The sequence below is a fragment of the Streptomyces sp. WG5 genome, from assembly GCF_049974565.1.
Classification (GTDB): domain Bacteria; phylum Actinomycetota; class Actinomycetes; order Streptomycetales; family Streptomycetaceae; genus Streptomyces.
Window position 1 is genome coordinate 114,426 of record NZ_JBNGGC010000007.1, and the last position, 115,343, is coordinate 229,768.

Genomic DNA, 115,343 nt, shown 5'->3' on the forward strand with positions numbered 1-115,343 from the left:
ACACCGAGACCACGGTCGTGGTCGTCCCCAAGGACCACCTCGTCACCGCGGCCGACGAGGTGACCGTCGAGGACCTGGCCGACGAGATCGTGCTGCACCCCCTGGACGACGTCCTCGGCTGGGAGCGGCCGCCGGGCCGGCCCGCGCTCGAGCGTCCGGCCACGACGGCGGACGCCGTCGAGCTGGTGGCCGCCGGGATCGGGGTGCTGCTCGTGCCCCTGTCGCTGGCGCGCCTGCACCACCGCAAGGACCTCACGTACCGGACGGTCACGGACGCCCCCGAGTCGAGCGTGGCGCTGTCCTGGCCCGAGGACGCGCACACGGACCGGGTGGAGGACTTCATCGGCATCGTCCGGGGCCGGACCGTCAACAGCACCCGCGGCCGGCAGTCCGCGCCGGCGAACGGCGAGCGCACCGACACGGCGTCCGCGCGGCGTAAGCCGGCGGCCGGGAAGCAGACCGGCGGCGATCGTCGCGGCGCCGGCGGCAGCACCAGGAGCGGCGCCCGGACCGGAAGCAAGGGCGGCACCAGGACCGGCGGCAAGGGCGGCGGCATCAAGGGCGGCAGGCGCGGCAAGCCCCGCCGCGGTTGACGCGGCAGCCGCCCTTCGGGTCAGCGGACCGTCGGGCTGGGGGACGGCGCCGAGGTGTCGACCTCCAGCCCGGGTGGTGCGGTGAGGGAGAGCACCGGCTCACCCCGCTGCGGCGCCGGCGGCGTGAGCTGAACCCCGGGCAGGTCCGGCGGGGCCGACTGCTGGAGGTTGACCTGGTCGAAGTTGACCAGGCCGGTCTTCTCCAGCACGGTGATGTGGTCCAGCACGGTGTCGTTGGCCTGGTCGGCCAGTTGCCGCACCAGGCTGTTCCTGGTGTTGGCGCGGACCTCGGCGATGGCCGGGAAGATCTGGCCGTGCGTGATGCGCATGATGTTGACCGCGGTGGTGTCGAACTGCCTGCCCGTGGTCCCGTCCACGGTGGACACGAACTGCTGCTGCTGTGGGGACGCCCGGTTGGGCAGGGTGATGCCCAGCTCGGGCGCGATCCTGCGGCAGGTCGCGTCGAGCCGGGCGTGCCCGACGACCAGGTGCTCGCCGGCCTCCTTCATCTCCGGCGTCGTCCCCCGCTCGATGGCCATGAGCCCCAGCGGGTGTTCCCACAGCCCGGCGGCACGGACCTTCACCACGAAGTCCCGGTCGGCCTCGGTGAGCGGCCCGAACACCGTGTTGGTGACGACACGCTCCTGGCTGCCGGCGGTGTTCCGCACTCCGAGCACGGCCGGGTAGGCGAGCGCGGTGAGGGTGAGGACCAGGGCACCGGCCACGAAGGCGGTCCCTGCCGTGGTGCGCGTGACGCGCATCGTGCCTCCTGGGACGAAGACGGGCTCGGACACCAGGAGGTACGGACGCGGGCCGCGAACCGATCACTTCCGCGGGTGAAAACTCGCGACCGTCAGTCCGCGTACGACGCCCTCCGCGCGGTCCGCACCACCCGCTCGCCGTCGTCGGTCCCGAGCAGCCCGGCCCCCACCCACGCGTCCACCGTGGACCGCACGTGTGCCAGCAGCGCGCCCTTGCCGCGGAACGGCGCCGCCGCCCAGATCTCGTCGAGCAGAGTGGTGCCGTCGTCCTTCGCCGGGTTGGCGACGCCCGAGTCGGTGCCACCGAGGACCACCCGGGGTTCCGCGCGCCGGAACCAGGCGTGAGCCGGGTCCTCGGTCCCCTCGGCGAACGGGGCCCACTCGGTGCCGTCCAGCGTGTAGTGGAGCGGCTTGCCGGACACGGGGGTGAGCGTGGGCAGCAGGTCGCCCGAGAGCCCCGCGTCGCGGTAGAGCCCGCACTCCAGGAGGTCCGTGGACGGATCGCGGCCGACCAGGTTGACCGGGCCGTAGAACAGGGCCTGCAACGACGGGTCGTCGAGGGCCTTCTCCACCCGCAGCCGGAAGGGCACACGGATCCGCACCGTGTCGCCCCGGTGCCAGGTCCGCGACACGGTGAAGTAGCTTCCCGGGGCCGGAGTCCCCGGTACGGCACGGCCGTTCACGGTGACCCGGAACCCCGCGGTGGCCCAGGACGGCACCCGCAGCCGCAGCGCGAAGGAGGCGTCGGCCCCGCCGATGGTGAGCGTGCTGCCCTGCTCCTCGGGGTAGTCCGTGGTCTGGGTGACGGTGACGCCCCGCTCGGCCCAGGTGAGGGTGGACCGGCTGTAGAGGTTGACGTACAGGGCGCTGCCGTCGGCCGCGGCGAAGTACACGGAGTCCTGGTACTTGGTGGCGCTCTCCATCCCGGTGCCCTCGCAGCAGGTCGTCCCCTGCTTGGGCGTGTAGTCGCGGACGTGGCCGGGTGTCAGCCCGACGAAGTAGGTGACGAGCGGCTTCTCCGCGTCCGGCTTGTCCTGCTTGGAGCCGAGCACCTGGTTGTACAGGGCCCGCTCGTAGTAGTCCATGTACGCCGGGTCCTGGTCGTGGAAGAACAGCGTCCGGCTCAGCTTGAGCAGGTTGTACGCGCAGCAGGTCTCGGCCGTGGTGGCACCGACGGTGCCCGCGATCACGTCCCGCGCCTTCCAGAACTCGCCGGTGCTGGTGCCGCCGATGGCGTACATGCGGTGCGGTACGACCATGCCCCAGAAGTTCTTCGCGGCGGTGAGGTAGCGCTCCTCGCCCGTCTCGTCGTACAGCCGCACCAGGCCGGTGAAGATCGGTATGTGCTGGTTGGCGTGCAGGCCGTCGAGGACGTCGGTGTCCGCGGCGCAGGCGTCGATCAGCCGGTCGAGGTCGAACAGCCTGGCCAGCGCGAGGTGGTCCGCCTCACCGGTGACCGCGTGCAGATCGCAGATCGCCTCGACGATGCCGCCGAACTCCCCGCTGGAGAAGATCCCCCACATCCGCTGCAGGGTGGCCGCGGGCAGTGCGGACAACCGCGCGTACATCCAGTCGCACAAGCCGGACGCGAGGTCCAGCGCCCGGTCGTCGCCGGTGGCGAGGTGGGCGTCCAGCAGACCCTTGAGGATCTTGTGCGCCGTGTAGTACGGCGCCCAGACCTCGGTGTAGTCACTGCCGGTCATCGACTCCAGCCGGATGAACTGCGTCTCCGGGTACGCGGCGAGGAAGCCGGGATGGCTGGGCCCGCCCCAGGTGCGGCGGAGCGTGGCCGTCAGACCCCGGCCGGAGGCGTCCGCGAACGACCCGCCGTCCCTCTCGTCGAAGGCGTACGACGCGAGGTCGCCCCGGCCCGCCGGGGTCCCGGCGGCCCGGCTGTCCCGCAACGCGCCGATCTCGGCGGCGCTCAGGGCGCGTGACCAGATGTTGAACTCCTCGAAGGCGCCCGCGAAGACGGGGTCGGCGGGGTAGTGCGAGCGGCCGAGCCAGTGGTGGGCGAGGGGGCCGAGCACCGCCGGGGTCACGGTCATGGCCGTGTTCCGGGCCACGGCGACGCCGTCGACGTAGAGGGTGCCGGTGCCGTCCGCGAGGGTCACGGCCAGGTGGCTCCACTCGTCCAGGGGCAGCGCGGCCGTGCCGTCGAGGCCCTGCTCGCCCGCCGCGCCGCTGCCGGTGATGGCGAAGCGCGGCACGCCGTCGGCGTTGCGGGCGGCGAGGTAGAGGTAGCGGTTGGTGTCGTCACCGAAGTCGAGGACGCGGGCCCAGGCGCCGTCGTGGGTGGGCTTCACCCAGGCGGCCAGCGTGATCGCCGGGGTGTCGCCGAGGACACCGGCGGGGAGGTCGACGTACTGGTGGGAGCCGCGCACGTTCTCGGCGGCGGTGCCGAAGCGGCCCCGCGTGCTCAGCACGGCGGGGTCATGGCGCAGGGCCTCGCGCACCTCGGTCAGCGCGCCGACCATGGTGTCGATCCGCTCGGCGAAGACCCGTTCCCCGGTGCTGCGGTACGCCTGGGACAGCACGGTCAGGAAGTGACCGGTGTAGTGACCGCGGAGGTTGCCGTTGGCCTCGCCGTCCAGTCCCTCCCAGCCGCCGGGGGCGACGGCGCCGAGGGTGGAGAGACCGGCGTTGGCGCGGAAGACCTGGAGCAGCCGGTTCACGTCGTAGCCGCGGGCGTGGTCCAGCATCAGCCGCCGCTTGTCGGCGAAGACGCCCGGGCCGAGGGTCACGTCCTCCAGTCCGAACGGCCGTACGGACCAGGCCGCCGGTGCCGCGGGGCCGGCGAGCGCGGCCGGTGCCTGCGGCGCCGCGCCGGGCCGGCCGCCCGCCGCGTACGAGACCGCGGGCGTTCCCGCGGCGATCGCCGTGGCCAGCAGAAGGGTCCGCCGGGAGAGGGGCGCTGCCATGTGCTCCTCGTTTCTTCGGTTCGGATGTCTTCGGTTCGACATATCGAATACCGTTCGAAGGGTCGCCCAGAAGATAGGCAAGGGGCCCAGGAGCGTCAACGGTACTGACGAGTACGGTCAGGCCCGCCGTGCCGTCCGTACGAGCCAGTCGTACGCCGCCCGCGCGGTGAACTCGTCCTGACCGCCGCGCACCAGCAGACCGGCGGCGGCGAACTCCGGAGCGTCGGCCTGTGCCGCGACGTACGGGATCGCGATGCAGCGCATTCCGGCCGCGTGCGCGGCGGCGGCTCCGGGAACGGCGTCCTCCAGGACCACGCAGTCGGCCGGGGCCGCCCCGAGCCGCCGCGCCGCCTCCAGGAAGACGTCCGGTGCGGGCTTGCCCTGCGCGACCTCGTCGGCCGAGACGACCGTGCGCAGCTGCGCGTCCAGCCCGGTACGGGACAGGATCGCCGCGATGGCCTCGGGCGACGAACCCGACGCCACCGCCAGGGGCACGCCCTCGTCCGCCAGCAGCTCGACGAACTTCTGCATCTCCGGGTAGGCGCGCGCGGACGTGCGGGCCAGCTCCAGATAGTGGCGGTTCTTGACGGCGAGCAGTTCCTCCACGGGGGCGCGCAGCCCGTACCGCCGTTTCCAGTCGGCGACCGTCTCCTGGGTGCTGATGCCCACGTATCCCTCGTGGTCGGCCCACGTGAAGTCGGGTACGCCGAAGGCGGCGAGGGTCTGCCGGCCCGCCTCGTAGTAGTTCGGCTCGCTGTCCACGAGCGTTCCGTCGAGATCGAAGATGACCGAGATGCCGCCGAGAGTGCTCATGGGGTACAGGATGCCAAGGACTCGGCGGTCACTTCCGCGCCGTGCGTCCGATCGACTCCACCAGGGGCAGCAGCCGGTGCGGGACGCGCTCGCGCAGCGCCACCTCGCTGCGGGTGCGGACCACTCCCGGCAGGCTGATCAGCTTCTGGACCACGTCCTCCAGGTGCGCGTTGTCGCGGGCCACGACCCGGGTGAGCAGGTCGCCGCCGCCCGTGATGGAGAAGGCCTCCACGATCTCCGGTACGGCCGCCAGCGCCTCGCCCACCTCGTCCAGGTGGCCCTGGGTGACCTCGATGTGCACGAACGCGAGCACCGGGTGGCCCAGCGCGGCGGGGGAGAGGGACGGAGCCGTGCCGGTGATCACGCCGTCCCGCTCCAGGCGGTCGAGCCGGGCCTGGAGCGTGCCGCGGGCGATCCCGAGGAGTCGGGCGTACTCCCGCACGCTGGTGCGCGGCTGCTCCAGCAGCAGCCGCAGGATGCGGGTGTCGAGCGCGTCGACGGCCATGGGCGTCCGGGTCCTCTCGTCGGCCATTGGCTCCTCGATGGCCGTAGGAATGCCGTGGAAACTGTACCAATGGCGCACTCCCGAACGAGCCTGTTGAGCCACTGGTGCCGGAGATGCTCCTATAGAAGGGTCGATGGCGCTGCGGATCCCGCGGCGCCTTTTTCATGCCCGTGGCTTCGGGCCGGTGGGCGCCAGTTCGTGAGGGGGCGGTAATCAGTGCTGAAGAGGGTGTTCGTGAGCCCGGACCCGGGACGGTCGCGGTTGCGGTTCGCCGCGCGGGGCGTGCTCGGCATCGGGCTGGCCGTCGTCGTGTGCGGCGTGGCCGGTACGTCTCTCGTGGGCGCCGTCATCGGTGGGCTCGCCGCGCTGCTCGCGCTGTTCACCGTCACCGACGCCACCGTGCGGGGGCAGGCGGTCACCACCGCGCTGCTTCCGGTGGCCGGACTGCCCGTGCTGACCGCGGCGGCCGCGCTGCACGACCACCCCGTGGCCAGGGACCTCACCTTCCTCGCCGTCGTCGGCGCGGGCGTGTACGCGCGCCGCTGGGGCCCGCGCGGGCACAGCCTCGGCGTGTTCGCCTTCATGACCTTCTTCATCGCGCAGTTCCTGCACGCGACCACGGACCGGCTGCCCGAGATGTACGCCGCCGTCCTGCTGTCCGTGGCCGCCGCCGCGGCGGTGCGCTTCGGCCTGTGGTGCTACGAGCGCCGCCTGCCCCCGCCTGCCGTGCCCGCGCCGCCCGCCGCCACCGGACTCGCCCGCATCAGCACCCGCCAGGCCGTCCAGGCCACCGCGGGCGCCGGCTTCGCCCTGGTCGTGGGCCAGCTCGTGTCCGAGGAGCGCTGGTACTGGGCCGTCGGCGCCACCTGGTGGGTGTTCGTCAACACCACCTCGCGCGGCGAGACCCTGGTCCGCGGCTTCCGCCGGGTCCTCGGCACCGTCGTCGGCGTCGGCCTCGGCTTCCTGATCGCCTTCCCGCTGGCCGGATCCGCGCTGCCCACGGCCGTCCTCGCCGCGGCCTGCGTCTTCGGCATCTTCTACACCGCCGCGGTCTCCTACACCTGGATGATGCTCTGCGTGACGCTGCTCGCCGAGCTGCTCTACGGCCTCCTGGACTTCCTCAGCCCGGGCCTGCTCGCCCTGCGGCTCGCCGAGACCGGCGTGGGGGCGCTCGGCGCGGCCCTCGCCGTGCTCTTCGTCCTGCCCGTCACCACGCACGCCGTCACCGACGCCTGGATCCAGCGCGCCCTGCGCTGCGTCCACGCCTGCACCGGCGAGGCGGCCGCCCGCCTCGCCGGAAACGAGGGCGCGGACCCGGCGCCGCGCGTGGCCGAACTGGAACAGCTGCTGGGCCGGGTGCGGCTGTCGGTCGCCCCGCTCGTGCACCCGCTGAACCCGATGTACGGCCGCAGGCGCCGCGCCCGCCGCGTGCTCTCCCTGCTCGACGACTGCGCCCGGGAGATCCGGGGTCTGGTCGCCGTCGCGGCCGACCCGGAGGCCTCGCACGACGCCCGGCTGGCGGCCGCCTGCTGGCGCGTCGAGAGCGCGGTCGAGGCGCTCACCGGTGGTGGCGCCGTCCCCGCGCACGAGGACGGTCCGCGCGCCGCCGAGCCCGCGTTGGCCCACCTCCACGGCCTGGAACGCGCCCTGGCCGACCTCGCCGCGCCCCTGCGTACCCCCTCCGGCTCGCCGCTCGTCGGAGCCTGAGCCCTCCGGTCCCGCGTCGCCCGTTTGGTCTGGACCGCAGCTGATCGACTGCTACCGTCGCCCCGGGGCGGACGAATCAGTCGGCCCCCGACGAGGCGCGGGACGGCGCGGGACGAGAGGGAGCAGCGGTGGCAGACGGCGGCAGGCGGCAGCGGCGGGCGTTCATCGGTTCGTTCACGGCGGCCGGCGGCCCCGGCATCGTGACGGCGGCCGTCGCACCCGGCAGTGGCGCGCTCACGGTCCTCAGCGGCACCGACCGCGTACCCGACCCCTCCTACCTGGCCCTGGCCGCCGGCGGCGACATGCTCTACGCCGTCAGCGAGACGGCCGAGGGCGCGGTGGCCGCCCTCCGGGTGACGGGGGACAAACCCGAGCCCGTCGGGCGGCCGGTGCCCGTGGGGGGCGACGGGCCGACCCACCTCAGTCTGTACGCCGGGCACGTCCTGACCGCCAACTACGGCTCCGGCAGCGTCACCGCCGTACCCCTGCGCCCCGACGGCGGCCTCGCCCGGTCCGCGTCCGGCGTCCTGCGGCACACCGGCTCGGGCCCGCACGCCCAGCGCCAGCAGGGGCCGCACGCCCACCAGGTGCGGCCCGACCCGAGCGGGCGGTGGGCCGTCAGCGTGGACCTCGGCACCGACTCGGTGCGGGTCTGCACCCTGACGGGCGGCTCCCTCGCCGTGCACCGGGAGATCGCGCTGCGCCCCGGCTCGGGCCCGCGCCACCTCGCCTTCCATCCGGACGGCTCCCGCGCCTACGTGGTCAACGAACTGGCGCCCACCGTCACCGTCTGCCGCTGGGACGCCGCCGACGGCGTGCTGCAGCCCCTCGCCGAGGTGCCGGTGCTGCCCGGGGCCCCGTCCGGCGACGCCTATCCGTCCGGAGTCGTCGTCTCGCCCGACGGCCGGTTCGTGTGGACGGCGACCCGCGGCGAGGACGTCCTGTCCGTGTTCGTCGTGGAGCCGGACGGGCTGCGGCTGTTCGGGACCGTGCCCTGCGGCGGGCACTGGCCGCGGGAGATCGCCGAGTCGGACGGCTTCCTGTACGCGGCCAACGAGCGCTCCGGAGACGTGACCTGGTTCGCGCTCGACCCGGAGACCGGCGTACCCCGGCGCACCGGCTCACTCGCGGTACCGGCGGCGTCCTGCGTGGTCTTCGGCTGACCGGCGCGGCGGTCCGCCGTCGCGCCCCGCGCCGTGCGGTGGCCCGTACGCGCGCCGCACGGCTCGCCCCGTCCACCCGTACGGCACGACGACGGGCCGTGCCCCGCACAGGCCGGCGCCTCGCCCATGGGCGCACGGCGCGGGTCCGCACGACTCCGCCGGTCGTCCCCGGCGGCCGTACGGCACGGCGAAGGGCCCGCTCCAGTACGTGAGCGGGCCCTTTCGGCCGGGCTTGCGGGGCGCGGGCGCCCGTGGGTCAGCGGACCGGTGCGCCCTGCGGCTGCTGCGGCGAGATGCCGAGCGCGGTCGTGTACTTGGCCAGTGCGAGCTTGCCGATCGCCGGGTACGGACCGAGCGGCTCGGCGGTGGAGCAGCCCACCTCCTCGGCGGCCTCCTCCAGCAGGGACGCCTCGATCTCCGGGCCGATCAGGTACGGCGCGAGCGCCAGCTGCTGCGAACCCGAGGAACGCAGCTGCTCGGCCACGGACGCGATCGATCCCTCCTCGTCCAGCGCCGCCGCCATCACCGGCACGGCGAGGCGCGCGGCGAGCAGCATGCCGGTGATCCCGGCCGCCTGGACCGCCTCGTCACCGCCGACGGAGGCCAGGATGATGCCGTCCGCGGCGGTCGCCACGGTGAACAGACGGGCGCGGTCGGCGCGGGCCAGGCCGGCCTCGGAGAGCCGCACGTGCAGCGCCTCGGCCAGCAGCGGGTGCGGGCCGAGCACGTCGGTCAGCTCGGCCGCGATCCGGCTGTCCATGACGGCCTGCCGGATCCGGCGCAGCAGCGCGCCGTCCGGGCCGGCGAGCAGCGGTACGACGACGGCGACGGGGCCCTCGGGCTCCTTCACCTCCAGGCCGGCGGCGCGCGCCTGCTCGTAGCGGGCGGTGCGCTCCTCGGCGGCCCGCACGAGGACGGCCGACAGGGAGGGGAACTCCTCGTCGTCCCCGTCGAGGTGGCCGATCCGGGCGTCGAGGCCGGGCAGCTCGGACCGGGCGATGCTGATGACCTCGTCGGCGAGGCCTCGGGTGGCGCTACTGGGCGTCCCCGGCACCGCGAGGACGAGCGCCGGCGCGCCCTCGGGAGCCACCAGGGGTTCGGGACGGCGGTGCCGTCCGGGCTGGCGGGGGCGCGGCATTCGTACGGGCAGGCCGGACGCGGGCCCAGTGGGGGAGCTCATGGCGCCGCATGTTACTGGTTTCCTGGGTTTCCCTGTTCGGGGAGGGTGCAGGTGAGCGGTATCCGTCCGGTTTTGTCTGATGAGTGATGTACGGATCGGCCGACATCGGCACTATTCACCTCGCCGGCGGACCGTTTGCCGGCCGTCCGGCACCGTCGTCACCCAGAGCAGTCCGTCGTCGCTCGGAAGGGCGAGCGAGCCGGCCGCCAGGTCGGTCGCGATCCGCACCGAACCGTGCAGCGGATCCCCCTCGGCGGTCGTCCGTCGTGCGTGCGGCAGCCGCTTCGCCAGCTCCTCCTCCAGCGGTACGACGAAGGCGTCGCCCATCTTCAGCAGACCACCGGTGACCGCGAGGCGGGGCTCGCCACCGGACGGGCACACGGCGGCGGCCGAGTCGGCCAGGTGCCGTGCGGCGGCCCGCAGGACGTCCGCGGCGACGGGGTCGCCGGCCGCGCAGGCGGCCACCTCGGGAGCGAAGGAGGCGAGGACGGCGGGACGGTCCGTACGCGGATACAGCTGCCCGGGCAGCTGTGCCACCGGGCCGAAACGCTCCTCGGCCCGGGCGAGCAGCAGGGCCGAGCCGCCCGGTCGCCCGTCGTGGGCCCGCAGCGCGGCCTCCAGCCCGGCCCGCCCGATCCAGGCGCCCCCGCCGCAGTCGCCCAGCAGATGGCCCCAGCCGTCCGCCCGGCGCCAGCGGGTGAGGTCGGTGCCGGTCGCGACCAGACCGGTGCCCGCGGCGACCACGGCTCCGGGCCGGGGCCCGAGGGCGCCGACGTAGGCGGTGACGGCGTCGGCGACCAGGGCGACCGTCCGCGCGCCCAGCTCGCGGGCGAGCGCGCCCGGGAGTTCGGCGCGCAGGGCGTCGCCCAGGGTGGCCAGTCCGGCGGCCCCGACGACGACCGTGCCGAGCCGGGTCACACCGGTCTCGGCGGTCAGCTCCCTGGCCATCGGCAGCAGCTGCGCGAGCAGATGCGCGGGATCGATGCCGCGGGAACCGGTGCGGACCGGTTCCCGCGACGCACGCCGCCCGAGCCCGTCCGGGCCGCGTCCGCCGCCTCCCGCCGCGCCGACGACGACGCGCAGCCCCGAACCGCCGGAGTCCACGGCCAGGAAGCCGCCGCTCACGACAGGCCCCGGTGGTCACGGCCCTGGAGGACGAGGCACCGCCTCGTCGCGGGGGCGGGAGTCGCGGGGGCCGGGTACCGGCGACGACGGGCCGGCAGGGTGTGATGACTTTGGCGGAGCGGCTCGACTGATGGATTCGACAGACTCCCCGCCTCCCCGTGACCGACTGCGGCGGTCCCGCGGTCCCCTGGACCGGCTTGACGACCTCGACCTGGAGGAAGAGTAGCGCTGAGGGGGCGTCCGCGGGGCAGGAGCTCCGGCGTTTGTGCGGGGACCGGGTGTCTGCCAGTAGAGTGACGCGCCGTGGCACCACGACCCTTGCATGAACTTGTCGAAGCAGGCTGGGCGAAGGCTCTGGAACCTGCGGCTGAACGCATCGCCGCGATGGGAGGCTTCCTGCGGGCGGAGGTAGCGGCCGGCCGGACGTACCTGCCGTCGGGGGCCAACGTCCTGCGGGCCTTCCAGCAGCCGTTCGACGACGTCCGCGTCCTGATCGTCGGTCAGGACCCCTACCCCACCCCGGGGATGGCGATCGGGCTGAGCTTCGCGGTGGCGCCCGAGGTGCGCTCCCTGCCGGGCAGCCTGGAGAACATCTTCCGGGAACTGCATACGGACCTGGGACTGCCCCGGCCGTCCAGCGGAGACCTGACACCGTGGACCCAGCAGGGGGTGCTGCTGCTCAACAGGGCGTTGACGACGGCGCCGCGCAAGCCGGCCGCGCACCGGGGCAAGGGCTGGGAAGAGGTCACCGAGCAGGCGATCCGAGCGCTCGTGGCCCGCGGCACGCCGCTGGTGTCCATCCTGTGGGGCCGTGACGCGCGTAATCTGCGGCCTCTGCTCGGGGACCTCCCGGCGGTCGAGTCCGCCCACCCGTCGCCGATGTCGGCGGACCGCGGCTTCTTCGGCTCCCGTCCGTTCAGCAGGGCCAACGACCTGCTGGTCCGGCAGGGCGCCCAGCCGGTGGACTGGCGACTTCCGTAGCTCCGCCCTTCAGGAGTTCCTAGCCTCCCCGGTGGCCGGCGCCGCGCACGCCCGGCGCGAGACGTGCGCGACCCGGCGCTACCGCCGCCCCAGCTCCGTCAGGCACATCGCCAGGGGAATGCCGGGCCGCCCGAGTGCCTCGCCGTAGTGCCGCAGGACCGCGTTCTCCCGGGCGAGTTCGATCGCCGGCGCCCCGGCGGCCCGGCGCCGGGCGGTCAGCTGGGCACAGATCTCGGTACGCCGGCGGACCAGTTCGATGATGGCCGCGTCCAACTCCACGACATCTGCGTGCAGGCCGTCGGCGATGCCGTCCATGGCCCTGGGCATGGGCGAGTGCCTTTCCGTGCGAGGTCGATGAGGGCGGCCGCCTCGCCGCGGCGGCGGGAGGCGTGCCGAGTGAGGGTCACGCCGGGGGGTCAGCGGCGTCCGGTCACCAGCAGAGTGGGGTGAACCAGGTAGTAGCCCGGTTCGTCGACCACGTACTCCGGACGTCCGGGGGTCAGCAGGTCCTCGGCCCGTGCGATGTCCTCCTTGCTCATCCCGGCATCCTCCCCGCGTGCCCGGGCGGCAGCCAGCAGTTCGGGCCACACGACCCTTTCCAGGTAGGGACGGACCGTCGGGTCGGCGTCCGCGGGGAAGCCGACCCGGGGCAGGACGTGCAGCCGCACGTCCCGCAGGCCGGCCGCGGTCATCCAGTGCACGTGCCGCGCATAGTGGTCCGGACCGTCGGCGGGGATCCCCCAGTTCAGCTCCGAAGCGGTGAGCAGCCGCCGCTCCAGGCGGGTGTGCCCGGGAAGGAACGTCGAGCTGTAGTAGTTGCTCGTGAAGAGCGCGAGCACGCCGTCCGGTGACAGGGCCCCGGCCAGCCGCGCGACTGCCGCCGCGGGGTCCTCGACGTTCCCCGGCCAGATGACGTCGCTCGCCCAGATCGCGTCGAAACGGTCGTCCCCGGAGGCCCTTGCGGCGACCTCGTCCAGGTCCGCGGTCTCGGTGTGCACCTGGTCGAGGACGCCTGCCTCCTTCGCGTGCTCGCGGGCCAGCGCGAGCGCGCCCTCGTTGCGGTCCACGCCCAGGACACGGGCCCGGCCGCCGGCGGCACGGGCGAGAGCGACCAGACCGCCTCCCGCGCCCGTGCCCACGTCGAGGACGCGGCGCCGGCCTTCCAGGCCGAGCAGGCCGACGGCCTGCTCGACGACCGGTGCCATGAACGCCCGGTTGGTCTTCAGATACGTCGTCAGCATTGCCTCGTCGACATCCACCATGCCGAGCAGCTTAATTGGTAATCATTTTCATGTAAACCTAGTTGGGAACGATTATGATTTCCATATGCTGGTGGCCGAGGCGCCACGGTCAGGGGCGTGAGCCGGCCGAAGCCGAGGCTTCCGGCTGCCCGACGCGCTCGCTCGGGCGCCCCTTCGCTGTGCCCAGGTCGGGACAGGCCTGTGCCTGGCACCCGTCTCTTCTTCCGGCAAGCAAGGACACACTGTGAGTAATCTTTCCCGTCGCGCCTTCCTCGGGTTCGGCGCCCTGACCGCCGCGGGCATCTCCGGGCTGCTGACCGCCTGTTCCTCCCCGTCGGACGACGGGGGCGAGGGCGCGGGCGCGACGTTGCGCGCGGCCTTCGCCGGGGGCGGGTCGAGCGAGACGCTGAACTACCTCGTCGGACCGACCGCCCTCGACTTCGTCCGGGCACGGCTCGTCCACGCCCCCCTCGGGGCCATCGACGCAGGGCAGCCGGACGGCGTCGGCTACGGGATCCTGGAGACGATCGAGACCAGCGACGACCTCACCTCGTACACCCTGCGACTGCGTGATTCCGTCACCTTCACCGACGGATCCCCGGTGACCGCCGCCGACCTGCTCCACTCGCTGCGCGCGCCGGACGAGTTGGAGGGTCTGCCGTTCACCCGCCTCGTGGGGCGCAACTTCGACCTCGCCGCCGCCCGCGAGCTCGACCGGCGCACCCTCCGCCTGCCCACCGTCAGCCCGATCGCGGACGGACGCCTCCTGCTGTGCCAGAGCATGCTGGTCATCAAGGACGGCACCACCGAGTTCACCCCCGGGACGCCGTCCTGCGGGCCGTTCGTGATCGAGGCGTTCGAGCCGGGGCAGCAGACGCTGCTGCGCCGCAACCCCGACTACTACGGGGACGATGTGCACCTGGACGAGATCCACCTGTTGTCCATAGGCGACGCCGAGGCGCGGGTGAACGCGCTGCGGGGAGGACGCGCCGACTTCGTCAGCGGGGTGTCACCCTTCACCGCGCGCAGCCTGGAGAAGGACCGCGGGTTCACCGTGAGCGCCGGTGAGCCGCCGTACGTGTCCAACCTGCGGTTCGAGATGAACATGTCGCACGCGCCGTTCAAGGACGAGCGCGTGCGCCGGGCGTTCCGCCTGGCGATCGACCGTCAGGCCATCGTGGACACGGTGTACTTCGGCCGCGCCGAGATCGGCAACGACGTCCCGGCGATCGGCTTCCCCAGCTACGACGCCGGCCTGGAGCAGAGGTCCCACGACCCCGACGAGGCGAAGGCGCTGCTGCGCGAGGCGGGTCACGAGGGGATGTCGATCGAGCTGACCGCCGGCCCCGAACTGACCGGCATGGTCGAGACGGCCACACTGATGGTGGAGAACCTCCGGGCGATCGGGGTGAAGGCGAGCCTGAAGGAACTGCCGGCCGGGCAGCTCTACGCGGACTACGAGGCGTACCAGCGCCTCCCGTTCGCCGCCGGCTACAACCCGCCGGCGCCCTTCGAGGCCAACCACACGCCCGGGACCTTCCCGGACATCGACGCACTGGTGTCCACCGCTCGCAGCGCGCCGGCCGAGGGGGACCGGAAGAAGGCCTCCCACGAGGCGCAGCGCCTGTTGTGGGAGAAGGGGAACGAGATCGTCCCGGTGTTCGTCCCCACGGTGGACGCCCACACCGACAGGTTGAGCGGTGTGCGGGTTCAGCAGTTCCCCGACCTCTCGTCCGCCGAACTCGCTTCGGCGTGATCCGGTTCGGTGTGGTCCGCGGCGCGACGGCCGCCGCGATGCTGCTGCTGCTGTCGGCGGTGCTCTTCTTCTCGACCGAGGTGCTGCCCGGGGACGCGGCCGGAGTCGTCGCCGGCGCGGACGCCACCGACAGCGAACGGGCCGAGATCCGGGAGCGCATGGGTCTGGACCGGCCCGCCGCGGCACGCTACGTGACGTGGCTGGGCGACGCGCTGACCGGCGACCTCGGCCGCTCCTTCGCCGCCGGCCGGCCGGTCAGTGAGGTCCTCGCCTCGCGGTTCGGGAATTCGGTCGTTCTCGTCGGACTCGCGGTGGCCGGCATCGCCGCGCTCGCGGTGACCTTCGGGCTGCTCGCCGGTCTCCGGGCCGGCCGGCTTGAGGACCGGCTGCTGTCGTCGATGACGGTGGCACTGGTCGCGCTGCCGGAGTTCCTCCTGGCCACCGGTCTGGTCGTGGTGCTGGCCCACCGGGGAGGGATGTTCCCGGCGGTGTCGCTGTTCCCGCCGGGCGATGCCCCCTGGCAGCATCCGGACATGCTGGTGCTGCCCGTGACCGCACTGGTACTGGCGGGTCTCGGGGTGGCGACCCGGCTGGTCCGCGCCGCCGTGGTCAGCGCCGCGCAGAGCCCCGCGGTGGAGCAGGCCCGTCTGGACGGCGAGTCGGGGGTGCGGTTGGCGTGGTCCTATGTGCTCCCCGCAGCCGCCGCACCGGGCATCCAAGGGCTGGCCGTGATGGCGGCCGGGCTGCTCGGCGGCAGCCTGGTGGTCGAGACGCTGTTCAACTACCCCGGAGTGGGGAGCGAGTTGGCTCGCGCCGTCGCCTATCGGGACGTCGCGATGGTGCAGGGGCTCGGGCTGGTCCTGGCGGGAGCCGCCCTGCTGATCCTCTTCACGGGTGATCTGCTGGCCGGATGGCTGAACGTCCGCTCCCGCCCCGCGCCGAGGCGCCGGGCCGGACGGAGGGCGTCATGACACGCACGATTCTCAGGTGGCTCCTGCTGGCCGTCCCGGTCCTGACGACGGCGGCCGCACTGGCCGGACCGTGGCTTCCGCTGCCCTCACCGACCGAACGGGTCGGCGTCCCCTTCGAACCTCCCAGCTGGTCGCGGCCGTTGGGCACCGACATGCTGGGGCGCGACGCGCTGGCGAGGACCGCGCACGGCGGCCAGACCCTCGTACTGCAGGCGCTGGCCGCGACCGCGCTGGGCAGCATCGCCGGACTGACCATCGGCACCTGCGCCGGCCTGGCCCGGCGGGGCCCCCTCAAAGGCGTACTGCGCGTCGTGGACGGCCTGGCCGTCGTCCCTCCGCTCCTGATCATGCTGCTGGTCGCGGCGGGCAGACCCGGCAGTGAGTTCGCCGTACTCGTGGCCGTCACCCTGGTGAGCCTGCCGTTCTCCGTGCGTGTCATCGGCGCGGCCACCGCCCGGCTGGCCGAGCTGTCCTACGTACGCACCGCGCTGGCACGCGGAGACAGCAGGTTCGCTGTCATTCGGCACGACATCGTCCCGAACATCGCCTCCGAGGCGTGGGCCGAGGCCGGTCTTCGCTTCATCGCCGCCACTCAGCTCTGCGCGACAGCCGGATTCCTGGGCCTCGGCGCACCGGCGCCCGCCGCCAACTGGGGCCGGCTGGTACGGGAGAACGCGGTGGGCGCGGGAGCCCAGCCGTGGCCGGTGCTGGCTCCGGCCCTGCTGCTGATCACGCTCGCGCTCGGTATGACCCTGGCCGCGGACCGCCTCACATCTCCCGTCGGGCGGCCACGAAACGAACGGAACACCACGCGATGAACCTGGTGGAGGTCGCGCACCTGAGCCTGTCGTCCGCCGAGCGGACGGTGCTGTCGGACTGCTCGCTGACGATACGGCCGGGAGAGCGGGTCGGCCTGGTCGGCCGGTCGGGGTCGGGCAAGACGGCACTGGCACACGCCCTGCTCGGCTATACGAGGCAGGGACTGGTACGGGTCGGCGGCACGGTCCGGGTCGCCGACCACGACCCGTTCTCACCCGCCGGCGCACGGCGGGTGCGTGGGCGCCTGGCCGCGTACCTGCCGCAGGACTGCGCCAGCGCGCTCCCCGCCGAACATCGGGTCGGCTGGGTGCTGGACCGCGCGGCCCGCCGGTCCGGAGCGGGACGTGCGGAACTCACCTCCCTCCGCACGGACGCACTGGAGCGGATGGGGCTGCCCGCGGAGCTGGCGCGGGCGTTTCCCCACCAGATCTCCGGAGGCCAGGCCCAACGGGTCGCCCTCGCCGCGGCGCTGGCCCAAGGCGCCGAGCTGGTCGTCCTCGACGAGCCGACCAGCGGCCTGGACACGAGGGCGACGGAGAACCTGGTCCACCTCCTGACCACCGCCGCCGGCCATGCCGCGATGCTGGTGGTGAGCCATGACCTGGATGTGGTCGACCGCCTCACCCACCGCAGGATCGTCCTGTCCCGCGGCACGCTCACCGACGACGCCGTGGACGGCCTCGGCGGCGGTGCGCGGCCGGACGTTCCCCGGCGACGGGTGGCGGCGGTACCTGCTCCTCGTGCGCCGGAGGGGGAGACGTTCGTGCTGAGGGCCGAGGGTGTCCGGGGAGGGCCGGGCGCGGACCCCGTATTGCGGGGTGCGAGCCTGACACTGGGCGCCGGTGAGAGTGTGGCCGTCATGGGCGCCTCCGGAGCGGGCAAGACCACGCTGGCGCGGGCGCTGGCGGGCACGCTGGAACCGAGCGGTGGCCGTCTCTGGCTGGACGGAACACCACAGCCGTGGCCCGTGGCTGGGAGAACGGCCGCCGACCGGCTCCTGGTGGCCCATGTGGACCAGGACAGCCGTGCCGCGCTCAACCCGCGCGAGACCGTCGGCGCGGCCCTGGAGAGAGCACGACGGGCGGCCGTCCGCGGCGGTCTCGTCCCGCCCCCGGTCGCGGAACTCCTCAGCGCGGTCTCCCTTCCCCCGGGAGCCGCGGACCGTCGCCCCGGCGAGCTGAGCGGGGGAGAACGCCAGCGGGCGAACCTCGCACGGGCCGTCGCCGCCGGGCCCCGTGTGCTGCTGTGCGACGAGGTGACCGCGTCCCTGGACGGCGCCACCGAGCGGGAAGTGCTCGACATGCTGGCGAAGCTGCGGGAGGAACGGGGCCTTGCCGTACTCCTCATCACGCACAGCGCGGCCGTCGCCGCCACGGCGGGCCGACGCCTCGAGCTGGTGGACGGCACGCTCGTTGCCGACGACACGCAGCCGCGCCCGCCGGGGTCCCGGTGGGCGGCCGAACCCGGCCCGTCCGGGGCCCATGAGGAAGCCGTGCCGCAGGCGGACGACGCCTGAGGCGCGCTCGGGCGGTGCGTCGTACGCAACGGCGGCTCGTCCGCCACGGCAACCCGGTCGTCGGGCCGGCGGGGCGGTTCGCCGGCCGCCCCGCCGGTCTCCCACACCACAACGGCAGGAGGGCGTGCGGGCGGGCGCGGTTGCCGACCCGCACGCGACCCCGATCCGGGACCTCGGGGTCGCGTCGCGAGGTCGTTCGTCAGCTCCGCCGCGCCCAGCCACTCGTCGTGGAGCAGGTCACCTCTCGTTCAGCGTGATCGCCCTCGCGGGACACCGGTCCACCGCGTCGCGGACGCCGTCCAGCACCGCGGGCGGGGGTTCGGGTGTCCGGAGCACTACGAGCCCGTCGTCTCCGTCCTGGTCGAACACGGCCTCGGCGGACAGTACGCACTGTCCGGCACCTACGCAGACATCGCGGTCGACGGATACGCGCACCAGGTCTCCTTTCCCGCGGGGCCGGGCAGTGTCGGCCCGGGCAGTGTGGTGGGCGTCATCGGGCCTGCCCGTCCTCGAGTCGTGCCGTCTCCCGCAGCGCGTTCTTGTCCGTCTTCCCCACGGGGGTCAGGGGCATCCGCTCGATCACCTTCACCCGGTCCGGTGCCTTGTAGGCCGCCAGACCGCGTTCCCGCAGGAAGGAGGCGAGTTCCCGGGTTTTGGGCACCGGGCCCGTACACACGACGAAGGCCACGGAGCGTTCGCCGAGTTCGGGATCTGCCGCGGCCACGACTGCCACGGAGTCGATGCCGGGATGGGCGAGCAGGTGCTCCTCGACCTCCGTGGCGTCGATCTTCTCGCCGCCCCGGTTGATCTGCTCCTTGACGCGGCCGACCACACTGAGGTGCCCGGTGGGGAGCCGCCGGACGAGATCTCCGGTGCGGTAGAAGCCGTCCTCGGTGAAGTGGGTCCTCGCCAGTTCGGGGGAGCGGTAGTACCCGCGCAGCGTGTAAGGGCCTCGTGTCAGCAGCTCCCCGACCTGCCCGTCGGGAACGGGCGCACCGTCCCCGTCGACGACGAGGACTTCGTCGGCCGGTGAGACCGGGCGGCCCTGCGTGGAGCAGATGATCGCGCTCGGGTCGTCGAGCGCGGTCAGGTTGAGCAGTCCTTCCGCCATGCCGAACACCTGCTGCAGTCGGGCTCCGAGCGTGGGCTCGATGCGACGCGCGAGGTCGTCGGCCAGCCGCGCGGCACCCACCTGCAGGACGGCGAGGCTGGAGATGTCCGGCCGGCGTTCCTCGAACTCCCGCAGCCAGTAGGGGACCAGTGGTGGGTTGACGGCGGTGATGGTGACCCTCTCGCGCTCGATCAGCTCGAGGGCGGTGCCGGGGCTGGGACTGGGAGAGAGCACCACGGTCCCACCGGCGTGCAGCGTTCCCAGAACGCCGGGGCAGCTCATCGTGAAGTTGAAGGCGATCGGCAGGACGGCCAGGTAGACCGAGTCCTCGTCGAGCCGGCACACCTCGGCCGCGGCTCGCGCGTTGTAGGCGTAGTCCTGGTGTGTCCGCGGGATGAGCTTGGGCGTGCCGGTGGTGCCTCCGGACAGCAGGAGGAGTGCCAGGTCCCCGGCGTCGACGGCGGGTCCGGGGGACGCGACGGCGGGTGCCCGCGGATCGAGCAGCGTCTCGAAGGGGACGAAGCCGGTGTGGTCTCCCGTGTCGCCGACGACGATCGTGTGGCGCAGTGACGCGTGCTCGGCGCCGAGGTCCGCGGCCAGCGCGCGGTAGTCGAAGCGGGCGTGCCGGTCGGGGATCACGTAGGCGACCGCCTCGGTGATCCGGGCGAGGTGCGCGATCTCGTGGCGACGGTGTCCGGGCAGGGCGTGGACCGGCACGGCGCCGAGCCGCTGGAGCGCGAACCACAGCAGCACGAACTCGGCGCGGTTGGGCAGCTGCACGATGACCCGGTCGCCCCGGCGCAGTCCGAGACGGTGCAAGGACCGGTACAGGCCCTCGACTTCGGCCTTCAGTGCCGCGTAGGTCCAGCGGCGGTCTCCGTCGACCAGGGCCGTGGCCGTAGGACGTGCCGACGCCTGCCGGGCCGGGAGATCGCCGAAGGCCTCGTCCCGCCAGTAGCCGGCCTGTCGGTAGTGCCGTGCGGCCTCCGGTGGCCAGCCGGGCCAGTCCGGTCTGCCGGACAGCGCTCCCTGTACCGAGGTCGTTCCCATGTTTCTCCTCCGAGGCGTGGTGCGGATGTTGGTGGTGGTGCCCCACAGAGCCGCACATCTAGGCTAGGCTAAGTGAATATGATTGTCATTTGAATCACCGGGCGGTGTGGTGAGGGAGGAACTGGAACTCGTGAGCAAAGCGCCTACACCGGGGCAGGTGGAGGGGTCGCAGGTACTGGCGGCGGTGGCCGACGCCTTGGACGTCCCCCGCACGGAACTCGACCTCGACGCCGACCCGTTCGAGCTCGGGCTCGACTCCCTGGGACTCATCCGGCTCACCGCCGACTGGCGTCGTCAGGGCATCGGGGTCGGCTACGAGCAGCTCGCCGAGGCGGCGACGCTGCGGGATTGGCTGACACTCCTGAACGCCGCCCCGACGACAGCGGCGTCGGACGAGCCGGACACCTCCGAGCCGGTACGGGCCGACCCGCCCGCAGCGGACGCGGGGAGGCGGGAAGAGACCGAGCCGGACGGCGCCTTCCCCCTGGCCGTCATGCAGCACGCCTACTGGATCGGCCGTCAGGACGACCAGCCCCTCGGCGGTGTCGGAGCGCACTTCTACGCCGAACTCGACGGATCCGGCCTCGACCCCGAGCGCCTCGCCGACGCCGTGACCGAGCTGCGCCGACGACACGAGATGCTGCGCGTCACAGTCCTCGACGACGGACGGCAGCGCATCCTCGCCGAGCCCGCGCAGCCGGCGGTCACCGTGCACGACCTCACCCGCAAGCCGGCCGACGACTGCGCCGCGACGCTCGAACGGCTGCGGCAGCACTACACCCACCGACGCATGGACGTCGAGCGGGGCGAGGTGTTCGACGTCGCGCTCAGCCTGCTGCCCGACGGCCGGACCCGCCTCCACATCGACCTCGACATGGTCGGCGCGGACGCCGCCAGCATGCGCGTCCTCCTGGCGGACCTCCGGCACCTCTACGACGATCCGGACACCCCCCTGCCGGACATCGGCCACAGCTACCGGGACTACCTGCGGGAGAGCCGGGCGGACCGGAAGGCCGATGTCGCCTCGGCGCGCGACTGGTGGCGCGAACGCCTGGACGGACTGAGCGCTCCGCCTCAACTGCCCACGGTCATCGACCCGCTCAGCCCGGAATCCGCCGCACCCCGGTACCACCGCACCACTCGCCTGCACCACCACCTGACGTCCCGGCGCAAGCGCGTCCTGACCGAACGGGCCAGGCAGCACCGGCTGACCCCGACGGCGGTACTGGCCGCCGCGTTCGCCGAGGTGCTCGCGGCCTGGAGTGCCGAGCCGAGGTTCCTGCTCAACCTCCCCCTGTTCCACCGGGACCTGAGCCGGCCCGACACCGAACTGCTCATCGGCGACTTCAGCAGCTCCGTCCTGCTGGACGTCGACCTCACCGCCGGGCGGCCCTTCGCCGAGGCGGCAGGGGACATCCAGGCGGAACTGCGCCGGACCATCGCGCGCGGCTCCTACTCGGGCGTCGAGGTCCTGCGGGACCTCTCCCGCGCCGCGGGCGGCACGCCCGTCCTCGCGCCCGTCGTGTACACCAGCGCCCTCGGCCTCGGAGAGGTCTACGACAGCGCCGTGCGGCGCACCTTCGGCGAGCCGTGCTGGATCATCTCCCAGGGACCCCAGGTCTGGCTGGACGCGCAGGTCACCGAACTGGACGGCGGTCTCCTGCTCAACTGGGACGTCAGGGAGGACCTGTTCGCGCCCGGCGTGCCCGCCGCGGCCTTCGACGCCTACCGCAACCTGATCGAGACCCTGCTGGACGACGAGAAGGCGTGGGCCCGCACCGTGGGGGCCCAACTCCCCGCCGAACAGGCACGCGTCCGGGAGCGCGTCAACGACACCGACGCCCCCGAGGTGGCCCTGCGACTGCACGAGGGGTTCCACCGGGCCGCGTCCGCAGGGCCCGGACGGGTGGCGCTGATCGACGAAGCAGGCCGCGCCGTCACGTACCAGGAGCTGCGGGACCGGGCGGGACGCGTCACCGCGCTGCTCACCGACGCCGGTGTACGGCAAGGTGATTCGGTCGCGGTGCGCCTCACCCGGGGAGCCGGTCAGGTCGCGGCCGTACTCGGCGTGCTCGGGGCCGGCGCCACCTACGTTCCCGTCGGTGTGCACCAGCCCGCCCATCGCGCGGCCCGCGTCCTGGAGGCCGCCAAGGCGGTGGCGGTGCTGACCGACGCGTCCGACACGCCGGAACTGCCCGTCCCGGCCGACGGCACCCCGCCCCGCGTGCTCGCCCTCGACGCGGCCGACGCCATGCGGCCCGCGGCTCCGGTGCTGGACCAGCCCGTCTCGTCGGTCGCCTACACGATCTTCACCTCCGGGTCCACGGGGGTCCCCAAGGGGGTGGACGTCTCCCACGGCGCCGCGATGAACACCCTGGCCGCGATCAACGCGCGCTTCGGGGTGCGGGCGTCCGACCGGGGACTCGCCCTGGCCGAACTGGACTTCGACATGGCGGTCTACGACCTGTTCGGGCCGCTGTCGGCGGGCGGCTCGGTCGTCCTGGTCGACGAGGCGGCCCAGCGCGACCCGCAGCACTGGATCGCACTGATGCGTGAGCACCGGGTCACGCTCGTCAACTGCGTCCCCGCCCTCCTCGACATGACCCTCACCGCCGCCGAGGCCGACCCCGAGGGCCTGGGCGACACGCTGCGGCTCGTGCTGCTCGGCGGTGACTGGGTGGGCATGGACCTGCCCGGACGACTCCGTGCCCTGGTACCCGAGGCGCGGTTCGTCGCGCTGGGCGGCATGACCGAAGCCGCGGTGCACTCGACGGTCTTCGAGGTCGACGAGGTCGACCCGGACTGGGCCTCCGTCCCCTGGGGCGTCCCGCTGCCCAACATGCGGGCCCGGGTGGTCGACGCACGGGGCAGGGACTGCCCGGACTGGGTGCCGGGAGAGCTGTGGATGAGCGGCGCCGGTCTGGCCGACGGCTACCGCGGCGACCCCGACCGCACCGCCGAGAAGTTCGTCCAGTACGAGGGCAGGCGCTGGTACCGCACCGGGGACCGGGCCCGGTACCGCTCCGACGGCGTACTGGAGTTCCTCGGGCGGGTGGACCACCAGGTCAAGCTGCGCGGCCACCGCATCGAACTCGGCGAAGTGGAAGCCGCGGCCGCCGGCCGGCCCGACGTCTCCGGCAGCGTGGCCCTGGTGACCGGCCGGCCACCGCACCTGGCCCTCGTCGCCGCGGGCACCCCGACGGCGAAACCCACCGTGACCGACCTGCGGAACACTCTCGCGGCGCTGCTTCCCGCGTACATGGTTCCCTCGCGCATCGAGGTCGTCGACGCCCTTCCCCTGACGGCCAACGGGAAGCCCGACCGCAGGAAAGCGGCGACGCTGGTGGAAACCGGAGCGCCGGTCTCCGGGCCCGGAGGCGGCGAGCCGCCCCGGGGCTGGGCGGAAACCACCCTCGCCGAGGTCTGGTCCGAACTCCTCGGCGCCCGCGCCATCGGACGCGACGACGACTTCTTCGCACTCGGCGGGGACTCCCTGCTGGCCACCCAAGTGATCGCCGCGCTGCGTCGACGCGATGTCGGCGGGGCCCGTGTCGCTCCGCTCTTCACCCGCCCCAGGCTGGCCGACTACGCCACGACCCTCACCCGGCAGGAACACCGCGCCAGGACCCTCGGCCCCGGCGACATCGCCCACCGGCACGACCCGTTTCCCCCCACCGACGTGCAGCGCGCCTTCTGGATCGGCCGCGACGACCGGTTGCCGCTCGGGGGCGTGGGCACCTACCACTACAGCGAGTTCGACGGCGTCGACGTTGACCTGGCCCGCGTCGAACGCGCCTGGCGGACACTGATCCAGCGGCACGAGATGCTGCGCGCGGTCTTCGACGACGAGGGCCGGCAGCGGATCCTGCGCGACGTGCCCCGCTTCACCGTCCCGGTCACCGAGGTCGGCACCGAGCACGAGGCACCCGCCGTGCTGGAAAGACTGCGCGCCGAGTCCTCCCACCGTCGCCTGGACATCACCCGGTGGCCCCTGTTCGACATCCGGGCCGTGCGCTACCCCAGCGAGGGCCGGACCCGGACCCGGCTGGCCGTCGGACTGGACTACATCGTCCTCGACGGAGCCTCGATCATGGCTCTCTACGCCGAACTGGACGCGCTCCACGCCGACCCGGACACCGAACTGCCCGCCATCGACGTCTCCTTCCGGGACTACGTGCTCGACGTCGCACCGGAGAAGGACGCCGTCGACACGGCCCGCGCGTACTGGCTGCGCAGGCTGGACGACCTGCCGCCCGCCCCCGAGCTGCCACTCGCCGGCGACCCGGCCGCGGTGGCCCGGCCCTGGTTCACCCGCCGCAGCCGGCCCCTGGCGGCCGACCGGTGGGAGACGCTGAGGGAGCGGGCCCGGCAGCAGGGGCTGACGCCCTCGGTGGTCCTGCTGATCTGCTACGTGGAGGTCCTGGCGGCCTGGAGCGACCAGGACGGTGTCACCGTCAACCTGACCCTGTTCAACAGGCTGCCGGTACACCCCCACATCGACCGCCTCGTCGGCGACTTCACCTCGGTGTCGCTCATCGGCCACAAACCCCGGCCCGGCGAGAGCTGGCTCGAAGCCGCACACCGGCTCCAGCAGGTCATGGGCGAGGACCTGGACCACAGGGAAGCGTCCGCGATCTGGCTCATGCAGGAGCTCGCCCGGCGCACGGGCACGGTGGAGGCCGCCATGCCCGTGGTCTTCAGCAGCACCGTGGGCGTGGGAGACCGGGAGACCAAGGACCTGAGCGGAGCCTTCCCGGCCAAGGTCTTCGGCATCACCCAGACACCACAGGTCATGCTCGACAACCAGGTCACGGAATCCGCGGGCGGCATCCTGGTGAGCTGGGACGCCATCGAGGAACTGTTCCGCCCCGGCGTACTGGACGCCATGTTCGACTCCTACTGCCGCATGCTCGACCGGCTGGCCGACGAGCCCTGGGAACACGGGCCGCTTCCCGCCGCGTTGCCCGCCGAGCAGCAGCGAGCACGGGAGCGGATCACCGGCGCCCCCGCCCCCGCCACCGCCGGCCTCCTGCACGAGGACGTACTCGGCCGGGCCGCGTCCGACCCCGACCGCACGGCACTCCTCATGCCGGACGGCAGCACCCTCACCTACGGCCGGCTCGCGCAGCGCGCCGGCCTGATGGCGGGAGGGCTGGCCCACCACGGCGTCCGCCCCGGCGACACGGTGGCGCTCCTGCTGCCCGGCGGAGCCGACCAGGTCGTCGCGGCTCTCGGGACCCTGGCCGCGGGCGCGGCCTACCTGCCGCTGCCCCCCGGGCCTGCCGCCGACGCGGCCGAGCACTGCGAGGCGGCCGGGGCGGTCCTCCTCGTCACCGACACCCCCGGCGCGGGCACCGGCGGAGTGCGGACGACCACCTTCGCCGACGTCATGGCGCCGGCCGCCGCGGCCGAACCCTTCCGCGGCGACCCCCGCACCCCCGCCTACGTCCGCCTGACCGAGCACGGCCCCCTGGCCTTCAGCCACGCCGCGGTGCGGGGGACGCTGGCAGACCTCCGGGCGCGGTACTCGGTGGGGGAGGAGGACCGGGGCATCGCACTGTCCGCACCGCACACGGTGCGCTCGGTCTTCGACGTCCTCGGCCTGCTCAGCGCCGGCGCGGCACTCGTGCTGCCCGGCCCCGCCGACCGTGCCGACCCCGCCGCGCTGGCGCGGCTCTCGGCCCGACACGGTGTCACGGTGTGGAACGGCACACCGCACCTGCTGGACCGGCTCCTCACCGAGGCCGGCCCCCGCCTCCCCGACCGGCTCCGCCTGACCATCGTCTCGGACGGCCGAGCGGGCCACGACCTGCCGCGCAGACTGCGCGAGTCGGCGAGCCGGGAATGCCGGTTCGTCTCCCTCAGCACCGTGCCCGGAACCGCCCTGTGGTCCCTCGTGCACGAGCCGTCCGCGGCGGACTCCGCCGACGGCACGCCCATGCCGGCGGGCCTGCCGCCGGCCGGTCTGCGGCACCGCGTGGTCGACGCCGCCGGGCGGGACCGCCCGGACTGGGTCGGCGGTGAACTGTGGATCAGCGACCCGGGGTTCATCGAGCGGCCCGGACACGCACACCCGGGCCGAGTCGTCGAACGGGACGGGACACGCTGGTACCGCACCGGAAGGCAGGCGCGCCACCGGCCGGACGGAACACTCGACCTGGTCGGACGCTCCGGGCGCCCGACCAGGATCGGCGGCCGACGCGTCGTACCGGACGACGTCGAGACAGCCCTCGAAACACACCCCGGGATCGCCCGCGCGGTGGTCCTCGTCACCGGAGACGGCGACGACCGAAGGCTGCACGCGGTGATCGTCCCGGTCGGCGACCGGCCGACGGGCATCCCCGAGCACCTGGAGAAGCTCCTGCCGGCGCACGCCACACCCGGTCGCTACACGTTCGTCGACACGCTCGACCAGGTGCCCGTCACCGACGACGGAGACATCGACCGGACCGCCCTCGCCGTCTCCGTGGCCTCGGAGAACGAGGCCGGAGGTCCGCCGAAGAGCGAGGTCGAGCTCCGTATCGCGGCCGTCTGGTCGGACCTCCTCGGCGCCGAAGTACCCGACCGCGACGCCAACTTCTTCAGCGAAGGCGGCGACAGTCTCACAGCGCTGCGCCTGGTCGGAGCCGTCAACGAGGCCTTCGGCACGGACGTACCCGTGCGCGCCTTCCTGGCGGCGTCCACCCTGGCGGACCTGGCGGCGCGAATCGAAAGCATGCAGGTCACTGCCCTGTCCGAAGAGAGTGGAGAGATATGAAAGCGCAGGACATCGTCGCGGAGCTGGAACGGCACGGCATCCGGCTCTGGGAGGAGGACGGCAAGCTGCGCTTCCGCGCCCCTCAGGGAGCGCTCACCGAGGAGCGGCGCGCACTGCTGCGTTCGCGGCGGGACGACGTGCTGGCCCACCTGACCGAACGGGCGGAAGCCACCCGCCTGACTCCCGAACCCGACGCCGCACACCAGCCGTTCCCGCTGACCGACATCCAGGCCGCCTACCTGGTCGGCCGCGGCAGCGCCTACGGCTACGGCGGCGTCGCCTGCCACGTCTACACCGAACTCGCCTACCCCGCCGAGACCGACCCGGACGGGCTCAACGACGCCTGGTGGGCGATCGTGCGACGGCACGACATGCTGCGCGCCGTCGTGCACCCGGACGGCTCCCAGGAGGTGCTGCCCACCATCCCCGAGACGGCCATCCCCGTCCAGGACATGAGGGGAGCCCCGGAGGAGGACGTGGACCGCCGGGTGAGGGAGATCCGCGACGAGCTGGCCGCACGCGTGCCCCCGACCGACCGGCCGCCGCTCTTCGAACTGCGGATGACCCGCTGTGACGACGCGCTGCTGCTGCACCTCTCCATCGACCAGCTCATCGTGGACTACGCCAGCCTCCTGCTCGTCCTCGCCGAGCTGGAGGACGTGTACCACGGCCGGCGACTGGCGCCGCTGAACGCCCGGTTCCGTGACTACGTGCTGGCCCGGCGCCGGCAGACGCTCACCAGCGAGTACAACCGGCACCGCGACTACTGGCTGCGGCGCCTCCCCGACCTGCCCGCCGCCCCCGAGCTGCCGTTGGCGGCGGACTCCTCGGCCCCCGGCCCCTTCCGCCGGTACGAGACCGTGATGGGCGCCGAGCAGCGCAAGGCGTTCGAGGCCAACGCCGCGGCGCGGCAGATCCCCATGTCCGCCGCGGCCCTGACGGCCTTCGCCGAAGTGATCGGCCGGTGGAGCCGCAACCCCGAGTTCATGCTCAACCTCCCCACCTTCACCCGGCTCCCCCTGCACGAGGACGTCGACCGGCTGGTGGGCGACTTCACCTCCGTCGAACTCCTCGCCGTGGACCTGCGAGCGCGGCAGACCTTCGCCGAACGCGTCCGCACCCTGAGCACGAACCTGCTGGAGGACCTGGCCCACTCGCTGTTCACGGGCAGCCAGGTGCTGACCGAGATGGCCCGGCTCCGCGAGGCGCAGACGCTCCTCATGCCGGTCGTGTTCACGAGCACCCTCGGCTCGGCCACCATGAGGCAGCCGGACGCCGTGGTCCGGCACGCCCAGACGCAGACACCGCAGGTCTGGATCGACTGCCAGGTGATGGAGCGCGGCGACGGCCTCGCGCTGAGCTGGGACGTACGGGAAGGCGTCCTCGCGGCGGGTACCGCCGACGAGCTGTTCGACGCCTTCACCACTCTCATGCACCGCCTCGCCGAGGACCCCGGCAGCTGGTCCGAACCCGCGGAGATCGATCTCCCCGAACACACCCGCGCGGTACGGGCCCGCGTGAATGACACCGGTGCGCCGGCACCCCGTGCCCTGCTGCACGAGGCCGTGCTCGCCACCGCACGCCGTACCCCGGACCGCGTGGCCGTCGTCGACCAGGACCGTGAGGTCACCTACCGGGAGCTGGTCGCGCGGGCCGCCGGCGTCGCCCGGGCCCTGGCGGCGGCGGACGTCGTCCCGGGACAGATCGTGGCGATCACGATGGACAAGGGCTGGGAACAGGCGGCCGGCGTGCTCGGCGCGCTCATGGCCGGTGCCGCCTACCTGCCGCTGGACACCACGCAGCCGCCCCGGCGACGCGAGGCGATCCTGGCCGACGCCAAGGCACGGGCCGTGCTCACACAGTCCTGGCTCACCGACGACGGCGACCGGCCGGACGGCGTCCCGGTCATCGCGGTGGACGCCCTCCCCGACAGCGAGACCCCCGCGGCCGCGACCCCGGCCGACCCCGACTCCCTGGCCTACGTCATCTACACCTCGGGTTCGACGGGCGCGCCGAAGGGCGTGATGATCAGCCATGCCGCCGCGCTGAACACCATCACCGACATCAACCGCCGGTTCGCGGTCACCGAGGACGACCGGGTCTTCGCCCTCGCCCAACTCGGCTTCGACCTGTCCGTCTACGACCTGTTCGGCCCGCTGTCCGTGGGGGCGACCGTGGTCATGCCCCACCCCGAACGCCGGGGCGACCCGTCCAGCTGGGCGGAGACGGTCGGGCGGGAGCACGTCACCGTCTGGAACTCGGTGCCCGGGCAGCTCCAGATGCTCCACGACTACCTGCGGACCGACGATCCGCCGCTGCCCTCCCTCCGGCTCATGATGCTCTCCGGGGACTGGATCCCCGTCGGCCTCCCGGCGGCGATACGGCGCTGGGCCCCCGCGGCCGAGGTCCACAGCCTGGGCGGCGCCACCGAGGCGTCCATCTGGTCCATCCACCACCCGGTCTCCGGGACCGACCCCTCCTGGCGCAGCATCCCGTACGGCACACCACTGGCCAACCAGACCTTCCACGTCCTCGACTCGGCCCTGCGGCCCCGCCCCGACCTGGTGACCGGCGACCTGTACATCGGCGGAATCGGCCTGGCCCAGGGGTACTTCGGCGACGCGGAGCGCACCGCGGCCGCCTTCGTCCAGCACCCGGTCACCGGCGAGCGGCTCTACCGCACCGGCGACCTCGGGCGCTACCACCCGGACGGAGTCATCGAGTTCCAGGGCCGGGTGGACACCCAGGTGAAGATCCGCGGCTACCGGATCGAGCTCGGTGAGATCCAGGCGGCCGTCGAATCCCTCCCGTCCGTCGGCGCGGCGGCCGTGGTCGTCGCGGGCGGTCGCGGCGACGCCGGCCGGGCGACAACCCCCCGTACGCTCGCCGCCTTCGTCGAACCCGCCCACCTCGGCGAACCGCTGCCGGTGCCGGCCTCCCTCCAGGACGTCTTCGAGCGGGCCGGGCAGGAAGCGGCCACGGGCGTCGACCTGCCCGCGCTCGCGGCCTTCCGCACGGCACTGAACGCCGCGGCCCTGTCCTCCATGTGCCAGACGCTCGCCCCCGCCTTCGCCGGGCAGGCGCCCCGCACGGCGGCCCAGGTCTGCGAGGCCCTGGACGTCGCCCCGGCCCACCACCGCCTGGTCCGCCGCTGGCTGCGGGGTCTGGTGGCGGCAGGCAGGCTCACGGAGGACACCGGCGGCTACCGGGACCTGTCCGTCCCCGCCCCCGGCGCCACCGAGCGGGCATGGGAGCAGGCGGCCGCACTCGAACGCGAGGCGGCCTGGAGCCCCGAACTGTTCGCCGTCGTCCGCGACTGCGCGGGCACCCTGCCGTCCCTGCTCACCGGTCGGGCCGACCCGGCGGACCTGCCGTTCTCCGGCACCTCGGCCGACGCGCTCGACGCCGCCTACAAGGACAACCCGGCGGCCCACGCCCTGCACCAGGTGCTGGTGGCCGGCGTCACGGAGATCGTCCGTGACCATCCGAAGGGCACACCGCTGCGGCTGATGGAGGTCGGCCTGCGCGGCGGCGGCGCCGTCACCGATCTCGTACCCGCCCTGAAGGACGCCGACTTCGACTACCTGGCCACCGACTCCTCCCCTCGCCACCGCTCCCCGGTCGAACAGCGTTTCGCCGACGATCCGCGGGTCAGGTGCGCCGCCTTCGACCCGGCGCAGGACCCCCGCGAGCAGGGCCTCCTGCCCCACTCCGTGGATGTGCTGGTCTGCGTCGGAGTGCTCGACAACGTCCCGGACGTCGAGCTGGCCCTGGCCCGGCTGAGGTCACTGGTCACGGCGGGCGGTTGGCTCGTCCTGCTGCAGAACGCCGGAGACGACGACCACGCCCTGCGGATCTCCACCGAGTTCCTCCCCGAGCACGCGGGGCCGTTCGCCGACGTCCGTGCGGCGGGCGAGCAGTCCTTCCTGACCGCGCAGCAGTGGACCGCCCTGCTCGGCGACCAGGACGGCCGCATCGCCGCCGAGTTCCCCGCCGCACCGGAGGAGGCCGCCGCATACGGCCAACGGCTGTACTTCGCGCGGCCCAAGCCCACGCGGGCGCCGGTCTCGGTGGCGGAGCTGAGCAGCGGCTGCGCGGAGCTGCTGCCCGAGTACTCGGTGCCGACCCGGTGGCAGATCCTCGACCGGCTGCCGAAGACCGCGAACGGCAAACTGGACCGCGGAAGGCTCGAGACCTGGGCCGCGCAGACCGACCGGCAGGCCGAAGCGCCCACCTCGAGCCGGCCCCGGGACGAACTGGAACGCGCCATCGCGGCCCTGTGGGCCGAGTTGCTGCAGCTGGACGAGGTCGGCCGCGACGACGACCTGTTCGACCTCGGCGGGGACTCCCTGCTCGTGGCACGCATCGTCGGCAGGCTCAGGGACGGCCTCGACGGCCTGGACGGCCTGGAGTGGGACCTGGAGTGGGAGGTCGTCCTCCGCCACCTGCTGCGCCGGCCCACGGTCGCCGGACTGGCCGACTACCTCCGTGACGTCTCGGCGGAGCAGCAGACCGAGGGGGCCGAGGCCTCCCCGGTCGTCACGCTGACCGAGGCACCGCCGTCCCGACCGGTGACCGTACTGGTGCACGCCGGCACGGGCACGCTCCTTCCCTACCGGCCGCTCATCACCGAGATCCGTGGGAAGACGGACGGCCGCAACGGACTGGTCGGCCTGGAGATCCCGGAGCTGGACACGTTCCTCAACGCCGACCCGAACGGGCTGATCGACCGGCTCGCCGCGCGGTACGCACGCGCCCTGCTCGATGCCGGACACACGTCCTTCGACGTCGTCGGCTACTGCGTGGGCGGCGTCATCGCGACGGAGGTGGCGCGCGGGCTGGCGGAGGCCGGCGCCGAGGTGCGCAGCCTGACCGTCATCAGCAGCCACAGCCCGACCTTCCGCATCGACGACGAGCTGCTCTCGGAGTACTCCTTCGCCCTGATGATGGGCATGGACCTCGCGCACATCGGGTTCCCGGCGGACTCGGACCGGGTGGGCGCCGCGGTCGGCGCCGTACTCGAGCGCTCGCCCGACGCGATCGTCGACGGGGCGCTGGCCGACCTCGACGGCGAGTACGCGGACATAGCGGAGGCGTTCGCCAAGCTCGAGTCGCTGCCGCGCATGGGCCGCGTCACCCGGATGTGCGAGGCGCTGCCTCCCGCCCTGGAGGGCACCTACCAGCCGGAAGGACTGCTGCGTGCCCTGCGGACCTACCAGCAGAGCACGTACGCGCTGAGCAGGCACCGGGCCGAACCGTACGCGGGAGACATCTCCTTCCTCCGGCACAACGGCGCGTACCCCTTCCCCGGCAGCGCGGACACCATCACCGACCACTGGGCGAAGATCTGCCTGGGCGAGCTGACGAGCCGGGAGATCCCGGGCGAGCACTTCACCTGCATGACCGGTGACAACGTGCCGACCGTCTTCGGTCACCTGCGTGACATCGTCGAAGGGATGGAAGCGTGATCGGCGTCCTGGGAGCGTCCGGAGCGGTGGGGCGCCACGCCGCGGCGGCACTGGCGCGATCGGGTGACGGCCCGTTGCGTCTCGGCGCGCGCAGGCCCGAGGCGATCGGTGTCGGGGCGGACCGGTCGAAGGCGGAGATCCGCGCGGTGGACGCGCTGGACGCCGCCTCGCTCGCCGAGTTCTGTGCCGGGTGCCGAGTGGTCGTGAACTGCGCCGGGCCCAGCTACCTGCTGAAGGACTCGGTGGCCAGGGCCGCCCTCGCAGCGGGCGCCGACTACGTCGACGTCCTCGGCGACGACCCGGTGCGCGAGGCGCTGACAGCCGCCGGCGCCGTGCCGGCCGGCCGCACCGTCGTCCTGTCGGCCGGCACCGTGCCCGGCCTCTCCCTCCTGGTCCACCGGCGGCTGACGGAACTGGCCGGTCAGGACGGGTCGCCCGCGACGCGCCTGGTCGCCTACGCCGGAGGACTGGAACGCGCCACCGCGACCGTCGCCGCCGACATCCTGCTCTCCCTGGATGTCGGCGGCGCCGACGGCGAGCCCTACGGGCATCCCCTGGCGGCCTGGCGCAACGGCCGGCGGGTCCCGCGCGCGTTGCGCGTGGACGAGGACGCGGAGGTGCCGCACTTCCCGCAACGCGTCGCCGTGCAGCCGCTGCTGACCGCGGAGTGGGAACGCGGCGCGCGGGCCACCGGGCTGGCCGAGGCCGAGTGGTACAACGTCTTCCCGGGCAGTCAGGTGCGGGCCCTGTTCACCGCGCTCCCGACCCTGCCCGTCGACACGCCCCGGCAGCGGGAGGAGCTGGTCCAGCGCATCATCCGGGCGGGCGAGATCGACCTGGCGGGCGCAGAGCCCTACTACCGCCTGGTCCTCACCCTGTCGGGACCGGAGCGGAGCCGGACCGCCGTCGTGCGCACGGACGACAGCTACCGGCTGACCGGAGCCGTCGCGGCCCACACCGTCCGTGCCCTCGACGCCGGCCGTGTCCGCCCCGGTCTGCACTTCGCGGGAGACGTCCTGGAGCCCGCCGGAGCGATCGACGCACTGACCCGCACCGGCGCGGCGGACTTCTCGGTCTACGAGGGCGACGGCCGCAGCGGTGCGCGGGCGGGCGACGAGTTCGAGGACGGTGAACTGTGACCGCGTACCCCGGCCGGCCGCTGCGGACGGTGGTGGCCGGCACCAACTTCGGCAGGTTCTACGTCGATGCCGTACGAGAGCACCCGGACTTCGAGCTGACCGGCATCCTCGCCAGGGGAAGCGGCCACTCCCGAGCCCTCGCCGAGAGGCTCGGCGTGCCCTGCTACGCCGGCACCGACGAACTGCCGGACGACATCGACGTGGCCTGCGTCGTCGTTCCCTCGGCCGTGATGGGAGGTTCCGGAACCGAACTGAGCCAGGCGCTCCTGCACCGGGGCGTGCATGTGCTCCAGGAGCACCCGCTGCATCCGGACGAGCTGTCGGAGACCCTGCGCATCGCCAGGAAACGGGGCCTGCAGTACCGGGTCAACACCCACTACGTCCACGTGGAGCCCGTGCGCGTCTTCCTCGAGGCCGCACGCCGGCTGCGCGACAGACAGCGGGTGCTGTACGTCGACGCGGCGTCCCCCGTGCACGTACTGGCCCCGCTGATCGACATCCTGGGCCGGGCGCTCGGCGGACTGCGCCCGTGGCAGCTCGGGGACGTCGCGGCCGTAGGAAGCGACGTGCTCGCCACGTCCGACGGACGGGCGCCGGTGCGGACCCTGCACGGAGCCCTGGCCGGGGTGCCCCTCACGCTGCGCGTACAGAACGAGATCCACCCGGGGGACCGGGACAACCACGCGCTGTTCTGGCATCGCGTGGCCCTCGCCACCGAGGGCGGTGTGCTGACGCTCGCGGACACCCACGGACCGGTCCTCTGGCATCCTCGGATGCACTCGCCGCGCGATGACGGGCACCGGCTGGTCTTCAGGTCCGGGCCCGGCGCGGAGTGGCTGAGGCTGCCGACGAGTTCCGTCGTCGGTGACGCGTCGCAGGAGCAGCACAGCTTCGACGAGGTCTTCTCCCGCCTGTGGCCGTCGGCGGTGAGCGATGCGCTCGGTCAGTTGCGCGACGCGATCCGGGAGGGTGCGGACGTCCTGCGTACCGCGCAGCACGACCTGGCCGTCTTCCGGGTCTGGCGGGACCTGATGGCCGGCCTCGGGCCCCCGGAGCTGATCCGCCCGCCCGCACCCACTCCGCTGGCCGTGGCCGACCTGACCGATGCTGCCGGCACGGGCACGGGCACCGGCTCGGGCTCGGGGAAGCGCCGTGGGCGCGGGCCCGTCCAGGGCGGCACGTCACCCGCGCCCGCCGCGCCGGAGCCGACCGGTGCCGAGGGCGATGCCCCCGGCACCGGATACACCCGGCCGGCCGAGTTCTTCGACCTCGGGGCCCGGGAACACACGGACCGGACCGGCCCCGCGGTGGTCGCCTCGCTCGCGGGCATCGACCCGAAAGCCGGCCCGCTGCTCGACATCGGGGCGGGCAGCGGCCTGGTGACCCGTCAGATAGCCGCCGCTTTCCCGGATTGCCGGATCCTCGCGGCCGAGCCCTCCGCGGGCATGCGCGCGGTCCTCACCAGCCGGCTCGCGGACGACCCCGGGATCGGGCAGCGGGTGACGGTGCTGCCCGACGCCGCGAACGACCTGGTGCTGCCCGACCGGATCTGCGGCGCGGTCGCCTGCGGGATGCTCGGACACCTGGATCCCCCCGGGCGCCGTGCGCTGCTGCGGGACCTGGCCGGCCGGCTCGCGCCGGGCGCACCGCTCGTCGTGGAACTGATGGGCCTGTACACCCCGGTGTCGATGCCGGCGACCCGGTTGCGCCAGGCAAGCCTCGGCGGCCTGCGCTACGAGTGGTGGATGGCCGGCGAGCCCGCCGGTGAGCAGCTGATGCGACTGGAGACGACCTGGCGCGTCTTCGACGGCACGGAGCTGGTGCGAGAGGTGCGCGACGCCTACCACTGGCACACGGTGACCCTGACACAGATCGCGCAGGAGGCGGGGCTGGCACTCGAGACCCCGCCACCGCCCCACGGAGCGGCCGTTCCGCACCTGGGCGTGCTGCGCGGTGCGGAACGGCCGGTGGTCACCAGCTGACGAGTACCTGTTCCGGCCCGAAGGCGATGCCTTCGTGCCGGAACCGGACCGTGTGCAGGGGAGCCGCTGGGCGAAGCGTGGGAATCCGGTCCAGGAGGGTGCTGATCGCGGTTACCAGTTCCAGCCGGGCGACATTCTGGCCGACGCATTGGTGAATGCCGTAGCTGAACGCGACATGCTGTTTTCCTTGGCGCTCGAAATCAATCTTCTCGGGCGCTTCGAAGACGCTTTCATCATGATTTGCTGAAGCCAATAGCGGAATGATGCCATCGCCCTTCGGAATCACATGCTCGCCGAGCCGGATGTCCTCGGTGGCGGTGCGCAGGGCGATTGAGTCACCGACCGAAAGGACTCGGAGGAGTTCTTCGACGGCGGCCGGGAACTTGGTGTGGTCCGCGCGCAGCTCCGCGATCAGTTCCGGATTCTCCAGCAGGGCCAGCACGCTCAGCGCGATCTGGTTCGTCGTGGTCTCCCAGCCGGCCACCACGAGGATCGCGATGGTGGTGACGAGCTCCTCACGGCTCACCTCGCCGGTGCGCAGCCGCTCGGTGATCAGCCTGCTGAGCAGGTCGTCCCCGAGATCCCTCTCGCGGTCCGCGATGATCCCGTCCACCACGGAGGACAGGGCGCCGATGCCCTCGGCCGCCCCCTGCGCGGTGCTGCCGCCACCGCCGAAGACCTGGGAACCCAGCGTCCCCGTGACGCGCCGGAACCACGGATCGGCGCGTCGCACCCCGATGAGTTCGCACATGACCGTGCTGGACACGGTGTGGGCGAAGTGGGTGACCAGGTCGACCGGAGGGCCGCCGGCGAGCAGTTCATCGATGCGCTCGTCGACGATGCGCTGGATGTCCCGGCGCATGCGGCGTGCCTTGCGGACGGTCATCTCGGCGAGCAGCATCCGGCGGAACCGCGTGTGCTCGGGCGGGTCCATCCTGATGAACGGCCTGGTCCGGGCCCCCACCTCCTGCTCGCCCTCGACGAGTGCGGGGAAGTTCGGGTGGCGGATGTCGGCGCTGACCCGGGGGTCGGCCAGTACCGCGCGGACCTCCTGGTAGCCCGTCACGACCCAGGCCCGGCGGCCGGTCGGCAGGGTCACCCGGGTCGCCGGTCCCTGCTTGCGGAGCTCCGCGTATTTCCCCGGAGGGGAGAACGGGCATCCGCGGACCATCGGAAAGGCGTCGGAAGCGGCTTCGGTCGCTTCGGTTTCAGTCATGGCTGTCGAATCCTTCGTACGGAGATATCGCTAGGCTAGCCATTGCTTCCTTGGATTGCTATGGAAAAGTAGCGTATTCGCTGCCGCAGTGTTCAGGGAGAGCTGGACGAGGCCGGAAAATGATGATGGACTGACCGGAGCGACGGCAGTACGGCTGCCTTCTGCAACTCGCGGTAGGAGAGATTGGTGCATCAGTCGACTCTCGGGCCCTGGCTGCGCAGGCCGATGGTCCGACCGGAAGCGGATCTGCGTCTCGTGTGCTTCCCGCACGCGGGCGGCGCGGCATCCTCGTTCCGTCCCTGGCAGCGCTTGCTGCCGGACGGGATCGAGCACGTGACCGTGCAGTACCCCGGCAGGGAGGACCGGTTCACCGACAGTCCGGTCGACTCGATGGACGTCCTGGTCCGCGAGGTCGCCGACGCCCTCGGCCCGCTGCTCGACGGGCCGTACGCCCTCTTCGGGCACAGCATGGGCAGCGCGGTCGCCTACGAGGTGGCTCTGGAACTGCGGCGCCGGGGCTTCCGGGCGCCGGTCCGGCTGCTGGCCGCCGGCCGGGCATCCCCCCATCACGCGGTGGTGGGCGACATCCACCGCCGGGGCGACGACGCGCTGGTCGACGAACTGGCACGCTACGGCGCGACGCCCCGGGAGGTACTCGCGGACCCGGAGCTGCGGGCCGCCATCCTGGGGTACGTCCGCAGCGACTACCGGCTGATCGAGACGTATCGGCCGTCCTCCGCCGAGCCGTTGGACTGCCCGGTCAGCGTCTTCTTCGGTTCCGAGGACCCCGAGTGCGGCGCACGGGACGCCGAGACGTGGTCGAGCACCACCCCGCACCCCCTGAGCACCACGGCGTTCGACGGTGGCCACTTCTTCCTCGTCCCCCAGCGCGCCCTGCTGGCCGAGGCCATCGGCCGGGACCTGGGGATCGGCTTCCGGCGCCCCGTGCGCACCTGGCCCAGCACCCCCTGAGACCTGAAAGGACGTCACTGTCATGGTCGCGGACTACTACACCGCCTCCGCGGAGTTCTACGAGATGGTGGCCGCACGCCACGTACGGACGAGCGCCGGGCCCCTCGCCGCCGCGCTGGCGGCGGTCGACACCACCCGGGGCCCCGTGGTCGAGATCGGGGCGGGCACCGGGCGGATCACGGCCGCCATCGCCCAGGCCCTGCCGGCCGTCCCGATCATCGCCGCGGAGCCGTCCGTTCCGATGCGGGCGATGCTGACCAGCCGGGTGTTCGCGGACGAGGACCTGCGGAACCGGGTGACGGTCGTGGCGGAGCCCGCTCAGCGGCTCACCCTGCCCGACACCGTCAGCGCTGTGGTGATCTTCGGAGTGGTGGGCCACCTCACCAAGGCCGAACGCGCTGATCTGTGGCGGAACCTGCGCGACAGGCTGCCCGACGGCGGCCCGGTCATCGTGGAACTGATGGGGGTCGGCACCGCCCGTCACGTGCCGCCCTTCAGGATGCTGCGCGAGACGATCGGCGAGCAGACCTACGAGTGGTGGACGGAGGCCGAACCCGTCGGGGGCGAGGTGATGCGCTGGCGGACGTCCTGGAAGGTCTTCCGCCGAGGCGAACTGGTACGCAGCACCTCCGACACCTACGACTGGGAGAACCTCAGTCTCGAGCAGCTCGCGCAGGAGGCCGGAATGAGCAGCAGCCTGGTGAGCGCCGGGGGCGTTCCCGGGTCACCGGAGATCGGCAAGCTGATCCGGTGACAGGGCACCGGCCCGAGCGGGCCACCCCGTCTTGACAATCGTTTTCATCAACGCTTTCATGGGTCCTGCTCGGCCCACCCTCGTCGGTCCGCACCACTCCGGTCCCGGCGTCGTCCCGCCCGGGACCGCGCGGCACTCGGGTACCCCGCCGTCTCCACCTGCCGGGTCCCCGCCCTCCCGGGAGAGGCGGACACGAGGACGGCGGGGCCCGGGTGTGTGGCAGACCCACATCACTGGTCCTTCCACCCCGCGCACCCTCCCGGCCAGTCAACCCCTCCCCGCCACTGCGAGACGGTGCCGCCGCACCTCCGCGGGGCGCGGCCCGCACTGCTACAGCGGCCAGTACCCGCCGCCGACCGGAAAGCGAGACCTCTCGTGACCCATCGGGACTCCTTCCCCGAGCGCAAACTCACCTTCACCGGCGACCCCGTCGCCGTCGCGGCCGCGCTGTCCACGGGCACCGACGCCCCCCATCTCCTCTATGAGCAGGGCGGCTCCGTCACCTGGAGCGAAGGCGAGTCCGTCGTGATCGAGGTGGACGGGGCGTCCGTCCGGCTGCACGGTACGGACACCGAGCCCGTGGAACTGCCCGCCGGCGCTCACCCACTGGCCACCGTCGGGGAACTCCTGCGGACCCGGACCGCCGGTGTCGGATCGGCGCACGGCTGGATCTCCTTCGAGCTCGCCCACGTCCTCCACGGGGACGGCGCGGCCGGCGACGGAATCCTTGCCCGGTTCGTCGTCCCGGAACGGGAGTTGGAGCTGACACCGTCCGCGGCCGTACTGCGGGCCGACGGACCGGAGGCCCTCGACGATCTGGAGAGACGGCTGCACACGGCCGTCGCCACGGAGCCGGCGGGACGGCGGATCACCGTCGACCTGGAGGAGCACGCCGACCGGTACCGCACGGCTGTCGCCGACGTCGTACGCGCCATCCACGCGGGGGAGTTGGACAAGGCCATCGTCTCCCGCACCGTGTCCGTGCGGGCCGAACTCGACCTTCCCGCCACCTACGTGGCGGGGCGGCGCAGCCATCTCCCGGCCCGCTCCTTCCTGCTGCGGCACGGTGGGTGGGAGGCCGCCGGCTTCAGCCCCGAAATCGTGGCCCGTGTCGACGCCGACGGCCTCGTCACGGCCCAGCCACTGGCCGGCACCCGAGCGCTGACCGGTGATTCCGACGCCGACGCGGCCCGCCGTGCCGACCTCCACCGCGACGCCAAGGAGGTGTACGAGCACGCCGTGTCCGTACGCCTGGTACAGGAGGAACTGAACACGGTCTGCCTGCCGGCGTCCGTGCGCACGGAGGAGTTCATGGCCGTGGAGGAACGGGGGAGCGTACAGCATCTCGCCTCCCGGCTGCGGGGCCGGCTGGCCCCCGGCCACGACCGGTGGGGCGCGCTCGCCGCGCTGTTCCCCGCCGTGACCGCCTCCGGGATACCCAAGAAACCCGCTCTCGCGGCGACCCGCCGTGTCGAGGAGCGGGAACGCGGGCTGTACAGCGGCGCGGTGGTGCGGCTGGAGGCTGACGGCACCCTGGACGCGGCCCTGGTGCTGCGCACCGTCCTGCGCCGGGACGGCCGGACCTGGCTGCGCGCCGGAGCCGGCATCGTGGCGGGCTCCGACCCGGAACGGGAGCTGGAGGAGACGAGGGAAAAACTCCGGGCGGTCAGCGGTCACCTGGTGCCCGCCTCCCCGGCACCGCCGTCGGACGACGAGGGGAGGGAGCCCGTGGCCGGCACCGTGACGGCACCGTGAACCGGAGCGGAGGCACGCGCGCATCGGCGTCACCGGGGCCGGCCGTGGCCGCGACGGCACCGCCCGCCCCGCCCTGGGGGTCGCTGCCAACGGCGCCCTCGTCAAGGGCGGAGGTGACGCGCGGCCGTCCGCCGGCCACGCCGGGGTACCGCTGTGCACCGGCGTGGCGGCGCGGCGGACCGACACCGCCGGCACCGCACGCACGGCTGTCCGCTCCGGTGCCCCCGGATGCCCCGGCGGCTCCGGCTCCGGCTTCGGCCCCGCCCTCGCGACACCGCATCGCGGCGGAGCCCCGCCGGAGCGCCGCCCGGTTCACCACCGACCGCGGTGGGGCCCGCCGCGGTGACGTCCGCCCCGGGCGAGGGCACCGCGGCCGACGTGCCCGGCGGTCGATCCGGTGGCGTCGACCCGCCGCACGTCCACCCCACCCGGTCGCCGAGCGCCGGGTGGCACCACCACGGCCGGGCCGGGCCGGACCTGGACACCGAGGGAGACCCATCCGATGACCACCACCGAGCCCACGACGGCACCCGAGCGGCGCTCCGACGCCCCGCCCGCCGACGACCGCGACGAGCGGCGGCGCACCGCCGACGCACTGCGCGAACTGCGCCGCCCGGTCGCCCCGTCGATCCGGTCCGGCATCGTGCTGGGCGCGCTCGGAGCCGTCACCAAACTGGTGCCCTTCGTCGGCATCGCCGAGATCGGCCGGGCGCTGCTCGCCGACGGCCCCCCGGACCGGGACCGGGTGGTCACCGCGGCCGTCGTCGTCGCCGCGGCCCTCGTCGTCGGCTGGAGCTGCCACGGCGCCGCCCTGTGGATCACCCATCTCGCTGACGGCCGGCTCCAGGCCGACCTGCGGCGCCGCACGGTCGCCAAACTCGGCCGGGTGCCGCTGGGCTGGTACTCGGCCACCACCTCCGGACAGGTCCGCAAGGCCGCCCAGGAGGACATCGACGACCTGCACCACCTGGTCGCCCACCACGACGTCGAACTGGCCGGCGCGATCGCGCTGCCGCTCGCCGGACTCGGATACCTGCTCTGGGTCGACTGGCGGCTTGCCCTGCTGGCGTTGGCCACCCTCCCGGTCTACTTCACGGCGTACGCCTTCATGATGCGCGGATTCGGCGAGAAGATGGCCGCGCTGGACACCGCTTTCGGCCGGGTCAGCGCCGCCGTCGTCGAGTTCGTGCACGGCATCGGTGTCGTCAAGGTGTTCGGCGGCACCCGCCGGGTCCACGCCGGCTACCGCGAGGCCGTGCACGCCTACGGCGACCAGTACGTGGGCTGGGTCAGGCCGGTCCTGAAACTGGACGCGTACACCTCCATGGCGCTGTCCGTGCCGGTGATCTCCGTGGTCGGACTGGCCGGCGGCATCTGGTTCACCCACGAGGGCTGGGTCTCACCGGCCGACGTCCTCGCCGAGGTGCTCGTCGCCGCCGTCCTGCCCACCACCCTCCTCACCCTCAACCAGGGCCTGGCCGCCCAGCGCAAGGCCGTGGCCGCCGCCGGGCGCATCACCGCGCTGCTCGACGTCCCCGAACTCCCCGTCACCGACCGGCCCCGGCGGCCGAACGGCAACGACGTCGTCCTCGACGGTGTCGTCTTCGGCTACGAACCCGCCCGGCCCGTGCTCCACGGCATCGACCTGACCTGCCGCGCCGGCACCGTCACCGCCCTGGTCGGCGGCTCCGGCGCGGGCAAGTCCACCCTCGCCGCCCTCGTCCCCAGGTTCCACGACGTGGACGCCGGCACGGTCCGCATCGGCGGGACCGACGTCCGGGACATCGCGCCCGAAGAGCTGTACCGGCACGTCGGGTTCGTCCTCCAGGACGTACAGCTGCTGCACGGCACGGTCGCCGACAACCTCCGCCTGGGCCGTCCCGACGCGACCGACGACGATCTCGTCGCCGCCGCGACCGCCGCCCGCGTCCACGACCGTGTCACCCGGCTCCCGCGCGGTTACGACTCGGTCGTCGGCGAGGACGCCCGGTTCTCCGGCGGCGAGGCGCAGCGCCTCACCATCGCCCGCGCCCTCCTCGCCGACGCGCCCGTCCTCGTCCTCGACGAGGCCACCGCCTACGCCGACCCGGACTCCGAGGCGGAGATCCAGGACGCGCTGTCCACCCTGGTGAGGGGCCGCACGGTCCTCGTCGTCGCCCACCGCCTGTCCACCATCACCGGCGCCGACCGGATCGTCGTACTCGACGCGGGCCGGGTCGCCGAACAGGGCACGCACACCGAACTGCTCGCCGCCGAGGGCCGCTACGCCCGCATGTGGGCGGCCCACCGCCCCGCCGACACACCCGGTGCCGAGCCGGCCGAGGAGACCGACCGATGATCCGCCACCTGGCCACCGTCCTGGGGCCCGACCACCGGGGCGCCCTGCGCCGCTATCTGGCCTGGCTGGTCGCGTACGCGGTCCTCGAAGGCGTCGCCATGGCGTTCCTCGTGCCCGTGCTGCGCGCCGTGTTCGACGGCGACACCCCGGCAGCGCTGCGGCACCTGGCGACGCTCGCGGTCCTCGTCGTGGCCACCTGCGTCGCCCGCTACCAGCAGGCCATGCGGGGCTTCGGGCTGGCCGTCGTCACCCTCACCACCCTGCACGACCGGCTCGGCGACCACCTGGTGCGGCTGCCGCTGGGCTGGTTCACCTCCGAGAAGGTCGGCCGGGTCGCGCGCTCGGCGACCACCGGCACCTTCACCGTGACCCATGTCTTCGCCCACCTGCTCACCCCTGTCGTCAGCGGTGTCGTCACCCCCGCCACCGTCGCCTCGGCCATGCTCGTCCTGGACTGGCGGCTCGGCTCGGTCCTGGTGTGCTGCGCGCCGCTGCTGTACGCCACCCACCGCTGGGCCGCGTCGTGGATCGGCCGCAGCGAGGAGCGGCGGGAGGCCGCAGACGCCCTCGCCGGCAACCGGGTGGTGGAGTTCGCCCGGGCACAGAAGACCCTGCGGGCCTTCGGCCGCGACCACGTCGGCCACGCCCCGCTGGAGGCCGCGGTGGAAGAACGCAGCCGGGCGGGCGGGCGGATGCTCGCGGAGACCATGCCCCGGCTGCTCGCGGGCGGCCTCGCCGTCCAGCTGTGCTTCGCCGCCCTGGTGGCCACCGGCGTGGCCCTGGCCCTGGACGACGCCGTGGAACCCGCGGCGCTGGTCGCACTCCTCGCGCTCGCCGCACGGTTCGTCGGTCCGCTGTCCGAGGCCGCCGGCATGAGCGGCATGCTGCGCATGGCGGGCAACGACCTCGGCAGGCTGGCCGCCCTGCTCGACGAGCCGCCGCTGCCCGACACCGCCCCCCGCGCCGCCCTCGAACGCTCCGGCGAGATCACCTTCGAGAATGTCACCTTCGGCTACGACGACGGTGACCCCGTCCTGCGGGACGTCTCCTTCGACATCCCCCCGCGCACCATGACCGCGGTGGTCGGCCCGTCGGGCGCCGGCAAGACGACGCTCGCCCGGCTCATCGCCCGCTTCTTCGACGTGGACGCCGGATCGGTCCGCGTCGGCGGCACCGACGTGCGCGAGATGCCGGTGGAGCAGCTGATGACCCAGATCTCCCTCGTCCAGCAGGACGTCTACCTGTTCGACGACACCTTGGAGGGCAACATCCGCGTCGGCCGTCCCGACGCCACCGACGAGGAGCTCCGCGAGGCGGCCCGGATCGCGGGGGTGGACGAGATCGTCGAGCGGCTGCCGGACGGCTTCGCCACCCGCGTCGGCGAGGGCGGCACCTCCCTGTCCGGCGGCGAACGGCAACGCGTGTCCGTCGCCCGTGCCGTCCTCAAGCGCGCCCCCGTCGTCCTGCTCGACGAGGCCACTGCCGCGTTGGACCCGGAGAACGAGAAGTACGTCCAGCAGGCCCTGCGCACCCTGATGCGGGACTCCACCCTGCTGGTGATCGCCCACCAGCTGTCCACCGTCATGGCCGCCGACCAGATCCTCGTCCTGGACGAGGGCCGCGTCAGCGAGCGGGGCACCCACGCGGAACTCCTCGCCGCCGACGGCCTGTACGCCCGGTTCTGGGAGCGCCGCCGCCGCAGCCGCGGCTGGCGCCTGGTACCCCGGGCAAGGGTGGACGCCGCGGAGGCGACCCGGTGACCGGCGTCGTCGGCGGTCACCCGCACGTGGGGCGGCCCGCCGTCCGGCCCGTGCGCCGGGCCGGCCGTCCGGTGCGTGTCGGCGGGCGGCCGGCGACGGCCCGCGGCGGCGTCCCTCGCCCGTGGCCTGCCGGATGACGTGGCGGTGTACATCGGCGGTACATGTCCGCGCGGACGACAGCGTGGCCGCGTTCACCGAGGGACTGAGCGTCCTGCTGGACCGCACGGGCCCGTCACCGGCTCCGCCGCCGGGACGACGCCCCGCAGTCGGCGTGGGACGCGGAGACGGCCCCGCGCTCCCGAAGCTACGGCGAAGTGACGGGGGGCGCCTTCTCGAAGGCGGCCCACTCGTCGGCGGTGAACCGGCGGGCGGGCGGCTGAGGGTCTCGACGTTGTCGCCTGCGGCATCCTCGGCGGCCCGACGGAGGGCGTCGAGCAGTGCGGGCGCGGCAGGCGGCGCGCCCGATGAGGACGTCGCGCTCGGCGAGGCGGATGTCGCGCTCTGATGTGGGCGACGTGGCCGAGGACGTCGTTTTCGATACGACGACGATATGTCCGGAGCCGTAGCCTCGGAGTATGCGTGTGTTGATCGTCGAGGACGAGCCCTACATGGCGCAGGCCATCCGCGACGGCCTGCGCCTGGAAGCCATCGCGGCGGACGTCGCAGGTGACGGCGACACCGCGCTGGAGCTGCTGAGCGTCAACACGTACGACATCGCCGTCCTCGACCGGGACATTCCCGGGCCCAGCGGTGACGAGGTCGCCAAAAGCATCGTCGCCTCCGGCAGTGGCATGCCGATCCTCATACTCACCGCTGCCGACCGTCTCGACGACAAGGCCACCGGGTTCGAGCTCGGCGCCGACGACTACCTCACGAAGCCGTTCGAACTTCAGGAGCTCGTCCTCCGGCTCAGGGCACTCGACCGCAGGCGGGCGCACAGCAGGCCGCCCGTGCGGGAGATCGCAGGTCTGCGGCTCGACCCGTTCCGCCGGGAGGTCCACCGCGACGGCCGCCATGTCGCGCTGACGAGGAAGCAGTTCGCCGTACTCGAAGTCCTCGTCGCCGCCGAAGGCGGTGTCGTCAGCGCCGAGGAACTGCTGGAGCGGGCCTGGGACGAGAACGCCGACCCGTTCACCAACGCCGTACGGATCACCGTCTCGGCCCTGCGCAAACGGCTCGGCGAGCCCTGGATCATCGCCACCGTGCCAGGCGTCGGCTACCGCATCGACACCGCGCCCGGCACCGGACACGAGGGGCAGAGCAGTGGATAGGCAGCCCGGTGTGAGCGTGCGCGTCAAGCTCACCCTCAGCTACGCCGGATTCCTCATGCTGGCCGGTGCCCTGCTGATGGGGGCGGTGTGGGTGTTCCTCCTGAGGTACGTCCCCGACCGTGCGATGCTCTACAACCCCGACGACAGGCCCAGTGGCGGTGTTTTCCCCGTCCGGTCCGCTCTCCTGGACGTCTTCGCTCCGAGGGCAGCCGCAGTACTGACATTCCTGCTGGTGTTCGGCCTCGTGGGAGGGTGGATCCTCGCCGGCCGCATGCTCGCTCCGCTGACCCGCGTCACGGACGCCACCCGCATGGCCACCAACGGATCGCTCTCCCACCGCATCCGGCTGCCGGGCCGCGGGGACGAGTTCCGCGAACTCGCCGATGCCTTCGACATCATGCTGGAGCGGCTCGAGGCACACGTCGCCGAGCAGCAGAGATTCGCCGCCAACGCCTCGCACGAACTGCGCACGCCGCTGACGACCACGCAGGCTCTCCTCGACGTGGCGCGCAACGATCCGCACCGCGACATCGACGAGCTCGTCGAGCGCCTCCGCGTCGTCAACGCCCGGGCGATCGGCCTCACCGAGGCGCTGCTCGTGCTCAGCCGCGCCGACAAGCAGGCCTTCACCCGGGAGCCCGTCGACCTGTCCCTGCTCGTGGAAGAGGCCGCCGAGACATTGCTCCCGCTCGCCGAGAAGCGCGGGGTCGCCGTCGACACCTCCGGTGACGTCGCCACGGCTTCCGGGTCGCCGGCGCTGCTGCTGCAGATGACGACGAACCTCGTGCACAACGCCATCGTGCACAACCTGCCCGAACGGGGTTCGGTATGGGTCCGCACCGGCGTCCGCTCCGGGAGCGCGGTACTCACTGTCGAGAACAGCGGCGAGAAGCTCTCCCCAGAGTTGGTCCCGACCCTGACCGAACCGTTTCAGCGCGGCACCGAACGCATCCACGACGACCACGCCGGGGTCGGCCTCGGCCTGGCCATCGTCCAGCGGATCGTCCACGTACACGACGGATCCCTCGCCCTCACCCCGCGCGCCGACGGCGGCCTGCGTATCGCCGTCCAACTGCCCGCCCCGGAACCGCATTCAGCCAAGCAGGTCAGGAACTCGATCAGTGAGTGAAGCAAGACAAGACGTCGCGGACGCGCGGCAGCAGGTTGAAGCGGACGGGCACGCCGAGTCCGCCGTGTACGCCGAAACCGCCGAGACCACCGTGAAGCGCTCGGTCGTCCACCGGGCGATCGGCAGCCTGTCCCGGCCGGGGCCGTGGAGGCGCGGCCGAGTGCTCGCGGCGCTGGCGCTGCTGCTCGGCCTGCTCCTGCTGCTGCATGCGCGGATACCGAACCGGATCGGGAACATCGGCAGTCTGGTGGAGACCGCCCTGCCGTGGTGCGGCCTGTTCGTCCCGGCGCTGCTCGCCGGGGCGCTGTGGCGTCGGTCCGCCTTGGCGGTCGTCGCGCTGCTGCTGCCGGTCGTGACATGGGTGAGCCTCTTCGGCGGGCTGCTCATCGACAAGTCACACGCGGGCGGCGACCTCACCGCGGTCAGCCACAACGTCGACGCCGGCAACCCCGACCCCGCCGGCACCGCCCGCGACCTGGCCGCCTCCGGCGCGGACCTGCTGGCCCTGGAGGAGATCACCGCACAGGCGAAGCCGGTGTACGAGAAGGAGCTGGCGACGGCGTACCCGTACCACGCGGTGCAGGGCACGGTCGGGCTGTGGAGCAAGCGGCCGCTGTCGGATATCCGGCCGGTCGACATCGCGCAGGACGTCGGGCCGCTGGGGGACTCCAAGCCGGCCGACGTCAAGCTGGCCGACAACCGGGCGCTGCGTGCCACGGTGGCCACCGGCCACGGGCCGCTGGCCGTGTATGTGGCTCATCTGGGATCCGTTCGCGTGAACCCGAGGGGAGGCTTCTGGACGGCGAGCCGGGACAGGAACGCCGAGGCGCTCGCCGAAGCCGTCGCCGCCGAGCAGAACAGGCGGGTGGTGCTGCTCGGCGACATGAACGGCACCACGGACGACCGTAGGCTCGACGGCATCACCTCACAGCTGCACTCGGCCCAGAACGCGGCAGGGAACGGCTTCGGCTTCAGCTGGCCGGCGAAGTTCCCGATGGTACGGATCGACCACATCCTCACCCGGGGCGTGGAGCCGCGGAGTTCGTGGGTGCTGCCGGCCACCGGGAGCGACCACCGGCCGGTGGCGGCCCGCGTCAGCTGGTGACCGCATCCCCGTACGGGACATGCCGGAACAGACTGGACCGGGAATCGCGGACCATACCGCCGGCGTATCGAAAACCGCATACGCCCCCGCAACACCGCGTTGCCTTGACTGACGGCATGTCCTACAGCGAACCCGTACACACAGCAGCCGGAACCCGGCGGTACCCGGGGGCAGGCGCCTCGGGCGGGCCCTTGACCGTCTGGCCGATCAGCACCACCGAGCACTTGGCGTTCGTACGATCCCAGCGCTCGGCCAGCTTCCTGCAGACGCCGGCCTGGGGCCGTGTGAAGACCGAGTGGCGCAGCGAGTCCCTCGGCTGGTTCGACGGCGGGCAGCTGGTCGGCGCCGGGCTCGTCCTGCATCGCCCGGTGCCGAAGCTCGAACGGTTCACGCTGGCCTATCTGCCCGAGGGCCCGCTCATCGACTGGACCGGTGATCTCGGCGTGTGGCTCGACCCTCTGGCGGCTCATCTCAAGGCGCACGGCGCGTTCGCGATCCGGCTCGGCCCGCCGGTGCGCACGGACACCTGGAGCGCCGTCCAGGTCAAGGAGGGTGTCGCCGACCCGGGCACCAAGCGGCTCACCGAGGTGCCCGGCCAATGGTCCGACCCGGTCGGCGCCCAGGTGGCCGGCCGGCTCAGGGGGGCGGGCTGGCTGCCGCAGAGCCCTCAGGACGGCTTCGGGGTCGGGCATCCGCAGTTCAAGTACGAGCTACCGCTGGCCGGCAGGAGCGAGGACCAGCTCCTCAAGGGCATGGACCAGCAGTGGCGCCGCAACATCAAGAAGGCGGCCAAGGAGGGAGTCGAGGTCACGGTCGATACGGTCGGCGCGAGCCTGGAGGCGTTCCACGACCTCTACGTCCACACCGCCGAGCGGGACCGCTTCACGCCCCGGCCGCTGGGCTACTTCGAGACGATGTTCGCCGCGCTGAGCGCGGAGGATCCCGAGCGGATCAAGCTCTACCTGGCCCGCCACCAGGACGATTTGGCCGCCGCCGCGATCCTGGTCCGCGTCGGTGCCCACGCGGTGTACTCCTACGGCGCCTCCTCCACCGACAAGCGCGAGGTGCGCGGCTCCAACGCCTGCCAGTGGGCGATGATCCGCGACTCGCTCGCGGCCGGCTGCGACGTCTACGACCTGCGCGGCATCACCCCCACCCTCGACGCCGACGACCCGCACGTCGGGCTCATCCGGTTCAAGGCCGGCACCGGTGGCCGGGCGGTGAGATACGCGGGCGAGTGGGACCTGCCCCTGCGGCCGATGGTCTACCGGGCCTTCGACCTCTACATGAGGCGCCGCGGGCGGTAGGCCCGACCGGCAGCAGGCGGGAGGCCCGACTACGCAAGCCTGGCGACCACTTCGTCGAGGCGGGCCCCACGGGACGCCTTGACGAGCACCACGTCGTCTGCGGTGAGGTGGCCGCGCAGCCAGGTGACGGCCGCGCCGTTGCCGTCGAGCACCACCGCACGCTCCCCCACTCCGTCGGCGATCGACCGGGCGGCCTCGCCGACCACGGCCACCACGTCGGCGCGGGCGGCGGCGTACTCCCCGATGGCACGGTGCTCGGCCGCACTGGCGTCACCGAGTTCGAGCATCTCGCCGAGTACGGCGATGCGGCGCCCGCCCTCGATCGCCGCCAGCGCGTCCAGGGCGGCGCGAGTCGAGTCGGGGTTGGCGTTGTAGGAGTCGTTGAGCAGCGTCGCGCCACCGGCGAGGACGCGCAACTCCATCCGCCACTGAGACAGGGAAGCGGTGGCCAGCGCCGCCCCCGCCAGGTCGAGGGGTACTCCGGTCGCCAGCCCCGCGGCAGCGGCGGCCGACGCGTTGAGCGCCTGGTGGGCGCCCACGTGCGGCAGCGTGACGGAGGCGCGGGCGTCGGCGGTCCGCAGCGTGCAGGACGGACGGCCGAGCGCGTCGAGGTCCAGGCCGAGCATCGTCACGTCGGCGTGCTCCGCCCGGCCGAAGGTCAGCACGGGGCCGTCGGTGAGCGCACGCATCGCGTCCACGCGGGGATCGTCGGCGTTGAGCACGGCGGTGCCGCCGGGCGCGAGCCCCCGTACCAGCTCGCCCTTGGTCTCGGCGATGGCCGCGCGTGACCCGAACTCGCCGAGGTGCGCCTGGCCGACGTTGAGGACGACGCCGATGTCGGGCGCGACCAGGCCGGTGAGCTCGGCGATGTCGCCGATGTGGCGGGCTCCCATCTCCAGTACGAGGAACCGGGTGGCCGCGTCCGCGCGCAGCATGGTGAGCGGCACACCGAGTTCGTTGTTGAGCGAGCCGATCGTGGCGACCGTCGGTCCCGCGCTCGAAAGCACAGCCGCCAGCAGGTCCTTGGTGCTGGTCTTGCCCTGCGAACCGGTCACCCCGATCACGGTGAGGCCCTCGCGCAGCCGGGCCACGACGTGCGCGGCGAGCGCCTGCAGCGCGGCCCGAGCGTCCTCGACGACGACGGTGGGCAGCGGCGTGGGCCGGGAGCCGAGCACGGCCACCGCGCCGGCCCGGCCGGCCTGACCGGCGTATTCGTGGCCGTCGACGTGCTCACCGGCGAAGGCGACGAAGAGGCCGCCCGGCTCGGCCTGCCGGCCGTCGAGTACGGCCGGCGCGGTCACCGTCACGCACGCGTCGCCCTCGACCGTCCCGCCGACGATCGCGGCGATCTCGCCGAGGCTGAGGGGGATCACGCTGATTCCTTGCACGTCATGCCACCAGTCAATGCGCCGCGGTGTATCGCCGGCATATCGAAATCCACATACGTTCCGGCAACACCACGACGCCTCGACTGTACGTATGATTCACAGGGAACCGCCCCGCATCACCGTCTATGGATGCGGCCCCGACGAGGCCGTCTTGTTCCGAGAGCTGACGCCTCGCTTCGGCGTGACGCCAGTCATTACGGACGCGCCGGTATCCGAAGCGAATATCGAGCTGGCGTCCGGAAGCCGATCCATCAGCGTCGGCCACAAGACTCCAATCGCCAACGCCGCTCTTCTCGCGCTTGGCCGAGCCGGCGTGACGTACATCTCCACGCGGAGCATCGGGTGCAACCACATCGATGTGGAATACGCGGCCGGCATCGGCATCACGGTGGAGAACGTCAGCTACTCGCCGGACAGCGTGGCCGACTTCACGCTGATGCTGATGCTGATGGCGGTACGCGACGCGAAATCCATCATCCGGCGCGCGGATGTCCACGATTGCCGGCTGAACGAAGTGCGCGGCAAGGAACTGCGCGATCTGACCGTCGGCGTGATCGGTACAGGACGTATCGGCGCTGCGGTCATGGACAGGCTGCGCTCTTTCGGCTGCCGCACACTCGCCCACGACAAGCGTCCCAAAACCACCGCCGAATACGTTCCTCTCGACGCTTTGCTGCAGCAGAGCGACCTGGTCACGCTCCACGCACCGCTCAACCCGGACACGCATCACCTGCTGAACCGGCAGCGTATCGAGCAGATGAAACAGGGCGCGCTGATCGTCAATACCGGACGAGGGGCGCTCATCGACACCGAAGCCCTTGTGTCGGCACTGGAAAGCGGCAGGCTCGGCGGCGCTGCACTGGATGTGGTCGAGGGCGAGGAAGGCATCTTCTACGCCGACTGGCGGACCGGGCCCATGAAAAGCAAGTCACTGCTGCGGCTGCAAGAGCTGCCGAATGTGCTCATCAGCCCGCACACCGCCTACTACACGGACCACGCCCTGCGTGACACGGTCGAGAACTCCCTCATCAACTGCCTGAAATTCGAAAGCGGGAACCAGCATGGATAAGCTGAAGGTCGGCATCATCTTCGGCGGCCGTTCCGAAGAGCACCCCATCTCCGTCAAGTCCGCACGAGAGATCGCCCGGAACCTCGACGCCGAGAAGTACGAACCGCTCTACATCGGCATCACGAAGGACGGTGCCTGGAAGCTCTGCGACGGCCCCGACGTGAACTGGGAGACAGGAAACTGCCGTCCGGCCGCACTGTCGCCGGACAGCACCGTGCACGGACTGCTTGTCCGGGAAGAGGGACAGGCGCAGGGGCGGTACGAGACGGTCCCCCTGGACGTCGTACTGCCCGTGCTGCACGGCAAGCGCGGTGAGGACGGTGCGATGCAGGGGCTGCTCGAGCTCTCCGGCATCCCCTATGCGGGCTGCGATGTGCAGAGTTCCGCACTGTGCATGGACAAATCCCTTGCCTACACCGTCGCCGCGAGCGCGGGAATCGCCACGCCGAATTTCTGGATCGCCGCGGCAGACCAGAACATCGATCCCGGACTGCTCACCTATCCGGTCTTCGTGAAGCCAGCGCGTTCGGGCTCTTCTTTCGGCGTCACCAAGGTGTCCCGGGCAGAAGAACTGCAGAGCGCGGTGGAGAGCGCACGGCAGTATGACGCGAAAGTGCTGATCGAAGAGGCAGTCGTCGGCAGCGAGATCGGCTGCGCCATCCTGGGGAACGAACTCGATCCGGTGGCGGGCGAGGTGGACCGGATCGCCCTCTCCCACGGCTTCTTCCGGATCCATCAGGAGGATGCGCCGGAAACCGGTTCCGACAACTCTACGGCGATCGTCCCGGCCGACATCCTCGCGGAGTCGCGCCTGCTCGTCCAGGAGACCGCCATGGCCGTATACCGCGCCTTGGGGTGCAGCGGCCTCGCACGGGTGGACCTGTTCCTCAAGGAGGACGGAACGGTGGTCCTCAACGAGGTGAACACGTTCCCCGGCATGACCTCGTACAGCCGCTATCCCCGCATGATGGCGGCCGCAGGCATACCGCTCGGTGACGTGCTCGACCGAATCCTCTCCTTGGCCTTGGCGGGAAAGAGCCGATGAAGGACGACTTCGTATTCGTGGACGAACTCGCGTACGGAACAGCCGGAATACGCTGGGACGCCAAGTATGCCACCTGGGACAACTTCACCGGAAAGCCCGTGGACGGATACCTGGTCAATCGGATCGTCGGCACCAGGGCGCTGCGCGAAGGACTGGAACGAGCGCGCGAGAAGGCCGAATCCATGGGCTTCGGCCTTCTCCTCTGGGACGGTTATCGCCCGCAGCGCGCCGTTGGCTGCTTCGTACGCTGGTCGAAGCAGCCGGAGGACGGCCGAACGAAGGCGCGGCACTATCCGAACATCGACCGCGCCGAGATGTTCGAGCAGGGATACGTGGCCGCCAAGTCGAGTCACAGCCGGGGCAGCACCATCGACCTCACGCTCTACGACCTGGCTTCCCAAGAGATCCTCCCCATGGGCGGCGGCCATGACTTGATGGATTCCATCTCACATCACGGAGCACAAGGGATCACGCAGACCGAAGCGAGAAACCGCCAGCACCTCCGTACCCTCATGGAGGTCTGCGGTTTCAGAGCATACGACTGCGAGTGGTGGCATTACACGCTGATCGGCGAACCGTATCCGGACACGTATTTCGATTTCCCCATCGCATGGTCGAGCATGCCGACGGGACGGCATACCCGAGGGGACGTTCGACGTCTTTCGCACCCCCCTCGTGGTTAAGACCGCCCAGGCCGGCGGGAGGACCGTGTGCACCGAGCAGCCCGATGCCGGCCGCCGGTGCCTTCGCGGATCCCGCCCGCGGCGCGGGAGGCCGGGAGGGACGGAGGAAGGGGGAGTTCCGGCCGCGGTGCGTGGGGTCCGACCCGCGTGTGTGTGCCGTGCCCGGGACTCCCACCCAGACGCGGTACTCGCACGTCAGGTCCCCCTCCGACTGCCGTTGGGCCCGACGTGACAGCTGTCGCACACGCCGGTCAGTTCGAGGGTGTGCTCCACGTCGTGGAAGCTGGTGGTGCGCGCGACCTCGGCCGCCCACCGCTCGACCTCCTCGGACTCGACGGCGAGACTGAGACTGCACCGTCGGCACAGGAGGTAGTGCCGGTGTCCGTCGGCGGGCCGGGGCCGGTAGAGGCGTTCGCCGTCGCCGTCGCGCACCATGTCCACCTGACCCGCGGACTCCAGCAGGTGGAGCGTGCGGTACACGGTGGTCAGGCCGATCTCGACCCCGTCCGCCGTGAGCGCCGCGTGCAGGACCTGGGCCGAGGTGAAGCCGTCGCAGGCGGTCAACGCCGAGAGGACGGCGGCCCGTTGCGGGGTGTAGCGCCACTCGCCGCGGGTCGTTCCGTACATGGGTGTGCCTCCGTCACGGTGGGAGCCGCCGGGCGGGGCGGACGAGCGCGCCGGGCCGCCCCGCGTCGGGTCAGACGGCCGCTGCGAGGGACGAGGGGCCGTGTTCGTGCTCGCAGACCTCTCCGGTGTCCCAGGCGGGGAAGAGGTCGGCCGGGGGCACCGGCTCCCCTACGGCCATGAGGCAGGCGGCCAGGGCGGTGCGCAGGGAGTCCGCCCGGAGGCCGACACCGATGAAGACCACCTCCTGCGCGTGCGGCACGTCGCTGTCCCGCGCACCGGAGGGTTCGAAGCGGGCGACGGAGCCGGCCTGGGACCACAGACCGGTCACGCCCTCGCGCCCGGCCAGCGTGAAGAAGCCCTTGGAGCGCAGGACGCGTCCGTACGCGCCGCTGTCCAGGCCCTCGGTGACGAAGTCCCAGAGGCGCCCGGGATGGAAGGCCGCGGCCGACCGGAAGACGAAGGAGGAGATGCCGTACTCCTCGGTCTCCGGGACGTGGTCGCCGTTCAGCTCCCGCACCCAGCCCGGTGCCTGCTGGGCGCGTTCCAGGTCGAAGCGCCCCGTCTCCAGGACATCACGGGCGTCGACCCGGCCATGAACCGAGGTGATCAGCCGCGCCTGGGGATTGAGCCGGGTCAGCACCCCGCGCAGCCGATCGGCGTCGGTGTCGTCGACCAGGTCCAGCTTGTTGAGCACGAGCACGTCGGCGAACTCGACCTGGTCGATCAGCAGGTCGCTCACGGTGCGCTCGTCGTCCTCGTAGGGGGCGAGCCCGCGCTCGGCGAGATCGTCGCCGGCCGCCAGTTCGGCCAGGAAGTTGGCGGCGTCGACCACGGTGACCATGGTGTCCAGGCGTGCCACGTCGTCCAGTGCGGCTCCGTCGTCGCGGGCGAAGGCGAACGTGGCGGCCACGGGCATCGGCTCGGAGATGCCGCTGGACTCGATGAGCAGGTAGTCGAAGCGGTCCTCCCGGGCGAGCCGGTCGACCTCCTCCAGCAGGTCGTCCCGGAGAGTGCAGCAGATGCAGCCGTTGGTCATCTCCACCAGCCGCTCCTCGGTCCGGGAGAGCGCGGCCTCACCGCCGCGCACCAGCGCGGCGTCGATGTTGACCTCGCTCATGTCGTTGACGATCACCGCCACGCGCAGGCCCTCGCGGTTGGTGAGGACGTGGTTGAGCAGGGTCGTCTTGCCGGCGCCGAGGAAGCCCGACAGCACGGTGACCGGCAGGCGTCGGGACCGCATCCGCTCAGCCCTCCGGGCGCAGCAGGCCGCGCCGGTAGGCGGGCACGAGGTGCTGGGGAACCCGGTGGGTCACGCCGTCCACCGTCACGTCCACCAGGCGTGGCGTGCTCGCCTTCCACTGGGCACGGCGGTGGCGGGTGTTGCTGCGGGACATCTTGCGCTTGGGAACGGCCATGACGGGGACCTTTCGTGGGAGAACGGTGATCGGACGATCGGCGGCTACGGACACCGCAGGAGGTCGAGCCGGTACGCCTCGACCTGCGGCGGACGCTGCGCGGCCGGGCAGAGGGGCGAGACCGGAGACCGGGCCGGCGACCATGACGTTACATGAAAACGGTATTCATTGTTAACGAGGAGGGCGTGTTCCCGCCGCCCCGTTGTCCGGTTCCGGGTGCGGGCCGCCGGTCCTCCTTCGGGGGTGTTCAGAATGGTTGCCAGATCCGGGCCAGTGCCGACGTGGTGAGGACCTGATCGGGGTGTCCCTGTCCGGCGAGGCGGCCGTCCTGGAGCAGCAGGCAGGTGTCCGCCGCGCGTGCGGCCTCGAGGTCGTGCGTGGCCTGGACGACCGTCACGCCGTCGGCGACGAGTGCGGCCAGCAGTGTTCCGATCCGCGCCCTGGCCTCCGGGTCCAGCCCCGTGGTCGGCTCGTCGAGCAGCAGCAGGTCCGACCCCTGCGCCAGCCCCTGGGCGATGAGGGCGCGTTGGCGTTGACCGCCGGACAGCTCCGCCAGTTGGCGTGAGGCGAGGTCGCCGATGCCGAGCCGGTCGAGCGCGGAGTCCACGGTCGCGTGGTCCCGGCGGGTGAGCCGGCGCCATGGTCCGCGCTCGCCCCACCGCCCCATCTCCACGGTCTGCCGGACGGTGAGCGGCAGGGTGTCACCGACGGCTCCGCGCTGCGGCACGAACGCGGGTGGCAGCTCCCCGTCGTGGTGGAGTTCGCCGGATGTCGGGCGGATCACGCCGGCGAGAACGCCGAGCAGGGTCGACTTGCCGCTGCCGTTCGGGCCGACGAGTGCCGTGGTGGTCAACGTGGCTATTTCCGCGCTGAGTCGGCGCAGGACGGGGCGCCCCGGGTAGCCCGCGCACAACTCGGTGAAGCGGACGTGAGGGGTCCGCTTTCGGGGTGGGGTGGCCGAGGGGTGGGGTTTGTTGAACATGATTTTCATTGTAGTGTCCCTCGGTATGGAATGGTTGACGGCCCCGTTCGAGGTGACTTTCGTTCAGCGAGCCCTGTGGGGCGGCATGCTCGTGTCCGCGATCTGCGCGCTGGCGGGCACCTGGGTGGTTCTGCGGGGGATGGCCTTCCTCGGCGACGCCATGTCCCACGGCCTGCTGCCGGGGGTCGCGCTGGCCTCGCTGTTCGGCGGCAACCTGATGGTGGGCGCGGTGGTCAGCGCCGTCGTCATGACGGCGGGCGTCACCGTGCTCGGACGTACCCCGAGGCTGTCCCAGGACACCGGCATCGGGCTGCTCTTCGTCGGCATGCTGTCGCTCGGGGTGATCATCGTGTCGCGCTCGCAGTCCTTCGCGGTGGACCTGACCGGCTTCCTGTTCGGTGACGTCCTCGCCGTCCGCCGACAGGACCTCTTCCTGCTCGCGGCGGCGCTGTTCGCGGCGTTGGTGGTCTCGGTACTCGGGCACCGCGCCTTCCTGGCCCTGGCGTTCGACTCACGCAAGGCCCAGACCCTGGGGCTGCGGCCGCGCCTGGCCCACGCCGTGCTGCTCGGTCTGCTCGGTCTGGCCATCGTGGCCTCGTTCCACATCGTGGGAACGCTGCTCGTCCTCGGCCTGCTCATCGCGCCGCCGGCCACGGCCCTGCCGTGGGCGCGCAGCGTCCGCGGGGTGATGGTGCTCGCCGCGCTCCTCGGCGTCGCCGCCACGTTCGGCGGCCTGCTGTTGTCCTGGCACCTGGGCACCGCCGCCGGAGCGACCGTCTCGGCCCTCGCGGTCAGCCTGTTCTTCCTCTCCCACCTGGCGTCCGGTCTGCGTCACCGACGTACGCGCCTCGCCGCCGCCCCCGCCCTCGAAACCGACTGAAAGAAGCCTGAGGCGATCGCCATGACCGTCCGCAGATACGTCACTCCACGGGCTTCGGCCGCACTGGTCCTCACCGCGCTGCTCACCACGAGCTGCGCGGGGGAGAAGGACAACGACTCCCGAACCGCGGCCGGTTCCCCGTCCCCCACACCCCACGGGTACGTCGAGGGAGCGCACGAAGCCGCCGAACAGCAGTCCCGGCTGCTCCTCAACGACCCCGACAGCGGAAACAGCCGGGTCCTCGACCTCATCACCGGCAAGGTGCACAGGACGGCCCGGGTGGCAGGCGCCGTCCGGCTCGGCACGGACGGACGGTTCGGCTACCTCCACACCTCCGGCGCCACACACGTACTCGACAGCGGCACCTGGATGGTGGACCACGGAAACCACGTCCACTACTACAGCGCGGCGATACGCGACGTGGGCGAACTCCCCGTGGGACCCGAGGCACAGGTGCGCAGCGACGCCGCCGTGACCGCGGTGACCGACGAGAACGGGCGGACCGTCCTCTACGACCGCAGCGAGCTGGAGAAGGGCAGGATCGTGTCCTCTCGGACGCCGGCGGGCACCTACACCGGCGTCGTCGTGCCGTACGAGGAGCACCTGCTCGGCTTCACGGACGAGAGCGGCAGCACGAAGCTCGCCGTACTCGACCGCGAGGGCAAGCGCGTCGCCTCCCCGGACGTGGAGTGCGAGGAGCCGCGAGGTGACGCCGTCACCCGGCGCGGCGTGGTCCTGGGCTGCGCCGACGGCGCCCTGCTCGTCCGCGAGAAGGACGGTGCCTTCAGCGCGGAGAGGATTCCCCACGGCGAGGACGTGCCGGCGGAGGAGCGAGCCGTCTCCTTCCGGCAGCGGCCCGGCAGCGACACCCTCACCGCACCGGCCGGGGACGACGCCGTATGGGTCCTGGACGTCACCGAGCGGACCTGGACCCGGGTGGACACCGGACCCGTCGTGGCCGCCAACACCGCCGGGGAGGGCTCCCCGCTGCTCGTCCTCGAGACCGACGGCTCGCTGCACGGCTACGACATCGCCACCGGGAAGCAGATCGCGCGGACCGAGCCGCTCCTGACCGGAGACGAGCGACGGGCCGGCACCGACGGTACCGGCCCCGTGATCGAAGTCGACCGCAGCCGCGCCTACGTCAACGACCCCGAGGGCAAGAAGGTGTTCGAGATCGACTACAACGACGGCCTGCGCATCGCGCGCTCCTTCGACCTGGACATCGAGCCGGTCCTCATGGCGGAGACCGGCCGATGAGCCGGAACGCGACAAGGCGGCGCGTGCGCGTGGGCGTCGCGCGTCTGCGCAGTCTGATCGTGGGCCTGCTCGCCCTGGTCACGGCGGCTGCCGCCACGGCCTGCACCACCACTGAGGACCAGCCTCGCATCGTGGTCACCACCAACATCCTCGGCGACATCACCAGACAGGTCGTCGGTGACGAAGCCGACGTCACCGTCCTGATGAAGCCCAACGCCGATCCGCACTCCTTCGGCCTGTCGGCGGTCCAGGCCGCCGAGCTGGAGCGCGCCGACCTCGTGGTCTACAACGGCCTGGGGCTGGAGGAGAACGTCCTGCGGCACGTGGACGCCGCCCGCGAGTCCGGCGTCGCCACCTTCGAGGTCGGCGACGCGGTGGACCCGCTCAGCTTCCGTACGGCCGGCGACGGTGGGCCGGAGGAGGGGGAAGGGCAGCCCGACCCGCACTTCTGGACCGACCCCGACCGGGTGCGCAAAGCCACCGACCTGATAGCCGGTCAGGTGATCGAGCACGTCGACGGTGTCGACGACAGCGCGATACGCGCCCATGCCGACCGCTACGGCGAGGAGCTCACGGACCTCACCACCTGGATGGAGAAGTCCTTCGACCGCATCCCCGAGGACCGGCGCGCCCTGGTGACCAACCACCACGTCTTCGGCTACCTCGCCGACCGCTTCGGTTTCCGTGTGATCGGCGCGGTCATCCCCAGCGGCACCACCCTGGCCTCGCCCAGCTCCGCCGACCTGCGCTCGCTCACCGAGGCGATGGAAGAGGCCGGCGTACGCACCGTGTTCGCCGACTCCTCCCAGCCGACCCGGCTCGCCGAGGTCCTGCGCACGGAACTGGACGGCCGGGTCCAGGTCGTCAAGCTCTACTCGGAGTCGCTGACCGCCGAGGGCGAGGGCGCCGACACCTACCTGCGGATGATGCGCGCCAACACCACCGCCATGACCGACGGCCTGACCGGCGACTGACCCCCCGTACCCCGAAGCACCGGCAGACGGGCCGAAACCGTCACACGCCACTGCCGCCACCGCGCGGCGCGGAAAGGAACGCACCGATGAACAAGTCGATACGCAACAGAGTCCTCACCGGGACGGCACTCGCCCTCGCGGTGTCCACTGTGCTGACAGCCTGCGGAGGCGAGGACTCCGCCTCCGACGCCCCCGACGCGAAGGCCGAGGGCACCGCGAGCGCCACGCCCGCCGCCGCGGTCAGGAACCCGCTGGTCGCCACCTTCGACGGCGGCCTGTACATCCTGGACGGCGAGAGCCTCGAGCTCACCAGGACGATCGAGCTGCCCGGCTTCAACCGGGTCAACCCGGCCGGGGACGACGCCCACGTCGTCGTCTCCACCGACACCGGCTTCCGCGTGCTGGACGCCGCCGAGCAGGCCCTCACCGACATCGAGTACAAGGGGGCCAAGCCCGGCCACGTCGTACGTCACGCGGGCAAGACCGTGCTCTTCACCGACGGCACCGGGGAGGTCAACGTCTTCGACCCCTCGGACCTGAGCGGTGGCGAGAAGCCGGAAGGACGCACCTACACATCCGCCGAGGCACACCACGGCGTCGCCATCGAACTGGCCAACGGCGAGCTCCTCAGCACCCTGGGCACCGAGGAGAAGCGGACCGGCGCGCTGGTGCTGGACAAGAACAACAAGGAGATCGCGCGGAACGAGCAGTGCCCCGGCGTCCACGGTGAGGCGGCCGCCCGGAACGAGGCTGTCGCCGTCGGCTGCGAGGACGGCGTCCTGATCTACAAGGACGGCGGCTTCACCAAGATCGACGCCCCCGACGACTACGGCCGCATCGGCAACCAGGCCGGCAGCGACGCCTCCCCGATCCTCCTGGGCGACTACAAGACCGACCCCGAGGCCGAGCTGGAGCGGCCCACCCGCGTCTCCCTCATCGACACCGAGAAGAAGAAGCTGCGCCTGGTCGACCTGGGCACCAGCTACTCGTTCCGTTCGCTGGCCCGCGGTCCGCAGGGCGAGGCTCTCGTCCTCGGCACCGACGGCGCCATCCATGTGATCGACCAGGACAGCGGGGAGATCGAGAAGAGGATCCCCGCGGTGGGCGAGTGGCAGGAGCCGCTGGACTGGCAGCAGGCCCGGCCCACCCTGTTCGTCCGTGACCACACCGCCTACGTGTCCGATCCCAGCGAGAAGGCCCTGCACGCCATCGACCTGGAGACCGGCAAGAAGGTCGCCTCCGTCACCCTGCCGGAGAGCACCAACGAGCTGTCGGGTGTCGTCGCGGGACACTGACTGCGCGCTCCGCCCCCACCGCGACCTGAAGGGCGGCGGGGGCGGAGCGTACGCCACGTACCGCCTCACGGCCGGACCGCAGTCAGCGGCCGCCCGACCAGAAGCGGCGTCCGGGTGCCGGACCGGCTTCGCCGGCAGCCTGCGGCGCGGTGCCGGGCACCAAGCCAGGCCGAAGCCGTCCCCCGGCGCCTTCGCCCGCCCGCTTCGACGGCTTCACGCAGGGGCCGTGGCTCCGCGGGCGACCCCGGTGCCGTACGGGTGGCGCCGATCGAGCGGTGGCCGGGGCCGCCTCCCGGGCCGGCTCATCCGACGACCGCGGCCCGCACGCACAGCACGTCCGGCAGGTGCGCGGCCAGCTGCCGCCAGCTGTCCCCGTCGTCGGCCGACGCGAACACCTCGCCGTTGCGGTTGCCGAAGTACACGCCCGCCTGCTCCGCCTCGTCGGTGCACAGCGCGTCGCGCAGCACCGTGCCGTAGTGGTCCTCCTGGGGCAGTCCCGCCGTGAGCGGCTCCCAGCTCCGGCCCGCGTCCGCCGTGCGGTACACCCGGCAGCGGCGGTTGGCCGGGACCCGGTCCGCGTCGGCGTTGATCGGGAAGACGTACGCCGTGTCGCCGCGGTGCGGATGGGCGGCCACCGCGAAGCCGAACGTGGACGGCAGGCCCTCGCCGATGTCCGTCCAGTGCCCGCCCGCGTCGTCGCTGCGGTACACACCCCAGTGGTTCTGCAGGTACAGCCGGTCCGGTGCCGCCGCGTCCCGTGCGACCTTGTGCACGCACTGGCCGAACTCCGGGTCCGGGTCCGGCAGGAAGACCGCGGAGACGCCGGAGTTGGACGGTGCCCAGCTCGCACCGCCGTCGGCCGTGCGGAACACACCGGCGGCCGAGACGGCGACCGTCACCGACCGCGGGTCCCGTTCGTCGGTGAGCACGGTGTGCAGCCCCTCGCCGCCGCCTCCCGGTACCCACTGGGACCGCGTGGGGTGCTCCCACAGGGGGCGGACCAGCTCGAAGCTCTCGCCGCGGTCCTCCGAGCGGTACAGCGCGGCCGGTTCCGTGCCCGCGTAGACCACGTCCGGCTCCGCGGCGGCCGGGTGCAGCTGCCACACCCGCTCCAGCGAAGCACCGGTCTCCTTGGGGAACTTGACGGCCGGCTGCGCCGGTTCGGTCCAGGTGCGGCCCAGGTCGTCGGAGTGGAACACCGACGGGCCCCAGTGCGCGCTGTCGCCGCCGGCCAGCAGCCGCGGGGTGTCGCGGCGGGTGTCGAGGGCGACCGAGTAGACGGCCTGTGCGTTGAAGTAGGGACTTTCGTCGAACTCCCAGGTGCCACCCCGCCGGCGCCCGATGAACAGTCCCTTGCGGGTGCCCACGGCGAGCAGTACCTCGGTCATGCCGATCACCTCCGCGGCGTCGTCGTCGACGCCTTCGTCTCGGACACGGGCCAGTCTGCACCCCGGCACTGACAGTCACCTCTGGAAAGGGTGTCGCCGCAGGTCAGGACGTGGTGTCGGATCCGGCGAGAGGTCCTCGCGCAAGCCGTCGGGCCCGCGCCGGGCAGCGCCCGCGCCGGGCAGCGCCCGCGCCGGGACGCTGCCGGAGCCGGAGCCGGCAGCTCACCGAGCCTCGCGGAGGCGTCCGGCTGCACCCCGTCGGCCCGCCCCGCCCGCCGCCCGCCGTGCTCGGCGGGGTGGCCGGGCGCCGTTCCTCGCGCCCCGGCGGGCCGGCCCACCGCCCTCGCCGCCGTCGTCCGCCACCTGCCGCCGACCGCTCCTGCCCCCTGAACCGCTCCCGTCCCACCGGCCGGGCACGCAGCTAGGGGACGCCCGTACGGAGCACCAGCGGGAGCGAGCAGACCGGAGAGGTCCGGGTGCGGGGCACCCGGACCTGGAACGACGGCGTCGACCCGCCGTCAGCCGCCCGTCCGCCGCGTCACTTGTAGGTGATGTCGGACGACGAGTACTTGCAGTGCGTGCCGTCGGGGCCAGAGCCGTTCGAGTCCGGCTCGTCGCCGTCGTCGTTGCCGATGTACTTCTGGCACGGGACGATCTTCTTGCTGCTGTCTCCGACGATCGTGATGTTGCGCAGGGTGGCGCTGTCGCCGTAGTTGGTGTTGATGCCGACGATCCGGCTTCCCTTCCAGCCGACCTCGATGCTGTTGAGGTTGATCGTCCGCTTGTACTGCGTCGAGCAGTTGCCGCAGGAGCGGATGAAGGTGCCGAAGTTCTTGACGGCGAAGCCGGAGACGTTCAGCGTCCCGGCGCCGTTGAACTGGAACACCTTGTCACTGGCTTCCTTGGCGCCCCCGCCGGAGACGGTGTAGACGTTCGACGACGAGGAGCCCCGGAAGGTCGCCGCGTCCTCGCCGACGTCCTCCCACCAGACGTTCTGCAGGGTGCAGCTGCCCTTGCAGTGGATGCCGTCCGCGGCGGGGGCGCCGATGATCACGTTCTTGAGCACGGCGCCGGGGGCCAGTTCCAGGATCGGGCCCTGGTCCTCGTCCTGGCCGCCGGAGCCCAGGTCGCCGGTGCCGTAGAGGCGCTTCATCCCGTAGTCCTTGGTGCCGGAGACCGGGATGGTGGAGGAGACTCCTTGGCTGCCGTTGGGGGTCGGCCAGGTGGCGGCTTGCGCCGAGGAGGCCCCGGAAGTCATGAGCATGCCAACCGAGAGGCCGAGTGCGGCCAGCGCGCCGGTCGCGGCGCGCAACCGCGTGCGGGGGTGTGTCGCAGCAGTCATGTTCTGATCCCTTCCGTAGGGAGTGGGGGTGGAACGGAACATGTACCTGAACGTTGTGCGTCATGCTGTCCGGTGTCGCGAACGCGGTGCGGCCACTGCACGGCCGTGGTGGGGCACCGCGTTCGCGACGGGTCATGCTGATGAACGGACCGTAGAGGGCAAGCGCTTTCTAGTCAACGCTTCGCACGAGGAGGTCCCGACTCACATCCCCCAGCCGTACTGGTCCGGCATCCGGGCGTCCTCGCCCAGCTCCCGCGCCGCGTGCTGGGCCCAGGACGGGTTGCGCAGCAGTTCCCGGCCCAGCAGTACCGCGTCGGCCTCGCCGTTGGCCAGGATCTTCTCGGCCTGCTCGACGTCGGTGATGAGGCCGACGGCGGCGACCGGCATGGTGCTCCCGGCCTTCACGCGCGCGGCGAACGGGACCTGGTAGCCGGGCCCGGTGGGGATCCGGACGCGCGGGACGTTGCCGCCGGTGGAGACGTCGAGGAGGTCGATGCCGTGCGCCCGGAGGTCGTGGGCGAACCGGACGGTGTCGTCGGGCGTCCAGCCGCCCTCCTCCAGCCAGTCGGTCGCCGAGACACGGAAGAACAGCGGCTTGTCGTCGGGCCACACCTCCCGCACGGCGTCGACGACTTCGAGGGCGAACCGGGTCCGGTTCTCGTACGAGCCGCCGTAGGCGTCGGTGCGGTGGTTGGAGTGCGGCGACAGGAACTCGTGGATCAGGTAGCCGTGGGCGCCGTGGATCTCGACGATCTCGAAACCGGCCGCGAGGGCCCGGCGCGCGGCGTCCGCGAACTGGCGGACGACCTCCTGGATCTGCGTGACCGTCAGTTCGGTCGGCACCGGGTGCCGCTCGTCGAAGGCGAGCGCGCTCGGGGCCACCGGCTGCCAGCCGTGTGCGTCCGGGCCCACCGGCGCCCCACCCTTCCACGGCTGTGCGGTCGACGCCTTGCGGCCCGCGTGGGCCAGCTGGATCGCCGGAACCGTGCCCTGGGACCGCAGGAAGTCCGTGATCCGGCGGAACGCCTCGACCTGGGTGTCGTTCCACAGGCCGAGGTCCTGCGGAGAGATGCGGCCCTCCGGCGACACGCCGGTGGCCTCGACGACGATCAGGCCGGTGCCGCCCACCGCGCGCGCACCGTAGTGCGCGAAGTGCCAGTCGCCGGGGACTCCCGCCAGCGGGCCCTCCGGTGCGGCGGAGTACTGGCACATCGGCGGCATCCAGACCCGGTTCGGGATCGTGGTGTCACGCAGCTGGAGGGGCTGGAAGAGGGCGCTCATGAGGGGCTGCTCCCGTGGTCGCGGCTGGACGGAACAGCTCGTACGATAACTCTCGTAGTACGCCGTGTGTCAAACTACGATGCCCTTCGTACAATGGAACCCGACGGAGTCCTCCCGAACGGTGGGACCCGCCCGGACGAAACTGGAGCCGCCGTGACACCCGCCGCCATCGCCGTCGGTACCCGAGACCTGCCGCACCCGGCGCGCGAGGAGATCCGGCTGGAGGGAGTGCTGCACGCCCTCTCGGACCCGGTGCGGTTGCGGATCGTGCGGGATCTCGCCGCCGACAGCGACGAGCTCTTCTCCTGCTCGTACTTCGACCTGCCGGTCACCAAGTCCACCACCACGCACCACTTCCGGGTGCTGCGCGAGAACGGGGTGATCCGGCAGACCTACCGGGGCACGGCCAAGATGAACGGCCTGCGCAGGGGTGACCTGGACGCCCTCTTCCCGGGTCTGCTCGACGCCCTGCTGGCCGCCGCGGCCCGTCAGGCCGCCCGCCTCGGCGCCGGCTGACGGCGGACGAGGGCGGACGTGCTCAGGGCGTCGCCGTCCGCGCCGCGGCCAGCAGCGACTCCCAGTCGGGCAGCTTCACCACGTGCCGCCCCAGGGAGGCTCCGAGTGCCGCCTCGGCCCGTTCGATGGCCCGCCACCCGGTCCACTCGACCGGCTCGACCCCCTCGGTGCGCAGGACCCGGAGGGGGTCCGCGGGGAGGTCCCGGCCCGCGAGTGCGGGGGCGTCCGCCAGCAGGGAGGTCACCGTCTCCTTCGCGCAGGGACGGTTGGTGCCGATGACGCCGGTGGGGCCCCGCTTGATCCAGCCGGCCACGTACTCACCGGGGGCGACGGCGCCCGCGCGCACGACGCGCCCCGCCCGATGCGGCACCGTGCCGCTCGCCGCGTCGAAGGGCAGCCCTTCCAGCGGCACCCCCCGGTAGCCCACCGACCGCAGCACCAGCCGGGCCTCGATCTCCTCGTACCGGCCGGTGCCCGTCACGCCGCCGCGCCCGTCCGGCGCCGTCCGCTCGAAGCGCACGGCGCACACGTGCCCGTCGCCGTCCGCCGTCAGTTCCACCGGGCGCAGGAAGAAGCGCGGCCGGATCCGGCGGGCGGCGTCCGGCTCGGCCTGCCCGGCCCAGCCGCGCAGCACCTCCACATTGCGGCGCTGCGGGCCGGGGAGCTGCGAGGGGTCCCGGTACGCGGGGTCCAGTGCCAGCTCCGCCGGGTCCACCACGACGGCGGTGTCCGGAAGGGTGCCCAGCTCGCGCAGCTCCTTCGTCGTGAAGCGGGCCTGTGAGGGACCGCGCCGGCCCACCATGTGCACGTCGGCCACCTGCCCGGCGGCGAGCGCGTCCAGCGCCGGCTGCGGCATGTCGGTGCCGCTGAGCTCGGCCACCGCGCGGACCAGCATCCGCGCCACGTCCACGGCGACGTTGCCCACGCCGATCACGACCGCGGACCGCGCCCCGCGCAGGAAGCCGCCGTCCACGGCGTCCGGGTGGGCGCTGTACCAGGAAACGAACTCGGTGGCCGACCAGCTGCCCGGCAGGTCCTCGCCGGGGATGCCCAGCCGTCGGTCCGTGGCGGCGCCCACGCAGTACACCACCGCGTGGTACAGCTCCCGGAGCCGGGCCGAGGGCACGCCCCCGGGGCCGACCGGGACGCCGCCGAGGAACCGCACCCGCTCGTGCTCCAGGACCGTGCGCAGGGTGTTCTGGAGCGACTTGATCTTCTCGTGGTCCGGCGCCACGCCGTACCGCACGAGACCGTACGGGCACGGCAGACGGTCCAGGACGTCCACGGACACATCGGGGTCGAGCTGGACGAGGCTCTGGGCGGTGTAGCACCCGCTCGGTCCCGAGCCGACGACGGCGACACGCAGCACGGCGGAACTCCTTGTCCAGGAGGCGGATGGTCCGGAAGTCGGAGAGGGTCGCTGGTTCTCCCAGCATCCCACCGCCTCCGCTCCGCTGACAGGGTGCTGCGCCCGGTGAACGGCACGTGTTCTGCGCGTGTTCTGTTCTTATGGAATGTGATCATGCGGTTACGTAGGGTGTGTGCTCGAAGCATCCTTCGTTGATCGTTCTCTTCAGCTTTCCGACCGCTGTCCGGACGACGGTCAGATGTCCGTGCGGCACACCTGGGCGGTGCGCGAGGGCGGCACCACCACCTCGTGGTTCGACGTGCGGCTGACGTTCGCCGACGGCGCCCGGGTGGACGCGCTCGCCGTGCTGTCCGGTCGGGACGTGCGGGTCGAGGACGTACGCGCCGAACCGCCGTTGTCCCTCGACGACCTGGCCGTGCTCGCCGAGTGGCTGGATCACCCGCTCTTCGAGGCCTGCGTGCCGGACTCCGCCCGTGCCGTACCGGCCGCGTCGCGGCGTGCCCGCCCCGCGTGGCCGGGCGGCAGGGAAGGGCGCAGGCTTCTCGCGCAGGAGTACCGGGCGGCCCGGGAAGAGGGCGGCGACCCGGTCCTCGCGGTGATGCGCGCGACCGGACACAGCAGGCGGAGGTCGCTCAGGCTGATCGGCCAGGCGCGCGACGAGGGCTTTCTGGCCCCGCGTCGAGCCCGGCGCCGGAACGCTTCCGGGGAGCCGTCACAGCATCCCGCGCATCCGTGAGATCTCGCTCGTCTGCTGGGCGACCACGTCGTCGGCCATCTCCTCGACCTGGACGTTGTTGCCCTGCGACTTCACCTCCGCGGCCATGGTGATCGCCCCCTCGTGGTGAGTGATCATCAGGGTGAGGAAGAGCTGGTCGAAGGCCTTGCCCCGCGACGCGCGCAACTTCTCCAACTGGGCCTCGGTCGCCATCCCCGGCATCGCTGCGTGGTCGTGTTCGTGCCCGCCGCCCGTCTCCTTCTCGCCGTGGTTCTTCAGCCATCCCCGCATCGCCGTGATCTCCGGTCCCTGAGCGGCGGAGATCCGTTCGGCAAGCAGTTTGACCCGGCCCGACTCGGCGTGCTTCGGGACGAGTTCGGTCATCTCCAGCGCCTGGGCGTGGTGCTGGATCATCATCCGCGCGTACGAGACGTCCGCCGCATTGGGGGAGTCGTCGTCGGCGCGCTGCTCCTCGGCGTCCTCGGCGGACAGTGTCCGGTTGCCCTCGCCCGGTTTGCCCGGGGCGATCACCGAAGGTCCGGCCGCGGCCGCCGACCCGGTGTCCGAACCGGAGTCGCAGGCCCCGAGCACGAGCACGGCCAGTGCGGTCAGTGGGGCCGTGAGCAGCCAGGAACGGGACGGCGAGGGGCGAAAGGGCACAACAACCTCCTGTGGCTGGGGCTACCCCTCCGGGGGAGGGTGCGGGACACCTCGTGGGGTGTCATGACCGTCCTAGCACGCTTCCGCGTGTCACTGATCAGAAAACTTCATTGCGAGCCTGTTGCCCTCTGTTGGTATGAGCATGCCGAAGACGATACTGCGGGTTGCGTGAGCCGTTCCGTCGGAACGGACGTAGGGAGGAAAACAGTGATCCTGTCGAGCGACCCGCGAACGCGGCGCAGACGCCTGGGAGTCGCGGCGGCCGCCGCCGGTCTCCTGTCCGCGCTGCTCACGGCCGGCCCGGCCGTGGCCACCCCTGACCCGGGGGACGGCCCGGCGACGTCGAAGGAGGTGTCCAAGAGCGCACGTGCCGAAGTGCGCGACGCGATCGAGAGCGGGGAGATACCCGGCCAGGACGAGACGGTCCACTCCGACAACATCGAGCACCTGGCCAACATCCCCAAGGACGCGCTGCCGGGCACCAACTCGGACCTGGCCTTCCAGGGCCGGTACGCCTTCGCCGGCAACTACGACGGCTTCCGCATCTTCGACATCGGCAACCCGAAGAAGCCGAAGACCGTCGCCCAGGTCCTGTGCCCCGGCTCGCAGAACGACATCTCCGTCTCCGGCGACCTGCTGTTCCTGTCGACCGACTCCTCGCGCAGTGACAGCAGTTGCAACAGCACCACGCAGCCGGCGACCGAGAAGTCCTCCTGGGAGGGCATGAAGGTCTTCGACATCAGCGACAAGCGGAACCCGAAGTACGTCGCCGCCGTCGAGACCGCCTGCGGCTCGCACACCCACACGCTGGTGCCCGAGCGCAGGAACGTGTACATCTACGTCTCCTCGTACTCGCCGAACGCCGCCTACCCCGACTGCCGGCCGCCGCACGACGGCATCTCCGTCATCAAGGTGCCGCGCAAGGCCCCCGAGCGCGCGGCCGTCGTGGGCTTCCCGGTGCTGTTCCCCGGTGAGGGCCCCGACGGCGGCGGCAACCCGGGCGGGCCCACCAACCCGGGTGTCTCCAAGACCACCGGCTGCCACGACATCACCGTCCTGCCCTCGAAGGACCTGGCGGCGGGTGCCTGCATGGGCGACGGCATCCTGTTCTCCATCAAGGACCCCGAGCGCCCGAAGGTCATCGACCGGGTCCAGGACAACGTCAACTTCGCGTTCTGGCACTCGGCGACCTTCAACCAGAAGGCGAACAAGGTCGTCTTCACCGACGAGCTGGGCGGTGGCGGCGCCGCCACCTGCAACGCGGAGATCGGCCCGAACCGCGGCGCCGACGGCATCTACGACATCGTCGGCAGGGGCGACCACCGCGAGCTGGTCTTCCGCAGCTACTTCAAGATCCCCCGCCACCAGGCGGACACCGAGAACTGCGTGGCCCACAACGGCTCGCTGATCCCGGTCAAGGGCCGCGACATCATGGTCCAGGCCTGGTACCAGGGCGGCGTCTCCGTCTGGGAGTTCACCGACTCCGAGCGTCCGAAGGAGATCGCCTACTTCGAGCGTGGCCCGCTGACCACGGACGGCGTCACCACCGGCGGTTCCTGGTCGGCGTACTACTACAACGGCTACATCTACTCGAACGACATCGCCAAGGGCTTCGACGTCCTGAAGCTCAGCGACCGGCGCACCGACCCGGCCAAGCGGGTCCACCTGCGTGAACTCAACACGCAGACGCAGCCGGACTACTTCGGCTGAGCCCCCCGGCCGGTCCGGTCGATCCCGTCCGTCCGACCTGTCCGACCTGGCTGCTCCGCCCGGCCCGTCTGATCGGTCCGATCGATCGGGCCGGGCCGGTCGGCCAGGCCGGCCGGGTTCGGCGGGTCGGTCCGGTCGGCCGGGCCCGTCCGGACCGGCGTGCCGGGCACACCGGTCGCGAAGAACCGCGACAGATCCGCGTCGCACGTCCCGTCGGGCGCCTCGGCGTCCGGCGGGACACCCAGCTCCCACTCCAGCCGGTAACGCCTGAACAACTCGGCGCGCAGCACCGGCACGGGCATCGGCACCCCCGGCACCAGGGCGGCGAACACGGCGCCCATCAACAGCGCGCGCAGCATCGGGTAGTCGCGGTCGACGTCCCGTGAGCCGTGACGGGCCACGGTGTCCCGCAGCAACTCCGCCAGCCGCCGCTGCTCGGGGCACGGCACGAAACCCACCTCGGCCTGGAGCAGGCCCGCCATGTGCTGGCGCATGAGCACCGGCCGGTCGCGGGCGAGGCCCAGGATCGCGTCGATCGCCCGCGCCATCCGCTCCGGACCATCGGCGGTGCACGGCTCGCGCTCCAGCGCCTCCTCCAGCGTGCGGTGCATCAGCCGGTGCACGGCCGACTGCAGCAGTTGCCGCTTGCCGGGGAAGTAGTACGAGACCAGACCGCGCGCAGAGCCCGCCCGGTCGGCGATGGCGCCCAGCGTGGTCGCGTCGTACCCGTGCTCGCCGACGAGCTCCACCGCGGCCTGCAGGAGCCGCTCCTTCGAACGCCGTCGCAACTCTTCATTGACCGAGGCGCTGCGCGGGGACATGCTGTACTCCTGCGTTGACTGGCTGCCAGCCAACTATACTCGGCGCAGGCGGACGGGCCCCTTGGCGGGCCTGTTCCGGATACCGTCTGCCTCGGGCGACACGGGGGATCGTCCGAGGCGGACGGAGGCCCCACTGGTTGCCTCGGGCTACCCGCAGCGCGTTCGCGCCGTCCGGCGGCGCCTCGCCGTCCGAAGCTGTCCGGACCGTCCCGGCCGGCCCGGGGCGGAAAGCCGCGGTCCGGCAAGGCCGCGGTCCGGCACCGGCGGGCGCCGCGCGCGGCCGTCCGCCCGTGTGGTCACGGGTACCGGCGGCGGTGGACCAGTACCGCCAGGGCCACGACCAGGGTGCCGAGGAGCCAGCCGCCGACGACGTCGGTGGCCCAGTGGACGCCGAGCCAGACCCGTGTCACGCCGACGCCGGCCACGGAGACCAGGGCCACGGCCAGGGCGGTCAGGCGCAGGGAGCGGGCGGCGCCGTAGTAGTGGAGGAGCCAGACCAGGAGGCCGCACACGAACGTGGCGGTCATGGCGTGGCCCGAGGGGAAGGCCGCGTAGTGCGCGGAGTCCACGGGATCGGGCCAGACCGGGCGGGCGCGGTCCACCGCCGCCTTCAGAGCCTGCTGCGCCAGACTGCCCAGCAGACAGGTCGTCCCCAGCCACACGGCCGTCCACCGGTCCCCGTGACGGAACCACAGCCACAGCACCACCACCGCGCACAGCAGTCGCATCGTCCACGTGTCCCACACCCAGTCGGTGAGGATCCGCATGGCGTGCGTGATGCCCGGTTCGTCGACCGCCCAGCGGTGCGTCGTGCCGGCGAGGTCGTCATCCAGGCCGATCAAGGGGTGCCACTCGAGGGCGACCAGGGTGAGGAGCAACGCGGAGCACACGGCCAGTCCCCAGGTGACGCGGAGGGCCGTGCGGGGCTGCGGTGGACCGGGCGGGGAGTGGACAGGCGGCGTCTGCATGCTGCGATACTCGCGGAACCAGAGGGTCCGGGGCCAATCTCCGGGGCGCTCTCCGGGGCGGAAGGGCGGCGAGGGGCTATCCCAGCGCCCGCAGCCCCGGCACGAAGGCCACCAGTACCGGCACCACCGGGACCAGCGCGGCCGCCGCCGTCAACCGCAGCCGCCGGGCCGCCGTCAGCCGGTTCGGCGCGGTGAGCAGCCGGTGCACCCGCTGCGGGACGTGCGCCTGTGCGGTGGGGCACGGGCCGAACACGCCCCGGTCCTCGTTGAGTTCGACCAACGCCAGGGCGGTCGTCAGCCGGCCGAAGCGGCGGGAGGCCACGTCGTCGGCGGCGAGTTCGACCAGGCGGTGCATCTCGTCGCGGAACGCGGCGAACACCGGGACCTGCGGAAACCCCTCCGCCAGGGCCGCCGAGCAGTGCAGCAGCCAGTCGTGCCGCGCCCGCGCGTGCCCCTTCTCGTGGGCGAGTACCGCGTCCAGTTGCCGGCCCTTGAGGCGGCGCAACGCGGCGGTGGTCACCACCAGTTGCGGAGGAGAGCCGGGCAGCCACCACGCGTCGGGCCGGTCGCCCTCCAGGACGACGAGCGGCGCCGAGCCGGGCACCTCGCCGGGCAACACCGGCGCACGCAGGAGGAGTTCGGCCCGGCGCCGCCGACGCCCGGCCCGGGCCCGCACGACCTCCCGGGCCAGCATCGCCAGGCTCCACAGCCCGCCGCAGGCCAGGGCGACGGCGGTGGTGTCCGCCCAGAGACCGGAGGTGCCGAGCGCGTAGGCCTCGACCACCGGGCCCGGCGCCGTCGCGAAGACGGGCCCGCCCACCGCGTGCCAGGCCGCCGCCGCACTGAACGTCATCGACAGCGCGCAGCACACGAGCACGGCCGCCACCACGCACTGCCACACCCACAGGGCGACCACCGGTTCCCGGTCCGGCCAGTCGGCCCGGGCGAGCAGCCTGGGGGCGAGCACGGCGGTCAGGGCGCCGAGCAGCAGCAGTGCCGCGGGGAGAATCATGGGGGCAGCCTATGAGCGTCGCGCTCCCGGCAGTACGGCCCGCCGCACAAAGTGACGCAGGCAACGGTTGCGTACGGGGTGTCCCGGGTACGCGTCGGGGCCGTCGAGGTCACGCGGTCGCCCTCGTGCGACCGCCGGGTGTCGGCCGACCACCGTCGTGCGACTGCCGGTGTACACGGGGCCGGCGTGGTGCGGCCATCCGGTGGCCACTGGCCGACGCGATGCGGCCGCCGGTGGTCACCTGGCCGGCGTGGTGCGGCCATCCGGTGGCCACTGGCCGACGCGATGCGGCCGCCGGTGGTCACCTGGTCGGCACGGCGCGGCCATCCCGTGGTCACATGGCCGGCAGCATGGCCAGCATCGCGATCCCCATGGAGAGCCGGCAGGCCCGCGCCAGCTCCGGCCGGTCGCCCCACCCGGCCGCAAGGCTGCCTCCGGCGCCCGGGCCGCCCCCGGACGCGGCGGCGACGGGTATCAGGCGTACGCCGGTCAGGAGCACGTACCCGGTGAAGTAGAGCAGCAGACCCCCGGTCAGCACGGGGATCCCGGAGGTGCCCCGCCCGTGGGCGTGGGCGGGGGAGCCGGCCATCACCACGGCCATGTAGACCATGGCCCCGGCCCCGACGACATGGTGCAGATGGTGGCGCCCGGACCGGGCCGCCCACAGGGCGTGCAGGCCGGTGGCGCCGAACACCACCGCGTAGCCGGGCCACGCCCATCCGGGCGGGGTGAACACCGCCGTGGGCACGGCCATGGCGGCCATGCCGAACCCCATGAGGGCCTCGCCGCCCGCGGCGCGGCGCTGCTCCTCGACGCTGCTGCGCATCCGCAGCAGGCAGTAGGCGCCGGTGGCCGCGCAGAGCGCGACCAGCAGCCAGCCGGACGACGCCGGTCCGTGCACACGTGCCTCCCCGCTCGGCGCTCGACGGTCGGTCAAGGACTGCCCGGGCCGTGCGGCGCGCACGCGAGCGCAAGGGTGTACACGGGTGGTATCCGGGGGAGCGCGGGGGTGCCGTGCCTGGTGGGCGGCCGGACCGATGTCACACCCAGGGGAGTCCTTTACTGGTAAAACACCTGTTAAGGTCAATCGTATGAGCAGTGCGACCCCCACCACCGGCACCTCACTCGGCCGACGTCTGTCCCTGACCGGCGTGCTGCGCCTGCGCCGGCCCTCCGAGATCTGGTTCAAACCCGCCCTGAGTTCGGTCGCCGCCGTCGCCCCGCCCAACCTGATCCTGCTGGCGCTCGGCCGACTCGACCTGGCGATGTACACCATGGCCGGGTCCCTGTGCGCGCTCTACGCCCACAACCGCCCCTACGCCGCCAGGGCCCGCACCCTGGCGTGGGTGGTACTCGGCATGCTCGGCGGCGTCGCCGTCGCCCTGGTCACCGCCTCGCTCACGCGGAACGCCGTCGTCCTCGTCACCGTCGGCGCCCTGCTCGCCGCCGTGCAGAAGGCACTGTGCGACGCCACCCGAGTCGGCCCGCCGGGGAACGTGGTCCTGACCTTCATCAGCTCCGCCGCCCTGTTCGTCCCGCAGACCTTCGGCCAGGTCCCCGGACACCTGGCGCTGGCCGCCGCCGCGGGCGCCTGGGCCTGGCTCGTCGGCATGGCACCCGCCCTGGTCCGCCCGCACGGCCCGGAACGCCGGGCCACCGCCCAGGCCCTGAACGCCGCCGCCGCGTACGCCGACACCCGCGGCACCGGCGACGGCCACACCCCCGCCCGCGCCGCCGGGTACGCCGCCGTGCAGGCCGCCTGGCAGACGCTGCTGTCCCTCCCCGCGACGGGCACCCGCGCCACCACCCGGCACGCCCTGGAGCACCTCGTCGTCCGTGCCGAGATCGCGCTCGCCGCGCCCGCCGACACGGACCCGGAGCGGCTGCGCGCCTGGGCCCGCGCCCTGCGCGGCAGCGGCCGGATCCCCCGCACCGGCACCCCCCGGGGAGCCGCCGACGAACTCCTCGGCGTGGACGCCGAACTCGCCGCCCGCCCCACCCCCCTGTGGCAGCGGCTCGGCCCGCTGGCCCCGATCGCCGCCCGCACCGCCCTCGGCTGTGCGCTGGCCGGCTACGCCTCCCTCGCCCTCGGTATCGGCCGCCCCTACTGGGCCCTGGTCACCGCCGCCGCGCTCTACCAGGCCAACGTGGCGCTCACCTGGAGCCGTGCCGTCCAGCGCGTCGTCGGCAACATCGCCGGGGTGCTGCTGTTCGCCGCCATCGCACCGCTCGCCCACCTCGGGCAGGCCCTCCTCGTCCTGCTCTGCCTCGCCCTCAACTTCGGCGCCGAGGCGCTCATCACCCGCAACTACTGGCTCGGCAGCGTCTGCGTCACCCCGATGGCGCTGCTCATCACCGAGTTCGCCGGCTACCAGCCACCCGGCGAGCTGGTCACCGAGCGGGTGGTGGACACCCTCGTCGGCGCCCTGGTCGGCTTCCTGGCCGCCGTCGCCGTCACCAACCGGCGCGCCGGGGACCGCGTCGAACAGGCGGTGACCGCGGCCGACCGAGCCCGCGAACGCGCCGCTCGCCTCCTCGCGGAGTCCGCCCCCGCCCCCGGCGCCCTGGAGGCCGCCCGCCGGGGCCTGGCCGCCGCACTGACCGACCTGCGGGCCACCGTCGACGCGGCGGCCGGCGAATGGTGGGGGCGCGCCCTGCCCCAGGAGAGGGTCGTGCTCGCCGAGCAGTCCGGACACCGTACGCTCGCCGCAACGGTGCGACGCCAGGCAGCGCGTCCGGACCGGGAGACGGGCACGAGAACGGAGGACGTACGGCCATGACCGCAACCGACGGGGGCTCGGCGACCGAGGGCGACGAGAGAGGCGGACCGGGCGGTGACACCGTCGCCGCGGTGGTGAGGCAGTGGCGGGCCGTCCACCCCGACCTGGACACCGGCCCGATGGAGATCATCGGCCGTATCAACCGCTGCGCAGCCCTCCTCCAGCAGGCCGAGGACGCCCCGCTGCGCCGGGCCGGCCTCAGCCGCTCCGAGTTCGACCTGCTCGGTGCCCTGCGCCGCACCGGACACGAGCTCACCCCGGGCGACCTGGCCCGCGAGACCTTCTCCTCGGGCGCCGCCGTCACCAAGCGCCTCAAGCAGCTCACCGAGCGCGGACTGGTCGAGCGGCGCGGCGACACCCGCGACCGCAGGGTCGCCCACGTCCGCCTCACGGAAGCCGGGCGGGACCTCGTCGACGGCATCCTGCCCGAACAGCTCGCCTACGAGTCCGCCGTCCTGTCCGGCGTCGACGGCCCCGAGCAGGACGCGCTGGCCGCGCTCCTCGGGGCACTGCTGGGCAGACTGGAGGGCCGCCTGGACGCCCTGCGGATCTGACCTCCGGTGCGGTCCGGTATGCGGAGCGCGGCGCGTCGCCGCCCGCCTCGGCGTCGGCGTCCACGGTCCGGGCGCCCGCCTCCTCGGCGCCGGCCCGAAGCCGCCGCCCGGGCGGACGGGGCCGGGGCTCAGCGTTCGTCGCCCGCCCGGTACACCCCGAACATCGCGCCCTGCGGATCCCGCAGCACCGCGATGCGTGGTCCGTCGGGAGGCGACGTGGGTTCCATGAGCACGGTGCCGCCACCGTCGGTCGTGTCGACCGCGGTGGTGTCCACGTCCGCCACCGCGAAGTACGGCAGCCAGTGCGCGGGCACCTCGTGCGGGAACTTGTCGTCCATCGTCACCATGCCGCCGAAGTCGGCCCCGTCGATCCCCCACTGCGGGTAGCGGTCCGAGGGAGTGACGCTCCAGCCGAACACCGTGGTGTAGAAGTCGGCGGCCCGGTCGGGCTCCCGGGTCAGCAGCTCCACCCAGCCCAGCGAGCCGGGGGCGTTGAACAGGCCTGCTCCCGGGAACGAGCGTCCCTGCCACAGCTGGAACACCGCACCGGTCGGATCGGCGGCCACCGCGAACCGGCCCGAGTCGAAGACGTCCGTGGGGCCCTGCAGGACGGCCCCGCCGGCCGCCGTCACCTGCCGCACGGCGGCGTCCGCGTCGCGCACGGCGAACGACACGTTCCACGCGACCGGCTGTGCCTGCTGGTACAGCGGGGTCAGGGCGGCGACCGCCGCCTCGCCGAGGCGGGCGATGGTGTAGCCGCCCGCCTGCTGCCGGGAGTCCGTCTCGGGACGCCACCCGAACAGCTTGGTGTAGAACCGCTTGGCCGCCGCTGGATCGGTGGTCCCCAGCTCGGCCCAGCAGGGCCCGCCGGTCACCGGTTCGTGAAGCTTCATCGGGCGTCCTTCCGCTGAGCCGCAGACCGTCCGTCCCCCCTCGGGCACGCTACGGCCGCCTCCGGAACGCGGCCATCCGGCAGGTACCGTCCCGAGGCTCAGATCCCGGGCCGGTACCGCAGCGGATGGTCCGCGGGCACCTCCACCAGCACGATCCGGGTGCCGTCCGGGTCCGCGATCCACATCTCGACCAGTCCCCACGGCTCCTGGACCGGCGGCCGGACGATCCCGACGCCCTTCGCGCGCAGTTCGTCGTGGGCCGCCGCCACGTCCTCCACCTGGAGCCACAGCCTGAGCGCGGGGGAGAGGGGCGCTTCGGAGCGGCCGGAGACCTCCAGGAAGCCGCCGCCGAGGAAGTAGACGGTGCCCCGCTCGGGCCCGGTGCCGAACTCCCGGTGGACGGCGAGGCCCAGCTGCTCGCCGTAGAAGGCGCGGGAGCGGTCGGGGTCGGTGGGGCGGAGCAGGATCCGGCTGCTGAGTACATGCACCATGCGCCCCGAGACTACTGGCAGCGTTACTCTCATCGGTGCCCGCGCCGCGCCCGAGAACGAACCGCCGGCAAGGAACCGTCGAGAACGAACCGGAGACTGCACCACATGGACACCGCCGCCAGCCCGCTGACCTACCGCGACGCCACCGACGCGGACGTGGACGAGATCGTCGCGCTCATAGAGTCCGCGTACCGCGGGGAGTCCAGCCGGGCCGGGTGGACGACCGAGGCGGACATCCTCCATGGCCGGCGGACGGACCCGCAGGGCGTGCTGGAGGTCGTCAAGGCACCGGACAGCCGCCTGCTGACCGTCGAGCGGGACGGCGGGATCGTGGCCTGCTGCCAGCTGGAGCACCGAGGGGAGCACGCCTACTTCGGGATGTTCGCCGTCAGCCCGGCGCTCCAGGGCGCGGGCCTGGGCAAGGCGGTCATCGCGGAGGCGGAGCGGCAGGTCCGCCAGGCATGGGGGGTGACGGAGATGCACATGACCGTGATCTCCGTACGCGAGGATCTCGTCGCCTGGTACGAGCGCCGCGGCTACCGCCGTACGGGAGAGACGAGCCCGTTCCCGTACGGCGACGAGCGCTTCGGCATCCCGCAGCGCGACGACCTTCGGTTCGAGCTGCTGGTCAAGCCGCTGGTCTGACGTCGGTCCGCCGCGGGCTCAACGGTGGACGTGGGGCTCACGCGGTGAAGCGGCCGGTGCGTTTGATCTCCGGGTAGTCGGTCGTGGCGCCGTCCAGGCCCAGGGCGCGCACCAGCCGCAGATGGTCCTGGGTGTTCACCGTCCAGCAGAAGACCCGCAGGTCCGCCTTGCGGGCCCGCTCCACGATCTCCAGCGTGATCCGGTTGATGTCCAGGCACAGGGTCCCGGCCCCGGCCGCTACGGCACGGTCCACGACCTCGGGGCCGTAGTACTGCGCGACCAGCGCGGTCCGCACCCCCGGCACCAGCCCGGCGATCTCGACGATGGCCTCGTCGTGGAACGAGATCACCTCCACCCGGTCCACCAGGTCCCGCCGGCGCATCACCTCGGCGAGCGCCCGCGCGGCCGCCGCGTCCTTGATCTCGGCCTGCAACGGCACCGACACGGAGTCCAGCACCTCCTCGAAGACCGGGACCCGCTCCCCGCGGCCCGCGTCCAGCGCGCGCAGTTCCTCGAGGGTCTGCTCGGCGATCGCGCCCGTGCCGTCGGTGGTGCGGTCCACGTCCGCGTCGTGCATGACGACGAGCGCGCCGTCCTTGCTCAGGTGCAGGTCCAGTTCGACGACGTCGAGGCCGGCCTGCTCGGCGGCGACGAAGGAACGCAGGGTGTTCTCGGGTTCGACACCCATCACTCCGCGGTGACCGATGGTGAGGAAGTTCAAGGCTCGACTCGCTTCCGTCGACGGCGGCGATATCAGGGGCGCAGCCTAACGGCCCTGCGGGACCGTTTCCCCTCTGCCGCGCCTGGTATACGGAGTCCGGCATCCCGCAGGAAAAAATGCGGCGAACCGCAGGGTCGGGCAGGATAATTTGCGGAGGCCCCCCTTGCTGGGAGAAACCTCGTATGCATACGGTGTCCTGACGTGAGCTTCTCCTGTGGAGGATGGGACATGACGGAAATTCTTGTGCAGGTGGGTTCGGAGGAGAACATTCCTCCGGCAGGCAGGGTGGTGGAGCACCCGGCGTGGCCCGTGCTCAAGGATGCCGTGGAGCGGATCCGGCCATGGCAGTCCAAGGACGGGTCGATCGACTTCGACGCCGAGGGCGCCCCGGAGCGGGCCGCCGCCGAGGACGCCGTACGCCGCGTCGCCGGCGCCGTCGAGGAGCTGTCCCCGCTGCTCCCGCACGACCGCGCGTACCACGAGGCGCTGGTGAAGGACCTGGGCCGCTGGTCCGACGGCGGGTTCGAGGTGCCCGACTTCCTCGACTCGCTGCTGGCCTTCCAGCCCGCCGCGAACCGCGCGGACGGCCTCCAGCACCTGGTCGTCTTCCCGATGTACACGCAGAACGGCAACCCGGACCGCAACCTCGAAGCGGTCGTGCTGCGCATGGTCTGGCCCGACTGGCTGGCCGAGCTGGAGCGCGCCCGCTACGACAACCCGCTGTTCTGCGGCATCACCTTCGAGGACTTCACGGCCGGCTACGACACCAACTCCGCCGTGCTCTTCCCGGAGACCATCGCCGTGCGCGAGGCGCCCGAGCGCTTCTCCTGGGGCGGCATCTTCTGCGACCGCGAGGCCGCCCGCTTCCGCCGCGTCACCGAGGCCGCCGTCGGCATCCTGGGCCTGGAACTGCCCGAGGACGTCGCCGCGATGGTCCACGACCAGAAGCGCTGCGAGGAGGCCTTCGTCCTGTGGGACATGGTCCACGACCGCACCCACAGCCACGGCGACCTCCCCTTCGACCCGTTCATGATCAAGCAGCGCCAGCCGTTCTGGATGTACGGCCTGGAGGAGCTGCGCTGCGACCTCACCGCCTTCAAGGAGGCCGTGAAACTGGCGGACGACGGTGTTCCGCAGGCCCGCGACGTGCAGTACGCGGTCCTGTTCGACCGGATGTTCCGCTTCCCGGTCACCGGCGAGCGCGTGCGCAACTACGACGGTCTGGGCGGCCAGCTCCTCTTCGCCTACCTGCACAAGCACGACGTCGTGCGCTGGACCGACAACAAGCTCTTCATCGACTGGCAGCGCGCCCCGCAGGTCACCAACCAGCTGTGCGCCGAGATCGAGAAGCTGTACCGGGACGGCATCGACCGCCCGAAGATCGTGCACTGGTTCGCCGGGTACGAGCTGGTCTCCACCTACCTCGCCCCGCACCCGGGCTCGAAGTGGGCCAAGGGCCCCGACGCCCTTGACCTGACCCTGCCGCCGCGCAAACTCGTCGATGACGTGCTTCCGGACGAGTTTCCGCTGAGCATGTTCTACGAGGCACTGTCCAAGAAGCTGAAGAACGTGATCGCCTCGACCCGGGGCATCACGGCGGACGGCGCCGAGCGGGCCGCCGCGTGAGGGACGGCGGCACAGGGGAACAGGCCGGGCGGGTACCGGCTCAGGCACAGGCACAGGCTCAGGAGGCGAGGACCATGGGGAACGGGGCGCTCGACGGCGCGGTGATCGCGGTGGCAGGGGCGGGCGGGCCCGCCGGACGGGCCGCGCTGCTGCGGCTCGCCGAGGCGGGTGCGACGGTCGTCGGCTCCGACAACGACCCCGAGCGGCTGGCGGAGGCGGTCGACGCGGCGCGCTACGCGCACGGCGGTGCCGCGGTCACCGGCGAGAAGGTGGACCTGCTCGACCTCGGCACCACCCGGGCCTGGGCCGACCGCATCGAGAAGGACTTCGGACGGGTCGACGGGCTGGTCCACCTCGTCGGCGGCTGGCGCGGCAGCCAGACCTTCACCAAGACCGACCTCGGCGACTGGGACCTGCTGGAGAAGCTGCTGATCCGCACCGTCCAGCACACCTCCCTCGCCTTCCACGAAGCGCTCCAGCGCAGCGACCGCGGCCGCTACGTCCTGATCAGCGCGGCCGGCGCGAGCAACCCCACCGCGGGCAACGCCGCCTACTCGGCCGCCAAGGCCGCCGCCGAGGCGTGGACGCTGGCCATGGCGGACTACTTCCGCAAGGCGGGGGGCGAGCAGGGGCCGACGTCGGCGGCTGCGATCCTGGTGGTCAAGGCGTTGGTGCACGACGCGATGCGCGCCGAGCGCCCCAACGCGAAGTTCGCGGGCTTCACGGACGTCAAGGACCTGGCCGAGGCGGTCGCCGGAGTCTGGGAGAAGCCCGCCGCGGAAGTGAACGGAAACCGTCTGTGGCTGACCGAGAAGCCGTGAACCCCCCGAAGACCGACGCGCGTCGCCACCACGACCCCGAGGTCCGGGGTTTCGCCAGTGACAACTACGCCGGCGCGCACCCCGAGGTGCTCGCCGCCCTGGCCCTGGCCAACGGCGGGCACCAGGTCGCGTACGGCGAGGACGAGTACACCGAGAACCTCCAGCGGGTGATCCGCAGCCACTTCGGCTCCGGCGCCGAGGCGTTCCCGGTCTTCAACGGCACCGGCGCCAACGTCGTCGCGCTCCAGGCGGTCACCGACCGCTGGGGCGCGGTGATCTGCGCCGAGAGCGCGCACATCAACGTCGACGAGGGCGGCGCCCCCGAGCGCATGGGCGGCCTGAAGCTGCTCACCGTCCCCACCCCCGACGGCAAGCTCACGCCCGACCTGATCGACCGGCAGGCGTACGGCTGGGACGACGAGCACCGTGCCATGCCGCAGGTCGTCTCGATCACCCAGAGCACCGAGCTGGGCACGCTGTACACGCCGGACGAGATCCGCGCCATCTGCGAGCACGCCCACGCGCACGGCATGAAGGTGCATCTGGACGGCTCCCGGATAGCCAATGCCGCCGCATCCCTGGACGTGCCCATGCGCACGTTCACCAACGCGGTCGGCGTCGACCTCCTCTCGCTCGGCGGCACCAAGAACGGCGCTCTGTTCGGCGAGGCGGTCGTGGTCCTGAACCAGGACGCCGTGCGCCACATGAAGCACCTGCGCAAGCTGTCCATGCAGCTCGCCTCCAAGATGCGCTTCGTGTCGGTGCAGCTGGAGGCGCTGCTCGCCAAGGACCTGTGGCTGCGCAACGCCCGCCATTCCAACGAGATGGCCCAGCGCCTCGCCGAGGGTGTGCGCGCCGTGCACGGTGTGGAGATCCTCCACCCGGTGCAGGCCAACGCGGTCTTCGCCCGGCTGCCGCACGAGGTGAGCGAGCGCCTGCAGAAGCGGTTCCGCTTCTACTTCTGGGACGAGGCCGCCGGCGACGTGCGCTGGATGTGCGCCTTCGACACCACCGAGGACGACGTCGACGCCTTCGTCGCCGCCCTCAAGGAGGAGGCGGCGCGCTAGCCGCAGCCTCCCGGGTCATGCATAGGTATGCGATCACCTGGAAAGTCATTGACTGGCGGGTGATCGCGTTCCTATGCTCTGCCGGCATGGAGCTGATCCAGAAGAACCCTGACCTGTCCGCCTACTTGGCCGCCGACGAGGTCATCGACCACGACCACCCACGGGTACGGGAGGTGGCGGGGCGGCTCGCCAAGGAGGCGGACGACTCGTATGCCTATGCGCGGCTGGCCTTCGAGTTCGTGCGCGACACCATCCCGCACTCCCAGGACTCCGGCGACCCGCGCGTCACCTGGCGCGCCTCGGACGTCCTGGAGCAGCGCACCGGCATCTGCCACGCCAAGGCCCACGCGCTGGCCGCGCTGCTGCGGGCGGAAGACATCCCGACGGCTCTGTGCTACCAGCGGTTCGACGTGGTGCACGGACTGGTCGCCGTACGGTTCAACGGCGCCTGGCACCGTCAGGACCCGCGCGGCAACAAGCCCGGTGTGGACGCCCGGTTCTCCCTGGACCGGGAACAGCTGGCCTTCACGCCGGACACCGCGGCCGGCGAGGCGGACTACCCGGACCTGTACGCCGCACCGCACCCGGTCGTGCTCGACGCCCTGAGGGCGGCCACCGACCGTTCCCGCCTGTGGGCGACGCTGCCGCCCGCGCTGCCGTCGCCGTCGTAGGAGGGGCCGCCCCCGGCCGGGGTCAGCGCGCCTCGGCCGTGCGCAGCTGCTCCAGCGTCGGGGCGGTGCCGCCGAGATGGGCCGGCATCCACCAGGTGTCGTCCGCACCCTTGGGGCGCACCGGGTAGGCGCGCTGGGCGGCCTCCAGCAGCTCCTGCACCCGCTCGCGCAGCCGGCGGGTGAGGGCGCCCGCGTACTGCTCGCGGGATGCCTCCATCGCCTCGCCCACCCGGATCGTGACCGGGATGTGGCTGCGCTTGAAGTTGCGCGGGTGGCCCTTGGTCCACAGCCGCTGGGTGCCCCACACCGCCATCGGGATCAGCGGGACCCCCGCCTCCTGCGCCAGGCGCGCGGCGCCCGACTTGAAACTCTTGAGTGTGAACGACTCGGAGATCGTCGCCTCGGGGAAGACCCCGACGATCTCACCGGACCGCAGTGAGTCCAAGGCGTGCGCGTACGCCGCCTCGCCCTGCTTGCGGTCCACCGGGATGTGCTTCATGTTGCGCATCAGCGGACCGGAGATCCGGTGCCGGAAGACCGACTCCTTCGCCATGAAGCGCACCAGCCGCTTCTGGGGCAGTGCCGCCAGGCCGTCGAAGATGAAGTCCAGGTAGCTGATGTGGTTGCTCACCAGTACGGCGCCGCCCGCGCGCGGGATGTTCTCCGAACCCTGGCAGTCGATCTTGAGGTCCCACACCTTGAAGAGGGTGCGGGCGAGACCGATGGCCGGACGGTAGGCGAGTTCTGCCATGGGCGGGTCGGACCCTTCCTTGTCAGCCTGGGAAGGGGACTCCCAGCCGAAAGTTACGCAGCCGTAGGTTTACGGCTTGTCGCAGATCGTGCCCCAAGAACGGCCGGTGTACCAGCCTTGGTGCCCGCCCGTGGCGAGATCCTCATCACGTCACCCGTCGGGCCGTGGCCGAAACACGACGGCGAGCCGGGAATCTTCGCCGTCCCGCGAGCGCTGCACGTGGGGACGACTGGGCTGGACCGGGCAGGGCCCGGAGCGGTCCGGACCGGGCTGGTGGCGCGCGGTGACGCGTGCCCATGAATGCCGCTCAGGCGGCGGAACGGAGGCGCGCGGGTGCGCGAGCAGGGTGAAGACAGGCGGCTCGACCCGCCCGGCTCGCGGCTCGATGCGGCCGGCCTCGGTGCCGAACTCGGCGCCCGCGCCACGCTCGTGCAGTTCTCCAGCGCCTTCTGCGCTCCCTGCCGGGCCACCCGTCGGATCCTGGCGGAGGTGGCCGGCATGGTCCCCGGAGTCGCCCATGTCGAGATCGACGCCGAGGCCCGCCTCGAGCTCGTCCGCGCCCTCGACGTGCCCAGCACCCCGACGGTGCTGGTGCTCGACGCCGGCGGACGCGTCGTGCGGCGCGCCGTCGGGCAGCCGCGCAAAGCGGACGTGATCGCCGCACTGGGCGAGGCGGTGTGAGAACCGCCACTCCGCCGGCGAGGCGTTCTCCAAGCCTCCACGTCCCGGGACGTATGTGACTATGTGCGCCACCCGTCGTCAGCCTGACCGTATGCCTTCGCTCCCCTCCCCGCGGGCCGAGGCGCAACGCAGAAGGACATTCCCCATGACGGCCACATCCGACCTCGCCGCGCCGCGGCTCGCCACATCCGACCTGCTGCGGTCCGTCTTCCGGCGGCACGCCGCGGGGGTCGCCGTGATCACCGCGCGCGGTGACGCGGGCCCGGTCGGTTTCACGGCCACGTCCCTCGCCTCCGTCTCCGCCGAGCCGCCGCTGCTCTCCTTCGGCATCGGCTCCGGTTCCTCCAGCTGGCCCGCGGTGTCCGCGGCCGAGCACGTCGGCGTCCACCTGCTCGGTGAGCACCAGCAGGACCTCGCGTCCACCTTCGCCCGCAGCGGCGCCGACCGCTTCGCCGCGCCCACCGCGTGGCGCGACGGCCCCGAGGGCGTGCCCGTGCTGGACGGCGTCCTCGCCTGGCTCGTGTGCCGGGTCGTCGGCCGCGTGCCCGCGGGGGACCACCGCATCGTGGTCGCGGAGGTTCTCCTCGGCGATTCCGCGGGTGCCGGCCGCCCGCTGCTGTACCACCAGGGGCGTTACAACGGGCTGCGGGACTGACCGGTCACCGGGACCGCTTCTGCGGAACCGTCGGGTTCCGGTTACGCTGCGTTGCGAAGGTCACAGTTCAAAGCGCTTGCTTAGCGGGGAAGAACTGGGTGTACTGACGAGTAATATTCCGGCGTGGAGCGCAGGTCGCCCCGCCCGGGATCGGCCGCTTGGGGCGCCTATGCTGCCTGCAAGAGGCAGCACTGAAATGTCGACGCAGTAGGAGAGCCGGCGTGAGCTTGAGGATCGTTGTCACTGTGAAGTACGTGCCCGACGCCACTGGCGACCGGCACTTCGCCGATGACCTGACCGTCGACCGCGACGACGTCGACGGTCTGCTCTCCGAACTGGACGAGTACGCGGTCGAGCAGGCGCTGCAGATCTCGGAAGCAGGCGACGACGTGGAGATCACCGTCCTGACGGTGGGTCCGGAGGACGCGAAGGACGCGCTGCGCAAGGCGCTGTCCATGGGTGCGGACAAGGCGATCCACGTCGAGGACGACGACCTGCACGGCACCGACGCCATCGGCACCTCCCTGGTCCTGGCCAAGGCGATCGAGAAGGCCGGCTACGACCTGGTGATCTCCGGCATGGCCTCCACCGACGGCACCATGGGCGTCGTCCCGGCGCTGCTCGCGGAGCGCCTGGGCGTGCCGCAGGTGACGCTGCTGGCCGAGGTCTCGGTCGAGGACGGCACGGTCAAGGGCCGCCGGGACGGCGACGCCGCCACCGAGCAGCTGGAGGCCTCGCTGCCGGCGGTCGTGTCGGTCACCGACCAGTCGGGCGAGGCGCGTTACCCGTCCTTCAAGGGCATCATGGCGGCCAAGAAGAAGCCGGTCCAGTCCTGGGACCTGTCCGACCTCGACATCGACGAGGACGAGGTCGGCCTGGAGAACGCCTACACCGTCGTCGACTCGGCGGCGGAGCGTCCGGCACGCACCGCCGGCACGATCGTCAAGGACGAGGGCGAGGGCGGCAAGCAGCTCGCCGAGTTCCTCGCGGGCCAGAAGTTCATCTGAGCCCCGGATTCGCCGACCGCCCCTCACATCTCGCAAGCAGGAGAGAAGAAGTCCCATGGCTGAAGTTCTCGTCTACGTCGACCACGTGGACGGTGCCGTCCGCAAGCCCACCCTGGAGCTGCTGACCCTCGCCCGCCGCGTCGGCGAGCCGGTCGCCGTGGCCCTCGGAGGCGGCGCCGCCGACACCGCCGCCGCGCTCGCCGAGCACGGCGCGGTCAAGGTCCTCACCCACGAGGCCGCCGAGTACGCCGACTACCTGGTCGTGCCGAAGGTGGACGCCCTCCAGGCCGCCGTCGAGGCCGTCTCCCCGGCCGCCGTGCTGGTCCCGTCCTCCGCCGAGGGCAAGGAGATCGCCGCCCGCCTGGCGCTGCGCCTGGGCTCGGGCATCATCACCGACGCCGTCGACCTGGAGGCCGGCGACGAGGGTCCGGTGGCCACCCAGTCGGTGTTCGCCGCCGCCTTCACCACCAAGTCCCGCGTCGCCAAGGGCACCCCGGTCATCACGGTCAAGCCGAACTCGGCCGCCGTGGAGCCCGCCCCGGCCGCCGGTGCCGTCGAGGCCCTGTCGGTGTCCTTCTCCGCCGCCGCGACCGGCACCAAGGTCACCTCGCGCACGCCGCGCGAGTCGACCGGCCGTCCGGAGCTGACCGAGGCCGCGATCGTCGTCTCCGGCGGCCGCGGCGTCAACGGCGCGGAGAACTTCGCGATCATCGAGGCCCTGGCCGACTCCCTCGGCGCGGCCGTCGGTGCCTCGCGTGCCGCGGTGGACGCCGGCTGGTACCCGCACACCAGCCAGGTCGGCCAGACCGGCAAGTCGGTCTCGCCGCAGCTGTACATCGCCTCCGGCATCTCCGGCGCGATCCAGCACCGCGCGGGCATGCAGACCTCGAAGACGATCGTGGCGATCAACAAGGACGCCGAGGCCCCGATCTTCGAGCTGGTCGACTACGGCGTCGTCGGCGACCTCTTCGACGTCGTCCCGCAGCTCACCGAGGAAGTGAAGTCCCGCAAGGGCTGAGCCTTTCCGCGCCGCACTGCTCCGGCCGAGGCCCCCACGACCGTCCGTGGGGTGCGGTCGGCGCATGCGGGAGCCTGACGTGACGTCGGCCTTCAAGACCCGGTTGTGGTCGTGAAGGCCGACGTTGTCGTACGGGGTGGCTGCGGATGGCTGTGGGGCCGAAGGGACCCGGGGAGATCCCGGCGGGGGCGGTGCGGGCGGCGAGGGCCGCGTTCCCGAAGGGGAGTCCGGCGATCCGGGTCAGGGGCGCACCGGGGCCGCTGTCCGGTGACGAGGAGTTCGCGGACCCGTTCCCGGCCCGAGAAAGGAAGCCTGCCTGGTCGCCGGGGCGGCCGGCGCTGGTGGTGGTGTTGCAGTCCGCCGCCGAGGGGCTGACCGGTCGCAGGCCGTGGAGGCGGTGCGGGCTCGTAGCGACCGGAAGGTACGCGCTCGGGCTGGAACCGGGTGATCCCGACTTCGATCTCCCGGTGCTCGCGACGTTCCGGGACCGCTGGGTGGGGGGCGGAGGCCGGGCGCCGGGTGCTGGACGGCATCCTGGCCGCAGCCGGGGGAGACGGCTGCTGAAGACGGCCGACCGGGCCAGGACCGACTCCACTCCTGTGCGGCCCGCGGCCCGCGGCCCGCAGTGCGCCGGTTGTGCCGGCGGGGCCGGTCCGCGGAAAGGAACGCCGCAGAACCCGCGCCGGAGGCGAGGACGCCATCGCCCAGGGCGTCCAGCGCCGCGGCCCGCGCGCGGATCCCGCTACCGCGGCCTCGCGAGAGCCGGCCTCCACCACCGGCTCACCGGCGCCGCGCACAACCCCGCCCGCATCGACACGCGCCCACCGGCGCACCCCGGGCCCGCACCCGCCGCTTCGCCGCACTCGGCCCCGCGGAGCCGAAGCCCGGCGGGGCCGATAAGAGTCTGACGTCGAATTGACCGACGACGTCAGGTCGTGATTCCCGTGGCTCAACTGCGTCCGCCCGGCGGTGGACCAAGCGGATTCGAGGCTCCATCAATTCTTCACCAAGATCACTACAACCCTTTCGGGGTGTGTCGCACATCACGAAGGATACTCGAGGATTAGCCGATTTCTGCCCGGTTTCTGCATTGGACGAGTCCGCCGAGCCCCGGCTTCGATAAGGAACTCGTACCGCAGGGGGGCGGCGAGATTTCCCCTCGTGACCGAGAAGGGATTCGTGATGTCACAATCACGACAGATATTCAGCAGACGTCAGTCACTGGCTATTTTCGGGGGAATCACGGCAGGTACCGCACTGCCCCTCGGGGTGTTCGGGGCCCGCCCCGTGTACGCGGCCGGCACGGCGGCGGCCGACGGCGGTACACGGCTGCCCGACACCGACCGCGGCAAGGCCGTGCACGCCTACCGGACCGGCGGCCGCGCGGTGCGCACGGCCGCGGCGGCGGCACTCGTGGGCAACGCGGACGCCGTGACCACGTTCCTCGCCGAGAAGCTGCCGGCGGCCACGGCCGAGGACAACCGGTTCACGCTCACCAAGGCCCTGGTCACCGCGGGCAAGGCCACGCGCGCCGGGATCGGGCAGGCGCTGTCCGGCGGGGACGCGGCGGTCGCGGCCTATCTGGAGGGCGGCTTCGCGACGGCCGTGTCAGAGGACCTCCAAGTGGCCGTGACCACGGTCAACGCGCACGGTGGCAGGGCCGTCAAGCGTGAGTCCGCCGAGGCGCTCGAAGCCGGTACGGACTTCGCGCTGCGGGACTTCCTCAGCAGCGGGCAGTACGACGCACACGACGAGGACCAGCGCGTCCAGGTGACCTCCATCCTCGTCACCGCCTCGCCGCAGGTGCGGGAGTACGCGGAGCGGGCGCTCGACGACGGATCGCCGCGGGCCATCCAGTGGTTCCTGACGACGGGGCAGTACATCGCCCGGGCGCGGGACGAGGAGACGGCGGAGATCCAGCAGCTGGTCAAGATCGTGGAGTCGGAGGGACGGCGCGCCGAGCGCAAGACCGACGAGGCGGTCGAGCTCTCCGAGCAGGCGGTCCAGGCCGCCGACAAGGCCAAGGCGGCCGCGCTGGAGGCGAAGGCCGAGGCGCAGGCGGCCGAACAGGACGTGCAGCGTTCCGCCCGGGCGGCGAACAAGGCCGCGCGCGCGGCACAGGGCGCCGCGGCGGCCGCGACCACCGCGGTGTCCGCCTCGCGTACGGCGCAGGCCGCGGCCCGGCGTTCGGTGGCCGCGGCGAACGCGGCCGCGGCTGCCGCCGCCGCCGCGGGGCGCGCCGCGTCACGCGCGTACCATGCCGCGATCCGCGCCTCCAAGGACGCGAACATGGCGGACGCGGCCAACCAGGCGGCGCAGGCCGCGCGGCAGATGGTCAACTGGGTGCGGAGCGTGGCCGCGAAGGCGCTGATCGCCTCGTACGCCTCCGACGCGGCCAAGGCCGCGGGCGACGCGGCCGCGAGCGCCGCGGTCAACTCGGCCGCCGCCGCGCGCGCCTCGGCCGACGCGGCCGTCGCCTCCGGTGCCGCGCAGTCCGAGGCCGCCGAAGCGCAGCGCCAGGCCGCCATCGCGGAGACGGCCGCGAGCCGCGCCACCGCGGCCGCGAGCCGGGCGTCTGCCCTCTCGCAGCGGTCGGCCGCCGCCGCGCGCACCGCGTCCGCCGCGGCCGACAGCGCCGCCGACCACGCCGAGAAGGCCGCCGCGGCCGCCGAGGAAGCGGCCGCGCACGCCGGCGAGGCCGTGGACTACGCCAACCGTTCCACGGCCGCCGCCAACGCCGCCGTGGACGCCGCGAACAAGGCGTACGAGGCGGTCACCGAGGCGCGTACGGTCGAGCAGGAGGCCCGGGAGGCCGAGATCCAGCGGCTGAACGAGGAGGCCGCGGAGGCGATGGAGGCCGCCCGGCAGAAGGCGGTCACCGAGAGCGACGAGCTGGCGCGCGCCAACCAGGAGCGCACCCAGGAAGCACGCCTGTCCGAGGAACTCGTCACGCTGATCACCGCGATGGAGGCGGCGCTCGCCGGAGGCCGGACCGGTGAGGCCGTGGACAAGGGGCGGCGGGCCGCCGTCCAACTGCTCGACGGGCCGGGTACGTGGACCCGGGAAGCGGCCCAGTTCGCCCTCGCGGGCTCGGACGAGGACGTACTGCGGTGGATCGAGGCCGACCGGGTCCTCGCCCTGCAGCAGGACAACGCGGAGAACGCCGCGGCCATCGCCGCCATCTCCACGCAGCACGTGGCCACCGCGGCCGCGGCGGCGCTGCAGACCGAGGACCCCGCCGCCATCAAGGCGTTCCTGGAGACCGGCGCGGTCGAGGCGGCCAGGGACGACAACGAGGTCGAGGTGACCACGCTCCTCGCCGACGACGCCACCGGTAGGGCGGTACGGCGGGCGGCCGAGGCGGCGCTCGAGAAGGGCACCGCCGAAGCGCTGCACCACTTCCTGCACGTGGAGCTCCCCGCGGCCGTCCACGAGGACGACGAGGTGGCGGCCACCACGCTCCTGACGACCGGCGGCCCCTACGTACAGGCCGCGGCGAAGGTCGCGCTCGAAGGCGATTCGCACATGCTGCGCCAGTTCATCGGCACCACGCAGCACGAGTTCGCGCGGATCGACCACGACCACGCCACGCACATCAGCGCGATCCGTGCGGCGATCGCGCAAGCGGCCAAGGTCGCGCAGAACGCGCTCGAGGACGCGGCGCGGGCCTCCGAGGCGGCCGCCCTCGCCCGCTCGGAGGCGGAGAAGGCGACCGACTGGGCCAACAAGGCCGAGGGGTGGGCGGCCGACGCCAAGGTCTCCGCCGAGGAGGCCCGGCGGAACGCGACGGCCGCCGAAGCCTCCGCGGCGTCCGCCGCGAAGTCCGCGCAGACCGCGGCCAACGCCGCCGCCGTGGCCCGCGAGGCGAGCAGGGTGGCGCGGAACGCGGCGGGCCGGGCCGCGCGCTCCGGCGTGGTCGCCGCGTCCTACGCCGCGGACGCGCAGGCGTCGGCGACGGCCGCACGGCAGGCGGAGCTCGCGGCGGGCAAGTCCCACGCCGAGGCGGCCGTCGCCGCGACCGTGGCGAGGATCCTGGTCATCAAGGCCGCGATCCAGCAGGCGTACCAGGACGCGATCGACAACTCGAAGGTGCCGATCAACGACGACAACGGCCTGCCGCCGGGCGCCGAGAGCTGCCTGACGCCGTTCGGCGACCCGATCACGCACCGGAACAACACCAACCCGTGGGAGCTGGGGTGGAGCTGGCTCACCGGCGACGGCCCCAGGTCGATGTGCTTCGGCCCGGACGACGAATTCACCCAGACCTACCGCGAGCACCCGAAAGTCCAGGAGGTGCTCGACTTCTTCCTCAACGATCTGCAGCGGACCGGGAACTACGAGCTGGGCCACACCTACTACAACGACTACTCACTCGGTCAGTGGGAGGGCGTCGGCAAGTACATCAGGGACCTCGGGACGCTCACCACGGCCGGGCACACCGGCAACCTCGTGTACACGTACATGGGCTCGCACGACATCCGTATGACCCCCATCCGGGAGAACCCGGACGGGTCGGTCGTCTGGCGCTACACCGCGTACAACGAATCGGACATCGAGTCGGCGACGCACCCGCCGGTCATCGGGTACACCGACCTGTGGAGCGACACGGTCGGCGCGTTCGTCGACAAGGTCGTCGGTGACGACGGGCCGCTGTCGCGCACGACCCAGGTGATCGAGTTCAACGTGACGCTGGGGCCGTGATGCGCGCGAGTACGGGCGGACGGTTGCTCTGCGCCGTCCTTGCCGCCGCGGCTGTGGCCGTCTCGGGCTGCGCGGCGCCGGTCGATCCGGAACGGCTGCCCGGTGTGTACCGCAGTGACGAGGGCGGGCAGGTCGAGCTCTCGGCCGACGGTACGTTCTCCGCCACCCGCGTGACGACGGGCGACGGCCCCGATTCGGCCGACTTCAGCGGCAGCTGGGACTACGAGGACCCGAGCAGTGGCGACGACTTCGTGTATCTGCTGATCGAGGACGGCGGACTCGGAAGGATCGGCGGAATCCAGCTCTACGTGGACGACCAGGACACGCTGTTCTTCCGGTCCGATCCGGACGGCCCGATCACTCAGGAACTCGACAGGACGAGCTGAGGGGTCCGACGGCGCAGGGCGGTAGGGTCGCGGAGTTTTCTCCGCGACCTTTCCCTTTTTCTTCCCGGACGCCTCTCGGCGGCTTGCGTCGCGAGCCGTTACGAAGTCGTTGTCAAGATCACTACAACCCTCTCCGCGCGTGACGCGGATCACGGCCCGAACTCGCCGGTTGCCCGAATTCTGTCCGTTTTAGGAATTGGACGTGTTCGCCAAGTGCCCGCTTCGATAAGGGGCTTGAACCCGAAGAACTGTCGAGTTTCTAGGACTGTGATGAAGCCACCCAACGCATTCGTGCGCATTCTGGGCGCCGCGGCCACCGCCGGCGCCCTGACATGGGCCGTGCTCGCCCAGGGCGGCGCGAACGCCGCCCCCGGGTCCTCCATCGAGGCTGTCGCCGACACCGCGCCCGGCTACGCCGTCGAGGACTACAACTACCCGGGCGCCGACAAGATCCTGGCCGAGCGGAACATCGTCCTCAAGCGGGGCGACGGCCACATCGTGCTCGCCGACTGCGCCAGCGGGGACAACCTCCTGCAGTTCCTCGCGCGCGACCAGGAGGACGTCTGCTTCAGGGTCACCGCCGACGAGGGCTGGCTGACCCTCGAACTTCCCGCGGTGCACGGGGTGAAGACGGACGACTCCGCCAACACCCACCTGGAGATGACCGCCGAGGGCGACCAGGTCGAGTACGACATCCCCGCGGACACGTGGGAGGGCGTCGGCGAGTCCGTCGACGGCCGGGACCACGTCCTGGTCGAGATCCGCGTCACCAACTAACCGACGTCCCGCAGTGATTGAGGAAACCGCTCGTATGTCTTCCACAAGACGTCCCCGTCTGGCCGCGCTCGGCGCGGTCCTGGCCGCCGGGTCGCTCGCACTGAGCGCGGCACCCGCAGTCGCCGTCACCGGCGGCACCCCGGTCGCCGGCTCGGACACCACCCACGCCTACACCGCGCAGATCACCATCGGCGCCCACGACCGCGGCTGCTCCGCCGTCCTCGTCGACGTCGAATGGCTGCTCACCGCGGCCAGCTGCTTCGCCGAGAACCCGGCCGTCTCGCTCGCCGTCCCGGCCGGCGCCCCGGCCAAGGCGACCACCGCCGTCATCGGCCGCGCCGACCTCTCCGGCACGCAGGGCGCCGAGCGCCGTGTCGTCGAGATCGTGCCGCGCACGGACCGCGACGTGGTCCTGGCCCGCCTCAACCGGCCCGTCACCGACGTGATCCCGGCCCAGCTCGCCACCACCGCGCCCGCGGCCGGTGCGGAGCTGACCTTCGCCGGATACGGCCGTACGAAGACCGTATGGGCACCGCACGAGCTGCACACCGGTACCTACACCGTCGACTCCACCGCGGCCACCGCCGCGGGTGTCACCGGCAAGGACGGCGCGGCCGCCTGCATGGGCGACACCGGCGGCCCGGTCACCTCCGGCGGCAAGCTGGTCGGCCTCAACAGCCAGTCCCTCCAGGGCGGCTGCCTCGGCGTCGACGACACCCAGACCTCCACCGCGGGCGTCATCGCGCGCGTCGACGACCTCGCTTCCTGGATCGACGAGAAGGCCGGCGCCACCCGCATCGTCGACTTCAACGGCGACGCCATCGAGGACATCGCCATCGGCGACCCGATGGCCACGGTCGGCGGCGACACCACCGCGGGTCTGGTCCGTGTCGTCCACGGCGGCGGCAAGGGCACCGCCGAGATCACCCAGGACCTCGACTGGGTGCCCGGTGGCGCCGAGGCCGGGGACCACTTCGGCGGCCACCTCGCGACCGTCGACTACAACGAGGACGGCTACACCGACCTCGTCGTCACCGCGTCCGAGGAGAACGTCGGCAGCGCGGTCGACGCCGGCTTCGTCGACGTCCTGTTCGGGGGCAAGGACGGCCTCGGCAGCGGCCCGGCCGCCCGCCACTTCGAACAGGGCTCCGGCAACGGCTCCATCGGTGCGTCCGCGCCCGAGACCGGCGACCGGATGGGCGCCTCCCTCGCCGCGGGCACCACCGCCGAAGGCAAGCCGTGGATCCTGATCGGCGCGCCGGGCGAGGCCCTCGGTTCGCTCGCCAAGGCGGGCGCCGCGTACTACGTGCACGGCGACACCAACATCAGCATCAGCCAGGACAGCTCGGACGTCCCCGGCGCGGCCGAGGCCAACGACGCCTTCGGCACGTCCGTCACGGGCGACGCCAACTTCATCGCCATCGGCGCTCCCGGTGACGCCATCGGCGGCGACGCGAACGCCGGCAACCTGGCCGTGCTCAGCCACAAGCTGGACGCCGGCGGACGGCCCACCGTGGTCGCGGGCCTGGACCAGGACAACGAGGAGATCAGCGGCAGCGCCGAGGCCGGTGACAAGTTCGGTCAGGCCCTCGCGCTGGTCGCCTACCGCCCGTCCGGTGCGGCCACGGCCACCGACTCGATCCTCGCGATCGGCGCGCCCGGCGAGGCCCTGGCGGCCGAGGACGGAGGCGCGCAGCGGGCCGGTGCGGGCAACGTCATGCTCGTGCACATCCGTGCGGACGGCACCTGGGACTACATGCACGCGCTCAACCAGGGCACCGGGACCGACGACCGTTCCGGCACGATCGAGGCCGGTGACGGCGCGGGCTCCTCGCTGAGCGCGGTCAACACCGCACCCCGGGAGGTCGGTTCGGCCGCCACCCTGAAGATCGCCGTGGGCACCCCCGGTGAGGACCTCGCGGGCGTCACCGACGCCGGCGCCATCCACACCTTCTCGCTGATGGGTTCGGCAGGCGCCAACGACCTGTGGATCGAGGCCGGTGACGGCGACGGCATCCCCGGGTCCCCTGGTGAGGGGGACAAGCTGGGCACGAGCATCCACTTCACCCCGCGGAACCTCTACGCCGGTATGCCCTACGGGCCCACCGACACCGGGGCCCTGCACGTCCTGCCGTTCCCGAACGCCGTACCGGGCGGTACGAGCGCGCCGGCGACCACGTACCAGCCGGGCCAGGGCGGACTCCCGGCCAACGGCAACTACTTCGGGTTCTCGGCACGGTAACGGCTGCCGCCGTACGGCATGAGCTCCCGGGGGCCATCCGGCACCCCTGTCGGTTGCTTCGGGAGCAGGCTCCTCTCGGCCCCGCCGGGCTTCGGCCCGGCGGGGCCGAGTGCTGCGAAGCGGCGGGTGCGGCCGGCTTCAGCGAGGTCGGGCGGGAGCCGCGCGCAGGCCGCGGCGCTGGACGCCCCGGGCGACGGTGCCCCGGCCGGGAACAGGTCCGCGCACTCCCGGATGCGCCAACGGCGTCCCACGGACGGTCGCGGGCGCCTCGGCGTCTGCGCAGGATGGTGTTGACCGGCGGAGAACCGACAGATAACTTCACTCTACGGATTATTGATTCCGTTCAGCGGAAAAGTTGAGCCAGGAGGGTGTGGGATGGGTCAGCAGGAGAAGGTGGCAACGAGCCTCGCGGGCGCCGTCGGCGAGGAGATCAGCGCCTCCCTCGCACCGGTCGACGCGGAGCTGGAGCGCCGCTACCCCGGAGACCCGGGCACCCGCCAGCCCGTGCACACCGTCTACGTCCCCGGCGACGCCTTCGCCGCCGACACGATCCGCTCCTGGGGCGACCGCGCGCTCGCCGCCCTCGACGAACACGCCCCCGACGCCGCGTCCTTCGCCGCCGTCCTCGGCCTCGCCGACGACCTCGCCGAGCCGGTGTACAGCCGCGTACGCGCCAAGCTGGAGCGCGAACCGATCGAAGACCTCCGCGTCGACTTCGAGGACGGCTACGGCAACCGCACGGACGCCGAGGAGGACGAGGCGGCGGCCCGCGCGGCCCGGCTGATCGCCGAGGCGTACGACCAGGGCACCGCGGCCCCGTACATGGGCATCCGCATGAAGTGCATGGAGGCTCCGGTGCGCGCCCGGGGCATCCGCACGCTCGATGTCTTCCTCAGCGGCCTGATGGAGGCCGGCGGCCTGCCCGACGGGCTGGTCCTCACCCTGCCCAAGGTGACGTACCCCGAACAGGTCACCGCCATGGTGCGGCTCCTGGAGGCCTTCGAGAAGGCCCGTGGCCTGGAGCCCGGCCGCATCGGCTTCGAGATCCAGATCGAGACCAGCCAGTCCATCCTGGCCGCCGACGGCACGGCCGCCGTCGCCCGCATGATCCAGGCCGCCGAGGGCCGCGCCACCGGCCTCCACTACGGCACCTTCGACTACAGCGCCTGCCTCGGGGTGTCCGCCGCCCACCAGGCCAGCGACCACCCCGCCGCGGACCACGCCAAGGCGGTCATGCAGGTCGCCGCCGCGGGCACCGGCGTACGCGTCTCGGACGGCTCCACCAACGTCCTGCCGGTCGGTCCCACCGAGAAGGTCCACGACGCCTGGCGCCTGCACTTCGGCCTCACCCGCCGCGCCCTCGCCCGCGCCTACTACCAGGGCTGGGACATGCACCCCGGCCACATCCCGACCCGGTACGCGGCCGTCTTCGCCTTCTACCGCGAGGGCTTCGAACAGGCCGCCGCCCGCCTCGCCCGCTACGCCAGCCGCACCGGCGGCGACGTCATGGACGAGCCCGCCACCGCCAAGGCCCTCAGCGGCTACCTGCTGCGCGGCCTGGACTGCGGAGCCCTGGACATCGCGGAGGTCGCCCGGCTGACCGGGCTGACCCGCGCCGACCTGGAGGGGTTCTCGTCCCCGCGGCGCGGTGACCTCACGGCGTCGGCGCAGTAGGCGGCAGGGTCCCGGGGGCGGTCCGTCCGTCCGGGGCGCACGTACCGCTCCAGGCCTCGCCCCCTCCGGTCGGGCGGGGCCCGCGGCCGTCCGCAGGGTGTCCGGCACCCGCCCGCCGGGCCCGCCGCTGCCCTTCGCAAGGCCTTGCGAGGGGCAGCGGCCACGGGCGGCTCAGGCCGCCGGTGGCAGCTCGCCCGAGCCGCGGGTGACCAGCCTGGTCGGCAGTTCGATGCGGTCGGGCGCGAGCAGGATGCCGTCCAGCTGCTGGAAGAGCCGCTCGGCGGCGGTGCGGCCGAGGGCCGCCGCGTCCTGGGCGACGACGGTGACGCCCGGCTGGAGCAGGTCGGCCAGCTCGATGTCGTCGAAGCCGACGAGCGCGACGCTGCGGGCCTGCTCGGCGAGGACGCGGATCACGGTGACCGTCACCCGGTTGTTGCCGGTGAAGACCGCGGTGACCGGGTGCGGGTCGGCGAGCATCTCCTCGGCGGCCCGGCGCACGCGCACGGGGTCGGTGACGCCCAGGGACATCCAGGAGTCCTTCACCGGTATGCCCGCGTCCTCCATGGCGGCCCGGTAGCCGCGCAGCCGCTCGGCGGCGGTGTGGATGCGGGGCATGTCACCGATGAAGCCGATCCTGCGGTGCCCGTGCGCGATGAGGTGGGCCACGCCGTCGCGGGCGCCGCCGAAGTTGTCGGACACCACCACGTCCGCGTCGATTCTCCCCGCCGGCCGGTCCACGAAAACCGTGGCGACGCCCGCCTTCAGCTCAGGCTCCAGGTACCGGTGGTCGTCCCCCGCGGGGATCACCACGAGCCCGTCCACGCGCCGCGCGCACAGCGCCAGCACCAGCTCCTGCTCCCGCTCCGGGTCCTCCGCGCTGGACCCGTTGATCAGCAGGGCGCCGTGGGCGCGGGCCACCTCCTCCACGGCACGGCTGAGCGGCCCGTAGAACGGGTCGGCCAGGTCCTCCAGGACCAGGCCGATACTGGCGGTACGGCCCTTGCGGAGCACGCGCGCGCTGTCGTTGCGGCGGAAGCCGAGCGCGTCGATGGCCTCCTGGACGCGGCGTTCCGTCTCCGGGGTGACGCCCGGCTCCCCGTTGACCACCCGGGAGACGGTCTTGAGGCCGACCCCGGCCCGGGCGGCGACGTCCTTCATGGTCGGGCGATTGCCGTACCGGTTCCCGGGAAGGCGGGCTGCGCGGCGGGTCGTGTCGGGCACGATGCGGTGTCCTGTCCTGTCGTCCACGGGATTGCGTCGGCTCCTGTTGTCCACGGGGGACGTGTCGGTCATGGGTTTGTATGAGGATGTGGCGTCGAGCATAGAGCCTGGACAACGTTGTCAGATGCGGGAGACACTGTTCGCAGCACTCTCCGGTCCTCGCCCCCACCGTGGGAACGGTTCACTGTGCGTTCTTGGGTTCGTCATTCTTCATTCGGTCCGACGGGGAGATCCGACTCTGATGCACACCGATCTCGTGGCAGCGCTGGACATCGGCGGCACCAAGATCGCCGGCGCTCTGGTGGACGGCCACGGCCGCATCCAGGCGCGCGCACAGCGTGCGACGCCCGCCCAGCAGGACGGCGACACCGTGATGCGGGCCGTCGAGGCGGTGCTGGGCGAGCTGACCGCGTCACCGCTGTGGGGGCGGGCCACGGCCGTCGGCATCGGCAGCGCCGGCCCGGTGGACGCCTCCGCCGGCACGGTCAGCCCGGTGAACGTGCCCGGCTGGCGCGACTACCCGCTCGTCCGGCGGGTCCGCGCCGCCGCCGGTGACCTGCCCGTCGAGCTGATCGGCGACGGCGTGGCCATCACGGCGGCCGAACACTGGCAGGGCGCCGCCCGCGGCCACGACAACGCGCTGTGCATGGTGGTCTCCACGGGCGTCGGCGGCGGTCTGGTCCTGGGCGGCCGGCTGCACCCCGGCCCGACCGGCAACGCCGGGCACATCGGCCACATCAGCGTGGACCTGGACGGAGATCCGTGCCCGTGCGGCGCGCGCGGCTGCGTGGAGCGCATAGCGAGCGGCCCCAACATCGCGCGGCGTGCCCTCGACGCCGGCTGGCGGCCCGGCCCGGACGGCGACACCTCCGCCGCCGCGGTCGCCGCCGCTGCCCGCCTGGGCGACCCCGTCGCCGCGGCGTCGTTCGAACGGGCCGCGCAGGCACTGGCCGCCGGCATCGCCGCCACCGCCACCCTCGTCGAGATCGACATCGCCGTGGTCGGCGGCGGCGTCGGCAAGGCGGGCGACGTGCTCTTCGCCCCCCTGCGCAAGGCCCTGACCGACTACGCGACCCTGTCCTTCGTACAGCGCCTGGCGGTCGTCCCCGCCCAGATGGGAACCGACGCGGGCCTGGTCGGCGCGGCCGCGGCGGCGCTCACGAGAACGGCGGACGCGACCCCGGCGAGGACCTGAGCGGCTCGAACCCGGCCGCGTCAGTGGCCGGCCGTGACCCCCACCCGGTCACGTCAGTTGAACCACACATGAAGAAGCGCAGCATGCTCGCCCTCGCCACCCTGGCCACCGGTTTCGTCGTCGCGGCCGTCACGCCCTCCCACGCCGCTCCGGGCGAACTCCCGCTCGGCCTCGACGTGCAGGACACCGTCAGCACCGTCGAGGAGGCGGTCGCCACCGACAGCCTGACCCTGGCCGACGACGCCGACGGGCAGGTGGGCTGACGTACACCGCCCGGCACCCACCACGCGGCGCCGGTGCCCCCTTCCGGGGCGCCGGCGCCGCTGTCGTACGCCCTCAACTGCGCCTGGTTTCCGTGGCAGGGTGGAGCGGGCAAGCCTCAGGGGGCCAACAGAAGAGGGGGACCTGTGACCGTCGTCTGGATCAACGGCGCGTTCGGTGCGGGAAAGACCACCACCGCACGGGAACTGATCGAACTGATCCCGAACAGCACACTCTTCGACCCCGAGGTCATCGGCGGAGCACTGGCGCATCTGCTGCCGCCCAAACGCCTCGCAGAGGTCGGTGACTTCCAGGATCTGCCGATCTGGCGGCGCCTCGTGACCGACACCGCGGCCGCGATGCTCGCCGAACTCGGCGGAACCCTCGTGGTCCCCATGACCCTGCTGCGGCAGGAGTACCGCGACGAGATCTTCGGCGGCCTCGCCGCCCGCCGCATCGCGGTCCGACACGTCCTGCTCGCTCCGGCCGAAACGATCCTGCGCGAGCGGATAGCAGGTCGCGAAATACCGGCGGACCTGCCCGACGGCGAGCTACGGGTACGGCAGTGGTCGTACGACAACATCGAGCCGTACCGGGCCGCCCTCGCCTCCTGGCTGACCGCCGACGCCCATCCGATCGACACCGGCGCGCTCACACCGTACGAGGCCGCCGTCCGGATCGCCGAGGCCGTCGGCGCCGGCTCCGTGCCGGCCTGCGACATCGTGCAGACGCCCGAACCCACCGCGGAGACCCTCGCCGCCGGTGTCCTGCTCTTCGACGACCAGGACCGGGTGCTGCTCGTCGACCCCACCTACAAGCCCGGCTGGGAGTTCCCCGGCGGCGTCGTCGAACCGGGCGAGGCGCCCGCCCGCGCCGGGATGCGCGAGGTCACCGAGGAGACCGGGATCCGCCTCGACGACGTACCCGCCCTGTTGGTCGTCGACTGGGAACGGCCCACGCCCCCGGGCTACGGCGGTCTGCGCCTGCTCTTCGACGGCGGCCGGCTCGACTCCACGGATGCCGCCCGCGTGCTGCTGCCCGGGCCCGAACTGCGCGACTGGCGCTTCGTCACCGAGGACGAGGCCGCCGGCCTCCTGCCCCCGGTCCGCTACGCGCGGCTGCGCTGGGCCCTGCGGGCCCGGGAACGCGGCGCGGCACTGTACCTGGAGGCGGGCACCCCGGTCGGCTGAGCCGGCCGACCGCTCCGTGGGCAGGTCCCCGTCAGGCGACGGGGACCTGCCCACCGACGGCCGCACCCGAGCCGGACCGGCTGCAGCGCGGGTGCCCGGGCGTGGTCGACCGGAGTCAGCGGGCCACTCGGCTCGCCGCGTAGTTGCGCAGGAACAGCGCCTCGGCGACCGACAGCCGCTCCAGCTCCTCGGGGGACACGCTCTCGTTCACGGCGTGGATCTGCGCTTCCGGCTCGCTCAGGCCGATCAGCAGGATCTCCGCCTGCGGGTAGAGCGCCGCCAGGGTGTTGCACAGGGGGATGGACCCGCCCTGACCGGCGTACTGCATCTCCTGGCCCGGGTACGCCACCGCCATGGCGTCGGCCATGGCCTGGTACGCCGGGCTGGAGGTGTCGGCGCGGAAGGCCTGGCCCTGGCCGATCTGCTCGACGCCCACCCGGGCGCCCCACGGCGTACGCGCCTCCAGGTGGGCCTGGAGCAGCTTGGTGGCCTCGGTGGCGTCCACGCCCGGCGGCACCCGCAGGCTCACCAGGGCACGGGCACCCGCCTGCACCGACGGGGTGGCGCCGACGACCGGCGGGCAGTCGATGCCGAGCACCGTGACGGCCGGCCGGGCCCAGATCCGGTCGGCGATCGAACCGGAACCGATCAGCTCGACGCCGTCCAGCACCCGGGCGTCCCGGCGGAACTGCTCCTCGTCGTACGCCAGACCCTCCCACTCGGTGTCCGCCGCCAGTCCGTCGACCGTCGTCGAACCGTCCTCGGCGCGCAGCGAGTCCAGTACGCGGATCAGGGCGGCCAGCGCGTCGGGCGCCGCGCCGCCGAACTGGCCGGAGTGCAGGTTGCCCTCGAGCGTGTCGACGCGGACGCGGACGAGGGTCATGCCGCGCAGCGTCGAGGTGACCGTCGGCAGACCGACCCGGAAGTTGCCCGCGTCGCCGATGACGATCGTGTCGGCGGCCAGCAACTCGGGGTGCTGCTCGGCGTACCGCTCCAGACCGCCCGTGCCCTGCTCCTCCGAGCCCTCGGCGATCACCTTGACGTGCACCGGCACGCCCCCGTTCGCCTTCAGCGCGCGCAGCGCGAGCAGGTGCATGAGCACGCCGCCCTTGCAGTCGGCCGCGCCGCGCCCGTACCAGCGGCCGTTCCGCTCGGTCAGTTCGAACGGAGGGGTGGCCCAGCCGGCCTCGTCCAGCGGCGGCTGCACGTCGTAGTGGGCGTAGAGCAGGACCGTCTTCGCGCCCTCGGGCCCGGGCAGGTACCCGTACACCGACTGCGTGCCGTCCGGGGTGTCGAGCAGGTCGACGTCCTGGAAGCCCTCGGCGCGCAGGGCCGACGCGATCCAGTTGGCGGCGCCCACGCTCTCGCTGCGCGGGAACTGGTCGAAGTCCGCCACCGACTTGAAGGCCACCAGTGCGGTGAGCTCCTCCTTCGCCCTGGGCATCAGGGAGGAGACGGTCTCGGCGACCGGATTCGACGACATGGGCACGCTCCTTGTGGGTGCGACGTTGCACCGATGAGTACGGGGATCGGTGGGCCGATCCTCCCACAGTGGCCCGGGGCGGTGGTCGCCGTAGGATGCGGGGGTCAGGTGCGGCATGCGGTTTGTTGGGAGCGGTAGACCATCGTGAGCAGCGAGAACTCTTCGGCGGACGACGCGCGTCAGGTCTGGGACGTGGTCGTGGTGGGCGCGGGACCCGCGGGGGCCTCGGCCGCCTATGCGGCGGCGGTCGCGGGGCGGCGCGTGCTGTTGCTGGAGAAGGCGGAGCTGCCCCGCTACAAAACATGCGGCGGCGGCATCATCGGGCCCTCGCGCGACACCCTCCCGCCGGGCTTCGAGCTGCCCTTCCGGGACCGTGTGCACGCGGTGACGTTCTCGAACAACGGGCGCTTCACCCGGACCCGGCGCTCCCGGCAGATGCTGTTCGGGCTGATCAACCGGCCCGAGTTCGACCAGCAGCTCGTCGAGCACGCGCAGAAGGCGGGTGCCGAACTGCGCACCGGGGCGACCGTGACACGGGTGGAGCAGCACGGGTCGGCGGTGCCGGACCGGCGCACGGTCGCCGTCGTCCTGCAGGGCGGCGAGACCGTGCTCGCCCGGGCGGTCGTCGGCGCGGACGGCAGCGCCAGCCGGATAGGGGCGCACGTCGGGGTGAAGCTCGACCAGGTCGACCTCGGTCTGGAGGCGGAGATCCCGGTGCCGGAGACGGTCGCCGAGGACTGGAAGGGACGGGTCCTCATCGACTGGGGTCCGCTGCCCGGCAGTTACGGCTGGGTCTTCCCCAAGGGCGACACCCTCACGGTCGGTGTGATCTCGGCCCGCGGCGAGGGCGCGGCGACCAAGCGGTACCTGGAGGACTTCGTCGGCCGGCTCGGCCTCGCCGGTTTCGAGCCCAGCATCTCCTCCGGCCACCTGACGCGCTGCCGTGCCGACGACTCGCCGCTGTCGCGCGGCCGGGTCCTGGTCTGCGGGGACGCGGCGGGGCTGCTGGAACCGTGGACGCGCGAGGGGATCTCCTTCGCGCTGCGGTCCGGACGGCTCGCGGGCGAGTGGGCGGTGCGGATCTCCGAGGCGCACGACGCGGTGGACGCGCGCAGGCAGGCCCTGAACTACGCCTTCGCCATCAAGGCCGGGCTCGGCGTCGAGATGAGCGTCGGCAAGCGGATGCTGGCCGTGTTCGAGCGCCGGCCGGGGCTTTTCCACGCGGCGCTGACCGGTTTCCGTCCGGCCTGGAAGGCGTTCAAGGACATCACGCAGGGCTCGACGTCGCTGGGTGAGCTGGTCCGCGGCCACCCGCTGGCGCAGCGGGCGCTGGCGGCCATAGACCGCCGGCAGGCGGTCGCGGGGGACTCCGCAGGCGCCCCGGACACCGCGCGCACCGCGGATGCGGCGGGCACCCGGGGCACCGCGGGCGACGAGGCCGGCTCCTGACCTCGGTCCGGAAGGCCGGGTGGCCGGGCGCCGTGCGGCGCGGCTCCGTGTCCGACGAGCCGGGGCCCACGCCGTCGAAGAAGATCCCGACCTCCGCCTGCCCGCGTTCGGGGCAGGCGCGCAGGAGCGGCGGCTTGCCGTCGTCGGTGACCTCCGTGGCCGCGGACACGTCCACGTGGGTACCGAGGAGCAGGTCCGCCGCGGCCCGCCGCGCGCCTGTTGCGGGTCCACCGGACGCGGTCGCGAGGGGCGATCGGGTACTGCTGTCCGTCGGCGGTCAGCCGGGGTGGTGCGAGGCGGCGGCCGACGCCGGGCCCGCCCGCGCTGGAGCGTGGTTCGCGAGGCGGTACGCGACTGGGCGCCGGCGCGTGACCTCCGCGGCCTCCCTCACCTGACCGGAACCCTGGGTGGGGACAGCAGTGCCGGGTCCTGCCGCAGGACGCGTGCGTGCAGGGACCGCAGCCCGGGTCCCGGGTCGGAGCCCAGCGCCTCGGCGAGCCGCTGCCGTACCGCCTCGTAGGCGGTGAGCGCGTCGGCCGGGCGGCCGGCGCGGTACAGCGCGAGCATCAGAAGTTCGCACAGGCGTTCCCGCAGGGGGTGCGCGGCCACGAGCCGGACGAGTTCGTGGACGTACTCGAAGGACTGCCCGAGGTCGATCTCACCGGCCAGCCGGGCTTCCAGGACGGTGAGCCGTTTCTCGGCCCAGCGCAGCCGTTCCGCGGCCAGGTAGGGCGTGTGAAGGCCCTCGGCGAACTCGCCGCGCCACAACTCCTCGGCCTGTCGGGCCAGTTCGGCGGCCCGGCGCAACTCGCCGGCGTCGCGGGCGGCCAGCGCCTCCGCCACCAGTTCCCGACGCTGCCGCAGATCGTCGGCGTGGACCCCCGTGAGGCGGTAGCCGCTGCCGGTCCAGCCCACCTCCGCACCGTCGCCGAGTGCGCGGCGCAGCCCGGAGACGTACTTCTGCACGAGATTGCGGACATGTACCGGCGGTGCCCCGCCCCACACGGCCTCGACCAGGCCGTCGTACGAGATCGGGCGGCCCTCCTGGAGCAGCAGGACGGCGAGCACCGCGCGCTGCTTCGGCGGGCCGAGCGGAATCTCGACGCCGTCGCGCAACGCCCGCAGCGGGCCCAGCAGTTCGCACCGCAGGACGCTCGTCGCGCCCGCTGCTGCCGACGCCGGCTCCGACGGTGTCCCCGGTGTCCCCGATGCCCCCTCACCCATGCGTCGAGCGTATCCCGGCTGTGGCGTTCCAGTGGATCTTCCAGCGGTCCTTCCAGCGGCCGGGCCGACGGTGTGCGGACCAACCCGTCGGAGAAAGGCCCCTCCATGCTCACCCGGCTCGGCCGCCTGGCCGTGCGGCGCAGCCGTGCGGTGCTGATCGGCTTCCTGCTCGCCCTCCTCGGCCTCGGTGCCTACGGTGCCGGCGCGCAGAGCGACCTCGACCTCTCTCGCTGGGACGCTCCCGGCACGGAGTCCGTGCACGCCGGTGACCGACTGCGCGAGCACTTCCGCACCGGAAACCCGAACCTCGCCCTGCTGGTCACGGCCCGCGACGGCGACGTGGACAGCCCGCGCACCGAGCGGGCCGCCCGTGAACTGACCGCGGAGGTCGCCGGGTTGCCGCTCGTCACGGACGTCACCTCGTACTGGGACGCGGGGAGCGCGGCCCTGCGTGCGGAGGACGGCCACCGGGCCCTGATCCTCGCCCGCCTCGAGGGCACGGCCACCGAGACGCGCGAGCAACTCGCCTCCCTGTCACCGAGGCTGTCGCGCGAGACCGCCGAACTCGACGTCCGGGTCGGCGGCCAGGAGGAGATCTCCCGGCAGGTCGGAGAGCAGGCCCGCGCCGACTTCCTGCGCGCCGAGATGTTCGCCCTGCCGGCCGTGCTGCTCCTGCTGATCCTGGTCTTCCGGCGCACCGTCGCCGCGCTGCTGACCGTGGCCGTCGGCCTGTTCTCCGTGGTCGGCACGCTCGCCGGGCTGCGGGCGGTCGCGCAGGTCACGGAGGTGTCGACGTTCGCCGCGAACCTCGCACTCGTCCTCGGCCTCGGACTGGGCGTCGACTACGGCCTGTTCGTGATCAACCGCTACCGCGAGGAACGCGCCGCCGGGCACGACCAGCGCGATGCCGTCCTCGGGGCGACCCGTGCGGCCGGCCGCACGGTGGTCTTCAGCGGGGTCACGGTCGCGGTGTCGCTGTGCGCGCTGCTGGTGTTCCCGTTCTTCTTCCTCAGCTCGTTCGCGTACGCGGGTGTCTTCGTCGTGCTCACCGCGGTCGCCGGAGCCGTGCTGTTCCTGCCCGCCGCACTCGCCCGCTGGGGACACCGCGTCGAGCGCCCCGGCGCGCCCGCCTCCGGCTTCTGGCACCGCGCCGCGCTGGCGGCCGTGCGCCGCCCGTTCCTGGCCGGCGCCGGAGTTCTCGCCGTGCTGCTGGTGGCCGCCTCTCCGCTGCTGGGCCTGCGCTTCGGGCTGCCCGACGAGCGGACCCTGCCCGAGGGCACTTCCTCGCGGACCACCTCCGAGACCGTGCACCGCGAGTTCGCCGCCGAGCCCACGGACACCGTCCAGGTCGTCCTGGAGGAAGCTGTCCCGGGCCGCACCGGCACGCGCGCATACGCGGCCGCGCTCTCCCGGCTTCCCGGCGTGTTCCAGGTCGACGCGCCGGAGGGCACCTACCGCCAGGGCGAACGCACCGGCGCCCCCGGCCAGGACCGGCTGACGGCACCGGACGGGCGGGTGCGGCTGGCGGTCGTACCGACGCAGGAGGCCATGTACGGCGATGTCCCCGCCTTCGTCGAGCGCGTCAGGGACACCCCGGCCCCGGTGCCCGCCCTGGTCGGCGGCTACCCCGGCGAGACCACCGACTTCCGCGCCACGCTCCTGGACCGGCTGCCGTACGCCGTCGGCATCGTGCTGGTGGCGACGTACGTGATCCTCTTCCTCATGACCGGCAGCGTGCTGCTGCCCGCCAAGGCGACCGTGCTGAACCTGCTCAGTCTGTCCGTGATGTTCGGCTGCCTGGTGTGGGTCTTCCAGGACGGGCACCTGTCCGGGCTGCTCGGCTTCACCCCGACCGGTTCCATCGAGCCGAGCATCCCGGTGCTCATGTTCTGCGTGGCGTACGGCCTGTCCATGGACTACGAGGTCTTCCTGCTGGCCCGGATCACGGAGGAGCACGAGCGCACCGGGGACACCGTACGCGCGGTCGGCGAGGGCATCCGGCGCAGCGCCCCGCTGATCACCGCCGCGGCCGGCATCCTCGCGCTGTCCTTCCTGTCCTACGCGACCGGCGGCGTCGTCTTCCTCAAGGAACTGGGGATCGGCACGGCCCTGACCATCCTCGTCGACGCCACCCTCATCCGGGTGGTGCTGCTGCCGGTGACGATGCGGCTCGCGGGGCGCGCGAACTGGTGGGCGCCGCGGTCGCTGCGCCGCTTCCGGGTGAAGGAGGCACCGGTGCGGGCAGCGGCGGCGCGCGGCGCGGGCGGGGCGGACGGGGGAGACGGGGAGGAGGGCGAGGAGGTACGTCGCCGGGAGTACGTGTGAGCACCAGGCGCGGGGACGTCCGGCCGGACGAACTCCTGCGCGCCGCACGGGCGGTGGCCGACGGCGACGTGCCGCTCCCACCGGGCGTGACACGCCGTCCGGCCGCCGGGTTCGTGGCCCGCTCCACGGAGCCCGCGGCGGCGGCCCCCGCGCCGGCCCGGCCCACTGAGCGGGAGCGGAAGGTGACGGCCCGGACCCGCGTCGGCCGCGCGCGGGTGAAACGGGACGCCCGCGACCGTGCCCGACGGGGCCCCGGCTCACGATTCGGGGTGGGTGCGGCCGGGCCGGCCGGGCTGGTCGCCGCGCGCGAACCGGACCAGCACGCTCACCACACGGACGAAGAACACCACGACGGCCGACACCGCGCCCGAGCCGACGAGCACGTCCCGCACACCGCCCGGCAGTCCGAAGAGGTACGCCGGTCCCGCCAGGGCTCCGAACAGCACGGCCGCCGCGAACGCCGCGCTGCACAGCGCGTACCCGATCTCGACCGTGATCGCGTCCCGCTCGCCCTGCGTGCGCCGTCCCCCGTAGCTGTCCATGCCGACCAGTCTTCCAGTCCCGCGCCGGTTCGAACAGCGCGGTGTCCACCGCAGCCGCTCTGCTACGGTGTGCGCCCATGGCGGCGAAGAAGGCCGAACAGGCGCTCGTGACCCGGTGGCGCGGCATCCTCGCCCTGCACGCCCGCATCCAGTGCGAACTCGACCGTGCGCTGCACCGACACGGCCTGTGCGGAAGCGACTTCGAGGTGCTCGACGTCCTGGCGGGCACGCTGGACGAGGACGGATCCGGCTCCTGCGGATACCGCGTCCAGCAGATCTCCGAGCGGGTCCACCTGAGCCAGAGTGCGCTGTCGCGGCTGGTCGCCAGGCTGGAGAAGGACGGCCTCGTCGAACGCTCCATGTGCCCGGAGGACCGGCGGGGCGTGCGGGTGGCGCTCACGTCGAAGGGGCGGGTCATGTACGGCCAGGTGCTCCCGGTGCAGCGGGCGGTGCTGCACCGGATGCTGGCCGACTGACCGACGAGGCCGCGCGGTACGGCTCAGTTCCAGGTGACGCCCGACTTCTCACGCCACAGTGCGGCGAGCGAGGCGTCGCCGGTCACCTCCGGGAACGGCCGGCGGTTCCACAGCGCCGGATAGAGCTGTGCGGCGGGCCCGTTCAGCTCGCAGTCGGCGTTCCCGGCATCGTCCCGCTCGGTCACGGGAGGCCCTGCGGACAGCCGTACGGTCCACACGGCGCCCGGCACGTCCGTCGCACGCACCCGCAGCGTGCGGGGCTCCTCGGTGCGCACCGCGCTCTTCGGACGGGCGTGGAAGGCGCACAGCAACTCGTCGATGCCGTCCACCGCGAAGTCCGCGCCGATGCCGGTGGGGTCGCCGCCCCGGGCCGACTCGGCGTCGATCCGGTGCACGGTCGTCTCGTGCGCCTGCCGCCGGGCCCAGAAGGCCAGGGCAGACGGCGCGGGCAGGAAGTGCCAGCAGCGCACGTCGGGCGAGGCGCCGGCGAGGGTGTCGACGAGGTGCCCGTGCCCTTCCCGGAACCAGGCCAGCAGCGCGGCGCCGTCGAGGTCGGGCAGGCCGCCGTCGGGCCGGGGGCCGGTGTGCCCCTCGCTGACGAACGCCGCCGCCCAGCGGTGCACCATCCCCGTGTGCCGCAGCAGGTCCCGGACCTGCCACCCGGGGCAGGTGGGCACCCTGGCGTCGGTGCCCGCCGCTTCGGAGGCCGCGGCCAGCAACGCGCCCTCACGGCCCAGGGTTTCGACGAATGCAGCGTTCTGCATGGTGGTGAGTGTGCCGCATGGAGCGGGCTCCAGGGGAGGCCTGAAGTTCCCACGGGCCTGGCGCCTTCCCCTGGATCAGGGCTGACCGAGGGGGCACAGGTCCGTCCCCCTCGGTCATGACCGAGGGGGACGGAGGAGCGGCGGGGGCGAGGTGAGGGTGCCCCGGAAGACGTGTCCGCGCCTGCTGTGAGGGGTGGTGAGGGCGCCCGGCGTGGGCCGCCGGACGGCGCCCCGAGGTTCAGCCCGCGACTCCCGCGCGCCGGGTCGCGACCGCGACGAGCACCGCGACCGCGGCCAGTACCGCCACGCTGGTGAGCGCGGCCGGCAGGGAGAACCAGTCGGCCATGAAGCCGATCGCGGGCGGCCCGAGCAGCATGCCGCCGTAGCCCAGGGTGGACGCTGTCGCGACGCCGCCGGGACCGCCCAGTGCCCCGGCCCGTTCGACCGCGACCGGGAAGATGTTGGCGAGCCCGAGCCCGGTGATCGCGAAGCCGGACAACGCCGCCCACACGGACGGGGCGAGTGAGCCGAGCAGCATGCCGGCCACGGCGACCGTGCCGCCGGCCACCACCGTGGTCGTCCGGCCGAGGCGTTCCAGCAACGTCGTGCCGGTCAGGCGGCCGACGGTCATGGCGAGTGCGAAGCAGGAGTATCCCGCGGCCGCCAGACCCGGCGAGGCGTCGAGATCCTGCTCCAGGTGCAGGGCGCCCCAGTCGGCCATGGCGCCCTCACCGTACGCCGTGCACAGGGCGATCAGACCGAAGGTGACGACGAGGCGGCGGGTACGGCGGTCGGGCGGCCGCGATGCGGTGCCGTCCCGCCCGTCCCGGTCGCCCCGACCGGGACGGGCGGGACGGTCCGGCGCCGCGGCGGGTTCGCAGCGCAGCAGGGCCCGGCCCGCGACCAGGGTGACGAGCAGGCCGATCACGGTGAGGCCGAGCAGGTGCCGCACCGGTGACAGCGACCCTGCGACCAGCCCGCCGAGCGCGGCGCCGATCATGCCGCCCAGGCTGAACGCCGCGTGGAAGCTGGGCATGATCGGGCGCCGCAGGACGGCCACCAGGTCGACGGCGGCGCTGTTGAAGGCGACGTTGATCCCGCCGTAGGCGCTGCCGAAGACCAGCAGCACGGCGCCGAGGGCGAGCACGGAGTGGGTGAGCGGGGGCAGGGCGACGCTGAGGCAGAGCAGGACCGCGCAGGCGACGGTGACGGGGTGGCTGCCGTAGCGGCGGACCAGCCGCCCGGTGAGCGTCATGGTGACGACGGCACCCGCGGAGACCCCGAGCAGCGCCAGCCCCAGTTCGCCGGCGGAGGCGCCGGTCTGCTCCTTGACGGCGGGGATCCGCACGACCCAGCCGGCGAATACGAAGCCGTCGAGGGCGAAGAAGGCGGTCAGGGCGATGCGGAGGCGGGTGAGGTCGGTGCTGGGGCCCGGCACGGCGCTGTGCGATCGGGCTTTGTTTATTTGCGGCACAAAATCAGGCTAGGGGCGGCGCGGGGGAGGGGCAAGGGCGCCCCGGCCTGCCCCTGAGGCGGGAGGTGGCGCCCCCGGCGTCGCATACGCTCGACACCACCATGAAGAACAACCTCACCCCCCTGGGGCCGAAGGCCGACAAGGCCACGGTCAGACGGCACAACCTCAGCCTGGTCCTGAGGGCCGTGCACGACGCGGGGGAGTCGACCAGGGCCGGTATCGCCACGCACGTCGGACTGACCCGCGCCGCGGTGTCGTCCCTCGTCGAGCAGCTGCTGGAGTACGGCTTCGTCTCGGAATGGGGAAAGACCAGCAGCGGCCAGGCGGGGCGGCCCGGCACCGTCCTGAAGGTGTCCCGGTCGGGCCCGGCGGGCCTCGGCGTCGAGATCAACATCGACTACGTCACCGTGTGCGTCGTCGACCTCGCCGGCACCGACCGGGTCCGGCTCGTGGAGCACGTCGACAACCGCGGGGTCCAGCCCTCCGAGGTGCTGGCGCGTGCGGCCCGGCTGGCGGCGCGCGCCATCGCCTCCGCGGCCGAACAGGACCTCGCACCGGCCGGGGTCCATGTCGCGCTGCCGGGCCTGGTGACCGGCGGCACCGTGCGCCAGGCACCCAACCTGGGATGGCAGCGCGTCGCGGTGGAAGGGCTGTTCGCGCAGGCGCTCCTCGCCCTGCGGCCCGCCCACCGCCCCCTGCCGGTCAGCTCCGACAACGAGGCCAACGCCGCCGCCCTCGCCGAGCTGTGGTTCGGCGCGGGCACCGAGGGAGTGCGCAGCTTCCTGTACCTGACCGGCGAGATCGGCATCGGCGGCGCCCTGGTACTGGGGGGCGAGCTGCTGCGGGGCGCGCACGGCTTCGCCGGGGAGATCGGGCACATGGTCGTCGATCCGGAGGGCTTGCTGTGCCGGTGCGGGGCCCGCGGCTGCCTGGAGCAGTACGCCGGACAGGCCGCGCTGCTGAAGGCCGCGGGCATCGACGCGGACGCGGGCGTGCAGGGCGTCGCCGAGCTCGAACGCCGTGCCCGGCGGGGCGACCCGGCCGCCCTGTCGGCGATCGAGCGCGCCGGGCGGCAACTGGGCGTCGTCCTGTCGGGCGCGGTCAACCTCTTCGACCCGGACGCGGTGATGCTCGGCGGCGTCTACCGCGAGCTGATGGACTGGGTGGCCCCCGCCGTCGACCGTGAGCTCGCCCTCCGTGTCGTCTCCGGGCTGTGGAGCGAGGACGGGAAGCGGCTGCGGCCCTCCTCGTCCCTCGGGGACGCCGCCCGGGGCGCGGCGGGCGTGATCGTCCGGGAGGTGCTGGCCGACCCGTCGGCGTACGCCGAGCGGGAGCGGAGCTGACGCGGGGGGCCGCCCGGCCGAGGCCCCCCGCTCCGGGTCAGCCCCGGTTGGCGGCGATCATCTCCCGGTACCAGCGGTAGCTGTCCTTCGGCGTGCGCACCTGCGTGTCGTAGTCGACCCGGACGATGCCGAAGCGCTTGCCGTAGCCGTACGCCCACTCGAAGTTGTCCAGCAGCGACCACACGTAGTACCCGCGTACGTCCACTCCCGCGTCCATCGCGGCCCGCAGCGCGGTGAGGTGGTCGCGCAGGTAGGCGACGCGGTCGGCGTCGTGCACCGTGCCGTCGGCGGCGGGCGCGTCGTCCTCCGCCGAGCCGTTCTCCGTGATGTGGATCGGCGGCAGTGCGTCACCGTACTGCTTCTTCAGCTGGACGAGCAGGTCGGTGAAGCTGTCCGGGACGACCGGCCAGTTCATCGCGGTGTGCCGGACGTCCGGGTGCCGGACCTCCTCGTAGCGGTTGTCCGTGGCCACCCGCCGCGCCGGGTCGCTCTCGCGGTACGGGGCGTCGGCGACCACGATCGGCCGGTAGTAGTTGACGCCGAGGAAGTCCAGCGGCTGGGAGATCAGCTCCAGGTCGCCGTCCCGCCGGAAGTCCTCCCCGGTGATCAGCTCGCCCCAGGTCTCCTCCTCGGTGGCCGGGTAGCGGCCCGCGAGGATCGGCTCGGTCCACACCAGGTTGTGCTGGGTGTCCGCCCGGACCACGGCCGCCAGGTCGGCGGGGGAGTCGGTGGCCGGCAGGTTGCGGTCCAGGTTGAGCGTGATGCCCACCTCGCGCACCCCGGCAGCCCGCAGGGCGCGCACCGCCAGACCGTGGCCGACCAGCAGGTGGTGGGCGGCGGCCAGCGCGCCCCGGCCCTCCTTGGCGCCGGGGGCGTGCCTTCCGATGGAGTAGCCGAGGAAGGAGCTGCACCACGGCTCGTTGAGCGTGATCCAGCGCGGCACCCGGTCGCCCAGGTGCTCCGCGACCACGGCCGTGTACTCGGCGAACCGCTCCGCCGTCTCCCGCACCCGCCAGCCACCCCGGTCCTCCAGGGCCTGCGGCAGGTCCCAGTGGTAGAGGGTGGCGGCCGGCTCGATGCCCGCCGCGAGCAGCTCGTCGACCAGGCGGGAGTAGAAGTCCAGGCCCTTCCGGTTCACCGCGCCCGAACCCTGGGGCACGATGCGCGGCCAGGCGATCGAGAAGCGGTACGAGTCCACGCCCAGGTCGCGCAGCAGCGCCACGTCCTCGGGGTAGCGGTGGTAGTGGTCGCAGGCCACGTCGCCGGTGTCGCCGTTCACCACCAGGCCGGGGGTGTGGCTGTACGTGTCCCAGATCGACGGACCGCGGCCGTCCTCCCGTGCCGCGCCCTCGATCTGGTACGAGGCGGTCGCGGCGCCGAGCACGAAACCGGGCGGAAAACTGGGGAAGTCACTCATGCTGTGAAGCTCATCTCCATGGGTACGAGGCCGCATTCGCGGGTCACTTGACGGAGCCGCCGGTGATCCCGGCGGCGATGTACTTCTGGGCGAGGACGAGCAGGATCGCCGCCGGCACCGCGGAGAGCACGGAGGCGGCCATCACCGAGCCCCAGTCGCCGACGTGCGCGCCGATGTACTGGTAGATACCCAGCGTGATGGGCTTGACCTCGTCGGTCGTGTTCAGGGTGAGCGCGAACATGAAGTCGCTCCACGAGAACAGGAACGCGAACAGCCCCGACGTGATCAGCGAGTTGCGGCTCATCGGCAGTACGACCCGCGTGAACGTCCGCACCGGCCCGGCGCCGTCGATCTGCGCGGCCTCGATCACCTCGCCCGGGATCGACACCATGAAGGAGCGCATCAGCACGATGGAGAACGGGATGCCCAGCGAGGCGTCCGCCAGCATCAGACCGAAGTAGGAGTTGACCAGGCCCAGGTCCACGTACGAGTTGTAGAGCGCGTTGGCGATGACGATGCCGGGCACCATCTGGGTGATCAGCGTGCCGAACACGATCGTGCGCGAGCCGCGCAGCCCGAAGCGTGCCAGGCCGTACGCCGCCGGTGCCGAGATGAGCAGGCAGATGGCGACCGCGCCGAGCGAGACGGCCAGCGAGGTGAGCAGGTGCCCGCCCTGGTCGCTGATGGCCTTCGAGAAGCCGGACAGGTCCAGACTGCCCGGCACCGGGTCGACCTGGAGCAGCCCGGACTCGGGCTGGAGCGCGGTGTTGAGCATCCAGTACAGCGGGAACAGCATCACGCCGAGGACGAGAACGCCGGCGACGGTGGAACCCCAGCGGCGCCGGGAGGCTGTGGGCGTGTGGGAGGCCATGGACGTCACTTCCCCTCGGTGCGGTTGGCCCGCAGGTAGAACACCGCGAACACGGCGGAGATCAGGATGAGTACGTTGCCGACGACGGCGCCCGCGCCGAAGTCCAGCTGCACGAACGAGTTCTGGTACGTGAGTGTGCCCAGCGTCTGGGTGGCGTCCGCCGGCCCGCCGTCGGTGAGCGCGAGGATCAGGTCGAGGATCTTGACCGTCGACATGAAGCCGAGCACCAGCACGACGGTGATGACGGGCTTGAGCACCGGCAGGGTGACGGAGCGGAAGGTCCGCCACGCCGAGGCGCCGTCCAGGGCGGCGGCCTCGTGCAGTTCCTTCGGGATCTCCTGGAGACCGCCGTACAGGATGACCATGTTGAACGGGATGCCGATCCAGATGTTGACCAGGATGACCGACACCAGGGCCATCTCCGGGCTGGTCAGCCAGGGCGTGCCGCCGCCGATCCCGACGGTGTCCAGGAACGAGTTCAGCACGCCCGTGTCCTGGTCGAGGATGCGCCGCCAGACGATGCCGGACACCACCATGGGCACCAGCCAGGGCAGCAGGATCAGCGAGCGCAGCACCCCGTTCAGCGGGAACCTGCGGCTGAAGAACACCGCGAGCGCCATGCCGATGCAGAACTGCCCGAGGAGCGATCCGGCGGTGAAGACGAGGGTGTGCCACAGCGCCTTGCCGAACAGGGCGTCCTGGAACACGTTGGACCAGTTGTCGGCGCCGTTGAAGGGCGCCTCACCGGTGAAGAAGGTCTTCGGCGTGTAGTGCTGGAAGCTCATCACGACGTTGCGGACGAGCGGGTAGCCGAAGAACAGCAGCATGAAGACGACGGCGGGGGCGACGAACCCCCACTGGGCGAGCCGGCGCCGGCGCCTGAGCCGGTCCGGGTCCGGCGCGGCGGCCGTCGTGGACGCCTCGGCGGGCGTCTGTGCGGTGACGGTGGGCGTGGTCATGGGCGTGTTCCTCAGTTCCCGCTCGTGGCCCGCTGCTGGGCGCGCTTCAGGGCGGCCTCGCTGGACTGGCCGGTCAGGGCGGACTGGAAGGCGCTCTGCAGGGCGAGCGACACGCTCGACCAGCCGGCGCCGAGCTTCGCCGTCCGGGACCGTGCGACGGCCACCTGGTCGGCGAGGGAGTCCAGCTCGGGCACCCGTTCGCGCCAGTCGGCGGCGGCCTTCGCGTGGGCCGGAACCATCCAGCTGTTGAGCGCGTAGGTCAGCTGCTCCTTCTCGCTCGCCAGACAGGCCACGATCTTCGCGGCGGTCCTCTCCCGCGCCTCGTCACCGGTGTTGGGCACGGTGAGCACGGCGCCGCCGAGCGGACCCACTGAGTCGTCGCCGGCCTCGGGCACGGGAATGGGGGCGATGCCCCAGTTCAG

The 115,343-nt window shown here is 72.6% G+C and carries 92 protein-coding genes and 2 pseudogenes (2 of these 94 cut by a window edge); 55 read left to right on the forward strand and 39 right to left on the reverse strand.

Annotated elements, in window-relative coordinates; genetic code table 11:
- Positions 1-593 carry the 3' portion of a LysR family substrate-binding domain-containing protein gene (locus ACP4IX_RS09380; RefSeq protein WP_426555231.1) on the forward strand. The gene continues 223 nt to the left of window position 1, outside the view, so the window shows 593 of its 816 coding nt (coding positions 224-816); the start codon falls outside the window, past its left edge; its stop codon occupies positions 591-593.
- Positions 594-613: 20 nt separating this feature from the next.
- Here ACP4IX_RS09380 and ACP4IX_RS09385 read toward each other — a convergent pair whose 3' ends face one another.
- The 4 genes from ACP4IX_RS09385 to ACP4IX_RS09400 all read right to left on the reverse strand — a co-directional run bounded on the left by ACP4IX_RS09385 (position 614) and on the right by ACP4IX_RS09400 (position 5,593).
- Positions 614-1,354, reverse strand: coding sequence for a DUF4142 domain-containing protein (locus tag ACP4IX_RS09385; RefSeq protein ID WP_426555232.1), 741 nt, complete (start codon positions 1,352-1,354; stop codon positions 614-616).
- A 92-nt stretch (positions 1,355-1,446) separates the two neighbouring features.
- A complete protein-coding gene (locus ACP4IX_RS09390) occupies positions 1,447-4,275 on the reverse strand; it encodes a beta-L-arabinofuranosidase domain-containing protein (protein WP_426555233.1) in 2,829 nt (942 codons plus the stop codon).
- 117 nt (positions 4,276-4,392) lie between these two features.
- Entirely contained in the window at positions 4,393-5,088 is a 696-nt protein-coding gene (locus ACP4IX_RS09395) for an HAD family hydrolase (protein WP_426555234.1), read from the reverse strand.
- A 28-nt stretch (positions 5,089-5,116) separates the two neighbouring features.
- A complete protein-coding gene (locus ACP4IX_RS09400) occupies positions 5,117-5,593 on the reverse strand; it encodes an Lrp/AsnC family transcriptional regulator (protein ID WP_426555284.1) in 477 nt (158 codons plus the stop codon).
- 216 nt (positions 5,594-5,809) lie between these two features.
- Here ACP4IX_RS09400 and ACP4IX_RS09405 point away from each other — a divergent pair, with 216 nt between their 5' ends.
- A complete protein-coding gene (locus ACP4IX_RS09405; protein ID WP_426518202.1) occupies positions 5,810-7,300 on the forward strand; it encodes an FUSC family protein in 1,491 nt (496 codons plus the stop codon).
- A gap of 128 nt (positions 7,301-7,428) precedes the next feature.
- On the forward strand, positions 7,429-8,463 hold the full coding sequence (locus ACP4IX_RS09410) for a lactonase family protein (RefSeq protein ID WP_426518200.1): 1,035 nt from the start codon (positions 7,429-7,431) through the stop codon (positions 8,461-8,463).
- A gap of 256 nt (positions 8,464-8,719) precedes the next feature.
- On the opposite strand, the gene ACP4IX_RS09415 is transcribed toward ACP4IX_RS09410, so the two are convergent.
- Both ACP4IX_RS09415 and ACP4IX_RS09420 read right to left on the reverse strand, forming a co-directional pair.
- Positions 8,720-9,643, reverse strand: coding sequence for a sirohydrochlorin chelatase (locus ACP4IX_RS09415; RefSeq protein WP_426518198.1), 924 nt, complete (start codon positions 9,641-9,643; stop codon positions 8,720-8,722).
- 111 nt (positions 9,644-9,754) lie between these two features.
- Positions 9,755-10,768, reverse strand: a complete 1,014-nt coding sequence (locus ACP4IX_RS09420; protein ID WP_426555235.1) for an N-acetylglucosamine kinase — start codon at positions 10,766-10,768, stop codon at positions 9,755-9,757.
- A 303-nt stretch (positions 10,769-11,071) separates the two neighbouring features.
- Between ACP4IX_RS09420 and ACP4IX_RS09425 the strand changes: the two genes are divergently transcribed.
- Positions 11,072-11,749 carry a uracil-DNA glycosylase gene (locus tag ACP4IX_RS09425; RefSeq protein WP_426518194.1) on the forward strand — a complete coding sequence of 226 codons (678 nt, stop codon included), beginning with the start codon at positions 11,072-11,074 and terminating at the stop codon, positions 11,747-11,749.
- A gap of 78 nt (positions 11,750-11,827) precedes the next feature.
- Here the strand turns inward: ACP4IX_RS09425 and ACP4IX_RS09430 are convergent, their stop codons facing one another.
- Together ACP4IX_RS09430 and ACP4IX_RS09435 are read right to left on the reverse strand one after the other, a co-directional pair.
- On the reverse strand, positions 11,828-12,076 hold the full coding sequence (locus ACP4IX_RS09430) for a chorismate mutase (protein ID WP_426518192.1): 249 nt from the start codon (positions 12,074-12,076) through the stop codon (positions 11,828-11,830).
- Between the two features lie 89 nt (positions 12,077-12,165).
- Positions 12,166-13,011 (reverse strand): class I SAM-dependent methyltransferase, encoded by an 846-nt coding sequence (locus ACP4IX_RS09435; protein ID WP_426555236.1) that lies wholly within the window; start codon positions 13,009-13,011, stop codon positions 12,166-12,168.
- Positions 13,012-13,234: 223 nt separating this feature from the next.
- Here ACP4IX_RS09435 and ACP4IX_RS09440 point away from each other — a divergent pair, with 223 nt between their 5' ends.
- From ACP4IX_RS09440 to ACP4IX_RS09455, 4 genes are read left to right on the forward strand one after another with little or no spacing between them, the layout of a single operon-like run.
- Complete coding sequence (locus tag ACP4IX_RS09440) at positions 13,235-14,746, forward strand: ABC transporter substrate-binding protein (protein WP_426518188.1); 1,512 nt, start codon at positions 13,235-13,237, stop codon at positions 14,744-14,746.
- The gene (locus tag ACP4IX_RS09445; protein WP_426518186.1) at positions 14,743-15,717 is read left to right on the forward strand and encodes an ABC transporter permease; all 975 of its coding nucleotides are present in this window, start codon (positions 14,743-14,745) and stop codon (positions 15,715-15,717) included. Before ACP4IX_RS09440 ends, ACP4IX_RS09445 begins: the two co-directional genes overlap by 4 nt.
- Positions 15,714-16,535, forward strand: a complete 822-nt coding sequence (locus tag ACP4IX_RS09450) for an ABC transporter permease (RefSeq protein WP_426555237.1) — start codon at positions 15,714-15,716, stop codon at positions 16,533-16,535. The genes ACP4IX_RS09445 and ACP4IX_RS09450 overlap by 4 nt, the downstream gene beginning before the upstream one ends.
- Positions 16,532-18,052 (forward strand): ABC transporter ATP-binding protein, encoded by a 1,521-nt coding sequence (locus ACP4IX_RS09455; RefSeq protein WP_426555238.1) that lies wholly within the window; start codon positions 16,532-16,534, stop codon positions 18,050-18,052. Before ACP4IX_RS09450 ends, ACP4IX_RS09455 begins: the two co-directional genes overlap by 4 nt.
- Before the next feature lie 237 nt (positions 18,053-18,289).
- Here ACP4IX_RS09455 and ACP4IX_RS09460 read toward each other — a convergent pair whose 3' ends face one another.
- Together ACP4IX_RS09460 and ACP4IX_RS09465 are read right to left on the reverse strand one after the other, a co-directional pair.
- Entirely contained in the window at positions 18,290-18,487 is a 198-nt protein-coding gene (locus ACP4IX_RS09460) for a ferredoxin (protein WP_426555239.1), read from the reverse strand.
- Positions 18,488-18,542: 55 nt separating this feature from the next.
- On the reverse strand, positions 18,543-20,213 hold the full coding sequence (locus ACP4IX_RS09465) for a (2,3-dihydroxybenzoyl)adenylate synthase (RefSeq protein ID WP_426555240.1): 1,671 nt from the start codon (positions 20,211-20,213) through the stop codon (positions 18,543-18,545).
- 130 nt (positions 20,214-20,343) lie between these two features.
- Here ACP4IX_RS09465 and ACP4IX_RS09470 point away from each other — a divergent pair, with 130 nt between their 5' ends.
- The 4 genes from ACP4IX_RS09470 to ACP4IX_RS09485 are packed head-to-tail and all read left to right on the forward strand — an operon-like array spanning position 20,344 to position 35,559.
- Positions 20,344-26,970, forward strand: coding sequence for an amino acid adenylation domain-containing protein (locus ACP4IX_RS09470; protein ID WP_426555241.1), 6,627 nt, complete (start codon positions 20,344-20,346; stop codon positions 26,968-26,970).
- Positions 26,967-32,438 (forward strand): amino acid adenylation domain-containing protein, encoded by a 5,472-nt coding sequence (locus ACP4IX_RS09475; protein WP_426555242.1) that lies wholly within the window; start codon positions 26,967-26,969, stop codon positions 32,436-32,438. Before ACP4IX_RS09470 ends, ACP4IX_RS09475 begins: the two co-directional genes overlap by 4 nt.
- A complete protein-coding gene (locus tag ACP4IX_RS09480) occupies positions 32,435-33,577 on the forward strand; it encodes a saccharopine dehydrogenase NADP-binding domain-containing protein (RefSeq protein ID WP_426518172.1) in 1,143 nt (380 codons plus the stop codon). The genes ACP4IX_RS09475 and ACP4IX_RS09480 overlap by 4 nt, the downstream gene beginning before the upstream one ends.
- Positions 33,574-35,559 (forward strand): Gfo/Idh/MocA family oxidoreductase, encoded by a 1,986-nt coding sequence (locus tag ACP4IX_RS09485; protein ID WP_426555243.1) that lies wholly within the window; start codon positions 33,574-33,576, stop codon positions 35,557-35,559. Before ACP4IX_RS09480 ends, ACP4IX_RS09485 begins: the two co-directional genes overlap by 4 nt.
- Here ACP4IX_RS09485 and ACP4IX_RS09490 read toward each other — a convergent pair.
- On the reverse strand, positions 35,549-36,775 hold the full coding sequence (locus ACP4IX_RS09490) for a cytochrome P450 (RefSeq protein WP_426518168.1): 1,227 nt from the start codon (positions 36,773-36,775) through the stop codon (positions 35,549-35,551). The two genes, ACP4IX_RS09485 and ACP4IX_RS09490, sit on opposite strands and share 11 nt — an antisense overlap.
- A 186-nt stretch (positions 36,776-36,961) precedes the next feature.
- Here ACP4IX_RS09490 and ACP4IX_RS09495 point away from each other — a divergent pair, with 186 nt between their 5' ends.
- From ACP4IX_RS09495 to ACP4IX_RS09535, 9 genes are all read left to right on the forward strand, one after another.
- Positions 36,962-37,747: a thioesterase II family protein gene (locus ACP4IX_RS09495; protein WP_426518166.1), complete on the forward strand. Its 786-nt coding sequence runs from the start codon at positions 36,962-36,964 to the stop codon at positions 37,745-37,747.
- A gap of 22 nt (positions 37,748-37,769) precedes the next feature.
- Entirely contained in the window at positions 37,770-38,501 is a 732-nt protein-coding gene (locus ACP4IX_RS09500; protein WP_426555244.1) for a class I SAM-dependent methyltransferase, read from the forward strand.
- Positions 38,502-38,876: 375 nt separating this feature from the next.
- Positions 38,877-40,256, forward strand: a complete 1,380-nt coding sequence (locus tag ACP4IX_RS09505) for a salicylate synthase (RefSeq protein ID WP_426518162.1) — start codon at positions 38,877-38,879, stop codon at positions 40,254-40,256.
- 502 nt (positions 40,257-40,758) lie between these two features.
- The gene (locus ACP4IX_RS09510; protein ID WP_426518160.1) at positions 40,759-42,594 is read left to right on the forward strand and encodes an ABC transporter ATP-binding protein; all 1,836 of its coding nucleotides are present in this window, start codon (positions 40,759-40,761) and stop codon (positions 42,592-42,594) included.
- Positions 42,591-44,354, forward strand: coding sequence for an ABC transporter ATP-binding protein (locus ACP4IX_RS09515; protein ID WP_426555245.1), 1,764 nt, complete (start codon positions 42,591-42,593; stop codon positions 44,352-44,354). Before ACP4IX_RS09510 ends, ACP4IX_RS09515 begins: the two co-directional genes overlap by 4 nt.
- 575 nt (positions 44,355-44,929) lie before the next feature.
- Positions 44,930-45,625 carry a response regulator transcription factor gene (locus tag ACP4IX_RS09520; RefSeq protein ID WP_426518156.1) on the forward strand — a complete coding sequence of 232 codons (696 nt, stop codon included), beginning with the start codon at positions 44,930-44,932 and terminating at the stop codon, positions 45,623-45,625.
- A gap of 10 nt (positions 45,626-45,635) precedes the next feature.
- Positions 45,636-46,754, forward strand: coding sequence for a sensor histidine kinase (locus ACP4IX_RS09525; protein WP_426555246.1), 1,119 nt, complete (start codon positions 45,636-45,638; stop codon positions 46,752-46,754).
- Positions 46,755-46,872: 118 nt separating this feature from the next.
- Positions 46,873-47,859 carry an endonuclease/exonuclease/phosphatase family protein gene (locus ACP4IX_RS09530; RefSeq protein ID WP_426555285.1) on the forward strand — a complete coding sequence of 329 codons (987 nt, stop codon included), beginning with the start codon at positions 46,873-46,875 and terminating at the stop codon, positions 47,857-47,859.
- Positions 47,860-47,975: 116 nt separating this feature from the next.
- Positions 47,976-49,166 carry a lipid II:glycine glycyltransferase FemX gene (locus ACP4IX_RS09535; protein WP_426555247.1) on the forward strand — a complete coding sequence of 397 codons (1,191 nt, stop codon included), beginning with the start codon at positions 47,976-47,978 and terminating at the stop codon, positions 49,164-49,166.
- 29 nt (positions 49,167-49,195) lie between these two features.
- Here ACP4IX_RS09535 and ACP4IX_RS09540 read toward each other — a convergent pair whose 3' ends face one another.
- Positions 49,196-50,539 carry a UDP-N-acetylmuramoyl-tripeptide--D-alanyl-D-alanine ligase gene (locus ACP4IX_RS09540; RefSeq protein WP_426555248.1) on the reverse strand — a complete coding sequence of 448 codons (1,344 nt, stop codon included), beginning with the start codon at positions 50,537-50,539 and terminating at the stop codon, positions 49,196-49,198.
- A gap of 106 nt (positions 50,540-50,645) precedes the next feature.
- Between ACP4IX_RS09540 and ACP4IX_RS09545 the strand changes: the two genes are divergently transcribed.
- The 3 genes from ACP4IX_RS09545 to vanX are packed head-to-tail and all read left to right on the forward strand — an operon-like array spanning position 50,646 to position 53,351.
- Positions 50,646-51,623 (forward strand): D-isomer specific 2-hydroxyacid dehydrogenase family protein, encoded by a 978-nt coding sequence (locus tag ACP4IX_RS09545; RefSeq protein ID WP_426555249.1) that lies wholly within the window; start codon positions 50,646-50,648, stop codon positions 51,621-51,623.
- Entirely contained in the window at positions 51,616-52,668 is a 1,053-nt protein-coding gene (gene vanA / locus ACP4IX_RS09550) for a D-alanine--(R)-lactate ligase (RefSeq protein WP_426555250.1), read from the forward strand. The genes ACP4IX_RS09545 and vanA overlap by 8 nt, the downstream gene beginning before the upstream one ends.
- Positions 52,665-53,351, forward strand: a complete 687-nt coding sequence (gene vanX / locus ACP4IX_RS09555) for a D-Ala-D-Ala dipeptidase VanX (protein ID WP_426555251.1) — start codon at positions 52,665-52,667, stop codon at positions 53,349-53,351. Before vanA ends, vanX begins: the two co-directional genes overlap by 4 nt.
- Before the next feature lie 195 nt (positions 53,352-53,546).
- On the opposite strand, the gene ACP4IX_RS09560 is transcribed toward vanX, so the two are convergent.
- The 4 genes from ACP4IX_RS09560 to aztA form a co-directional block, all read right to left on the reverse strand.
- Positions 53,547-53,978, reverse strand: a complete 432-nt coding sequence (locus tag ACP4IX_RS09560) for a Fur family transcriptional regulator (RefSeq protein WP_426555252.1) — start codon at positions 53,976-53,978, stop codon at positions 53,547-53,549.
- A gap of 70 nt (positions 53,979-54,048) precedes the next feature.
- The gene (locus ACP4IX_RS09565; RefSeq protein WP_426518140.1) at positions 54,049-55,218 is read right to left on the reverse strand and encodes a GTP-binding protein; all 1,170 of its coding nucleotides are present in this window, start codon (positions 55,216-55,218) and stop codon (positions 54,049-54,051) included.
- A gap of 4 nt (positions 55,219-55,222) precedes the next feature.
- The gene (gene rpmF / locus ACP4IX_RS09570) at positions 55,223-55,393 is read right to left on the reverse strand and encodes a 50S ribosomal protein L32 (protein WP_426518138.1); all 171 of its coding nucleotides are present in this window, start codon (positions 55,391-55,393) and stop codon (positions 55,223-55,225) included.
- A 247-nt stretch (positions 55,394-55,640) separates the two neighbouring features.
- Positions 55,641-56,384, reverse strand: a complete 744-nt coding sequence (gene aztA, locus ACP4IX_RS09575) for a zinc ABC transporter ATP-binding protein AztA (protein ID WP_426555253.1) — start codon at positions 56,382-56,384, stop codon at positions 55,641-55,643.
- 16 nt (positions 56,385-56,400) lie between these two features.
- On the opposite strand from aztA, the gene aztB reads away from it, so the two are divergent.
- The 4 genes from aztB (at position 56,401) to aztD (ending at position 60,784) form a co-directional block, all read left to right on the forward strand.
- Entirely contained in the window at positions 56,401-57,255 is an 855-nt protein-coding gene (gene aztB, locus ACP4IX_RS09580; protein ID WP_426518134.1) for a zinc ABC transporter permease AztB, read from the forward strand.
- A 21-nt stretch (positions 57,256-57,276) separates the two neighbouring features.
- On the forward strand, positions 57,277-58,515 hold the full coding sequence (locus tag ACP4IX_RS09585) for a hypothetical protein (RefSeq protein ID WP_426555254.1): 1,239 nt from the start codon (positions 57,277-57,279) through the stop codon (positions 58,513-58,515).
- Positions 58,512-59,489, forward strand: coding sequence for a zinc ABC transporter substrate-binding protein AztC (gene aztC, locus ACP4IX_RS09590; RefSeq protein ID WP_426555255.1), 978 nt, complete (start codon positions 58,512-58,514; stop codon positions 59,487-59,489). Before ACP4IX_RS09585 ends, aztC begins: the two co-directional genes overlap by 4 nt.
- A gap of 86 nt (positions 59,490-59,575) precedes the next feature.
- A complete protein-coding gene (aztD, locus tag ACP4IX_RS09595; protein WP_426555256.1) occupies positions 59,576-60,784 on the forward strand; it encodes a zinc metallochaperone AztD in 1,209 nt (402 codons plus the stop codon).
- Positions 60,785-61,086: 302 nt separating this feature from the next.
- On the opposite strand, the gene ACP4IX_RS09600 is transcribed toward aztD, so the two are convergent.
- The 3 genes from ACP4IX_RS09600 to ACP4IX_RS09610 form a co-directional block, all read right to left on the reverse strand.
- Positions 61,087-62,241 (reverse strand): WD40/YVTN/BNR-like repeat-containing protein, encoded by a 1,155-nt coding sequence (locus ACP4IX_RS09600; RefSeq protein ID WP_426555257.1) that lies wholly within the window; start codon positions 62,239-62,241, stop codon positions 61,087-61,089.
- A 469-nt stretch (positions 62,242-62,710) separates the two neighbouring features.
- Complete coding sequence (locus ACP4IX_RS09605) at positions 62,711-63,514, reverse strand: pectate lyase (RefSeq protein WP_426555258.1); 804 nt, start codon at positions 63,512-63,514, stop codon at positions 62,711-62,713.
- Positions 63,515-63,715: 201 nt separating this feature from the next.
- On the reverse strand, positions 63,716-64,795 hold the full coding sequence (locus tag ACP4IX_RS09610) for an NADH:flavin oxidoreductase/NADH oxidase (RefSeq protein ID WP_426518122.1): 1,080 nt from the start codon (positions 64,793-64,795) through the stop codon (positions 63,716-63,718).
- Positions 64,796-64,948: 153 nt separating this feature from the next.
- Here ACP4IX_RS09610 and ACP4IX_RS09615 point away from each other — a divergent pair, with 153 nt between their 5' ends.
- A complete protein-coding gene (locus ACP4IX_RS09615) occupies positions 64,949-65,311 on the forward strand; it encodes an ArsR/SmtB family transcription factor (RefSeq protein WP_426518120.1) in 363 nt (120 codons plus the stop codon).
- A 22-nt stretch (positions 65,312-65,333) separates the two neighbouring features.
- Here the strand turns inward: ACP4IX_RS09615 and ACP4IX_RS09620 are convergent, their stop codons facing one another.
- Positions 65,334-66,680 carry an FAD-dependent oxidoreductase gene (locus ACP4IX_RS09620; RefSeq protein ID WP_426518118.1) on the reverse strand — a complete coding sequence of 449 codons (1,347 nt, stop codon included), beginning with the start codon at positions 66,678-66,680 and terminating at the stop codon, positions 65,334-65,336.
- Positions 66,681-66,918: 238 nt separating this feature from the next.
- On the opposite strand from ACP4IX_RS09620, the gene ACP4IX_RS09625 reads away from it, so the two are divergent.
- The gene (locus tag ACP4IX_RS09625; protein WP_426518116.1) at positions 66,919-67,416 is read left to right on the forward strand and encodes a DUF6214 family protein; all 498 of its coding nucleotides are present in this window, start codon (positions 66,919-66,921) and stop codon (positions 67,414-67,416) included.
- Here the strand turns inward: ACP4IX_RS09625 and ACP4IX_RS09630 are convergent.
- On the reverse strand, positions 67,393-68,055 hold the full coding sequence (locus tag ACP4IX_RS09630; protein WP_426555259.1) for a DUF305 domain-containing protein: 663 nt from the start codon (positions 68,053-68,055) through the stop codon (positions 67,393-67,395). The genes ACP4IX_RS09625 and ACP4IX_RS09630 overlap by 24 nt on opposite strands.
- A gap of 207 nt (positions 68,056-68,262) precedes the next feature.
- Here ACP4IX_RS09630 and ACP4IX_RS09635 point away from each other — a divergent pair, with 207 nt between their 5' ends.
- Positions 68,263-69,765 (forward strand): LVIVD repeat-containing protein, encoded by a 1,503-nt coding sequence (locus ACP4IX_RS09635; protein WP_426518112.1) that lies wholly within the window; start codon positions 68,263-68,265, stop codon positions 69,763-69,765.
- Between the two features lie 146 nt (positions 69,766-69,911).
- Here ACP4IX_RS09635 and ACP4IX_RS09640 read toward each other — a convergent pair.
- The 4 genes and pseudogenes from ACP4IX_RS09640 to ACP4IX_RS09655 form a co-directional block, all read right to left on the reverse strand.
- Positions 69,912-70,586, reverse strand: a pseudogene (locus ACP4IX_RS09640) (TetR/AcrR family transcriptional regulator); the annotation flags it as partial.
- A 296-nt stretch (positions 70,587-70,882) separates the two neighbouring features.
- Entirely contained in the window at positions 70,883-71,554 is a 672-nt protein-coding gene (locus ACP4IX_RS09645; protein WP_426555260.1) for a phosphatase PAP2 family protein, read from the reverse strand.
- A gap of 76 nt (positions 71,555-71,630) precedes the next feature.
- Complete coding sequence (locus ACP4IX_RS09650; protein WP_426555261.1) at positions 71,631-72,566, reverse strand: M56 family metallopeptidase; 936 nt, start codon at positions 72,564-72,566, stop codon at positions 71,631-71,633.
- Positions 72,567-72,900: 334 nt separating this feature from the next.
- Complete coding sequence (locus ACP4IX_RS09655) at positions 72,901-73,467, reverse strand: DUF5134 domain-containing protein (RefSeq protein WP_426518106.1); 567 nt, start codon at positions 73,465-73,467, stop codon at positions 72,901-72,903.
- Between the two features lie 190 nt (positions 73,468-73,657).
- Here ACP4IX_RS09655 and ACP4IX_RS09660 point away from each other — a divergent pair, with 190 nt between their 5' ends.
- Together ACP4IX_RS09660 and ACP4IX_RS09665 are read left to right on the forward strand one after the other, a co-directional pair.
- Positions 73,658-75,346, forward strand: a complete 1,689-nt coding sequence (locus ACP4IX_RS09660) for an FUSC family protein (RefSeq protein WP_426518104.1) — start codon at positions 73,658-73,660, stop codon at positions 75,344-75,346.
- Positions 75,343-75,900 (forward strand): MarR family winged helix-turn-helix transcriptional regulator, encoded by a 558-nt coding sequence (locus ACP4IX_RS09665; protein ID WP_426518102.1) that lies wholly within the window; start codon positions 75,343-75,345, stop codon positions 75,898-75,900. The genes ACP4IX_RS09660 and ACP4IX_RS09665 overlap by 4 nt, the downstream gene beginning before the upstream one ends.
- A 128-nt stretch (positions 75,901-76,028) precedes the next feature.
- Here the strand turns inward: ACP4IX_RS09665 and ACP4IX_RS09670 are convergent, their stop codons facing one another.
- Together ACP4IX_RS09670 and ACP4IX_RS09675 are read right to left on the reverse strand one after the other, a co-directional pair.
- Positions 76,029-76,793: a VOC family protein gene (locus tag ACP4IX_RS09670; RefSeq protein WP_426518100.1), complete on the reverse strand. Its 765-nt coding sequence runs from the start codon at positions 76,791-76,793 to the stop codon at positions 76,029-76,031.
- Positions 76,794-76,891: 98 nt separating this feature from the next.
- Positions 76,892-77,284 (reverse strand): VOC family protein, encoded by a 393-nt coding sequence (locus ACP4IX_RS09675; protein ID WP_426518098.1) that lies wholly within the window; start codon positions 77,282-77,284, stop codon positions 76,892-76,894.
- 105 nt (positions 77,285-77,389) lie between these two features.
- Between ACP4IX_RS09675 and ACP4IX_RS09680 the strand changes: the two genes are divergently transcribed.
- Entirely contained in the window at positions 77,390-77,929 is a 540-nt protein-coding gene (locus tag ACP4IX_RS09680) for a GNAT family N-acetyltransferase (RefSeq protein WP_426518096.1), read from the forward strand.
- Positions 77,930-77,966: 37 nt separating this feature from the next.
- Here the strand turns inward: ACP4IX_RS09680 and ACP4IX_RS09685 are convergent, their stop codons facing one another.
- Positions 77,967-78,650, reverse strand: a complete 684-nt coding sequence (locus ACP4IX_RS09685; RefSeq protein WP_426518094.1) for a glycerophosphodiester phosphodiesterase — start codon at positions 78,648-78,650, stop codon at positions 77,967-77,969.
- A gap of 228 nt (positions 78,651-78,878) precedes the next feature.
- Here ACP4IX_RS09685 and ACP4IX_RS09690 point away from each other — a divergent pair, with 228 nt between their 5' ends.
- From ACP4IX_RS09690 to ACP4IX_RS09705, 4 genes are all read left to right on the forward strand, one after another.
- Positions 78,879-80,276 carry a DUF6421 family protein gene (locus tag ACP4IX_RS09690; RefSeq protein ID WP_426518092.1) on the forward strand — a complete coding sequence of 466 codons (1,398 nt, stop codon included), beginning with the start codon at positions 78,879-78,881 and terminating at the stop codon, positions 80,274-80,276.
- 74 nt (positions 80,277-80,350) lie between these two features.
- Complete coding sequence (locus tag ACP4IX_RS09695) at positions 80,351-81,097, forward strand: SDR family NAD(P)-dependent oxidoreductase (RefSeq protein ID WP_426518090.1); 747 nt, start codon at positions 80,351-80,353, stop codon at positions 81,095-81,097.
- Complete coding sequence (locus ACP4IX_RS09700; RefSeq protein ID WP_426518088.1) at positions 81,094-82,164, forward strand: threonine aldolase family protein; 1,071 nt, start codon at positions 81,094-81,096, stop codon at positions 82,162-82,164. Before ACP4IX_RS09695 ends, ACP4IX_RS09700 begins: the two co-directional genes overlap by 4 nt.
- An 86-nt stretch (positions 82,165-82,250) precedes the next feature.
- The gene (locus tag ACP4IX_RS09705; RefSeq protein WP_426555262.1) at positions 82,251-82,835 is read left to right on the forward strand and encodes a transglutaminase domain-containing protein; all 585 of its coding nucleotides are present in this window, start codon (positions 82,251-82,253) and stop codon (positions 82,833-82,835) included.
- A gap of 22 nt (positions 82,836-82,857) precedes the next feature.
- Here ACP4IX_RS09705 and ACP4IX_RS09710 read toward each other — a convergent pair whose 3' ends face one another.
- Positions 82,858-83,586 carry a lysophospholipid acyltransferase family protein gene (locus ACP4IX_RS09710; protein ID WP_426518084.1) on the reverse strand — a complete coding sequence of 243 codons (729 nt, stop codon included), beginning with the start codon at positions 83,584-83,586 and terminating at the stop codon, positions 82,858-82,860.
- Positions 83,587-83,886: 300 nt separating this feature from the next.
- Here ACP4IX_RS09710 and ACP4IX_RS09715 point away from each other — a divergent pair, with 300 nt between their 5' ends.
- The 10 genes and pseudogenes from ACP4IX_RS09715 (at position 83,887) to ACP4IX_RS09760 (ending at position 96,727) form a co-directional block, all read left to right on the forward strand.
- Positions 83,887-84,267 (forward strand): TlpA family protein disulfide reductase, encoded by a 381-nt coding sequence (locus ACP4IX_RS09715; RefSeq protein WP_426518082.1) that lies wholly within the window; start codon positions 83,887-83,889, stop codon positions 84,265-84,267.
- 145 nt (positions 84,268-84,412) lie between these two features.
- Positions 84,413-84,922, forward strand: coding sequence for a flavin reductase family protein (locus ACP4IX_RS09720; protein ID WP_426518080.1), 510 nt, complete (start codon positions 84,413-84,415; stop codon positions 84,920-84,922).
- A gap of 221 nt (positions 84,923-85,143) precedes the next feature.
- Entirely contained in the window at positions 85,144-85,929 is a 786-nt protein-coding gene (locus ACP4IX_RS09725; RefSeq protein WP_426555263.1) for an electron transfer flavoprotein subunit beta/FixA family protein, read from the forward strand.
- A gap of 55 nt (positions 85,930-85,984) precedes the next feature.
- Positions 85,985-86,947, forward strand: a complete 963-nt coding sequence (locus tag ACP4IX_RS09730) for an electron transfer flavoprotein subunit alpha/FixB family protein (protein WP_426518076.1) — start codon at positions 85,985-85,987, stop codon at positions 86,945-86,947.
- A 146-nt stretch (positions 86,948-87,093) separates the two neighbouring features.
- Positions 87,094-87,564: pseudogene (locus ACP4IX_RS09735) on the forward strand (IS5/IS1182 family transposase); the annotation flags it as partial.
- A 652-nt stretch (positions 87,565-88,216) separates the two neighbouring features.
- Entirely contained in the window at positions 88,217-91,648 is a 3,432-nt protein-coding gene (locus ACP4IX_RS09740) for an ALF repeat-containing protein (protein ID WP_426518074.1), read from the forward strand.
- Positions 91,648-92,034: a hypothetical protein gene (locus ACP4IX_RS09745; RefSeq protein WP_426518353.1), complete on the forward strand. Its 387-nt coding sequence runs from the start codon at positions 91,648-91,650 to the stop codon at positions 92,032-92,034. The genes ACP4IX_RS09740 and ACP4IX_RS09745 overlap by 1 nt, the downstream gene beginning before the upstream one ends.
- Positions 92,035-92,304: 270 nt before the next feature.
- On the forward strand, positions 92,305-92,811 hold the full coding sequence (locus tag ACP4IX_RS09750; protein WP_426518072.1) for a hypothetical protein: 507 nt from the start codon (positions 92,305-92,307) through the stop codon (positions 92,809-92,811).
- Positions 92,812-92,845: 34 nt separating this feature from the next.
- Positions 92,846-95,053, forward strand: coding sequence for a S1 family peptidase (locus ACP4IX_RS09755; RefSeq protein WP_426518070.1), 2,208 nt, complete (start codon positions 92,846-92,848; stop codon positions 95,051-95,053).
- 375 nt (positions 95,054-95,428) lie between these two features.
- A complete protein-coding gene (locus ACP4IX_RS09760; protein WP_426518068.1) occupies positions 95,429-96,727 on the forward strand; it encodes a DUF6986 family protein in 1,299 nt (432 codons plus the stop codon).
- A gap of 171 nt (positions 96,728-96,898) precedes the next feature.
- On the opposite strand, the gene ACP4IX_RS09765 is transcribed toward ACP4IX_RS09760, so the two are convergent.
- The gene (locus ACP4IX_RS09765) at positions 96,899-97,975 is read right to left on the reverse strand and encodes a LacI family DNA-binding transcriptional regulator (RefSeq protein ID WP_426518066.1); all 1,077 of its coding nucleotides are present in this window, start codon (positions 97,973-97,975) and stop codon (positions 96,899-96,901) included.
- Positions 97,976-98,189: 214 nt separating this feature from the next.
- Between ACP4IX_RS09765 and ACP4IX_RS09770 the strand changes: the two genes are divergently transcribed.
- The 3 genes from ACP4IX_RS09770 (at position 98,190) to ACP4IX_RS09780 (ending at position 100,594) form a co-directional block, all read left to right on the forward strand.
- Complete coding sequence (locus ACP4IX_RS09770) at positions 98,190-99,143, forward strand: ROK family protein (RefSeq protein ID WP_426518064.1); 954 nt, start codon at positions 98,190-98,192, stop codon at positions 99,141-99,143.
- Between the two features lie 68 nt (positions 99,144-99,211).
- The gene (locus ACP4IX_RS09775; RefSeq protein ID WP_426518062.1) at positions 99,212-99,406 is read left to right on the forward strand and encodes a hypothetical protein; all 195 of its coding nucleotides are present in this window, start codon (positions 99,212-99,214) and stop codon (positions 99,404-99,406) included.
- 144 nt (positions 99,407-99,550) lie between these two features.
- Positions 99,551-100,594 (forward strand): NUDIX hydrolase, encoded by a 1,044-nt coding sequence (locus ACP4IX_RS09780; protein WP_426518060.1) that lies wholly within the window; start codon positions 99,551-99,553, stop codon positions 100,592-100,594.
- Between the two features lie 115 nt (positions 100,595-100,709).
- Here the strand turns inward: ACP4IX_RS09780 and ACP4IX_RS09785 are convergent, their stop codons facing one another.
- On the reverse strand, positions 100,710-102,077 hold the full coding sequence (locus tag ACP4IX_RS09785) for a dipeptidase (RefSeq protein ID WP_426518058.1): 1,368 nt from the start codon (positions 102,075-102,077) through the stop codon (positions 100,710-100,712).
- A 144-nt stretch (positions 102,078-102,221) separates the two neighbouring features.
- On the opposite strand from ACP4IX_RS09785, the gene ACP4IX_RS09790 reads away from it, so the two are divergent.
- The gene (locus tag ACP4IX_RS09790; RefSeq protein WP_426518056.1) at positions 102,222-103,526 is read left to right on the forward strand and encodes a geranylgeranyl reductase family protein; all 1,305 of its coding nucleotides are present in this window, start codon (positions 102,222-102,224) and stop codon (positions 103,524-103,526) included.
- A 387-nt stretch (positions 103,527-103,913) separates the two neighbouring features.
- On the opposite strand, the gene ACP4IX_RS09795 is transcribed toward ACP4IX_RS09790, so the two are convergent.
- Positions 103,914-104,750 (reverse strand): AfsR/SARP family transcriptional regulator, encoded by an 837-nt coding sequence (locus ACP4IX_RS09795; RefSeq protein ID WP_426518054.1) that lies wholly within the window; start codon positions 104,748-104,750, stop codon positions 103,914-103,916.
- Positions 104,751-104,855: 105 nt separating this feature from the next.
- Between ACP4IX_RS09795 and ACP4IX_RS09800 the strand changes: the two genes are divergently transcribed.
- A complete protein-coding gene (locus ACP4IX_RS09800; protein WP_426518052.1) occupies positions 104,856-107,075 on the forward strand; it encodes an MMPL family transporter in 2,220 nt (739 codons plus the stop codon).
- A gap of 257 nt (positions 107,076-107,332) precedes the next feature.
- On the opposite strand, the gene ACP4IX_RS09805 is transcribed toward ACP4IX_RS09800, so the two are convergent.
- Complete coding sequence (locus tag ACP4IX_RS09805; RefSeq protein WP_426555264.1) at positions 107,333-107,617, reverse strand: DUF6332 family protein; 285 nt, start codon at positions 107,615-107,617, stop codon at positions 107,333-107,335.
- Positions 107,618-107,694: 77 nt separating this feature from the next.
- Here ACP4IX_RS09805 and ACP4IX_RS09810 point away from each other — a divergent pair, with 77 nt between their 5' ends.
- Positions 107,695-108,093 (forward strand): MarR family winged helix-turn-helix transcriptional regulator, encoded by a 399-nt coding sequence (locus tag ACP4IX_RS09810; RefSeq protein ID WP_426518048.1) that lies wholly within the window; start codon positions 107,695-107,697, stop codon positions 108,091-108,093.
- 23 nt (positions 108,094-108,116) lie between these two features.
- On the opposite strand, the gene ACP4IX_RS09815 is transcribed toward ACP4IX_RS09810, so the two are convergent.
- Together ACP4IX_RS09815 and ACP4IX_RS09820 are read right to left on the reverse strand one after the other, a co-directional pair.
- Positions 108,117-108,857: a maleylpyruvate isomerase family mycothiol-dependent enzyme gene (locus ACP4IX_RS09815; RefSeq protein WP_426555265.1), complete on the reverse strand. Its 741-nt coding sequence runs from the start codon at positions 108,855-108,857 to the stop codon at positions 108,117-108,119.
- A gap of 238 nt (positions 108,858-109,095) precedes the next feature.
- Positions 109,096-110,295, reverse strand: a complete 1,200-nt coding sequence (locus ACP4IX_RS09820) for an MFS transporter (protein ID WP_426555266.1) — start codon at positions 110,293-110,295, stop codon at positions 109,096-109,098.
- Positions 110,296-110,432: 137 nt separating this feature from the next.
- On the opposite strand from ACP4IX_RS09820, the gene ACP4IX_RS09825 reads away from it, so the two are divergent.
- A complete protein-coding gene (locus ACP4IX_RS09825) occupies positions 110,433-111,674 on the forward strand; it encodes an ROK family protein (protein WP_426555267.1) in 1,242 nt (413 codons plus the stop codon).
- A 37-nt stretch (positions 111,675-111,711) separates the two neighbouring features.
- Here the strand turns inward: ACP4IX_RS09825 and ACP4IX_RS09830 are convergent, their stop codons facing one another.
- The 4 genes in view from ACP4IX_RS09830 to ACP4IX_RS09845 are tightly spaced (at most 43 nt apart) and all read right to left on the reverse strand, a layout consistent with a single transcriptional unit that may run on beyond the window.
- On the reverse strand, positions 111,712-113,091 hold the full coding sequence (locus ACP4IX_RS09830; RefSeq protein WP_426518040.1) for a GH1 family beta-glucosidase: 1,380 nt from the start codon (positions 113,089-113,091) through the stop codon (positions 111,712-111,714).
- A gap of 43 nt (positions 113,092-113,134) precedes the next feature.
- Positions 113,135-113,962 (reverse strand): carbohydrate ABC transporter permease, encoded by an 828-nt coding sequence (locus ACP4IX_RS09835; RefSeq protein ID WP_426518038.1) that lies wholly within the window; start codon positions 113,960-113,962, stop codon positions 113,135-113,137.
- A 5-nt stretch (positions 113,963-113,967) separates the two neighbouring features.
- Positions 113,968-114,921 (reverse strand): carbohydrate ABC transporter permease, encoded by a 954-nt coding sequence (locus tag ACP4IX_RS09840; protein ID WP_426555268.1) that lies wholly within the window; start codon positions 114,919-114,921, stop codon positions 113,968-113,970.
- 11 nt (positions 114,922-114,932) lie between these two features.
- Positions 114,933-115,343: the final stretch of an ABC transporter substrate-binding protein gene (locus ACP4IX_RS09845; protein ID WP_426555269.1), read on the reverse strand. Its footprint extends 876 nt past the window's final position; the window shows 411 of its 1,287 coding nt (coding positions 877-1,287); the start codon falls outside the window, past its right edge; its stop codon occupies positions 114,933-114,935.

Bases quoted from the DNA above. Each gene is read 5' to 3' on its own strand.
- ACP4IX_RS09385 (WP_426555232.1), bottom strand. From the start codon at position 1,354: ATGCGCGTCACGCGCACCACGGCAGGGACCGCCTTCGTGGCCGGTGCC.
- ACP4IX_RS09390 (WP_426555233.1), bottom strand. From the start codon at position 4,275: ATGGCAGCGCCCCTCTCCCGGCGGACCCTTCTGCTGGCCACGGCGATC.
- ACP4IX_RS09395 (WP_426555234.1), bottom strand. From the start codon at position 5,088: ATGAGCACTCTCGGCGGCATCTCGGTCATCTTCGATCTCGACGGAACG.
- ACP4IX_RS09400 (WP_426555284.1), bottom strand. From the start codon at position 5,593: ATGGCCGTCGACGCGCTCGACACCCGCATCCTGCGGCTGCTGCTGGAG.
- ACP4IX_RS09415 (WP_426518198.1), bottom strand. From the start codon at position 9,643: ATGAGCTCCCCCACTGGGCCCGCGTCCGGCCTGCCCGTACGAATGCCG.
- ACP4IX_RS09430 (WP_426518192.1), bottom strand. From the start codon at position 12,076: ATGCCCAGGGCCATGGACGGCATCGCCGACGGCCTGCACGCAGATGTC.
- ACP4IX_RS09435 (WP_426555236.1), bottom strand. From the start codon at position 13,011: ATGGTGGATGTCGACGAGGCAATGCTGACGACGTATCTGAAGACCAAC.
- ACP4IX_RS09450 (WP_426555237.1), top strand. From the start codon at position 15,714: ATGACACGCACGATTCTCAGGTGGCTCCTGCTGGCCGTCCCGGTCCTG.
- ACP4IX_RS09455 (WP_426555238.1), top strand. From the start codon at position 16,532: ATGAACCTGGTGGAGGTCGCGCACCTGAGCCTGTCGTCCGCCGAGCGG.
- ACP4IX_RS09465 (WP_426555240.1), bottom strand. From the start codon at position 20,213: ATGGGAACGACCTCGGTACAGGGAGCGCTGTCCGGCAGACCGGACTGG.
- ACP4IX_RS09475 (WP_426555242.1), top strand. From the start codon at position 26,967: ATGAAAGCGCAGGACATCGTCGCGGAGCTGGAACGGCACGGCATCCGG.
- ACP4IX_RS09490 (WP_426518168.1), bottom strand. From the start codon at position 36,775: ATGACTGAAACCGAAGCGACCGAAGCCGCTTCCGACGCCTTTCCGATG.
- ACP4IX_RS09500 (WP_426555244.1), top strand. From the start codon at position 37,770: ATGGTCGCGGACTACTACACCGCCTCCGCGGAGTTCTACGAGATGGTG.
- ACP4IX_RS09510 (WP_426518160.1), top strand. From the start codon at position 40,759: ATGACCACCACCGAGCCCACGACGGCACCCGAGCGGCGCTCCGACGCC.
- ACP4IX_RS09515 (WP_426555245.1), top strand. From the start codon at position 42,591: ATGATCCGCCACCTGGCCACCGTCCTGGGGCCCGACCACCGGGGCGCC.
- ACP4IX_RS09520 (WP_426518156.1), top strand. From the start codon at position 44,930: ATGCGTGTGTTGATCGTCGAGGACGAGCCCTACATGGCGCAGGCCATC.
- ACP4IX_RS09535 (WP_426555247.1), top strand. From the start codon at position 47,976: ATGTCCTACAGCGAACCCGTACACACAGCAGCCGGAACCCGGCGGTAC.
- ACP4IX_RS09545 (WP_426555249.1), top strand. From the start codon at position 50,646: ATGATTCACAGGGAACCGCCCCGCATCACCGTCTATGGATGCGGCCCC.
- vanA (WP_426555250.1), top strand. From the start codon at position 51,616: ATGGATAAGCTGAAGGTCGGCATCATCTTCGGCGGCCGTTCCGAAGAG.
- vanX (WP_426555251.1), top strand. From the start codon at position 52,665: ATGAAGGACGACTTCGTATTCGTGGACGAACTCGCGTACGGAACAGCC.
- ACP4IX_RS09560 (WP_426555252.1), bottom strand. From the start codon at position 53,978: ATGTACGGAACGACCCGCGGCGAGTGGCGCTACACCCCGCAACGGGCC.
- ACP4IX_RS09565 (WP_426518140.1), bottom strand. From the start codon at position 55,218: ATGCGGTCCCGACGCCTGCCGGTCACCGTGCTGTCGGGCTTCCTCGGC.
- rpmF (WP_426518138.1), bottom strand. From the start codon at position 55,393: ATGGCCGTTCCCAAGCGCAAGATGTCCCGCAGCAACACCCGCCACCGC.
- aztA (WP_426555253.1), bottom strand. From the start codon at position 56,384: ATGAAAATCATGTTCAACAAACCCCACCCCTCGGCCACCCCACCCCGA.
- aztB (WP_426518134.1), top strand. From the start codon at position 56,401: ATGGAATGGTTGACGGCCCCGTTCGAGGTGACTTTCGTTCAGCGAGCC.
- ACP4IX_RS09585 (WP_426555254.1), top strand. From the start codon at position 57,277: ATGACCGTCCGCAGATACGTCACTCCACGGGCTTCGGCCGCACTGGTC.
- aztC (WP_426555255.1), top strand. From the start codon at position 58,512: ATGAGCCGGAACGCGACAAGGCGGCGCGTGCGCGTGGGCGTCGCGCGT.
- aztD (WP_426555256.1), top strand. From the start codon at position 59,576: ATGAACAAGTCGATACGCAACAGAGTCCTCACCGGGACGGCACTCGCC.
- ACP4IX_RS09605 (WP_426555258.1), bottom strand. From the start codon at position 63,514: ATGACTGCTGCGACACACCCCCGCACGCGGTTGCGCGCCGCGACCGGC.
- ACP4IX_RS09610 (WP_426518122.1), bottom strand. From the start codon at position 64,795: ATGAGCGCCCTCTTCCAGCCCCTCCAGCTGCGTGACACCACGATCCCG.
- ACP4IX_RS09625 (WP_426518116.1), top strand. From the start codon at position 66,919: ATGTCCGTGCGGCACACCTGGGCGGTGCGCGAGGGCGGCACCACCACC.
- ACP4IX_RS09645 (WP_426555260.1), bottom strand. From the start codon at position 71,554: ATGCAGACGCCGCCTGTCCACTCCCCGCCCGGTCCACCGCAGCCCCGC.
- ACP4IX_RS09650 (WP_426555261.1), bottom strand. From the start codon at position 72,566: ATGATTCTCCCCGCGGCACTGCTGCTGCTCGGCGCCCTGACCGCCGTG.
- ACP4IX_RS09660 (WP_426518104.1), top strand. From the start codon at position 73,658: ATGAGCAGTGCGACCCCCACCACCGGCACCTCACTCGGCCGACGTCTG.
- ACP4IX_RS09665 (WP_426518102.1), top strand. From the start codon at position 75,343: ATGACCGCAACCGACGGGGGCTCGGCGACCGAGGGCGACGAGAGAGGC.
- ACP4IX_RS09670 (WP_426518100.1), bottom strand. From the start codon at position 76,793: ATGAAGCTTCACGAACCGGTGACCGGCGGGCCCTGCTGGGCCGAGCTG.
- ACP4IX_RS09675 (WP_426518098.1), bottom strand. From the start codon at position 77,284: ATGGTGCATGTACTCAGCAGCCGGATCCTGCTCCGCCCCACCGACCCC.
- ACP4IX_RS09680 (WP_426518096.1), top strand. From the start codon at position 77,390: ATGGACACCGCCGCCAGCCCGCTGACCTACCGCGACGCCACCGACGCG.
- ACP4IX_RS09690 (WP_426518092.1), top strand. From the start codon at position 78,879: ATGACGGAAATTCTTGTGCAGGTGGGTTCGGAGGAGAACATTCCTCCG.
- ACP4IX_RS09695 (WP_426518090.1), top strand. From the start codon at position 80,351: ATGGGGAACGGGGCGCTCGACGGCGCGGTGATCGCGGTGGCAGGGGCG.
- ACP4IX_RS09705 (WP_426555262.1), top strand. From the start codon at position 82,251: ATGGAGCTGATCCAGAAGAACCCTGACCTGTCCGCCTACTTGGCCGCC.
- ACP4IX_RS09710 (WP_426518084.1), bottom strand. From the start codon at position 83,586: ATGGCAGAACTCGCCTACCGTCCGGCCATCGGTCTCGCCCGCACCCTC.
- ACP4IX_RS09715 (WP_426518082.1), top strand. From the start codon at position 83,887: ATGCCGCTCAGGCGGCGGAACGGAGGCGCGCGGGTGCGCGAGCAGGGT.
- ACP4IX_RS09720 (WP_426518080.1), top strand. From the start codon at position 84,413: ATGACGGCCACATCCGACCTCGCCGCGCCGCGGCTCGCCACATCCGAC.
- ACP4IX_RS09730 (WP_426518076.1), top strand. From the start codon at position 85,985: ATGGCTGAAGTTCTCGTCTACGTCGACCACGTGGACGGTGCCGTCCGC.
- ACP4IX_RS09745 (WP_426518353.1), top strand. From the start codon at position 91,648: ATGCGCGCGAGTACGGGCGGACGGTTGCTCTGCGCCGTCCTTGCCGCC.
- ACP4IX_RS09750 (WP_426518072.1), top strand. From the start codon at position 92,305: ATGAAGCCACCCAACGCATTCGTGCGCATTCTGGGCGCCGCGGCCACC.
- ACP4IX_RS09755 (WP_426518070.1), top strand. From the start codon at position 92,846: ATGTCTTCCACAAGACGTCCCCGTCTGGCCGCGCTCGGCGCGGTCCTG.
- ACP4IX_RS09760 (WP_426518068.1), top strand. From the start codon at position 95,429: ATGGGTCAGCAGGAGAAGGTGGCAACGAGCCTCGCGGGCGCCGTCGGC.
- ACP4IX_RS09770 (WP_426518064.1), top strand. From the start codon at position 98,190: ATGCACACCGATCTCGTGGCAGCGCTGGACATCGGCGGCACCAAGATC.
- ACP4IX_RS09775 (WP_426518062.1), top strand. From the start codon at position 99,212: ATGAAGAAGCGCAGCATGCTCGCCCTCGCCACCCTGGCCACCGGTTTC.
- ACP4IX_RS09785 (WP_426518058.1), bottom strand. From the start codon at position 102,077: ATGTCGTCGAATCCGGTCGCCGAGACCGTCTCCTCCCTGATGCCCAGG.
- ACP4IX_RS09795 (WP_426518054.1), bottom strand. From the start codon at position 104,750: ATGGGTGAGGGGGCATCGGGGACACCGGGGACACCGTCGGAGCCGGCG.
- ACP4IX_RS09800 (WP_426518052.1), top strand. From the start codon at position 104,856: ATGCTCACCCGGCTCGGCCGCCTGGCCGTGCGGCGCAGCCGTGCGGTG.
- ACP4IX_RS09805 (WP_426555264.1), bottom strand. From the start codon at position 107,617: ATGGACAGCTACGGGGGACGGCGCACGCAGGGCGAGCGGGACGCGATC.
- ACP4IX_RS09810 (WP_426518048.1), top strand. From the start codon at position 107,695: ATGGCGGCGAAGAAGGCCGAACAGGCGCTCGTGACCCGGTGGCGCGGC.
- ACP4IX_RS09815 (WP_426555265.1), bottom strand. From the start codon at position 108,857: ATGCAGAACGCTGCATTCGTCGAAACCCTGGGCCGTGAGGGCGCGTTG.
- ACP4IX_RS09825 (WP_426555267.1), top strand. From the start codon at position 110,433: ATGAAGAACAACCTCACCCCCCTGGGGCCGAAGGCCGACAAGGCCACG.
- ACP4IX_RS09830 (WP_426518040.1), bottom strand. From the start codon at position 113,091: ATGAGTGACTTCCCCAGTTTTCCGCCCGGTTTCGTGCTCGGCGCCGCG.
- ACP4IX_RS09835 (WP_426518038.1), bottom strand. From the start codon at position 113,962: ATGGCCTCCCACACGCCCACAGCCTCCCGGCGCCGCTGGGGTTCCACC.
- ACP4IX_RS09840 (WP_426555268.1), bottom strand. From the start codon at position 114,921: ATGACCACGCCCACCGTCACCGCACAGACGCCCGCCGAGGCGTCCACG.